Raw genomic sequence first — 115,343 nt, forward strand, 5'->3', positions numbered from 1 at the left:
ATAGCTGCCATAATTACTATTTTTTTGGTTCTTTCATTTACTTTTACTCCTAAATGACATTCATTTGTACCTCGCACATAAATTGTTTGTGGTACATTAGGAGGAACTAATACTTTTATAAAATATCTTTCTAAATAAAAATTTTTTATTAATTTATAAGCATCTTCTGTTGTGATACTCTCTGTAAGATGAGCATAAATAGTAGTAAACATGCCTCTTGAAGCAGGAATAAGATGAGGAACAAAAGTAACTTTTACTTCTCTACCAGCAATAAAACTTAATTCCTGTTCTATTTCAGGTGTATGACGATGAATACAAACATTATATGCCTTCATATCTTCATTAGCTTCACAAAAATGTGTAGTCAATTTAGGACTACGACCAGCACCACTTACACCAGACTTAGCATCAATAATAATGCTATTAATATCAATTAATTTTTCTTTTAAAAAAGGAGCAAGAGCAAGAATGGCTGTTGTAGGATAACAACCTGGATTAGCTACTAAATCTGTTTTTTTAATTTCATTTTCATAAATTTCTGGTAATCCATAAACTGCTTTTTGTATAATTTCTTTTGCTTTATGCTCTCCATACCAAGCTTCATAAATACTTACATCCTTTAAACGAAAATCAGCACTTAAATCAATAACTTTTTTCTTTTCTTCCAATAATTTAGGAACTATGTCCATAGAGACTTGATGAGGTAGGGCAGTAAAAAATAAATCTGCCTCTGATATAATTGTTTCTGAATCAGGGGAGACAAGAGTCAAATACTCATAATTTTTAAATCCTGGAAAGAGATCAGAAATTTTTTTCCCAGCAAATTGTTTTGAAGTGACAACAGTTACTTTTACTTTAGAATGATTTGAAAGAAAACGAAGTAATTCTAAACCTGTATAGCCTGTTGCACCAAAAATACCAACTCTTATCAAATTAATTACCGTTTAGAGTATTGGAAAGCTCTTCTAGCACCTGCCAATCCATATTTTTTCCTTTCTTTAACTCTTGGATCTCTTGTAAGAAATCCTGCTTTTTTTAACATAGGCTTTAATTCTGGATTAAACACTACAAGTGCTCGTGCAATACCATGTCTTATAGCTTGTGCCTGTCCACTTTTTCCACCACCTTTAACATTAACCATTATATCAAATTTATTTAACATTTGAGTTAATTCCAAAGGTTGACGAATAATCATTAAAAGTGTTTCTCTTTCAAAATATTCATTATAAGGCTTTTTATTAACAATAATTTGACCTGAACCTGGCGATATTAACCAAACACGTGCAACTGCTGTCTTTCTTTTTCCAGTAGCATAAAATCTTTCTGCCATTTTTTTCACCTAAAGTGATAACGGTATTGGTTTTTGTGCTTGATGGGGATGTTTTGGCCCAGCATATATTTTTAATTTCTTTAACATTTTACGACCAAGTTTATTTTTAGGTAACATTCTCTTTACAGCCAATTCAATAAGACGCTCTGGTCTTTTTTCCCACATTTGTTTGGCAGTAAGAACTTTCAATCCTCCCATATAGCCAGAATGGCGATAATATAATTTTTTTTCCCATTTTTTTCCAGTGAGCCTTATTTTCTCTGCATTAATAACAATAATGTAATCACCTGTATCTACATGTGGAGTATAAATAGGTTTGTGTTTGCCCATAAGCCGAATAGCAATTTGACTTGCTAATCTTCCTAAAATTTTTCCAGAAGCATCCACAACATACCACTTTCTTTCGACATCCTCTTTTCTCAACATAAAGGTCTTCATCTTAAGCCTCCAAACAACGTTGGGTTTTATAATCCAAGAAAATCATCTTGTCAAGCAGAAGAAATTTATAATTGGAATTGACATATTAGAAACTTTGCTTTAAAAAAAAGCTATGCATGTATCAAAATGGATGGTTACAGATATTATTACTGTAAAAAAAGATACAGATATAAAAGAAGCTATCCGTTTAATGGAAAAATATTCTATCCGCCATCTGCCAGTAGTAGAAGAAGGGCGTTTTGTAGGTTTTGTTACTGAAGGAGACTTGCGGCAGTTGCTTATACCAGCTATGCTTGAAGATATTAAGGTAAAAGATGTAATGATTACTGACCCAATTACAGTTACTCCAGAAACAGACATTGAGACAGCTGCTAAATTGATTTATCAGTATAAAATTGGTGGATTACCAGTATTAAAAGGAAATAAACTAGTTGGAATTATTACTACTACAGATATTCTGCGAGCCTTTATTGAAATGATGGGTATACTTATGGCTGGTTCTCGTTTAGATGTGGTAATTGGAGATTCCCCTCAGGCATTTAAAGAAGTTTATAATATTATTCATCGTCACAATGGCCGCCTTATAAGTTTAGGCATTCTTCCTAATGAACATGAAACAATCTATTCTTTCCGTCTTGAAAGATGTGAATTAGAACCTATTATTGAAGCTTTAACTGCTCGTGGCTATAAAGTGATTTCGACTTTTCCATAAAATGCTCTGGCAACCTGGCGACCTAGTGCTTCTCCTTTCGCCGGAAGGAAAGCGTTTTATTGTTCGGATTGGACCAAAAAAATTAAGTACACATCATGGTGAAATAGATTTAGAATCACTCACCAAGGTTTCTCCAGGTAATGTTATTTATACACATAAAGGTATCCCATTTGTAAGTTTAAAACCTACTCTTTATGACTTTATTCATCATCTTGTTCGGCGCACTCAGATTATTTATCCTAAAGATTTAGGTTACATCCTTGTCCGTTTAGGCATAGCACCTGGTAATAGAGTGATAGAAGCCGGAGCAGGTAGTGGTGCACTCACTTTAACATTAGCTTGGACTATAAGACCAACAGGTAAAGTTTATAGCTATGAAAAAGAGGAAAAATTCATAAAAATTTGCTGGGAAAATTTAACTTGGGCTGGTCTAAGTGATTGGGTAGAGCTTAAGCATCGTGACATTGAACAAGGCTTTGATGAAAGAGATGTAGATGCTATTTTTTTGGATGTAAAGACTCCATGGCAATATCTCTCCCAAGCTTGGGAAGCTTTAAAAGGAGGATGTGTATTGGGAATGCTTGTACCAACAACAAACCAAGTAAGTGAAATTTTAAAAAATATAGAAAAATTTCCTTTTGTTGATGTTGAAGTTATGGAAATCCTTTTAAGACGATACAAAACTGTGGCTGAAAGACTGAGACCAGAAGACCGCATGGTAGCTCATACTGGCTATCTTATTTTTGCGAGGAAAAAGGAAAAAGATGTCAATTGGCGCTAAACTTATGTTAACATTTTTTAAAAGTTTACCTTTAAATGCAATTGAACCCATTGCTAAATTTACAAAAGAAATAGCTTATCCACTCTTACAACAACGCCGAAAGATTGCCATGGCAAATTTGAATTTGGCTTTTAACAATCAGATATCTATTTTACAAAAGCATAAAATCCTTAAACAAAACCTCAACTTTTTTGGGCGAGGAATATTAGAACTTGGTAAATCTCTTTACTTACCACCAGAAGATATCTTGGAAAAATTTATTTTTTATGGTGAGGAGTATTTAAAAAGAGCTGCTGCTAAAGGAAAAGGCATCATTGCCATCAGTGCCCATATGGGAAATTTCCCTCTACTTTGTATAGCACTATGTTTAAAGGGCTACAAAACAGCTACTATTGCTAAATTACCACGGATAAAGGCACTAACTGAAGCTATAAAAGCCTATACTGATAAAATAGGTATCAAATTTATTTCACCTACTAATGGGAAAAGGGCTGCCTTTGAAAGCTTACAACATTTAAAAAAAGGTGGGCTTCTTTTCTTGCAATTAGATCAAAATGCCCCAAAACATAGAGCAATGATTTCATTCTTTGGCTATACTGTGCCTATGCCAAGGAGCCCTGTACTTTTAGCTCAAAAAACAGGAGCAACAATCTTACCTATTTTTACTATTTATGAACCATGTCTAAGGCACAAGGTTTTTATCGAACCACCAGTAGAGCTTGAAGGAAATTTAGAAAAAGACCTTACTTATCTTATGCAAATTGTTGAAACTTATGTGCGTCACTATCCAGAACAGTGGTGGTGGTGGCACAGAAGATGGAAAGAACATATCGATTATGAAAATTTATAGTTAATAGGGGAGAAAAATTCATACAAATTTACCAAGAAAGAGGACGTTGGTGGTAAATAGACAGACAATGATTACATATTCAAGATATCCTTTATCGAAGTGCTCAGGTATTTATTCCAGAAGAAAGGGAAATAGTCAGCGAATCTACTTTGAAATATTTCTGCCATCTTTCAGGAAATAAAGAGAAACAGACAAATCATTTATTTTTTGACAAAAAAGCTAAGACAAAAGAGATTTGGTATCATGGCTTTGCTAGCTATTCAAAAAATACACAAGCAAATCCCGTTATTGATGAGGATTTTAAAAACTGTTATAAGAAATGGAAAAATAGAAAAATATCAAAATAGTCATGGTTTGTGCTTGTAGAAGTTTTCAAGATAATGGAAGAAGAGAAAAGGGAGGTTTTAATGAAAATCATAGGAGAAAATTTTGGTCCACTTATTAATTTTGATATAAAGATTAAGCCTTTTACTCTTTTTATAGGTCCAAATGCTTCTGGAAAATCCTATATTGCTTATCTTATATGGTGTCTTTTTAAAGTCGAACCTGATTTTGATGAATTAGATAAAATTTTACAAAATCATGTTAAAGATATAAAAGATACTAATTTGATCAAAAATATAAAAGATTTTCTAAAAAATATTTTTTACAATCCTGATCTTTTTTATGTCGAGCTAGAAGATCTACTTAAGGATACTTTTTCAATAAATGAAGTTAGCGAACTTATACGGGAGGGAGCGGAAAAAGCTAAATTTGCTGTTACTAATGATAACGGGTCTGCGAAAATAAGCTTTAGCTTAACTAAAGAAAAAGGACTTCAATTACAAAAAATAGAAGGAATAGAGGATAAAATTAAAAGTTTAGAAATAAAAACAAAAAGAATTATTAAAAACAAATCAGGGATTAAAGTGATATTGTTAATGAACGGAGAAGAACTATATAGCTTAGACCTTCAGAGCTCAAAAGATATCTATGAACTCTGTAGATTTATACCTATTGCTTTTCAAGAAATTTTTGATGGGTATTTCCCTTATTTTGAAGTTCCGCTTCTTCCTGATGGAAAAGCAGGGCTCATGCGAGCACACTCAGCGATAGTCTATGCTTTAATGGAAAGGAAATGGAAGCAAGTTATTCCGTTAAATGCTGCTGATGCAGAATTTATGAGAGCTTTTGAAATTTTAGAGCCAAGAATAAAAAATAAAGAAATAGCTAATTTAGCTTCTTTTATAGAAGAGAAGATAAATGCTCAATTTTTATTGTATCGTGAACCTCCAAGATATGTTGTGAAGATAAGGGGATTAGAGATGCCTATTGAACGAGCTCCTTCAGGACATAGAGAAATAGCTTCATTTATTCTTGCGCTTAAATATGGGTTAGAAAAAAATACAATGCTTATTATGGAAGAGCCAGAGGCACACCTTCATCCAGATGCACATTCTATAATAACAAGGGCATTAGCTGGCCTTTCCAAATTTAGTGATGTGCTGATAACTACACACAGTGTATACATTCTTGATGAGATAAGTAATTTGATCAAACTTAATGAACTAAACTCCATAGAGAAAAAAGAATTAGGTTATGAAGAATGGGAGGGAATTAAACCAGATGATGTAGGTGTATATTTCTTTAGCTTTGATGGAAAAGTGAAATCTTTAGAAATTACTGAGGAAGGAATAGAGGAAAGTGGGCTTGATCAAGTAGTTCTAGAAATGGCAAATGCTCATGCAAGGGTGGAAAGTAAATTTGAAAGTAAAAGAGTTTCTAAACAATATTCCACAAAATTGTAAACACAAGAAAAGTTTAAAGAAGGACAATTGTCTAATATTGTGCTCTAAAGCAGATTTTATTATTGAACATGATAATTGTATTTCCTCAAGTGGTTGTGATGCAATTGCTATTGATTTTAATAATAAAAAGCTATACCTGATTGAAGTAAAGAAAGGAAGGTTTGATAGCAAAGATGCAAAGAGGGCAATAAAGCAACTTAATGAATGCATTGATTATTATGGTAAAAAATTAAAAGATTTTGAATTCAAACCCGTTATCCTTCGTGGTAACAAAAAGAGAATGGAAGGAAGTGCAAGGGAATTTTTAATTAGAAGAAAACATGAATTGAGAAAAAGAGGTTAAGACCTCTAATATTAAATTGTAGTGTAGATATTTCACTAAAGGCATAATGAATAAAAATTTTAATCCAAGAAAAAAGTAAAAGAAATCCTTAAAGAATTCAAGGAAAAGGTAAAATATATTCAGATTTAAATCTTAAAAGCGACATTGTTACTTGTTTTGATTATCTTTATGGAGTCTTTAAAACTTGGGAGCACTGTTTTTGATGATTTATTTATTAAGGAAACGAGCAGAAGCGAAAAGATCGAATTATGCGGTAGTTGCTCCTGAAGCTTTAGCAATATTGCGATGAAATATAGATTTACTCGTCGCTTTGAAAAAGCTTATGCTCAATTGCCAAGATGTTAAAGGTTTGTTTGATAAGAAATTAAACCAGTTTCTTTTGCAGAGGAAAAAATAGGTGATATTTGACCTTGCTTTATGTCTTCTGATGCTTCTTTTTCTGCTTCCTGTCATTCTTTTGTCCAAAAATAAGCTTGCTCAGGATCTATGATTTTTATCTCAATTACATCATCTTGACACGTAATTTTTACATATTTCCCAGGTATAAGATTATACTTTTTTCTTATTTCAGCAGGAATTATAATCTCCCCTTTTTGCCTCCCAAGCTCAACAACTTCCTAAATCCCTTATCAATAAACTTCTTGCCAAAGCCATTTGGAAATTCCATAAGTTTCTTAATTTGACTTAATTTCAGCTTTCTTTTATTATTAGGAACAGGTTTTAACAAAACATGAACATAAAGAGATTAAGTATGAAAGAAATAAGAGTAGATAAACACCTTAAACTTAGGGCAGATTTAATTAAAAAGGCTAAGGAAATTCTTAAGACTAAAACTGAGAGTGAAACAGTGGAAAAGGCGCTTAGTTTTATAGTGGCAGAGGCAGAAATACGGCAGGTTATTCGGAAAATGAAAGATATTGGAGGGGTTGAAGAAGTTTATGATTAAAGTGATTTATGATACTGATGTGTATATTAATTGGATGCAGGGAAAGGTTCCGGATACCCTAATGTTTAGAGAAGGTGAATTTATTTTTATCAGTAGTATAGTCATTATGGAACTTCGGGTAGGCGCTTTTACTAATAGGGCTATTTCAGCAATAGAAAGGCTTTTTGAAACAGCTATTAAAACAAGTAGACTCATAATACCAACAACTCAAGATTACCTTAAAGCTGGAGAAATTCTGAATCTTTTAAGAATAAAAAAAGGTTATGATATTAAAGGAGCCTCTCATATTACCAATGATGTATTAATTGCCATCACAACTAGACGTATTGGAGGCATCTTACGTACTTTTAATAAAGCTGATTATGAAGCTATAAGTACATTTTTAGATTTTAAGTGGGAAGTTATGCCTTCTATGTAAGTATTGACCAGTGCTAAATAAAATACTTATATAAACTTCTTACTAAGGCCATTTGGAAATTCCGTGAGTTTTTGAAATTTGGAACAGGATTAAGCACTATAAGGAATATGCCAAAGCGGCTTTTAGAAAGATAAACGGATTATTCAGGTTTCAAAATTAAGCCAGCCAGAGGTGGAAGGGTAAGGGATACAGAATAGGGAAAACCATGGGCATGTATGGATTCAGCTTTAATCTTTCCTAAGTTTCCAAGATTGCTACCACCATAGTATTCTGAATCACTATTAAAGATTTCTAAATAAGTTTTTAATTCTGGTACACCTATGCGATAATTAAAACGAGGTACAGGTGTAAGATTTAATACACAAATGAGATATTCTTTACCTGCTCTTCTTATATAAGAAAAAACAGAATGATTGTTATCATGACAGTCTATCCATTGAAAACCACTTGGAGTATGATCTTCATACCAAAGAGGTGGATTTTCTAAATAAATTTTTCCTAAGTCTTCAAAAAATTTAGAAAATTTTTTTCTATCAGGATCTTCTAAAAGATGCCAATCAATAGAGCTAAGATAATCCCATTCTTTTTCTTGTGCTATTTCATTTCCCATAAATACTAGTTTTTTCCCAGGATGTGTATACATATAAGTGAAAAGTGCCCTTAAATTAGCTAATTTTTGCCATTTATCACCTGGCATCTTTTGATAAAGACTACCTTTACCATGAACTACTTCATCGTGAGAAAGGGGCAAGATAAAATTTTCTGTATAAGCATAAAGCATAGAGAAAGTCATTTGATTATGATGCCATTTTCGATAAATGGGGTCTTTACTAAAATAAAAAAGTGTATCATGCATCCATCCCATATTCCATTTAAAGCCAAAACCAAGACCACCTAAATATACAGGTCTAGAAACACCAGGCCAAGCTGTAGATTCTTCTGCAATAGTAAAACAACCAGGACATTGTTGGTAAACCTCTTTATTTAATTCCTGTAAAAAGGCAATTGCTTCAAGATTTTCATTCCCTCCATATTTATTTGGGATCCATTCCCCAGGTTTACGACTATAATCTAAATATAGCATAGAGGCTACTGCATCTACCCTTAAACCATCAATGTGATATTCTTTTAACCAAAAAAGTGCATTGGCAATAAGGAAATTTTTTACCTCAGTGCGAGCAAAATTAAATATTAATGTATGCCAATCTGGATGTTCTCCTAAACGTGGATCAGCATATTCATAAAGAGCAGTACCATCAAAAAAACGCAAACTATAATCATCTTTTGGAAAATGACTTGGTACCCAATCTAAAATCACACCAATCTTATGTTGATGACAATAATCTACAAAATAACGAAAATCATCTGGATTTCCATAACGGCTCGTTGGGGCATAATATCCACTTACTTGATAACCCCAAGAGGCATCATGGGGATGTTCCATAATTGGTAAAAGCTCAATGTGAGTAAATCCATATTTCTTTATATGACTAATAAGTTTTGGGGCAATCTCTCTATAATTTAAAAATCTATTTTTCTCCCCCCTTTGCCAAGAACCAAGATGCACTTCATAGATATTTAAAGGAGAATGATAAATATTTTTTTTAATCCTTTCTTTCATCCAATCTTTATCATTCCATTGATATTTATTTAAGTCCCAAACAATACTTGCATTTTTTGGTCTTAACTCCATATAAAAGGCAAATGGATCAGTTTTTATTCTTAAATCACCTGATTTTGTTTTTATTTCATATTTATATAAAATGCCTTCTTCTAAATCTGGAATAAATATCTCCCATACACCACTATCTCCTAAGACCCTCATAGGATAAATTCTTCCATCCCAATGATTAAAATCACCAATCACACTTACCCTTAACGCATTTGGTGCCCAAACAGCAAAAGAAATACCTTTTACACCATCATGTATCATAGGATGAGCACCAAGCTTTTTATAAATTTCAAAATGGCGTCCTTCTCGAATTAAATATAAATCCAATTCTCCTAAAGTAGGTAAAAATCGATATGGGTCCCTCCTTTCCCAAATATTTCCATTTGAAAAGTAAAAACGTTGAATGTAATCAAAAGGCCATTTTTTATTTTTTATAAGAACAGCAAATAATCCATTTGGATGTATTTTTTCCATAGGTATTTCTTTTCCATCTAAAAGAAGTTTTGCCTGTATAGCATCAGGATGATAGGCACGAATAATAACCCCATTTCTATTTGGATGTCCTCCTAAAATATAATGAGGATCTTGATGTTCTCCTTTTATTAATTTTTCTATATCTTCTTGAGAAATACCAAAAAGAAAGTCATCTTTTATAAATAACTCCATTTTTCTCCAACAATGGTTTCAAGAAGTTGGAATAGTCCTTCTTCAGAGTAAAAAACAATTTCAATAACCCCTCCTTTTTTTCTTGGGGTGATCTTTACCTTTGTTCCTAAAAATTCTGTAAGTTTTTCAGCAACTTCTGAATAAATAGGATGCAATTTTTTCTTTTTTGATGTTTTTAATGTTTTTGCCCTTTTTTCTATTGCTCTAACTGAAAGGTTTTTATTTATGATTTCCTCTCGTAAAGCTAATTGTTGTTCTAAAGGTAAGCCAAGAAGGGCACGTGCATGACCCATAGTAAGACGTCCTTCAACTAAGTCCTTTTTAATAATATCTGGTAATTGTCTAAGACGTAAAAAATTGGCAATAGTTGTTCTGTCCTTTCCTACTCTCTTTGCTATTTCTTCTTGTGTAAGATGAAATTCTTTCATTAAACGATAATATGCTTCTGCTTCTTCTATTGGAGTAAGATCCTCTCGTTGTATATTTTCTATTAAAGAGAGCTCTAATAGCTCTGCTTCTGAAATATTTTCACGCACAATAACAGGCACTTCTTTTAAACCTACAGCCAAAGCTGCTTTAAGCCGTCGCTCTCCTGCAATTAGCTCATAACCATCATCTTTAGGTGTAACAAGAAGGGGTTGTAAAATACCTTTTTCTTTTATAGAGACCATAAGTTCTTGAAAAGCTGAATCATTTGTATCAATATTCTCCCTGGGTTGGAAACGATTGGGATAAATTTTTTCTATAGGGCAAAGAAAATAATCTGGTGTTTCTGTATCACCAAATAAGGCATTAAGTCCTCTGCCCAATCTTTTCTTAACCATGTTTTGCTCCTTGACGTTTTAAAAATTCCTCTGCTAATTGTCTATATTGCTTAGCACCATTACATTTAGCATCATAAAGAAAAATGGGTAAACCATGACTTGGCGCTTCACTTAAACGGACATTACGAGTAATGATAGTATCAAATGTATAATTTTTAAAGTGTTTTTTTACCTCTTTTTCTATTTGATAAGAAAGAAGATTCCGACGATCAAACATTGTTAAAAGGAATCCTTCTATTTTTAAAGATGGATTAAAACGCTGTTTGACCATTTTAATAGTTCTAAGTAAACGGGTTAAACCTTCTAAGGCATAATATTCACACTGAACAGGTATCAATACAGTATCAGCTGCTGTAAGAGCATTAAGAGTGAGAATACCAAGAGAAGGTGGACAGTCTAAAAAAATAAAATCATAATCAGACTTCAATAGAGAAATATATCTATTTAAATAACTTTCACGTTTACTCACATTTGCAAGCTCTATTTCAATACCAGCTAAATCAGGATGTGCAGTAATACAATGCAATTGTTTAAAACAAGTAGTTTTTATAGCATTTTTAATAGAAATTTTTCCAATAAGAATTTCATAAAGATTTAAACCATTTTCAGTAAGTCCAAGACCACTAGTAGCATTTCCTTGTGGATCACAATCAACTATAAGCACTTGTTTTTGGTATAAAGTTAAACCTGCTGCTAAATTTATTGCTGTTGTAGTCTTACCTACCCCACCTTTTTGATTAGCAATAGCAACAACCTTGCCCATTATTCGTCAAATACCATATTCTCTTTTATTAGGCAAGAAAATGTTTCATGTGAAACATTTTAAGAATTATACCTATATTTTTTGATTTTTTAATTGGTAAGGTAAATAAAATCTCCTATTTTAGACTCAATCTTACCAGATGATGTGGGAATGACAGTAAGGTATGAGGTAGGTAATCGACGGTATGCTCTTTCTGGAATACCAAATTTATATATAATATGTCCTTTACCTGTTAAAACCAATAAATGTTTATTAGGATGCTTTTTAAGATATTCTGCGATTGTCTCAGCCATAGTTTCATCCCAAACACATTGAGCTTCATAAAAATAATTAAATTTTTTTTCCTTTATTTCTTCAAATGCTTTATGTCTTTCAAATTCTCTCTTAACAAATTCTTGATGTTCTTGATTTGTTAAATCAATTTCCTTAGCAATATATTCTTTTTCACCTGGTAAAAGTGAATTAAGTCCATAATTAGCCACTTTTTTGACTAATCCAGGCGGAGCATTTAATGCAATAAGTGGGATTTTTTCTTCTCTAGCAAACCAAAAAATATCTCGATAATATGAAAAATCGTGTCCCCACAATTTTTCCCATTCAAGCTGATTTAGCAATTCTTCTTCAGTTATTTCCCCTGCTATCCAACGATCCAATACCTTTTGACGACTACGCATTACCATCTCTAATCCAATTGCTAATTCTATACCCCTTTCTAAAAGTGCTTTAGCAACTTTTAATTGAAAAAGATGGTCTGTTTTTCTACCATGACGTTCACCCAAATAAACTATTTGCACATTTGTTAAATATGTAATAAAATCTTCCCACAAAATAGAATTCATAGTTTTTGTTTCAACAATTGTTTGCGGAGCAAAACATATTTTTCCTTCTTTTAAAGAATAAAGACATACTTGAGTAGCGCATCCAAAACAAAGGATAAATAAAAGAAAAAATTTTTTAATTTCCACTAACTTGCACCCCTTCTATCAAAACACTAGGGGAACCACAATTGCCAAAAAATTCTAAATCATTACCAATAGCTACAATTTTTTTAAACAAATCTATTATATTTCCTGCAATAGCAATGCTTTTAACAGGAAACAGCCTATTTCCTCCCTCAATCCAATATCCAGCTGCCCCTACTGAAAAATCACCAGAAATAGGATCCGCTGTATGCATACCAAGTACATCAGTAATAACAAGTCCTTTATCTAATGTTTTTAAAAGTCTTTCAAAACTTAAATCATGTGGCTTTAAATAAAGATTAGTTATTTCTACTTTAGGTGGTGCTTCAAGACTCATACGTCCAGCATTACCAGTTGATTTTTTATCTTCTTTTGCTGCTGTATAACTATCATAAAGGAATCCTTTAATTGTGCCATTTTCTACAAGTATTGTTCTTTGCTGTGGTATACCTTCATCATCACATGGGCGAGTGGCATAACCATTAGGGTAAAGACCATTATCATAAATATTTACAAGATTTGACATGATTTTTTTTCCAAGATGTGGAGCTAAAAGCGATTTTCCTTTTTGTACTTCATCAGCAAGAAAAGAAGAACTCAAGATTTGAAGAATTTCGCTCATTACACGATTTGTAAAAATAGCATTAATCTTTTGTGTAGCAATGGGTTTCCCTCCTAAAGCATCAGCAGCTAATTGCGCAGCTTTTTTACCAATAATTTCTGGATTTAAATTATTAAAAAATGGGTTAAAAGCATAATGCCACCCCATTTCTGCTTCGCCTTTTTCTTCTGCCATTACTAATACACTTCCGCTAAAAAGTGTGCGTTTATAGGAAAAATTTAGACCATGATGATTAGCAATAAAAATTTGTGCAGCCATTTCTTGAAATTGAGAATGGCGAACTTTTTTAATGCAGGGTGCATAATCTTTTGCAGCCATTTCCATTGTTAAAGCAAAATCTATTTTTTTAGAAAGAGATAAATTTTCTATTTCTTTATCATAAACAGAAACTATAGGGTAATTTCCTATAAAATTAGGGAAATTTAAAAATGGATCAGGAGTTGTTACTTGTGCGCTAGAAATTGCTTGCTTTATTAAATAATCAATTGTACTTTCTGTAATCTCCGTAATATAAGCAAAACCCAATCGTCCTTCACAAATTATTCTTAAACTTATTCCTCTGTTTTCAGCAACATTTAATAACTCCACCTCTTTATCTTTTACATCAATTATTGTTCTTTTTACATTTATTGCGTAAATTTCATAATTTTTTATTCCTCTTTTTTCTATTTTTTCTTGACATAACTTTATCCACTTATTCATTTTTAAACTCCCAAATCATAGAAATTTCATCACATAAATCAGGATACTTAGGGCAACGAATACAATCTGCCCAAATTTTATGTGGAAGAGATTCTTTTTCTATTTTCTTAAATCCCAATTGTGAAAAAAAATTAGGTTTATAAGTAAGAGTAAAAACACGAAAAATACCAAGAGAAACTGCTTCTTGTAAACAGACTTGTACTAAATGTTTACCAATACCTTGATGCTGATATGCCTCTTTTACTGCTAAAGACCTGATTTCAGCTAAATTTTCCCAAAAGATATGAAGTGCACATATACCTATTACTTCATTTCCTTGACGACAGACAAAAAAATCCCTTAAAAATTCATAAATTTCGCTTAAAGGTCTTGGTAAAAGCAAACCCTTTTTACCGTAATAAGTCAAAATTTCATAAATTATCTTTGTATCTTTTATTTTTGCCTTCTCAAAAATATAATTCATATTTTATAATCGGGAAAAAATTTCTTTAAAATTTGGAATTTCGCTAATTTTTAAGCGTAAGGGGAGATCTAAGTGATATTTCTTTACAAAAAGATAATTTATGCTAGCTAGAATTTTATTCATAAGATCCAAATTTAATACATATTCAGAAGGAAGGGCATTGAGATCATATTTTGAAAAGTTTTTAGGACAGACAGTAATTAAAGGATAACCTTCTTTTTCACCTTCTCGACTCCAAAGAGGGTATCCTTGAGTACGGCAGATAAGGGGACGAAAGGAATATGCAAGACAAAGATTTTCTTTTAAAAGTGGACACTTTCCTGATTCTTTCTCTATTGACTTAGGCCAACCTTGCCAGAGATAATAAGCTTCAATAGGAAAAATACCAAATTCTTGCTGGCAACAATCAGTACAGCCAACTTGACAATGGATTTCAGATCCAAATTTTTCCTTTACTCTTGCAAGAAAAGCTTCTACCTTATTTACTAATTTAAGATAATCAGCAAGTATTTCAAACATAGTTACATCACATCTTTTTCTGTAACTTCAATAGCCTTATCTAACTCTGCCTTAAGTTCTGGAGGTAATCCCTTTATATCTACACGTAAAAATCCTCTTACAATAAGAGAAGTCGCTTCAGTTTCACTTAATCCACGAGCCATAAGATATTCAATTTGATCCTGAGCAATTTTGCCTACTGCTGCCTCATGTGACATCTCTACACCACCTACATGCCCTTCAAGCTCTGGGATGGCATGAATAATACCTTTTTCACCTAAAATAAGACCTTTACATTCAAGATGTGCCTTAATACCAGGAGCCTCTCCGATAAGATGACCACGAGCAATGATTGTGCCACCAGTAGTAATAGAACGAGAAATTACTTCTGCTCGACAACCTTCCTCTTTTAGAAATACTTTTGTTCCTGTATCTAAATGGGAACCTTCAGGAGCAAGAAGAATATTATTAAATTCAGCTCTTGCATCTTTTTTTAGATATACAGTGGGAAAGGTCTGTAAATCAGCAACTTTTTTTAATAAAATATAATTTGAAACAAAAGTACCACCTTCTTCTACAATAATTCCTGTACGCGGTCTAATTGCCATTTCCTCTGCCCAGTTATGTATCATTGTAAAAATGCAAGTTGCTCCTTTTTTAATAAAAAACTCTGAAATCCCCAAATGTAACCCTGTACGTATTCGATGGGAAGCAGCGCAACCAGTAATTAAATTTAACTCTGAACCTTCTTCACAAATAATGATGTTATGTATAGATTGAATAAGACCTTCTTGGGACATAAATAAACATGCTTGTAAGGGAAAAGCAGTTTTGACTCCAGGCAATACCCTTATAAAATAGCCATGTTTTTGGTAAAGAGCAACATGAGCTGTATATTTATCCATATCTACAGATAAAGCTTTCCACCAATATTCTTTAAGCCACTCATATTTAGCTAATGCCTCTTCTATACTCAAAATCTCAACACCTTCTTGTGCCACTTCATAATGTACTACTGAATGATCTATTTGAAAATAAGAACCTCCTCTTTCCTTTCCTTCAGGTTCAATACCTGTTTCTAACATTTTTTTTTGCTCTTCTTCTGATAGATGTGAGATTTCTGAAATAGACAATTTTTCTGCCTCTTGCCTAAATGTTTCTATATTTATATCTTGACCATAAACTGCCTTTTTATTTATGGCTTTTTCTGCTTTTTCTCTAATTTCCTTCAGCTCATTCATGCAAACCTCCTGGTAAACAGGCACAACGCACACACTCTTCATATCCTCTTTCACTAATAAATCTAAATATTTCATATGGATTACCACTACAGACTAATTTTCCATCAATAAGAACATGTCCTTTATCTGCTCCTACATAATTTAAAATCATCCCTGTGTGGGTAATAATAAGACCAGATTTTTGTCTCCGTTTTTTTACTAATACCCGAGATTCTTGTGGCCCAACTTTTAATCCATCTCTTTCAAGAATTATATTAATTATTCGACCAATAAGTGCTATATTTTCCATATCTACACCAGACTCAGGTTCATCTAATAGGAGTAAATCTGGCCACTGTGCCCACAATTGTAAGAGTTCTGACCGTTTTATTTCTCCTCCTGAAAAACCTACATTTAAATCCCTTTCTAAAAATTCAGTCAAATTTAATTCTTTAGCCATAGCAAAGATGTTCTTATCCTTTGTCTTACAAATTTCTACTAATTCAGCAAGTTTTACACCTGGAATACTAGGTGGACGTTGAAAAGACATTCCCATGCCTAAACGAACACGTTCATTTACTGGCAAAGAAGTAATGTCCTGACCTTTAAATAATATTTTTCCAGAAGTTATGTGATAATTAGAAAATCCCATAATGGCCATAAGAAGTGTGGTCTTTCCAGAACCATTTGGTCCAAAAAGACAATGTACTTCTCCTGCTTTAATTTCCAAAGTTAGTCCTCTAATAACTTCTTTCCCACCAACTTCCACATGCAGATCCTGAATGCAGAGCATCTTTTCCTCACTATTACAATTTTAAAGCATTGAACCACTTTTGACTTAAAAAATCAATATTAAAAACAAAAAATTTATTCAGGAAAATAATTGCCCTCTTGCCTATTTGATTTAAAATGTTTAGAAAATACCAATCAACTAAAGGAGGTAGGTTATGCCTATCTATGAATATGTATGTGAAGATTGTGGAGAAAGATTTGAATGTTTGGTCTTTGGTAATGAGAAAATAAGTTGTCCAAAGTGTAAAGGGGAAAATTTAAAAAGATTGATTTCTGGCTGTAACTTTAGTTTTGGTTCAGGAAGTACAAAGAGTAATACTTCAATTAGTTCTAGCAGTAGCTGTGCTACCTGTTCAGCTACAAGTTGAGCCACTTGCCGTTAGGAGGGCTCTGGATGAGCCCTAAAAAAATAAGGATTGGCACACGCGGAAGTATTCTTGCTTTAAAGCAAACTGAGTGGGTAGTAGATCAATTAAGATCAATTTATGATGTAGAAGTTGAGATTAAAATTATAAAAACAAAAGGGGATAAAATTCTTGATGCTCCATTGGCACGCATTGGTGGAAAGGGCTTATTTGTAAAAGAAATTGAAGATGCATTATTAAAAGAAAAGATAGATTTAGCTGTTCATAGTCTTAAAGATATACCTACTATTTTACCAAAAGGATTGTGTTTAGGAGCAATTACTGTAAGAGAGGATCCAAGGGATGCTATTATTACAAAAGAGAATATTCCATTTAAAGAATTACCAAAAGAAGCTACAATTGGCACAAGTTCTTTAAGACGTCAAGCACAATTATTACATTTTAATCCTAATTTCAAAATTATTCCCTTAAGGGGTAATGTTGATACAAGGTTAAGAAAATTAAAAGAGCAAAATTTAGATGCTATTATCCTTGCTAGTGCTGGTTTAAAGCGTCTTGGACTTGCTGATAAAATTACTGAATATTTGCCATTTGATATAATTTTGCCTGCTATTGGACAAGGTGCCTTAGGGATTGAGATTAGGGAAGAAAAAAAATGGCTTGAATTTGTTGCTCCTTTAAATCATACCCCTACTGCATTAGCTATTAATGCTGAAAGGGCATTTTTAGAAAGTTTAGGTGGGGGATGTCAAGTACCAGTAGCAGCTTATGCTATTTGTAATGAAAATAAAATAAAGATTACTGGTATGATTTCTGATACAGATGGTAAGAGATTCTTTAAACATACAATTGAAGGGCTAGCTAAGGATGGAAAAAAATTAGGTAGAGAATTAGCACAGATTCTTCTCAAACAGGGAGGAAGGGAGGTTTTAACTGAGATTTATGGAGAAAAAAGGTAAAGTTTATTTAGTTGGAGCAGGCCCAGGTGACCCAGGATTACTCACTTTGAGGGCAAAGGAAGTATTAGAAGAAGCAGATGTCATTGTCTATGATTATTTAGCTCATCCAGAAATTTTAGAATTTGCTAAAAAAGCTGAAAAAATTTATGTAGGAAAAACAGCTGGCAAACATACACTTCCTCAAAATGAAATAAATCAACTTCTTATTGATAAAGCAAAGGCAGGAAAAACAGTAGTAAGACTTAAAGGTGGTGATCCTTTTATTTTTGGCAGAGGGGGAGAAGAAGCAGAAGAATTGGTAAAAGAAGGGATTCTTTTTGAAGTTGTACCTGGAGTAACTTCAGCCATTGCTGTTCCTGCCTATGCAGGTATACCACTCACTCATCGGGCATATGCATCCTCTGTAGCCTTTGTTACTGGACATGAAGACCCTAAAAAAACTGATTCAGCCATTCATTGGGAAAAATTAACAAAAGGAGTTGATACATTAGTATTTCTTATGGGAGTAGGAAGACTACCTATTATTGTTGAGGAACTTTTAAAACATGGTCGTTCTCCAAATACGCCAGTAGCTATTATTCGTTGGGGAACATTGCCTGAACAAGAAACAATTATAGGGACATTAAATGAAATTGTGGATAAGGCAGAAAAAAAAGGTATAAAACCACCAGCTATTATTGTTGTTGGTGAAGTGGTAAGATTAAGAGAAAAACTTAACTGGTGGGAAAAAAAACCTCTATTTGGGAAAAAGATACTTATTACAAGAACGCAAGAACAAGCAAGTGAAATGGCAAAAATGCTGCGTATATTGGGTGCCAAATGTTATGTAGTACCTACTATTGCTATTGTTCCACCATTAAACTGGGAACCATTAGATAACGCTATTGCTCAATTAAATAAATATGATTGGTGTCTTTTTACTAGTGTAAATGGAGTAAAGTATTTTCGCCAACGTTTAGAATCTTTAGGTAAAGATGTGAGGGTTATGAATAGTGTAAAAATTGGTGTTATTGGTGAAAAAACAGCTCAAGCTTTAAAAGAATGGGGAATTTTCCCGGATCTTATGCCTAAAGAATTTCGAGCCGAAGCTTTAGCTGAAGCTTTAAAAGAAACAGGCATTAAAGGTAAAAAAATTTTATTAGCTAGGGCAGAAAAAGCAAGAGATATTTTACCAGAGGAATTAAAAGCAGCTGGTGCAGAAGTAGATATTATTCCTGTTTATAGAACTGTTTTGCCTAAAGAGAAAAAAGAAGATATTAAAAAAATTTTTAAAGAAGGTATAGATATTATTGTTTTTACTAGTTCTTCAACTGTAAAACATCTTGCAGCTCTCATTGAACCTAAAACACTTTCTGAATTATTAAAAGATGTAACTATTGCTTGTATTGGGCCAGTTACTGCTAAAACACTTTCTAATTTTGGCTTAAAAACACATATTATGCCAACTACCTATACTATTAAAAGCTTGATCGAAAAAATAGTTCAATGGGAGATAACATCGGATTTTAACATAGCATAATTAAAGGATTTTTCTAATAAACAGCGAAGATAATTCATTTGTTTTTTAAAAGTATTAAGATATTTAGGAGGTAATGGTTTTACAGGTGGTGATTTAAATTTTAAATAATTTACAAATTTATTATCAACAAGAAAACGAAAATCTAAATGTGGACCAGTGGCAAGTCCTGTTGAACCTACATATCCAATCACTTGCCCTTGTTTAACTCTGCTTCCCACTTTTAACCCTTTGGCAAAACGGCTAAGATGTCCATAAGTACTAACATAGCGATGAGTATGTCTGATTTTGATAAATTTACCATAATCTCCTTTCCAACCCATATAAATAATCTTCCCATCAGCTACTGCTTCAACAGGAGTACCTATAGGAGCAGCATAATCTATACCTAAATGAGGGCGAATAATACCAAGGATTGGATGTAAACGATGATAAGAAAAGTGAGAGCTTATTCGTTTATATCGTAAAGGAGATTTTAAAAATGCCTTACGTAATGGTCTTCCTTCTGCATCATAATATTCAATTCGGCCATCAGGGGTTTTAAAATAATAGGCTTCAAATAATTTTCCTTTATTTAAAAATTGAGCAGCTAAGATACGTCCATAACGTAAGAATTTTCCATCGATATAAATTTTTTCATAAATAAAACGATACTTATCACCAGGACGGATATCAATAAAAAAGTTTATATCCCAAGAAAAGATGTCTGCTAATTCTAAACCCAATTCAGGATCAATTTCATTTTCTAATATTGAGGCATAAAGGTTTGTTTTTATTTCTCCTTCTATTTTATCAAGAAATGTATAAGTAGGTATTTCTTTAACCCATAGAGCAATACCAAAAGGTGTTAAAGTAAAAATATAATTTTTTTCTGGTGAAGGTGAAAATATTAATTGTTTTAATGCTTTATGCTCAAAAACCAATTTTAACTGATCCCCAGGTTTTATTTTATTTAATGGAAAAACTTTTTTAAAACTTTGAGCCAGTTTATAAGAAAGATATGATGGAATTTCATAATTTTTCATTAATACTTGTAATAAGGTTTCATTTTTTTTAAAAGAATACTTAATAACTTGAATATTTTTTAATTCTTTTTGTTTCCAGCTAAAATAATCAAAACTTGTTGGAGTGATTGTAGATTGTGAGGTCTTATTTTGAAAGTAAATAAATAGTACAATAATGGATAGAAATAAGAAAGAAAAGATATGTTTCAAATTTTTCCTCAAAGGAGAAAAAAGGGCAGGCATGAGACCTGCCCCTTAAGAGCTAAATTTCAGCAAATGCCTTTTCTAAAGGTGGTACTACTTGCTTTTTACGGCTCATAACCTTTTCTAACCAAACAGACTTTTCCTTTAAAGGAATACCAAAAGCCTTTTCTACTACAGCAGGTTCATCAGTAACTACAAGCAATTCCGTTGCTTCTTTCATTATATCTGTTAACATGAGAAAAACACTATGTCTTTGAGCTTCCTCTTTTACTTTTTTCATCTCTTCATAAATAGAATCCTTTATATCAGCCAAAAGAGACAGGTCAACTATTTCTATTTGACCAACACCTACCTTCTTTCCAGACATCACATAATCTTTAAAATCTCTAAAAATTAAATCTCTTGGAGTCTTTCCAGCAATGTCTGATTTAGCTTTAAACATCTCCATAGCATAAGCCTCAATATCTTCAATTCCCGCAATCTTAGCTAATTCTTTTGCTCTTTCTTTATCCTCATCTGTAGTAGTAACTGATTTAAACATAACTGTATCACTTAAGATAGCAGATAACATAATTCCTGCAATCTCTTTTGGAATTTCAATCCCAAAATAATCATAAAGTTTCTTTATTATAGTACAGGTGCAACCAACAGGCATAGCTAGGAAGAAAATAGGGTTAGGTGTAGTAATGTCACCAATCTTATGATGATCTACAATTTCAACAACTTCAGCCTTATCAAAATTGTCTGGTGCCTGTGTTGTTTCGCTATGATCTACAATAATAAGCTTCTTACCAGTTGCATCTGTCATTAACTCAGGTACTGGTATGCCAAATTTCTTTAAGACAAAATCAGTTTCAGTATTTAGTTCCCCTAACCTTGCTGGTACTGCATCTACTCCAAGCTTTTTCTTTAATTCAGCATAGGCAATAGCTGCACATATACTGTCAGTATCCGGACTTTTGTGACCAACTACATATACAGGCATTTTTCCCTCCTTAAAAACTTATTTTTCTAAAATAATCGCAAAAATCATTGTTTTTCTAACACATAATCTATACTTTGTCAAGTATTTTTTAATCACAAAATCCGATTGATTTTTGTTAAAAGAAGACATTTGGAAGAAAAGGATGAATCCCTTTGGCATTTGTCCATTCTTGACACATTAGGGAAAATCCTTTAGTTTCAAGATTTAATGCGAGGTTATAATATAAAACGAGTACGCAATATTGGAATTATTGCCCATATTGATGCAGGTAAAACGACTATTTCTGAACGTATTCTATATTATACTGGCAAATCTCATAAAATAGGTGAAGTTCACGATGGTCAAGCTATCATGGATTGGATGCCTGAAGAAAAAGAAAGAGGCATTACTATTACTTCAGCTGTAACAACCTGTTATTGGCGGAATCATGAGATTCATCTGATTGATACTCCTGGGCATGTAGATTTTACTATAGAAGTTGAGCGTTCTTTAAGGGTATTAGATGGAGCTATTGGTGTTTTTTGTGCAGTAGGTGGGGTAGAACCACAATCAGAAACAGTTTGGCATCAAGCTGATCGTTATCGTGTGCCAAAGATTGCCTTTGTTAATAAAATGGATAGGATTGGTGCAGATTTTTTTGGCACTGTAAATCAAATGGTAGAAAAATTAGGAGCAAATCCTCTAATCCTTCAGCTCCCTCTTGGTACAGAGCAAAATTTTAAAGGTGTGATTGACCTTTTACAGATGAAAGCCATTATTTGGCATGATGAAACTTTGGGTGCTACTTATGAAATGATAGAGATTCCGTCTGAATATGAAGAGATTGCCAAAAAGTATCGAGAAGAACTTTTAGAAAAAGTGGCAGATATAGATGAGCATATTATGGAACTCTATTTAAATGAAATTTCTATCTCTTTAAATGATTTAAAACAGGCTATCAGAAAAGCGACTTTAGAACTTAAACTTGTACCTGTATTATGTGGAGCTGCTTTAAAAAATCGAGGGATTCAACCTCTATTGGATGCTATTGTAGATTATCTTCCTAGCCCTTTAGATATTCCTCCTATAAAGGGTGATAATGCTATTACAGGTAAGTCTGAAATGCGTCCTCCAGATGAAAAAGCTCCATTTTGTGCATTAGCTTTTAAAATCATGTTAGAACAGGGGAGGAAATTGACTTTAGTAAGAGTATATTCAGGGAAAATAAAAATAGGGGAAGAGGTATATAATCCAAGACAGAAGGTTACTGAACGAATTGCCCGTATATTTAGATTACATGCTGATAAAAAAGAAAGGATGGAAGAGGTAAAAGCTGGAGATATTGTTGCCTTTGCCGGTTTAAAACATGTTACTACAGGGGATACTTTATGTGATAAAAATCAACCTATTATTCTTGAACCTATGGATTTTTATAAACCTGTAATTTCTATTGCTGTTGAGCCTAAAACTAAGGAAGATGCTGAAAAGGCTGTTTTTGGTTTAAATAAATTAGCTGAAGAAGACCCAACTTTTCAAGTAAAAATTGATGAAGATACAGGTCAAACTATTATTTCAGGAATGGGTGAATTACATTTAGAAATTATTATTTCCCGTTTGAAAAGAGAATTCCATGCCTGCGTAAATACTGGCAAACCACAAGTAGTTTATAGGGAAACCATTACACAGGAAGCAATGGGTGAGAAGATTTTTAGAAAAGAGCTTGGAACAAATATTCATTTTGGTCATGTGAAAATTAAAGTAAGACCATTAGATCGTGGGATGGGAATTAAGTTTAAGCGTACTATTTCAGAAACAGAAATACCGTCTCATTTTTGGCCTGCTATTGAAGAAGCTTTAGAAAACATTTTACATCAAGGAGTAATAGCTGGTTATCCTATGACAGATATAGAAGTGGAGCTTTGTGGAGGAAGTGTTGAAGAACATGCAACAGAATTGGGTTATCGAGTAGCTGCTTCTCAAGCATTAAAAGAAGCATGTGAGAAGGCAACACCAATTCTACTTGAACCTGTGATGAAACTTGAGGTAGTTTTACCTGATGAGTATTTGGGTGAAGTAATAGGTGATATTAATAGTCGTAAAGGATTAGTAGAAACTATTGAAAGGAAAGGGAAAGTAACAATTGTTACAGCGATTGTGCCATTATCTCAAATGTTTGGTTATTCTACAATTTTGCGTTCTTTGACACAAGGACGTGGCTCTTTCACTATGCAATTTTCACACTTTGATAAAATAGAATAGTTGATTTATTTTTCTGAAAGTTGTAATAATAGTCACCATGAAATATGAAGCTATTATTGGACTTGAAGTCCATGCTCAACTTTTAACAGAAAGTAAAATTTTCTGTGCTTGTTCTACAGAATTTGGTTCACCACCCAATACTCATGTCTGCCCTATCTGTTTAGGCATGCCAGGAGTTTTACCAGTACTTAATAAGCGAGTAGTAGAATTTGCATTAAAGATGGCCTTGGCTACCCATTGTCGGATTAACCGTTACAGTGTATTTGCTCGTAAAAATTATTTTTACCCTGATTTACCGAAAGGCTACCAAATATCTCAATATGAACATCCTTTGGCTGAAGACGGTTGGGTGGAAATAGAAGTAAATGGAAAGAAAAAACGCATTGGTCTTATCCGTATACATATGGAAGAGGATGCAGGCAAACTTATTCATGACCCAATAAGACCTATAAGTTATGTAGATTTTAACCGCACAGGTGTACCTTTAATTGAAATCGTTAGTAAACCAGACATCCGTACTCCAGAAGAAGCAGTAGCTTATCTTAAAAAGTTGCGTAATATTTTACGTTATTTAGGTATTTGTGATGGGAATATGGAAGAAGGTAGTTTTCGCTGTGATGCCAATGTTTCAGTAAGACCATTTGGTAGTGAATCATTTGGGGTTAAAACAGAATTAAAGAATATGAATTCATTTAAACATGTTCAAAGAGCATTAGCTTATGAAATTGAACGACAAATAACTATTTTAGAACAAGGAGGTGAGATTGTTCAAGAAACTCGGCTTTGGGATGAAACAAAAGGTGTTACTCGTTCTATGCGAGGTAAAGAGGAAGCTCATGACTATCGTTACTTCCCAGATCCAGATTTAGTCCCAATAATAATAGAAGAAAGTTGGATAAAAGAAATAGAAAAGGCATTACCAGAGCTTCCAGATGCCAAAAAGGAAAGATTTATGAAGGAATATGGCCTACCACCTTATGATGCAGAAGTATTAACATCTGCTAAAGAATTAGCTGATTATTTTGAATCAGTTGTAAAGGAAAATGTAAATCCTAAAATGGCTAGCAATTGGATTATGTCAGAGCTTTTAGGGAAATTGCATCAAGATAAAAAGGATATCACACAATGTCCGGTAAGTCCAAAGCATATGGCTGAATTAATCCAATTGATAGAAAAAGGCACTATTAGTGGTAAAATTGGTAAAGCTGTTTTTGAAGAAATGTATAATACTGGAAAGTCACCACAAAAGATTGTTGAAGAAAAAGGATTAATGCAAATTACTGATGAAAATATTTTAAGGAAATTAGCAGAAGAAATTATTGCTGCCAATCCAAAACAGGTAGAAATGTATCGTGCAGGTAAGGAGAAGATTCTTGGTTTCTTTATAGGAGAAATGATGAAAAAAACGAAAGGGAGAGCCAATCCTCAACTGGCTAATAGGATCTTTAAAGAGTTATTGCAAAGTAGTTGACGGAAATAGAGATTTTTGTTATCAAAGGGCACTAAAAGTAAAAAATGGGAAGACATAAAAAAATTGAACGGCGCCGAGAGATAGAAAGGCGAAGGAGGAGGCGTTTAAAAAGACTAAAATTAAGAGCCAAAGGGCTCTTACCACCTCCGGAGCCACAGGTAAAAAAAGAAACAAGTAAGGAGGAGTCATAAAAGAGGATGAAAAGGACTTACCAGCCACACATTAAGAGGGGCAAGAGGGTGCATGGATTTCGGGCCAGGATGAAGACAAAAGCTGGTCGTAAGATTTTAAAACGGCGCCGGGCAAAAGGGAGAAAAAGACTTACAGTTTTTAGTTAAAATGCATGAAATTATTTGGGTTTTCCAAAAGGGAACGTATTCGGCGCCAAAAAGAATTCCTGGCTGTTTTAAAGAAAGGAAAGAAGTGGCAAACTTCCCATTTTGTGATTTTTTTAAAGCCCAATACTCAATCATGTACGAGATTAGGTATTAGAGTAGGACGTGATGTAGGGAAGGCAGTGAAAAGAAACCGAATAAAACGATTGATACGAGAATTTTTTCGGTTACACAAATACGAATTACCAGTTGGACATGATGTGGTAATTATGGTAAAAAAAGATGCAACTTCTTTAAGTTACCATCAAGTATGTAAAGAATTATCTCAAGTTTTATGTCAGAGAAAAAGATGAAAGTATTTATCATTTTTTTGATAAAGCTTTATCAAAAAATATTTTCTCCTTTTATCCCATCCTCTTGCCGTTTTTATCCCTCCTGCTCAAATTATGCTATAGAGGCCATTAATCGCTATGGCCTCTTAAAAGGAGGGTTAAAAACGCTCTTACGTGTGGCTAGGTGTCATCCTTTTCATCCTGGTGGATATGATCCTGTAAAATAAAATTTGTTTGGAGAAGATATGGCTTATCGAGCGCTTTTAGCATTTGTGCTTTCTTTATTGGTGATTGTTATTTTTAATTATTTCTTTGCTCCTAAACCTCCTGTTAAAAAAACATTAGAAATAGCAAAGTCTGTTGAGAAAAAAGAAGTAAAGCAAATAAAAGAAATCAAAAAAGAAGCACTTATTTATCCAGAGGAGAAAGCTAAAGGATTAGGAAGAGAGATTATAGTTTCTACACCACTTTATAAAGTAATTTTTTGTGAAAGAGGAGCAAGAATAAAGGGATTTATACTTAAGAAATATCGTCAAACTGTTGATCCATCTTCTTCACCTCAAGAAATCATTTTTAGCAAAGCTCCATATTTACCTTTAGGAATACGTTTCTTACAACAAAAGATCTCTTTAAATAACTTGTTATTTAAAGCAAATAAAATTCATTTAAATGTATCAAAAAAACCTCAAACTTTAAACTTTGTAGCAGAATTAAATGGATTAAATGTTCAGAAACAATTTGTATTTTATCCAGATGATTATCGCATTGATTTTTATTTAAAATTTTTAAATAAAAGCAACAAACCATTTCAAGACAATGTCTCTATAATATTAGCAAATCAATGGTTAAATAAAACAAAATATGGCTTTTATGGTGGAGTTGCCTTTATAAATAAAAAGTTTGAAGAGATAAAGATGAAAAAAATAAAGGGGGAGGTGATAAAGACAGGAGAACTTCTTTGGGCAGGTTTAAGTGATAAGTATTTTACAACACTTATTATTAATCCTGAAGAAAAAAAAGGCACTTTTATTCTTCAGAAAAAAAAGGACACTTTACTAGGAGAATTGATAATACCACCGATAGAAATAAAACCTAATGAAGAAAAAACAATTTCTTTTTTGCTTTATTTTGGGCCAAAGGAGATAAAAAGGCTTAAAAAATTAGGGTTTCATCTGGATAATGTGGTTCAATTTGGTTTTTTTGCTCCATTAGTTAAAATATTATTATATGCACTTAATTGGTTTTATAAATTTACTCACAATTATGGTATAGCTATCATTTTGCTCACTATTGTTATAAAAATTCTCTTTTGGCCTCTTACTCACAAAAGTTTTAAATCTATGCAAGACTTACAAAAGTTGCAGCCCCATATTGCTAGAATTAGAAAACAATACAAAGATGATAAAGAGGCGTTAAATAGAGAATTGATGAATCTTTATCGCACTTATAAAGTGAATCCTTTTGGAGGATGTCTTCCTATTTTTCTACAAATCCCAGTATTTTTTGCATTATATAAGCTTCTCTTACATGCTATTGAATTAAGGCATGCTCCATTTATTACTTATTTGCCATTTACTAAAAAAATCTGGTTAGCAGATCTTTCAGCTAAAGATCCATATTATATTACACCTATTTTAATGGGTATTTCAATGGTTGTACAACAAAAGATGACGCCAAGTAGTTTAGATCCAAAACAGTCAAAATTCATGTTGCTTGTACCTATATTTTTCACTTTCCTTTTCTTGAATTTTCCTTCAGGTTTAGTGCTTTATTGGTTAGTGAACAATATTCTTTCCATCATTCAACAATTTTACATTAACCGAAAAATTAAATGATGGAGGCAGCGATGGAAACCTATGAATTTGAAGGAAAAACAGTAGAGGATGCCATTAATAAAGCATGTGAAACTTTAAAAGTTAAAAGAGAAGATTTGGAAATAGAGGTTATTTCTGAAGGGAAAGCTGGCATTTTTGGATTAGTAGGGTTAAAAAAAGCTAAAATCAAAGTAAACTTTAAAAAGACTAAAGAAAAGGCAATCGAACTTGCTCGTGAAATGCTTGAAAAATTGTTATCCTATTTTCCAATGCCTACAAAAATTGAAACAGAAATAACTGAAAAAGAAGTTAGATTTAACATTATTGGAGATGGTTCAGGAATATTGATTGGAAAGCAGGGACAAACACTTTCTGAACTTGAACATCTTTTCCAAAAAATGGTACAAAAACAATGGAAGGGTGTATTGCCTGTAAGAATTGTATTAGATGCAGAGGGGTATCGCAAAAGACGAGTAAATAGTTTGATAGAATTAGCTAAAAAACTTGCAGCAAGAGTAAAGAAAACAGGAAAAGTATTTTCCACTTCTCCTTTACCTGCTTCAGAAAGAAAGATTATTCATTTAACATTACAAAAAGATAAACAAGTAAAAACAGAAAGTGTAGGAGAAGGAGAATTAAAGCGAGTCAATATTATTCCATTGCAACGGAAGCATACTAGATGGCAGCCACAACAAACGAATAAGAGCTAAAGTTTTTTTAATACAGATTGAACTTTATCTTCTATAGTTGCAGTTTTGTCACGGCGGTCGTCTATTTTTATAAAGGTAACAACACGCTTGATCTCATTTTTGAAACAAGCTTCATGCATTTGGCGTATAATTGATAAAATTACATCTAAATCTCCTTCAATAACAGTACCCATAGGTGTAATTTCATATTTTAAACCACTTTTTTTCAATACTTCAAGACTAGCTACAACATAATCGCCTACACTAGGAGTGGATGTTCCCAAAGGGATAACGCTAACTTCAACAATTGCCATTTTTTACCTCACTCAAAATTTTTTAAAGGACATTTTTTACAAATAGGCTTTGGACGACAATAATTTTTCCCAAGTGCAACAAAAAGGGCATGGTATTCATTAAATAATGCTTCATCTTCTGGTAAATGATTTATAAAAAAAGCCCTTATCTCTTCATAATCATATTCTTCTGGTATAAGATTATGTCGAGATAAAATTCTTTTTGTATAAGTATCTACAACAAAGGTAGGTTTTTTGCCTGCATAAAGAAGGATACTATCTGCTGTTTCAGGACCAATGCCTGGAATTTTAAGAAGTTTTTGTCGAATTTTTTCTACATCTTCTTTAAACATTTTTTCTAAGCTTCCTTCATATTCTTCAAAAAGAAATTTAAGAAAGTTTTTTAAACGTTTGGCTTTAATATTAAAAAATCCAGCTGGACGAATGAGCTCTTTTAGATAAGAATAAGGTAATTCAAAAAGTGCTTTTGGTGTCAATACATTTGCTTTTTTCAAATTATTAATAGCTTTTTCAACATTTTTCCAATTAGTATTTTGAGTAAGAATAGCTCCAACAATAATTTCAAATGGTGTTTCTCCTGGCCACCAATGTTGAGGCCCAAATGTGTTATAAAGAATATGAAAAATTTCCATAAGTTTTTGACCAATAAAAGTGGTTGGAAATCCTTTATAATTCATATTGCTTATTTAAAAGATTAATTCCTTTTTTCAACCTCTCTATTACTCTTTCCTTTCCTAGTACTACCATTATTTCAAATAAACCAGGGCTAACTGTACGTCCAGTTAAAGAGACCCTGATTGCCTGTGCAAAATTTCTTGGTTTTAATCCATACTTTTCTTGAATATTCCTAAATGTTTTTTCTAATTTTAATTCATCTAATACAGGCATCTCTATAATAGCACTTAACATCTCTTCTAAAGCAGGTTTTATTTCTGGTATTAAAAATTTTTCCACTGCCTTAGAATCATATTTGGGTTCTGGTAGGAAATAAAAATCTGCCATTTCTGCCATTTCTTCTAATGTTTTTGCCCTTGTATTTAAAGTCCTTACTACTTTTATAACATAATCTTTAGGAGTAGGAGGATAATTCTTTTTATTCAAAAAAGGTATAAGAAGCTCAGCTAAATTTTCATCTTTTAATTCTTTAATATAATGAGCATTAAGCCAAAGGAGCTTTTCAAAATTAAATATTGCTGGTGATTTGCCTATCCGAGAAATGTCAAATTTTTCAATTAACTCCTCAAGACTAAAAATTTCTTGATCCCCATAAGACCAACCTAAACGTACTAAGAAATTTACTAATGCCTGTGGTAAAAAACCTTTTTCTCTATATTCCAAAATAGATGAAGCACCATGTCTTTTGCTCAATTTGCTTTTGTCTGGCCCTAAAATCATAGGAACATGAGCAAATTGAGGAGGTTTATAACCTAAGGCTTGATAAAGCTGTAATTGTTTTGGTGTATTATTAATATGGTCATCACCACGGATTACATGAGTAATACCCATTAATGCATCATCTACAACAACGACGAAATTATAAGTAGGAGTACCATCACTACGTTGAATAATCCAGTCATCAAGCTCTGCATTGTTAAAGATAATTGGCCCATGAATTAAATCATTTAATATTGTTTCTCCTACAAGATTGCTTTTAAAACGCACTACTGCCCCAGGCTTAGGTGGCAGATTTTTATAACGACAAGTGCCATCATAACGGGGTTTTTTCCCTTGAGCCAATGCTTTTTGCCGCTTTCTTTCTAATTCCTCTGGTGAGCAATGACAATAATATGCCTTTCCTTCAGAAAGAAGACGTTCAATATGTTCTTTATAAATATTTAATCTTTCTGATTGAAAGTATGGCCCTTCATCCCAGTTAAGTCCAAGCCACTTTAAACCTTCTATGATATCTTCCACATATTCTTTTTTAGAACGAACCTTATCTGTATCCTCAATCCTTAAAATAAATTTTCCTTTATGATGACGGGCAAAAAGCCAATTAAATAATGCTGTTCTTGCTCCACCAATATGAAGATAACCTGTAGGACTAGGGGGAAAACGAGTTATAATCATTTTACAATAATTCCGGCATATCCAACCACTTGATTAAGATCACCTGTAATATCACCTGAGGTAGCATAATTTATAAGCTCTGCTTTTTTTGCCCCAAGAGCAATAGCAGTAATGAGCATAACTGTAGTAGGGATTACACCACACATAGTAATATGTTCTGCAATAACAATGTCATAAAGATCATTAGGATTAAGAGAAAGTATTTTATCAATAGCTAATTTATCTTTCTTTTTTGCTATCTCATGTGATTCATAATGGGTCATATCGCTGCTTGCTATAATAAGCACAGGCTTTCCATAACTTTTTATTGCCCTAGCCAAACCATTGCCTAACAATTCACATTTACTATAAAGGGTATGAGCGAGCACAATAGGAACAAAGCTAAAATCTTTTTTTAGATATTGCAAAAATGGCAATTGAACTTCAATTGAATGTTCAAAACGATGAGCATATTCATCTATAGTAAAAAGTCTTTCTTCTTTTAAAATTAAATTGGCAAGCTCTTCATTAATTGGAACTTCACCAAATGGTGTAAGCCAACTACCTTTATTCATAACAGCAAAGGCATCCCCCATTCCTGTATGATTAGGACCAATTATAATTGCCGTATCTGGTATAATTATCCTTCCATAAACTTCTCCTGCTACTTTACCACAAAATACATAACCAGCATGAGGTACCATTATTCCAATAACTTCTGTCTTCTTTAATCCTTTTGGTATATATTCTTCCATATAATCACGTAATACATCTGGCTCATATGGATAAAATTGACCAGCAACAATAGGCTTTCTTATCATCACAAACTCCTTTTATTTTTGAAAAACTATAACATAGTCATAATTTTAGAGCAAGAAATTATTCTAGTCTTGGGTCAAGGGCATCCCTTATAGCTTCACCTAAAAGATTATAAGCAAGAACCGTTAAAAGTATAGCTAGACCTGGAAAGACAGAAAGCCACCAGGCTATCTCCAAATTATCCTTTCCAGCAGTCAACATATTACCCCAACTAGGAGCTGGTGGCTGTACACCAATACCTAAAAAACTCAAAGCAGCCTCTGTAAGAATAGCTCCAGGAATACCCAAAGTAGCTGAAACAAGAATAGGGGCAATAGCATTAGGTAAAAGATGAACTAAAATAATGCGAATATCACTTGCCCCTATAGCTTTAGCAGCTAATACAAATTCTCTTTCTTTAAGGCTTAAAAATTCAGCACGTACCAATCTAGCCACACCCATCCAGCTAGTTAAGCCAATCACCACCATTATATTCCAAATACTTGGTTCTAAGAAAGCGATAACAGCTAAGATGAGAAAAAAACTGGGGAAACAGAGCATAATATCTACTAATCTCATTATTATAGCATCTATAATTCCTCCATAATATCCAGCTAAAGCACCAAAAAAAGTGCCAATAATAACTGCAATGCCTACAGCAACAAATCCCACTTTAATAGAAATCCTTGTTCCATAAATCAGACGCGAAAGTACATCTCGACCAAGCATATCTGTGCCTAAAGGATGGGCTTTTGAAGGAGGTAAAAGCACTGCCTTTGTATTAACTTCCAATGGGTCATAGGGAGCAATCCAAGGGGCAAAAAATGATATGAAAAAAAGGAAAAGAAGAAAAATAGCAGAAATTATACCTAATTTGTTATTTAAAAATCTTTCCCAAAATTTATACATTTTACTTTCCTACCCTAATTCTTGGGTCTACTAAGGCATAACTTATATCAGCAATTAAATTGCCAAGTAGTGTCAATACTGCACCAATAACAAGACATCCCATAATCGTAGGATAATCTCTGGACATAACACTGGCATAAAATAATTGACCCATTCCAGGAATAGCAAAGATAGACTCAAAGATAACACTACCACCAATTAATCCTGGCACAGAAAGACCTAAGATGGTGATAACAGGTAAAAGGGCATTCTTTAAGGCATGTTTGTAGATTACTGCTTTTTCAGGTAAGCCTTTTGCCCTAGCAGTAAGTATATAATCTTGCCTTATTACCTCAAGCATACTGGCACGGACAAATCGAGAAAGACCTGCTAAACCACCAAAGGCAGAGACAAAAACAGGTAAGATTAAATGTTTAGTTAGATCTAAAAACTTGCTAAAAGGGTTTAGTGTTTCATAGTTTAAAGATTTAAGACCTGAAAGTGGTAGCCATCCTAATTTGATGCCAAAGAGCATCATAAGTAAAAGTGCAAGCCAAAATCCAGGTGTAGCATATCCAATAAATACAATTACTGTTGTTATTTTATCAAAAAGGCGACCATGTTTGACAGCAGCTATTACTCCTAATGGAATAGCAACAATAAAGATAAGAAACATAGAAAGTAGATTAATGGTAATGGTTATAGGAAGACGCTCTTTGATTTTCTCCCAAACAGGTCTTCCATCAGGAGAAAAACTACGACCAAAATCTAGCTTAAGTAACCTTTTTAACCAAAGCCAGTATTGTTCATAAAGTGGTTTATCTAAGCCATAAAGCTTTTTTAATTTTTCTTGAAATTCTGGAGAAACCTTTGGATTAAATTCAGTATAAATATCCACAGGACTGCCTGGAGCAAGATGGATCACAATAAAAGAGATAAGTGTGATACCTAAAAATAAGGGGATCATAAAAAGAAGACGCTTTAATAGATAGAAAAGCATCCTTTTATATCTTTACAAAATAAGCTTCCTGTTTTCTTTTTGAAATCAACAGCAATTTTATGAGATTTAATCATAGAGAAAACATTTTGCAAGGGGATTGGCCATTTGTTTTCTAAAAGACTTACATTCATAATTTTTAATATAACAATACCACAAATATCAAATGTATAAGCAAGACCACCCTCAAAGACCTTAGCAGCTCTTTGCAAAAAATATGGCAATTTTTGAGGTAAATAGCAGCTAGGAGATATAGTTAAATTTTTTGGTTTATCTATTGATAAATTTTTTACCCAAAGTGCAGTTTTCCCCACTATTTCAAGACAGAGTCTTTTTCTTTTAATAAATTTTTTTAATTCATAAGGATGCCAGTTTAAAGAACCTATTAAGTCTTTGCAAAAGGTATAGCCAAACTCTAATTCAAAATTTCTTTTTAAGATACGTACAGCTATAAGATTTTCTGGATATGGTAATAAAAATCCTAAAGCAAATGCACCACCTAAAAGCGCCCCACAAGTTAAACGCATGCCAGCCAATCCACCTCCAAATCCACCACTTGCACTTAAAATTAAATGCATTGTTTTTTTATCAAAAGCTAAACTAGCCTTAATGACTGCCTGACTTCATGTATAACCAAGGCGCATATAATGTCTTGCAGCTTCCAAAGGACTCATCTCAAATGAATACAATCTCCAGCAAAAATACTTTTTAAAGATCCTTCTGAAGTTTTTATTAAAAGAGCACCATAGGCATCAATATCTATTGCCTTACCTATTATTTCTCCATTTATTGTTATAACTTTCACTATCTTATTTAAAGTAGCAGAAAGCCTTTTCCATTCTTCTAATAAATCAGCTTTATTTAATAAAGCTTGAGTCTCTTTTAACTCTTCCAACAAAGAATAGAAAAAACTTTTTCTATCAACTTCTTTTCCTAATATTTCTTTTAGGGAAATTGCCGTTTCTTCTTGTTTAGAGATAATGTTATTTACATTTATACCTATTCCCAAATTAACATAATTTATTTTATCTATCTCTGCATCCATCTCAGCTAAAATACCACATATCTTTTTACCATTAACTAAAACATCATTAGGCCATTTCAATTCTGCCTTTAAATTAAAAAGCTTTCTGATTGTCCTTGCTACAGCTATTGAAGCCATCAAATTTATTCTTGGAGCATATAAAGGAGTAATTTTTGGTCTTAAAATAACAGTAAAATAAATTCCACCTTTTGAAGAAAGCCATTTTCTGCCCAATCTTCCTTTACCCTGAGTTTGAGTTTCTGCAATTATGATTGTCCACTCCTTTGCTCCCTCTTTAGCCATTTTTCTAGCAATATTCATAGTTGAATCAAGTTCATTGAAATGGAAAATTTTTTCTTCCCAGCCAGGAAACTCATAAGGAAGTAATAAATCAGGAGAAGAGATTAAACGATAACCTTTTTGTGAAGCATCTATTATATAACCATCCTGTTGTAAGTTGCGAATATGTTTCCAGACAGAAACTCTTGAAATACCCAATTTTTTACTTAAAAATTCACCAGAAACATATTTAGGATTTTCTTTTAAGAATTTTAAAATCTTTTGTCTTGTTTTTTTAACCATCAAAAAATTTACCTTGATATGTATCTTTTTCCTCTAATGTATTCTTAATTAAATTAAGTGTTTCTCTTTTTCTCAATGACCAATCTGGAGCAACAAGCTCTTCTGGTCTTGGATCACCCATAAGTCTTTGGACAACAATATCTTTTCTGAGTCTTTCAAGACAAGAAACCAAAATTTCAATAAATTCTCTTTGCTCAAGAGGTCTATATTTTCCTTCACGATATAATTTTTCCATAAGTGTACCTTTTACTATATAAAGATGATGAAATTTAATACCATGTATTGGAAGCTTAGATAAAGCATCTACTGTTGCTAACATATCCTCTTTTGATTCCCCAGGGAGTCCTAAAATAATATGGACACAGATAAGTATATTTCTTCCTGTTGTTATCTCTATTGCTTTTAAGAAATCTTCATAAGTGTGTCCACGTCGAATAAATTCTAATGTACGATTATGAATAGACTGCAATCCATATTCTATCCAAACATGATATTTATCTGTATAACTTTGGATCAATTTTAAGATTTCTTCATCCACACAATCAGGTCTTGTACCAATAGCAAGTCCAATTATGTCAGGGTCAGAGACTGCTTCATCATAAATGGTTTTAAGCTTATAAATTGGTGCATAAGTATTGCAAAAGGATTGAAGATAGGCAATAAATTTTTTTGCTTTAAACCTTTTTTTTAAAAAAATTTTCCATTGTTTTATTTGCTCACTAATAGATATACCTCTTGCATAAGCTCCAGTACCAGAACCATAAGGATTGCAGTAAATACATCCTCCCTTTCCTTTTGTGCCATTTCTTGTAGGGCAGGTAAGCCCTGCATCAAGAGGGATTTTATGGACACGACAACCAAATACTTTTTTAAAAAAGGAATTTAAAGAATAGTAACGTTCTCTCATAAAATATTTAAATGATTTTGTAAGTCTTCCGCATCTTGAATTCTGTTTGTTTACCTTTATTCCATTGACTTACTGGTCTTAAATAACCTACACTTCGAGAAAAAACTTCACAAACTGTTCCACAAGTGGGGCACTTATCAAATTTTCCTTTCAAATAGCCACATCTTGGACAGATAGAAAATGTAGGAGTAATAGTAAAGTAAGGCAATTTATAATTTTCTACAACTTTTTTTATTAATTGTTTCACTGAATCAATATCAGGTAATGATTCTCCTAAAAATATATGCAATACTGTTCCTCCTGTATATTTACTTTGAATTTCATCTTGTAGTTCCAAAACCTCAAATACATCGTCAGTATAATTTACTGGTAATTGAGTAGAATTTGTATAATAAACACCACTTCCTTCACCTTGAGTAATAATATCAGGGAATTGTTCTTTATCCAAAAGGGCTAAACGATGGCAAGTACTTTCTGCTGGAGTAGCTTCTAAATTATAACTGTTTCCTGTCTCAGCTTGAAACTTAAGCAATTTTTCTCTTATAAAATCAAGTACTTTAATAGTAAAAGCAATCCCTTTTTTATCAGCAATTGTGCAGCGAAAAGGTTTAAAATTAAGCAATGCTTCATTCATACCCAAAATGCCAATAGTAGAAAAATGATTTTTCCAATAATTTCCAAAACGTTTTTTTATATCCCTTAAATAATGGCGAGAATAAGGATAAAGTCCCATTTCAGTAAATCTTTCTATGACCTTTCTCTTTATCTCTAATGCCTCCTTTGCCATAAACATAATGTCTTCAAGGCGGTCAAAAAATTCTTTTTCTGTCTTTGAAAGATAGCCAATTCTTGGCATATTAATTGTGATTACGCCAATTGAACCTGTTAAAGGATGTGATCCAAACAAAGCTCCACCTCTTTTTTTAAGTTCATTTAAGTCAAGTCTTAAACGACAACACATGCTCCTTGCATCCTCTGGGCGCATATCAGTATTAACAAAATTGGCAAAATAAGGGATACCATAACGTCTTGTCATCTCCCAAATAGATTTATAATGCTCATTTTCCCATTCAAAATCTTTTGTAATGTTGTATGTAGGAATAGGAAAGGTAAAAGGTCTTCCTTTTGCATCCCCCTCAGTCATTACTTCAGCAAATGCCTGATTAAATATATCCATTTCTTTTTGAAATTCTCCATAAGTAACATTTTTTAATTCTCCACCAATAATGACAGCTTCATTTTTCATAAAATCTGGCACTTTTAGATCCAAAGTAATATTTGTAAAGGGGGTTTGAAAACCTGTGCGTGTGGGAATATTCATATTAAATAAAAACTCTTGCAATGCCTGTTTAACTTGTTTGTAATTTAAGCCATCGTATCTGATAAATGGGGCAAGATAGGTATCAAAATTTGAAAATGCCTGTGCACCAGCAGTTTCTCCTTGTAAAGTAAAAAAGAAATTAACTATCTGACCTAAAGCAGTGCGGAAGTGTCTAGCTGGTTTAGATTCTACTTTTCCTGTAACTCCACCAAATCCAATCATTAATAAATCTTTTAAATCCCAGCCACAACAATATGCACCAAGAAAATCTAAATCATGGATATGAAAATCACCCTGATGATGGGCAGAGGCAATCTCTTTTGGATAAATCTGAATAAGCCAATATTCTGAAATAGTTTTCCTTAAAATATAGCTATTTAATCCTTGTAATGAAAAAGCCATATTGGAATTTTCCCTAACAAGCCAATCAGATTGTGTTAAATACTCTTGGATTAATTTTATTGGGTCTAAAAGTTTCCTTATCTCTCTTAATTGATGATGTTGATGACGATAAATAATATAAGCCTTAGCAATCTCATATAAGCGGTTATCTACAAGAACAAATTCTACAATATCTTGGATTTCCTCTACTTCTGGCAATTTTTTCTCATCATATTGTTTTTCAAGTATCTCAATGACTTGTTTAGCTAATTTTTGAGCAAGCAAATAATCATCTTTGCCTACTGCTTTTATAGCCTTATAAATTGCCTGAGTAATCTTTTCTGGATTAAAAGGTTCTATTCTTCCATCTCTTTTTATAATGCTTTTAAGCATTATTCTCTTACCTCACAGAATTTAACAAATTTTTTTGCTTTTTCTTTTAAAAAAGCAATTTCAGAGCGAGATAATGGGTGCAAATGTGAACAATCTTTAAGAGTATTTTCTAAACGACATACTTGCAAATAATATCTTTTTGCACCTTCAATAAGCTTAAAAATTTTTTCAAAATCTTCTTTATTTAAAGCAGGATAAAGTGTTGTGCGAAATTCATAATTAGGGAATTTTTTTATAATCCTTATAGATTCAAGAATTTTTTTTATATCTACTTTTACTCCTACCACTTCTTCATATCTTTCTAATGGTGCCTTTATATCCATAGCAATATAATCTATTGCTTTTTTTTCAATGCATTTAACAATTACCTCTGGTAAAGCACCATTTGTATCAAGTTTTATTAAAAAATTCATTTCTTTTATCTTTTTCATATATTCTATTAAATCAGGCTGTATTGTAGGCTCTCCTCCACTAAAGACTACTGCATCAATAAATCCTTTTCTTTTTTTAAGATAAGATTCAATTTCAGAAAAAGGAATAGGAGGTGGAAAATATTCTTTTAATATAAGAGGGAGATTATAACAATATGCACAACGAAAATTGCAACCAACAGTAAAAATAACACTGCATATTTTTCCTGGATAATCAGAAAGACTAAATTTTTCAAATCCACCTATATACACTTCAAATCTCTTTTGCTGCCATTTCTACTTCCTCTGCCATCTTATTTTTCATTTTTTCAAGTGTGCTTTGCAATTCAGGATCATTTAATGCCAGGATTTGTGCTGCTAAAATAGCAGCATTTTTTGCTCCATTTTTCCCTACACTTACTACTGCTACTGGCACACCAGCAGGCATTTGCACTGAAGAAAAAAGTGCATCCAAACCATTAAATGGTGGTGCAGATAATGGTACAGCAATTACTGGTAAAGTAGTATGAGCAGCTATTACTCCTGCTAGATGATTAGCATAACCTGCAGCTGCAATGATTACTTTTATCCCCTTTTCTTTTGCAGTTTTAGCATAATTAATAGTACGCTGCGGACTACGATGAGCAGAAGCTACAGTTATTTCACAAGGAATAAGCAATTCTTGTAATATCTTTTTTGTCTCAAGCATAATTTCTTTATCAGAAATACTACCCATTACTATACCTACAAATCTGCCCAGATGTTTTAATGCCTTAAAGCCAATATCTTTTCTATAATGGACTGCTTCAAAATGAATATGTTTTACTGCTTCATATGCATGAGCAATAGCTGAAGGCAATGTTTTACCTTTTGCTGTTATTCCTAACACCCTACCACCACTTGTATAAAAATTGCCATCTTTATAAGTTGTACCAGCATGAAAAACTACTACATCTTCCATCTTTTCTACAGTTTCAAGACCAGAAATGACTTTCCCTTTTTCATAACTACCCGGATAACCACCTGAAGCCATCACCACACACACAGCAGGAGAGGAATCAATCTCTAATGTTTTTTCTTTTAACTTACCATCTACTACTGCATTTAAGACCTCTACCAAATCACTTTTTAACCGCATTAAAATAGGCTGGGCTTCTGGATCACCAAAACGACAATTAAACTCAAGCACCTTTGCCTTTCCATTTTTAATAATTAAACCTGCATAAAGAACCCCTTTATATGGAAAACCTTCTGCTGCCATACCTTTAATAGTAGGATAAATAATGTCTTTCATAATATGCGCTTCTACTTCAGGAGTAACTACAGGTGCAGGTGAATAAGCCCCCATCCCTCCAGTATTAGGTCCTTTATCATCATCAAATACAGGCTTATGATCCTGAGAAGATGGAAAAGCAACAACATTTTCTCCATCAGTCAAAACCAAAAAAGATGCCTCTTCTCCTTCTAAAAATTCTTCAATAACTACCTTTTCACCTGCTTTACCAAATACCTTTTTTACCATAATTAAATCAACAGCTGCTAATGCATCTTCAAGTGTTTTTGCTGGAATTGCCCCTTTTCCTGCAGCTAATCCGTCTGCTTTAACTACAATAGGAGCACCTTTTTCTTTGATATATGCTTTAGCTTTATCTGGTTCAGAAAATACAACAAAATCTGCAGTAGGAATATTGTATTTACGCATGAATTCTTTTGCAAAAACTTTACTTCCTTCAATTTTAGCTGCTTCTTTTGTAGGCCCAAATATCCGTAATCCCCTTTTTACAAATTCATCTACAATACCAAGCACTAATGGCTCTTCTGGACCAACTATAGTTAAATCAATGCCTTCTTTTTCAGCAAAATCAGCCAAAGATTTAATATCATTAGCTTTTATAGATAAACAGGTAGCAAGCTTACCAATGCCACCATTTCCTGGAGCACAAAAAATTTCTTTTACTAAAGGTGATTGAGCAATCTTCCATACCAAAGCATGTTCCCTTCCACCACCTCCAATAACTAATACTTTCATAAAAAACCCCTTTAAGTAAGTTTCATACCTACATGAAGTTCAGCAGCAGCTGCCATACTCCACTCAAGCATCTTTCTTGCTCCATCTAAAAACTTAGCAATTTGACTATCATATTCGCTTGTTAAAGTAAAAACTTTTTGAGCCAATTTTAAACGAGTAATTCCACGTACACCACCATGTGTTTTTATTTCTTCTATTATCTTTGAATAATCATTAGGATCACATACTACAACAACATGAGGAAAGTTTTTAGCTGCTGCCCGTAAAAGAGCAGAGCCACCAATATCTATTTCTTCTAATACTTTTGTAAGTGGAATATTCCCTTTTTCAGAAATACTTTTAAAATCATAAAGATTAACAACAACCATATTAATAGGTTTAATATCTTGTTTTCGCAATTCTTCACAATGTTCTTTTTTTTCTAATTGAGCAAGAATGCCACCAAATATTTTAGGATGTAATGTTTTAACACGTCCATTTAAGATTTCTGGAAAACTTGTATAATCACTTACTTCTATTACTGGAATATTCGCTTTTTTCAAGAATTCAGCAGTACCACCTGTAGAAACAATTTCTACATCTTGGTCTGTTAAAAACTTGGCAAATTCAACAATGCCTTCTTTATTTGTCACACTAATTAGGGCACGTTCAATTCTTACAATATTTGCCATAATTACCTCCTTTTTAATTGCTTATTGCTTATTAACGTTTTAAATAATTTAAGTCAAGTCTTAGCTTACTTGACCAATAGTGTCTTCAACTTACTCAAGTGGCGTGCTTCCTCCACAGGCAAAGGCTACTGTAAAAGTATCTTAGCATCTTCTTTAAGTAGTTCGGCTATCTTGCGTTTTTCCTCTTCATTTTTTGAGAGACGTGGCACAGAGCCTGTTGGATGGGGTATACCTATTATTCCATTTACATAAAAGTCTTTGAACTTAAAGGATTGATATAATCTATATAATCTATTACTTGGTTTGGATGAACGATAATCAATCATTAATTGACTTGTTTCCTGGTTTAGAATTTTTAACAGTCTCTCAAGAACACTGAAGGCTTCACAGAATATTACTCGAGGTTTAGCCACTTCAATGAACTCCTTAATCCTTTTCTCGCAAAAAGATTCAATTTCTTTTTTTAGATTGGCTTCAATTTCGTTCCATTGCTTCTCACCTTTACTTCGGAAGAAATTCAGGTTTGTTTTTACCGATTGCTTTAATTCTTGTTCAAGGCCGGCTTTTTCAAAAATGTACCTCATTGTCTTTGCCAAGAGGTAATTTTCTTTAAAATATTCATGCTCAAGTGGTATTTTTGAGTCTCTTGTTTCATCAAAACAGCTTTCATCTCCTCCAGGATTGATTCCGATTAACATGAATTGTGGATTTTGGCTGACAGGAGAATAAAATACACTAAAACCAGATTTCCAAAGAGAAGAATACTCGGGATACTTGTCTTGTAGCTCCTTCCAATACCTTTGAACATTATCAAGTATTTCTTTAGCTTTTTCAAAAACATCCATTTCTCCAAGCCTCCTTATACATTTTATATTTTATGCTTTTTAGCATAGGAATTCCATAAGGGCAATTCCACAAACACACAAAAAATTGAATAATTGTAAGAACAGGAGAATGCAAACTCCAGGAAGGTGGATCACCATTGTCAAGATAGAAAATTATATGGTAGTGTGATACATGAAAATTTGTGCACTCTGGTAGGAAAAATCATATTATGAAAAAGAAATTTGGTTTTAGCGGTTGCCCTCTTTATGAATAACCTAAAGAAAGTAATTACTTGGTATGAGCTATTAGCTATAGGAGTAGGTGGTATTTTAGGTACTAGTTGGGTTTATTTAAATACAAAGTTTTATGCTGAATATGGACCAGGTAGTGTAATCTTTGGTTTTTTTATAGCTACTGTTATAGCAACATTTGTTTCTTTTTCTTATGCAGAGTTAGGGTCTGCATTAAAAAGGGAAGGGGGAGAAATTGTATTTGCCTACGCAGCTTTTGGTTTAAAAGGTGCATTTATTGCAGGATGGTCATTATTTACTGCTTATACTACCTGTGTATGCTTTTATGTGCCAGCAGCAGGCTATCTTTTTGATTGGTTTTTCCCAAAGCTTAATACTATTAAACTTTGGACAATTGCTGGAACACCTGTATATTTGCCCAGTTTATCCCTTGGCATTTTTCTTGTTATCTTTTTCTTTGCCTTAAATTATAGAGGTGTTAAATTAGCCACTTTACCTCAGTTCTTTATGACTTCTTTATTATTAGGACTTGGCATAATACTGTTTTTTATAGCTATAATTTATGGCTCATTTCATAATATAAAACCTCTTTTTTTAAAAAATCCTTTAAAATACACAGTACGATTTGCTCTTTTAGCTATGACTTATTTAACAGGCTTTTCTACATTGACTATGCTTGGAGAAGAAAGTGCTGTAGAGGAAAGGATGTTTGGAAAAGTTATTGTATTATCAATAATTATAGCTGGTCTATTTTATATCATCATGATGAGTGGTGGTGCTATATTATTTCCTTGGCAAAAGACCATAGAATTGGAAAAGGGAATGATTGATGAATTTTATCTTCTTTTTAAACCTTTAGGAATAATAGCTTGGTTTATCTCACTTTTGGGTATGCTTACTAGCTTAAATGGCCTTATGCTAGCTGCTTCAAGGACAATCTTTGTTATGGGAAGGGCTGGTATAGTGCCTATTTCTTTTTCTTTTATTCATAAAAAATATAAAACACCTAAAAATGCACTTATATTTGTATTAATAATCGCTATAATCCTTGGCATGCTAGGTAAAAAAGCTCTAATTTGGTTTTTAGATATTGGCGGGATAAGTATAGGTATAGCATGGATATTATGCGTATTATCGGCACTAAAATTACGTAAACAAAATCCAAACCTTAAAAGACCTTATAAAGCTCCATTTATATTTATTATCTCTCCTATATCCTTATTAATAGTAACTTTAATATTTATTGTTTCTCTTACACCAAAAACACCTTTAAGCCTTAACTGGCCTTATGAATACAGCATATTATTTATATGGTTTATTTTAGGAATAATTATGTATTTATTTTCTAAAAAAAGATGGAAAAATCTAAATGAAAAGGATATTGCTAAAGAATTGTTAGGTGAATATTATAAGTCAATAATGGGTTGAAAAGTACATTTTATGAGATAAAATCCAAAAGAGGCCTTCCATGAAACCCATTATTTTAGGCACAGCTGGACATATTGATCATGGGAAAACACAGTTAATTAAGGCTTTAACAGGTATAGATACAGATAGGCTTAAAGAGGAAAAAGAACGTGGTATTACTATTGAATTAGGCTTTGCCTTCCTCAATTTACCAAATGGTCAACTCCTTGGTATTGTAGATGTCCCAGGACATGAAAAATTTGTCCATCACATGGTGGCTGGAGCTGCTGGAATGGATTTGGTTGCTTTAGTAATTGCAGCAGATGAAGGAGTTATGCCTCAAACAAAGGAACATTTAGAAATTTGTTCTCTTTTAAAAGTAAAACGTGGGCTTGTTGTGATTACCAAAATAGATATTGTTGAACCTGAATGGCTGGAACTTGTTGAGGAAGATGTAAAAGAATTCTTAAAAGGTACATTTTTAGAAGGGGCACCAATAGTTAAAGTTTCTTCAATAACAGGTGAAGGGATCCCTGATCTAATAAAAACTTTAGAAAAGCTTGTTACAGAAGTAGAACCTAAACCTAGTACTGGTCTTTTTCGTTTACCAATTGATCGCGTATTTACTATAAAAGGCTTTGGCACTGTAGTAACTGGTACAGCTATTGGTGGAAGTGTGAAAATAGGAGATACACTTATGATTTATCCTTCAGAAAAAAAAACAAAGGCTCGCAATATTCAAGTACATAATAAAGATGTTTCTCAAGCATTTGCTGGACAAAGAACTGCTATAAATCTTCAGGGCTTAGAAAAAGAAGAAATCAATCGAGGGGATATAATTGCTCCACCTGATACACTTATACCCTCATTTATGCTGGATGCCTTTTTAGAAATATTACCAAGTGCTCCAAAATCGTTTAAAAATCGCGCTTTAGTAAGACTTCATCTTTATACAGCCGAAATTCCAGCACAGACTGTTATTTTAGATAAAGATGAATTAAAACCAGGTGAAACTGGTTATGTGCAGTTTCGATTAAAAAAACCTGCTGTTGCCTTACCTGGAGATAGATTTGTTATTAGAAGTTATTCACCGATAATAACCTTAGGTGGAGGCATAATATTACACCCTACACCAGCTAAACATAAAAGAATGCGTGAAGAGGTAATATCAAATCTGAAATTATTAGAAAAAGGGAAGATAGAAGAACGCATCCTTGCCCATTTAAAAGAAGCAAGATACAATGGTCTTACTTTTAAAAATTTACAAATTTTTTTGAATGATTTTTCTGAAAATTTAATAAATATCCTTGAAAATTTAACAAAAAATAAAAAGATTTATTTAATACATAAAGAGACAGCATTGTATCTTCATGCCCATTTTGTAGAAGAATTAGAAAAAAGAATTGTTTCTTTCTTAAAAGAATTTCATCAAAAAAACCCACTTTTACATGGCATTTCAAAGGATGAATTAAAAAGTAAATTTTTGCCATTTCTTAAGGAAGAAGTTTTTTCCTTTCTTATTCACCATTTAGAGAGGAAAAATATTATAGTTTTAGAACAACATCTTTTAAGATTAAAAACTCATACCATTTCCCTTACTTCTAAAGAAAAAACATTAAAAGAAAAAATTTATCATTATCTTATTGAGTCAGGTTATACTCCACCATCACCTCAAGAATTAGCTAAAAAATTAAATGAAAAAGAAGAAAAAATAAATCATTTATTGCGTCTTTTAGTTGAGGAGGGAAAAATAATTAGAGTAAAAGAAGGTTTTTATTTTGAAAAGAAACTTATTGAGACTTTAAAAGAAAAACTTATAAATTATTTAAAACAAAAAGAAACTATTACACCTTCTGAGTTCAAACATTTGACTAAAGCTTCACGAAAATATAATATTCCACTTCTAGAATATTTTGATAGTTTAAAACTGACTATTCGCTTGGGTGATAAACGAGTATTAAGGAATTAATGAGAGGTGTTTAAAATGGGTACTAAGCTATTAGAAAAGGGTTATAATCCAGAAAAGGTAGAAAAAAAATGGTATCAACATTGGATAGAAAAAGGTTTATTTAAAGCTAATTTAAAAGAGAAAAAGAAAGTTTTTTCCATGGTTATCCCTCCACCAAATGTTACAGGCTCTTTGCATATGGGACATGCTTTAAATGTAACATTACAAGATATTCTTGCCCGTTATAAAAAAATGGATGGATACAATGTACTTTGGGTGCCTGGCACTGACCATGCCGGTATTGCCACTCAAAATGTAGTAGAAAAACAGCTAAAAAAAGAAGGGCTTACTCGTCACGATTTAGGTAGAGATGGATTTATTAAACGAGTTTGGAAATGGAAAGAAGAATATGGTCATCGCATTATTAATCAATTAAAGAGATTGGGATGTGCTTGTGATTGGAGCAGAGAACGTTTCACTATGGATGATGGATTTAGTGAAGCTGTAAGAGAAGTATTTATTCAACTTTATAAAGAAGGACTAATTTACCGAGGTGATTATATTATCAATTGGTGTCCAAGGTGTCAAACAGCATTAGCAGATTTAGAAGTTGAGCATGAAGAAAGAGAAGGTGCCTTTTATTATATACGTTATTTAAGGGCTGATGGAAATGGATATATTACAGTCGCTACAACCAGACCTGAAACCTTACTTGGTGATACAGCTGTAGCTGTACATCCAGAAGATGAAAGATATAAAGATTTGGAAGGAGTAAAAGTTATTATACCAGTAGTCAAAAGAGAAGTGCCTATTATTTTTGATGATTTTGTTGATAAAGAATTTGGTACTGGAGCACTTAAAGTGACACCTGCTCATGATCCCTATGATTTTGAAATAGGTCGTAAGCATAACTTACCTTTAGTGAAAGTAATAGATGAAACAGGAAAAATGACAGAAGAAGCAGGCCCTTATGCTGGCTTAGATAGGTTTGAATGTCGAAAAAAAATCTTAATTGATCTTGAAAAACAAGGTCTTTTAGAAAAAATAGAGCCTATTAAACATAGTGTAGGACATTGTTATCGTTGTAAAACTATTATTGAGCCATTGGTTTCGAAACAATGGTTTGTAAAAACAAAGCCCTTAGCAGAACCAGCTATAAAGGCAGTAAAAGAAGGTAAAACACGTCTAATACCAAGTGGTTGGGAAAAAACATATTATGAATGGATGACAAATATTAGAGATTGGTGTATTTCTCGACAGATCTGGTGGGGTCATAGGATTCCCGCTTGGTATTGTAAGGAGTGTGGAGAAATCATTGTAGAAAAAGAAAAACCATCAAATTGTCCAAAATGCAAATCAGAAAAAATTATACCTGAGACAGATGTTTTGGATACTTGGTTTAGCTCAGCTTTATGGCCGTTTGGAACTTTAGGTTGGCCAAAAGATACAGAGGAGTTGAAAATATTTTATCCTACTTCTGTTTTAGTAACAGGTTTTGATATCCTCTTTTTCTGGGTAGCAAGAATGATGATGATGGGACTCCATTTTATGAAAGAAGTCCCATTTTATGATGTCTATATTCATGCACTGGTAAGGGATGAGAAAGGAGAAAAAATGAGTAAGACTAAAGGAAATGTCATTGATCCCTTAGATATGGTAGAAAAATATGGAACAGATGCCTTAAGATTCACTTTAGTTTCATTGGCAGCCCAAGGGAGAGATATACGGCTTTCAGAAAAAAGGATAGAGGGTTATCGCCATTTTATTAATAAAATTTGGAATGCAGCCCGTTTTGTTTTAATGAATCTTGAAGAAGATACTATGCCTATAGCTGAACCAAAAAATTCAGTTGATAAATGGATTTTAAGCCGTCTTCAAACAATAATTAAAAAAGTAAGAAATAACCTAGACAATTATGATTTTGATAAAGCTGCTTATATTCTTTATCACTTTTTCTGGCATGAATTCTGCGATTGGTATTTAGAATGGATAAAGCCTGTTCTTTATCAACCTAAAACAATTGAAGAAAAAAAGATCACTCAAGGAGTGCTTTTATATACCTTAAGTGAAATCCTAAAATTGCTCCATCCTTTTATTCCTTTTGTAACAGAAGAAATTTGGCAATATTTACCTCATACAAAAGAAAGTATTTTCAAAGAAGAATATCCAAGACCAGTCACTGAACTTGAAGATAAAATTGCAGTGGAAGAAATGGAAACCATGATTGGTCTTGTAAAGACTATAAGAAATATGAGAGGAGAATTGAATGTTTCTCCTAGTATAAAAATTGAAATTATTATTTCCCCACCCAATGAAGGTATTTTAAGATGGATTCAAAAACATGAAGAACCTATTTGTCGTTTAGCTGGTATTAAAGAGATGAATTTAAGTATAAAGGCAAAAAGACCATCTTATGCAGCTGCTAGTGTCTGGGAAGGAATAGAAATTTATATGCCACTTAAAGACATCCTTGATTTACATGCTGAAGAGAAACGTTTAAATAAGGAGATAGAAAAATTAGTTGAAGAACTTGCCTTTGTTACCAAAAAACTAGCAAATAGAGAATTTTTAAATAAGGCACCAAAAGCTGTTGTAGAAAAAGAGCATGAAAAGGCAAAAATTTTAGAGGAGAGACTTCAAAAACTTAAAGCAAATTTAGAAAGGGTAAGAAATATCCGCCAAGAAATACAAGATTAACCACCTAGGGTTTGAGCATGTTTTGTAGCTTTTTCTACTGTTTCTATTAAAATTCCTCTAAAACTATTTTTTTCTATAACATGAAGACCAGCAATAGTTGTTCCTCCAGGTGAACTAACCATATCTTTTAACTGTGCTGGGTGCCATCCTGTTTCCTTAAGCAATTTAGCAGTACCAAAAACTGTTTGTAAAGCCAATTTTAAAGCAATATCGCGAGGTAACCCCATCTTTACTCCTCCATCTGCTAATGCTTCTATAAACACAGCCACATAAGCAGGACCACTTCCACTTAAACCTGTTACTGCATCCATCCATTTTTCTGGTACAATAACTGTGTCTCCAATGGCTTCAAAAAAAGATTTAGCTATTTTTAAATGTTCTTCTGTTGCCCAAGTACCTTGAGTTAAAGCACTCATAGCTACTAAGGCAATAGCTGGTGTATTGGGCATAACCCTTATTACTGGAACTTCCTTTGGCAAATATGTTTCTAAAAAACGTGTAGTAATGCCAGCAGCAATAGAAATGAGTAAATGATTTTTTGTAAAAACTTTTTGTATTTCTTCAAGAACTTTTTGTACATCTTGTGGCTTTACGGCAAGGATTATAACTTCACATTGTTTTACAAGCTCTATATTATTTTTTAAAATTTTTACCTTATATTTTTTTTCTAAATAATTTAATCTTTTTTCTCTTAAATCTGAAACACAAATTTCATTTGCTCTAACCTTTTTTGCTTTAATTAACCCTTTAATTATTGCCTCACCCATAACACCACCACCAATAAAACCAACCATATTTCCCCTCCTTTTAAAATTTCCTCCGATGTGTGATAACGTAAAAAGTATTTTGTTTCAACTGGATAAAAACGTTTAAACGTTAACGTCCTATATCCGAAGTTTCAAGCGATAGCAAAGCATGGGTGATAGCCCCAAAATAAGTGAAAGCGAAAGTCAGGGGCAGTTAATATACTTGATTGTTTCTCCTATTTAAAAGATAATGGATAAATTCTTCTATTTCATCTATAAATTTAATTCTCTTAAGAAGCTCATGAAAATCATCTCGGTTACCGTATTTCTTTTCGTAGGTTCCTATCAGTCTATCATATTTTTCTGGGTCTGTTATAAAAGTATAATCAACCACATGTAAAAGAATATAACGATTTGTCTCTGTTCTTAACTCGTTATCTTTATCCGTAGTTACAAAAACTAACTTTATTTCTGTCATATTTCTTCTTTTTTCAAGCTCCCTTTTCCAAAAAGCTGTTTCTGTTAATCTTTCTCTTAGACTAGTTTTGCATGATAAAATGGCTATTACTGAATTGGTCTTTTTCTTAATTATAAGAATATCTACATCCGGAAAAATATCACACCAGTTTCTGATGGCTATTTGGTCTTTATGTAGAATTAAGGCTTCTTCCCCAATCATGACTGTAATCTTATCTCTTAACATTTTGTCATTTTTCACAATATTTTGTATATATTTAAAAACAGCATATTCATATAATGAACCCTTACAAGTTTTCCATGCTTGATCTTGACTTCTTTGATTTGGGTAATATCTTCTAAGGATATTCCGGAGGCTATTTTCAGCTAATGAATCAAAATTTTTGAGCGCCTCCAATAAATTTCCTTGGAATCTGCTCATTACTATATCATCGTAACCTTGTTTTAGTACTTCCAATACCTCTTTTTTACACTTAAATCCTCGTCTCACTTTAATCACTCCATAACTTTTTCTGGTATATATTTGCTTCCTTTATCAATCTATTTTTAGCTAATTTACAATAATTTTTGTCTATCTCCACCCCTATTCCTTTTCTATTCAGCAATGCACATGCAATTAAAGTACTTCCACTTCCTAAAAATGGGTCTAATACAGTATCACCTACAAAACTGAAAAGCTTAATACATCTTTTGGGCAATTCAACAGGAAAAGGGGCAGGATGTCCAACTTTTTTCTTACTCTCTCCTGAAAATGTCCATAAACCATTAGTCCATTCCATAAATTCATTCCTTGTTATATCAGATTTTCCATTTCTTATTTTCTGCCACTTTTCTTTATAGAAGATAATAATAACCTCTACAGGAGCAATTACATAGGGTGCCCTTGCACTAAGCCAAGAACCCCAAGCGGTTCTTCTTGATATATTCCCTTCATTCCATATTATAGTTGAAAAATATTTCCAGCCTACTTTTTTAGCAATATTCACTATATCAGCATAAACAGTTTGAAATCCTGCTCCTTTTCTACCTTTGCTTTTATCCAAGGGTATATTTAGGCATATTCTCCCATCTGTTTTTGTCAAAGTAAATGCTTTTTTCAACCATTTTTCTGTAAATTCAAGATATTTTTCATAAGGAATATCATCTTGAAATGAATTATAATGAATATCTACATTATATGGAGGAGAAGTTATTATTAAATCAATTGAATTTTTCTTAATCAAATTTGTTGTTAAGAAATCATCATGAATTATTTTAATATTCCCTTCTTTTGTTTCAAAAAATATTTTCCTTTCTTTGGTTTTCAGTTCCATGTTGTCTGTATTTGCTTCTATCTTTATATTTCTTCCTTCTATTTCATTCATAGCGACTACCCCCGATTACGCCTAACTTAGTTATATCTACACTTTTAGTGCTGATATAATTCCATTTGGGGGTGATTTGCCACCTCCTTTATTAAGACTTATGATATTGGACTAATTTCTTATCTTTTTGTGGACGCTTAACCTCATAAATAAAATTTTAAAGCCATCTTCTTAATTAACTCATTTTCTGCCAAATTTAGCATCATCTAACATCTCTGGTCAACAGTTTAATAAATTCAAAATTTCTTTATGTCTATGGGATTAAAGGTCACCTTTTCACACTGCCAAGAAAATTTAGATTGACATAAAATTGCTTTATTACTTAAAATACTACTGTGAAGGTATGTATTCCTATTGAAAAAGCCCAACCTGGTATGAGATTGGCAGAGGATATTAGCAATGTCACTGGGATGATCCTTTGCCGTCAAGGCACTATCCTTACAGAAACACTTATTGAGAGGCTTAAAAATGCAAATGTAGAAAAATTAATAATTGAAGAATTTATTTCAGAAGAGGAAGCAAGAAAACAATTTGAAGAAAAAAAGATTTTAATAAATAAAGCATTTGCTAATAAATCTTCTCCTTCTATGCAGATGCTTAAAGAAGTATTCCTCAAGTTCTGGGAGGAAAAATATCTAATAAATGTCAGCAAATGAAAAAATTTCAAAGGAAGCTTTAAAAGAAAAGGTTTTAGAAAAATTACCTACTTTACCAAAAGTAGTGCAAGAAGCTTGGAAATTGATGGAAAGGCCTAATGTTTCTCCTGAACTTATTAGTGAAGTGATTGGCAAAGATATTACTCTTACTGCTAAAATACTTCGGCTTATAAATTCCCCTTTTTATGGATTTCCTAACCGAATTGGCTCGTTAAAACACGCTATCATTCTTTTAGGTTTTAACACCATTAGAGGATTATTAATTAGCAGTGTACTTTTTGGTGAAATTACTCCTCCGCTTATGCGTATTTGGGAACATGCTTGTGAATGCGCTACTACTGCTGGTATTATTGCTAGACAACTCAATTATAAAGAGGCAGATGAAATTACAGTTGCTGGGTTATTACATGATATGAGCAAAGTAGTTTTAAAGGTCTATTTGCCAGAAATTGATGCTAAAATAGAAATTGTAAAACAAAAATCTCTATGTCTTGATTATGAAGCTGAAAAAGAGGTTATGGGATTTGCCCATGATGTTATTAATCTTTGGTTAGCTGAACAGTGGCATTTTCCTCCTAGTCTTACAGAAGCTTTAGCTTATCATCATACTGTGGAAAAGGCTAAAAAATATCCCCAATTTGCAGCTATTATTAATTTAGCTGATGTACTCATACATGTCTATCGCTTAACACCTGGTATGGAGGTTATTCCTGAAATTCATCCAAAAACATATGAAATTTTAAATATCTTTCCTGATTTTCTTTTTGAAATTATAAGAACTATGGATAGAACTTTATATAATCTTGAATGGAGAATAGATGAAAAATAATAAAGCTTTTTTGTTTATTTCCGAAAAAGATAAAAATTTTTTAAAAAATTGCTTAAAGGAGCTCGGATATCAACCACAATTTTGCGAAAAAGAAATCTATTTTTTAGAAAAACTTTATGCTTCACCACCAAATCTTATTATTTTAGATTTAGATTGTAATTCATCTTTTTTTGAAACTATTAAAATAATTAAAAGTTCTCCTATTTTTTTAGAAGTTCCCCTTATTGTTTTATGTTCTTTAGAAAAATTAGAAAATATCAATTGGGAAGATATAAATCTAGATGATTTTCTTGTTAAACCTTTTAAAAAAATAGAGTTTATAAAACGTCTTGATTTAGCAAAAATTAGAGCTTCTCGTATCTTGGATGCAAATCCTTTAACTAAACTTCCTGGCAATACAACAATTATTTCTAAAATTCAACAACTTATTGCTCGCAATCAAGACTTTGCTTTAGGGTACGTAGATTTGAATCATTTTAAAGCTTATAATGATAGATACGGTTTTGTGCGAGGAGATGAGGTAATAAAGCTTCTTGCTCGAATAATTACAAATGTAATTAGCAATATTCCAGGAGAGACATTTGTTGGTCACATTGGGGGCGATGACTTTGTCTTTATTGTTCCGCCAGAAGAAGCAGAAAAAGTAGCTAAACAAATTATTGAATATTTTGATCAAATTATACCTTCTTTTTATGATCAAGAAGATAGAAAAAAAGGAATTATTATTTCAAAAGATAGAAAAGGAAACTTACAAAAATTTCCCCTTATGACACTTGCCATTGCTATTGTGCGCAATTGGGGGAATTATCGTCTTAAACATTATGGTCAAGCAATAAAGGTAATTACAGAATTAAAAAAATGGGCTAAGAAGGATCGAAGTAAAAGTACTTATGTTATGGAACGTCGGTCATCTCCTGAGTAATAAAGTGTCAAATCTATTAGACTTCTTTTTTCCTTGTCTTTGTCCTAGCTGTGGTCAAAAAGTAGAAAGAGAAACTCTTTTTTGCTCAGATTGTTTTTCTTCTTTAAAATTTATTACTCCACCTTTTTGTTATATTTGTGGTCGCCCTTTTACTATTAGAGATTTATCCAGCCATATTTGTGGTAATTGTCTAAGAAAAAAACCTTTCTTTAAAGCAGCTAGAGCTGTTTTTAGCTATACTGAGCCAGTAAAAAAAGCAATTATTCAATTTAAGTTTCAAAATAATACAGATTTAGCTAGTTTGTTTGTTAAAGAAATTTTATTTCACCTAAAAGATTTTATTGAAAAAATAGATCCAACATTAATAATACCTGTTCCTCTTCATTTAAAAAGACTTCGAGAAAGAGGATATAATCAATGTCTTTTACTAGCTAAAAAAATAGCAAAAGTTTTAGATGTTCCTTGTGATTTTAAAGTTTTAAAAAAGATAAAAGCTACACCACCTCAAGTAGGTCTTTCTTTGGCTGAAAGATATAAAAATATAAAAGGGAGTTTTGCTGTTATTAAACCAGATTATATAAAAAAGAAGAGAATATTACTTATTGATGATGTCTTTACTACAGGTAGTACTGTTAATGAGTGTGCTAAAATATTAATGAAGGCAGGAGCAGAAGGTGTATGGGTAATTACATTGGCGAGGACGACTGAGTTTTAAGATAGGGATAATCATGAGCAGGGATAAGATCATCTCATGGGAGCAACTTAAAGAAGAAGTGAAAAAATGGCAAACATCTGGTTTAAAAGTAGTTTTTACTAATGGTTGTTTTGATCTTTTGCATATTGGTCATATCCGTTATCTTCAGGCTGCAAAAAATTACGGTGATAAACTTATTGTGGCAATAAACAGTGATCGTTCTGTAAGAGAAATAAAGGGTGAAAGGCGCCCTATTATCTCAGAAAATGAAAGGGCTGAAATAGTAGCTGCTTTAGCCTGTGTAGATAGAGTGGTAATTTTTGATGAACCTACACCACTCTCTTTAATCAATTTTTTGCAACCAGATGTATTGGTAAAGGGTACGGACTGGCCAGAAGAAAAAATTGTTGGTAGAGAAGTAGTTTTGGACAAAGGTGGTAAGATTATAAGAATACCCATTGTTGAAGGAATTTCTACAACAGAAATTATCAAAAAGATCCTTAAAAGATATAAATAAAATCACCTAGCTATCATTACTCGCATAATATCAGCTGCATTTTCAGCATGATCAGCAATGTCGCCAATATATTTTGTTGTTTCAAGGAGATGATGAAGAGTAAGACAATCAACTTTTAAATTAAAAACTGCTTTAATTATTCCTTGAGCAATCTGGTCAGATTCCCATTCTTTCTGTCTTACTTCTCTAATCTTTTTTATCACTAAATCTTTATCCCTCTTGATAAAACCGACTGCTCTAGGCATAAGATAAACGGCTTCACTTAAAATTAAAACAGCTTCAATACAGACATCTAACAAATTTTTAAAGTCTTGCTTGATTTCTTTAAGTACAACTCCTTGCTTAAAAGTAAGCCACACTACTGTGTCTTCTGCACTATCTAAAATATGATCAAGTTCTTTAATTAGAGAGAAAAATTGAAACTTATCCACCGGCATAAATACACCACGAGGAAGGCTATTTCTAATTTCTCTTTTCATATCATCTGCTTCATGTTCAATTCGACTTACTTTTTCAGAAAATATTTCAAATTGTCTGTAGTCCTCATCTACATAAGCATGAAGTGCTAGCTTAAGCGTTTCCATACCTTCTTTTATTTTATCAGTAAAAGGAAGTAATTTTAAAAATGGGCAACTCACAAATGTATGTAAGCCTGGAACACGCATCTTTATCTCCTAGGTGAAAATATTTAACAATATTTTAAACACTAGCATACCTGTTATTGCTACAATAGGCAAGGTGATTAACCAATAAAGAATAATTTTAAATATAATTTTCATATCTACTGCTTCAAAACCTTTTGCCAAACCTATACCAATAACAGCCCCAACAGCTGCATGAGTAGTAGATACTGGTAGACCCAGTTTAGAAGCAAGAAGAATAGTTGTCGCTGTACCTACATCTATAGAAAATCCTCTTGTATTAGTTAACTCAGTAATTCTAAATCCTACTGTCCTTATAACTCTATGACCAAAGGTAATAATACCAAGAGCAATACCCAAACCACCATATGCTAAAAGAGGGATAGGAATGGGTACTTTAGCTCCTACATGTCCTGTTTTTATAAATAAATAAATAACAGTAAGAGGCCCCACAGCATTAGCCACATCATTTGCACCTTGACTTAAAGCAACATAACAAGAAGTAAAAATTTGAAGTTTTCTAAATACTTTTTCTACATGATTGTTTCTTTGTTTTTTCATCCAATTGCGGATGAGCCGTCGTCCGACTAAAGCGCTTAAAAAAGCAATACCTGAAGAGATAAAACAGCTATAAAGTGTATTTATATTCATTCTTTTACCTAATGGTGTCTTTAGAAGAAATGACATACTGACAATAAACATAGCTAAGCTAATAAAAAAAGGTCCTATTTCTGTAAGTTTTTCTGGATCCTCTTTTTCCAAAACAGTTTTACGAATAATTATAAATAAAAAAAATCCTAATATTCCACTGAAAAATGGAGAGATTATCCAGCTTGCTATTATCCCTATTACCTTTGCCCAATTCACAGCATAAAAACCACCAGCAACAATGCCTACTCCCAATAAAGATCCAACGATAGAATGAGTACTAGAGACAGGCATCTCCATCCAAGTAGCAATAAAAACCCAAAGACTAGCTGAAAAAAGAGCTGAAAAGGAACCAATAATAATAAATTCAGGATGGGCAGAGAAGGCTTCAAATGGTATTATTCCCTTACGAATAGTTTCAGCCACATGACTGCCAATAAAGGTAGCCCCAATAAAGGTAAGAAGACTAGCGATAAACATTGCCTGTCTAATGGTAATAGCACGGGCACCAACGGCAGAAGCCATGGAATTAGCTACATCATTTGCCCCAAGATTCCAAGCCATGGCAAATCCTAGAATAAAGCCACCTATAAGGAAAAAAAGAGAATGTTCCACTTCCACCTCCAAACGGGTTTTGTTAACATTATTTTATTTTTTGTCAAGTAAAAATTAAATATTCTTGACTTTTTTAAAATAGCCATCTATCCTTAAGAAAAAAGGAGGTAAGCCTTGTTTAAAGATATTAGGACTCTTAATGAAACGCTGACAAGAATATCTTATTGGGAAAAGGATGGTTTAATTGTTACAGATGTTGCTACTTTAAGAGATAAAATTATTGATGAACTTGTATATACAGCTGTATTTGCTGAAGATATTACTTTAAAAAATGCAGCTAGATGGAGTATCAGAGCTTTAGCACTTGCCTTAGACATCATCCCATCTTCTATTCATGAGCTTTATATGGCTATTGGAAGGAAAGAAATTGGTGGTTTTACAGTGCCTGCTGTGAATATTCGTGGGATGACCTATGATGTAGTTCGCCAAATATTTAAACTTTCAAAAAAAGAGGCAATTGGTCCATTTATTTTTGAGATTGCAAAAACAGAAATTTCTTATACTGATCAACGGCCAGCAGAATATGCTTCATGTATACTTGCAGCAGCTATTAAGGAAGGATATAAAGGCCCTGTTTTTATTCAAGGAGACCATTTTCAATTTAGTCGAAGAAAATTTTCTGAAGATCCTGAAGCAGAACTTGAGTCAATAAAAATACTTACCCAAGAAGCTATAGAAGCAGGCTTTTTTAATATTGATATTGATGCTTCTACTTTAGTAGACTATAGTCGTCCTACTTTGATTGAACAACAGAAGGAAAATTATGAATATACAGCTAAACTTACTAATTTTATCAGAAAAATTGAACCAAAAGGGATAACTATTTCTATAGGTGGAGAAATTGGTCATATTGGAGGCAAAAATTCTACAGTAGAAGAATTTGAAGCCTTTATGGAAGGATATTTAAATACATTAAAACAATTTGGTGAAATGCCTGGAATAAGCAAAATTAGTGTACAAACAGGCACTTCTCATGGTGGCATTCCCTTACCTGATGGTACAGTTGCTAAAGTAAAGCTTGATTTTGAAGTACTAAGAAGTATTTCCAAAGTAGCTAGAGAAAAATATGGTCTATCAGGGGCGGTTCAACACGGTGCTTCTACTTTACCTGATGAATTATTTGATAAATTTCCTGAAGTAGGAACTGCTGAAATCCATCTTGCTACTGGTTTTCAAAACATTATTTATGAATATTTACCTGAAGACATTCGTCAAGAAATCTATGAATATCTTAAGACCAATTTTAAGAAAGAATGGAAAGAAGGTCTCACTGAACAACAATTTATTTATAAAACAAGAAAAAAGGGATTTGGCCCATTTAAAAAGACCTTATGGGAATTGCCAAAAGAAGTGAAAGAAAAAATCTTAAATGAATTATACAAAAAATTCTATCTTATTTTTCAAAAATTAAATGTTTTTCAAACCAAATCTTATATCGAAAAATACATTTCACCTTTAAAGGTAAACCTTCCCAAACCAGCAGGTTTATTAGAATAAAGTTTTTTAGAGCAGTAAAAAAACTTTAGAAAGAACTAATTTTTTAAAAAATCTGGTGGGCCGTGCAGGACTCGAACCTGCAACCTACGGATTAAGAGTCCGTTGCTCTACCAGTTGAGCTAACGGCCCTGTTTAAAATTTAAATTATGTCTTTATTCCTGTCAAGCATTGTGTTGTTTATTTTAATAAAAGGTGTGTTTCTAAGTTGTTCTAAGGTATGGTAATTGGTTAGGTCATGGTGGATGGGAGTAATAGAGATCATCCCTTGTGTTAAAGCATAAATATCAGTATCTGGTTCTGGTTCATAAAGAAAACCATCTCCAGCTTCCCAATAATAAACATGATGCCTTGGATCAATCCTTTTTTCAAAACGATCTCGTAAAGGTATAGTAGCTTGACGGGTGAAGGCTATTCCTTTTATTTTTTCTAAAGGAAGGGCAGGAATATTAACATTTAAGCAAACTCCTGGTGGCAATTCTAATTTAGGTAATTTTTCTGCCAGAATATATGCAAATGTAGCTGCTATTTTAAAATCAGGTCTAGTATAAGCGTCCAAAGAAATTGCCATAGCTGAAATACCTAAAATAGCTGCTTCAGTTGCTGCAGAAACTGTGCCTGAATAAAGCACATTTATGCCTACATTTGGGCCAGCATTTATCCCAGAGATTACTATATCAGGAGGTGGGGAGATTAATTCATTAACTGCAATCTTTACTGCATCAGCAGGTGTGCCACTTACAGCATAACCGTAAAAAATTCCATTGCGATAAATTTCTTTTACCCTTAAAGGATAACTTAAAGTAATGGCATGACCAACAGCACTTTGTTCGTTTTCTGGAGCAACAATAAAAACTTCATGGTCTTTTTTAAATATCTCATAAAGAGCATAAAGACCCTGAGCATAAATGCCATCATCATTAGTAAGGAGTACTCGCATTTTAATCCCTCACTCTTACTAAATAATTTAATTTTTCTTTACTACCTGGTGGTACTGTAATAAGGAATTGAAGCTCATGGGCACTTATTTTTTGATAAGGGGCTGAAGCATTTACTACCTTCCAATCTCCTGGTACCTCTTCCAAAACGGTAATTTCAACAGGTGTTTCTTTATTGTTATTAAAAGTGATTTCCCAACCGATTTCATAAGTATTACTTGTTAAGCGACGATAAATTATTTGCCGACGAGTTGCTGTAATATCAAATGCTATACCCATATTGAGTTTTATTTTTTCTTTTATAGGTATTGATTCTATTTTATCTTCTCCAATGAATATTAAATTTCCTTCTATGTTCCTTTGATAAACTCTTACTTTTCCTGGTGGAAGCGGTATTCCCAAATTATGTTTTGAATCATTAACAGTTTCAAGATATACTTGAATTTTATCTCTAGTAATAGGGACATCATAATAAGAACGATAGTAATAACTAGAACCTCGATAAATGAATTTTTCTTCAATGAGAATATCTTCTTTTCTCAGGAATTGTACTTGTTTTTTTTGTTTGTCCTCTAATTCAAGAGGATAAGGAAGGGTGTAAAGATGATATTCAAAAAATGGTTTCTCTTCTATTTTTTCCTCTTTAAAAGTTTTACGATAAAGTAATGGTGCTTGAACCTTATGAATTTCCCCAGCAATAAGTATTACTTGCGCATGATGAAAAGTTGCACCACTTTCATTGTTAATAGTAATCCAACTAATTAAATTTCCTTTTTTCCTTTCAGTTAAAATTAGTACATAATTAGTTTGCCAATTCATATTTTGTGTAATATAGGAAAGCTGAATCAGTTGCTCTTGTTCTTCATTATTGCTAATGTGACATAACAAAGTGGGATTTGGAAAAAACTCATCAGGTAATTTTGGTAATATGAGCTGACCAGGGCATGGCATATATATTTCACCATTTATACTGCAAACTATGTTCTCTTTTGAATTTAAAAGAATAGCTTCTACTAATTCTCTTTGTTTGGTATATGGATTTTCAAAATAAACCTTTATTGGTTTTCCTATATATTTTTTTAAAAGATTTTTCGGTGTGATTAAATTATAGTGATAATTCAAAGAAAATATTTTAAAATATTGAGGTGAAGAAATAGATTCTATCACTATGCTTTCTGGTTCAATTTTGTTTGGAATACCCTCTATTTTTAAATCATACTCACCTATAGGAATTCTTAACCTTCTTATTTCTTTCACTAAAGCAAAATTTTGATTATAAATTACAATTTGGACTGCTTCTCTATCATTAGAAGTGGTTTTAAAAATTGTCTGAGCGATTGATTGATTAAAAGAAAATAAAAAAAATGTGATGATTAAAATATACTTCATGTTGGTTTCCTCCAAATTATGATTAATATTTCTTTTAAAAAAATATAGATTTCTCGATAGATAGATAAAATATTACTGAGTTTCAGAATCATGAGACCAGTTTTCAAAAGTCTCATCATATTCTACTTTTAAATTTTCAAAGGAGGTAAATTTATCTAAAAAGGCTAATTTTACTTTACCAATAGGACCATTTCTATGCTTTCCAATAATAACTTCAGCAATTCCACGGTTAGGATTGTCTTCGCGTCGATTATATACTTCATCTCGGTATAAAAAGACAATCAAGTCTGCATCTTGTTCTATTGCGCCAGATTCTCTTAAATCTGCTAAGCGAGGTCTTTTATCTTCCCTTTCTTCTACACGACGATTTAATTGTGAAAGGGCTACAACTGGTACATTGAGTTCTTTAGCTAAAGCTTTTAAAGAACGAGATATTTCAGAAATTTCTTGTTCTCTTCTTTCTGCACGTCCTTTTCCCTTCATCAATTGGAGATAATCAACAATAACTAAACCAATATTGTGTTCTGATTTTAAGCGTCTAGCCTTTGCTCGCAATTCAAGGATTGAGATGGCTGGTGTATCATCAATAAAAACTGGGGCTTCGGATAAAAGGGTAGCTGCCTCAGTTAATAATTGCCAATCATGGTCTGCCAAAAAACCAGAGCGGAATTTTTGAGTATCTACTTTTGCTTCAGCACAAAGCATACGGATTGCTACTTGTTCTTTAGACATCTCTAAAGAAAAAACAGCTACAGGTATTCGATGTTTAATAGCAGCATTGGCAGCAATATTAAGGGCAAAGGCTGTTTTACCCATGCTAGGACGTCCTGCTACAATAATTAAATCTGCTGGTTGCAAACCAGAAGTAAGTCTATCAAAATCTGTAAAACCTGTAGGTACTCCAGTAATATAATTACCTTTTTGCGAAAATGACTGTAGAGTTTCAAAAGTATCTTTAATAATATCCTTTAAAGGGAAATAAGGTGTTTGGATACGTTGTCCAGCTACTTCAAAAATTGCTCGTTCAGACCTATCTAATATTTCTTCTACATCATCTGTAGAAGAAAGACACTGTTCAATAATCTCTGAAGCACAGGCAATAAGTTTTCTCAAAATAGCTTTTTCTTTAACAATTTTAGCATAATAGGCAATATTAGAAGCAGTAGGAATAGCTTCTACTAATGAAGCTAAGTAAGTAGCACCACCAATTTCTTCTAATTCTCCCTTATTTTGAAGATATTCACTTACAGTAACTAAATCTATTGGCTGATTTTGTTCAAAAAGCTCTAAATAGGCTCGAAAAATTTTTCTATGAGTATCTCTATAAAAGTCTTCATCTTTTATTGTTTCCAACACTTGATAAAGGGCTTCATTGTCAATGAGAATTCCACCTAAAACAGCTTGTTCAGCTTCAAGATTATGTGGTAAACTTTTTTGAAAAAAATCAATATTTTTAACTTTTGTAGCTACTTTCATTTAGGCTCCTACTACTTTTATCTTCAAAAATGCCTGAACTTCAGAATGTAATTTGATAGGTATCTCATACTCTCCTATACGTTTGATAGGTTCTTCTAAAAGTATTTTCTTTTTGTCTAAAGTTATTCCTTTTTCTTCTAATGCTTTCACAATATCCATAGAAGTTACGGATCCAAAGATTTTTCCTTCTTCTCCTACTTGTTTTAAAATTTCACAAGTAATAGTTGCTAATTTAGCTGCTAAAGCTTCAGCTCTATGTTTTTCCCTTTCCCGTTTTCGCAAAAGTATTTTTCTTTCTTCTTCAATAGCTTTTATATTTTTATGTGTTGCAGGAATGGCCTTCTTTTGTGGAATAAGATAATTTCGTGCATAACCATCTGCTACCTCTACTAAATCGCCCATTTTACCTAATGAAGGAATATCCTCCCTCAGAATCACTTTCATTTTTTTCCTCCATTTTATCTATGGCCAATGGTAGTATAAGGTAAAAGGGCAAGATGACGTGCTCTTTTAATAGCTAAAGTAAGTTGTCTTTGGTGTCTGGCACAATTGCCAGAGATGCGTCTAGGAATGATTTTGCCTCTGTCTGTAATAAATTGTCTTAAGACATCTACATTTTTATAAGAAATTTTAAGATTTGGATCAGCACAAAATCTACAAAATTTACGTCTAACATAAAATTTCCTTTTTGTAGCATTATTTGTAGTCATAAAATCACCTCCTTATTTTTATGCTGCTTTTACTTCTATTTGAGAGCTATCAATCTCTTTTTTAGATGTTTTAAAACTTAGAAATCTTATAATACGGTCATCTATTTTAATGTTTCTTTCTACTTCCTCAATAGTTTCTGGTCTTCCATAATAATGGAAAACAGCATAATAGCCTTTTCTTTTATGTTTTACTTTAAAAGCCAAAGTTTTAATACCCCATTTTTCTATCTCTTTAACTATTCCATTATGCTTTTTTATAATTTCTTCAAATTTTGATAATACTTTTTCTATTTCTGCTTCAGAAAGTTCTGGGTCTAATACTATTACTGTTTCATATTCCCTCAGCTTCATCCTCCCCTCCTTATCAAAACCCGATTTGTATATTATGCTTGTTCTTCTTTGTCAAGCCAATTAAATACATCATCTCTAAAAAACTATTTCCTGTCAAGTTTTTAAATCTTGAGTAGCAGTTTGAAATATGTTAAAAAGTTTTTATGGAAGAACTTTCTCTTTTTTCTGTTCCACGCCCACACATTTATACTGTTAGTGAATTAACTGAAGCCATAAGGCAAATTCTTGAAACTGAATTTCCTTTTGTTTGGGTAGAAGGAGAAATTTCTAATAGCCGCTGTCCCCTTTCTGGTCATTTTTATTTCACTTTAAAAGACGATAAGGCACAAATTTCTGCTATTTTATTTAAAAATCAACGGCGCTTACTTCATTTTGAACCAGAGGACGGACTTAAAGTTATTTGTCAAGGTCGTATTACTGTTTATCCTCCTCATGGTAATTACCGTCTAGTTGTAGAATATTTAGAGCCAAAAGGTTATGGTGCATTACAGTTAGCTTTTGAGCAGTTAAAGAAAAAACTTAGCAAAGAGGGGCTTTTTGATCAAGCTATAAAAAAGCCCCTTCCTGTTTTACCTAGACGCATTGCTGTTATTACTTCTCCTGTTGGGGCAGCTATTAGAGATTTTTTACGTATTTTATTTAAAAAATCTCAAAATATTCATGTTTTTATTTATCCTGTCAGAGTACAAGGAGAGGGGGCAGCAAAAGAAATAGCACAGGCAATCTTTGATTTAAATCGTTTAGGATGGGCTGAATTGATTGTTCTTACTCGTGGTGGTGGTTCATTAGAAGATCTTTGGGCATTTAATGAAGAAATTGTAGCTAGAGCTATTCATGCCTCACATATTCCTATTATCTCAGCTATTGGTCATGAAGTAGATTTTACTATTTCAGATATGGTTGCCGATATAAGGGCAGCCACACCAACAGCTGCGGCAGAGATGATTGGAAAAAAGCAAGAAGAGTTTGGAATTTTTCTTGAGGATATTTATAAAAGGATGATTCAGACTTTTAAAAAACAATTAGAGACATCAAAATTACATATTGAACATTTTTTAAATCGCTTAAGACGACCTCAACTTATAACTTATCGTTTGCGTTTAGATGAACTCACACAAACTCTTTTGCGTTTACAACAACATGCTCAGGAAAGGCGCTATACTATTTTAAAAAATTTAATGGAAAGACTTCTTCTTTGTCATCCTAAACGTCAGCTTCAAAAATATAGTGAAATTTTTTCTCAGAAAGAAAAAGAGATTATTTTACGTTATAAGCACCTTTTATCTCGTAAAAAGCAAACATTGCGAGAAATGGAACAAAGATTAAATGCATTAAGCCCCCTTAATGTTTTAAAACGTGGTTATGCATTAGCCTTTAGTTTCCCTGAAAAAAGGCTTATTAAATCTGTAAATCAAGTTAATTTAGGAGAGAAAATGCTTATTAAATTAGCAGATGGTGAAATAAGAGCAAAAACGGAGGAAAAATATGACACTTCCTTTTGAAGAAGCTATAAAACGTTTAGAAGAGATTGTTAAAAAGTTAGAGGCAGGTGAAATTCCATTAGAAGAATCTTTAAAACTATTTGAAGAGGGAATGAATCTTATCCGTTATTGTCAGCAAAAGCTTGATGAAGTAGAAAAAAAGGTAGAATTACTTGTAAAAAATGAGAGAGGAGAGTTTGAAACAAAACCTTTTAATCCTGAGTCAAGTCTTACTGATACACAGGTAGAGTGATGGAATTTGATTTAAAGACGTATTTAGAAGAAAAAAAGGCAATAGTAGAAACAGCATTAGAGAATTATTTAGCTCAAGAGGGAGGAGTTTATCAAGAGATACTTGAGGCAATGCGATATACCCTTTTTGCTGGTGGAAAGCGTTTACGTCCTATTCTTTGTCTTACAGCCTGTAAAGTAGTTGGAGGAGAAGAAGAAATAGCTTTACCAATTGCCTGTGCTTTAGAAATGATTCACACTTATTCTCTCATTCATGATGATTTACCAGCTATGGATAATGATGATTTTCGTAGGGGTAAACCCACAAGTCATAAAGTATTTGGTGAAGCTATGGCTATTTTAGCTGGTGATGCTTTGCTTACACAGGCATTTTATTTGCTTTCACATCCCAGTTTATTGGAAAAAATAAGTGCAGATCGTTTGTTAAAAGTAATCAATATTATTGCTACTGCTGCTGGTTATAAAGGGATGATTACTGGTCAAGTAATGGATTTAAAGGCTACTGGACAGAAAATAAATATGGAAACTTTAGAAAATATGCATAGACATAAAACAGGTGCTCTTATTATTGCTTCAGTAAAAAGTGGTGCAATTATTGGTGGAGGCAGTTTTTCAGAAATAAAAGCTCTTTCTGAATATGCTCATCAGATTGGTCTTGCTTTTCAGATTGTAGATGATATTTTAGATGTAGAGGGAAATTCAAAAGAAATGGGAAAAATGGCAGGTAGTGATGAAGCAAAACAAAAAAGTACTTATGTGAGTTTATTAGGTTTGGAAAAGGCAAAAATGGCAGCGGAGAATTGTATTAAAAAGGCTATTGAAGCCTTAAAAAATTTTGATAAAAAGGCTGATCCTTTAAGAGCCTTAGCTTATTATATCAAGGAGAGAAAAAAGTGATTTTAGAAAGGATAAATTCTCCTGCTGATTTAAAACATTTAAGTATAAAAGAATTAAAAGAATTAGCGCAAGAAATACGTCAAACAATCATTGAAACAGTATCAAAGACAGGAGGTCATTTAGCCCCTAGTTTAGGGGTAGTAGAGCTTACTTTGGCTTTACATTATGTTTTTGATACACCAAAAGATAAGATTATTTGGGATGTAGGGCATCAAAGCTATGCTCATAAGCTTATTACTGGTCGTCGTGATAAATTTCATACCTTACGACAACATGGTGGTTTAAGTGGTTTTCCTAGACGTGAGGAAAGCCCTTTTGATGTTTTTGGTACAGGACATGCAAGTACTTCTATTTCAGCTGCTTTAGGAATGGCTATAGCTCGTGATTTAAAAGGCGAAAAACACCGTGTAATTGCTGTTATTGGTGATGGTGCAATGACAGGTGGACTTGCTTTTGAAGCCTTAAATCACGCAGGTGAATTGGATAAGGATTTAATTGTTGTTTTAAATGATAATACTATGTCTATCTCTCCTAATGTAGGTGCTATTTCTAGATTTTTAAGTCGTAAGCTTACTAGTCGTTCATTTCGTCGTTTTAAAAAAGAAATAGAAAAACTCTTTTTATCTTTACCAGCTGGTGAAAGTTTGCTTCAGTGGGCAAAACGCAGTGAGGATTCATTTATGAGTTTTTTTACTCCAGGTATGTTATTTCTTGCCTTTCATTTTGATTATCTTGGTCCTATTGATGGCCATAATTTAGAAAAACTTATTAAGACATTTTTACATGTTAAAGAAAGAGAAGGGCCAATACTTGTACATGTCTTAACAGTAAAAGGAAAGGGATATAAACCTGCAGAAAAAGACCCAACAGCATTTCATGGTATTGGGAAATTTAGTCTTGTTCCAGAAAAAACAAATAATTTAAAAGATACACGTACTTATACACAAGTTTTTGCTGAAACACTTTTAGAATTAGCTGCTAAAGATGAAAGAATTGTGGGTATTACAGCCGCCATGCCTGAAGGTACAGGTCTTTCTTTATTTAAAGAAAGATTTCCTGAAAGATTTTTAGATGTAGGTATTGCTGAGGAGCATGCTGTTATATTGGCAGCTGGTATGGCTGCTGCTGGTTTACGTCCAGTAGTAGCTATTTATTCTACATTTTTGCAAAGAGCATTTGATCAAATCATTCATGATGTATGCTTACAGAAATTACCTGTAGTTTTTGCTATAGACAGAGCTGGTATTGTTGGTGAAGATGGCCCTACCCATCATGGCACATTTGACCTTTCTTATCTACGCTTAATCCCAAATATGGTAGTAATGGCTCCAAAAGATGAAAATGAACTTCGACATATGTTAAAGACAGCTTTAGAATATGAAGGCCCTATTGCTTTGCGTTATCCTAGAGGTAGAGTAGTTGGTGTATCATGTGATGAGCCTTTAAAAACTTTATCTATTGGAGAAGCAGAGGTATTGGTAGAGGGAGAAGATATCCTTATTCTTGCTATTGGACAAGTAGTAATACCTGCTCTTGAGGCTGTAAGTCGTTTACAATCTGAAGGTTTTTATCCTGCCCTTATTAATGCTCGTTTTGTTAAACCATTAGATGAGGATTTAATTAAAAGAATGGCACCAAATTTTAAAGCTATTATTACAATAGAAGAAAATGTCCTTTTTGGTGGATTTGGAAGCGCTGTGCTTGAAATTCTTTCTGATTTAAAAATATTTACACCTGTCTTTAGAATAGGTTTGCCTGATGTCTTTATTGAACATGGCCCACAATCACTTTTGCGTAAAAAATATGGTCTTGATGTTGAAGGAGTTTATCAAATAGCAAAGAATTTATTTTTAAAATATGGGACAAAAAGTAAGATTAGACAAGTTGCTTTTGGAAAGAGGTTTAGCAAAGAGTCGTGAAAGGGCAAAGGCTTTAATCCTTTGCGGTCAAGTATTAGTAAATAAAAAAGTTATTGATAAAGCAGGTACTTTAGTAGATGTTACTTCTTTAATAGAACTTAAATCTCCTGATCATCCTTATGTTAGCCGGGGAGGGATTAAGCTTGAGGCAGCAATTAAAAATTTTAATATAAATTTAAAAGATAAAATTGCTTTAGATGTTGGTGCTTCTACAGGTGGTTTTACTGATTGCCTTTTAAAACATGGGGCAAAAAAGGTCTATGCTGTAGATGTAGGTTATGGTCTTTTAGACTGGAGATTGCGTCAAGACAAAAGAGTTATATTAATTGAACGTCAAAATATACGATATTTACCAAAGGAAAAAATTCCTGAACCAATAGATATTGCTACTGTTGATGTTTCCTTTATTTCAGTAAAAAAAGTTATACCAAAAGTGACAGAGTTTTTAAATCCTAAAGGAGAAATAATTATTTTGATAAAACCTCAATTTGAAGTAGGAAGAGAAAAAGTAGGAAAAGGGGGCATTGTGAGAGATGAAGCAATAAGACAGGAAGCAGTAAAAGAAATAGTCAATTTTTGTAAAAAACTTGGTTTTCATATAATAGGAGTAATACCATCACCTATCTTAGGAGCAAAAGGTAATCAAGAATATCTTGCCTATGGCAAAAAAGGAGGAAATAATGCGTAAAGACCGATTGATTCAAGAAAAAATTCATGACCCTTATTATGAAGAAAAAAAATATCCAGATGGTGTTGTTTGTCCAAACTGTCAAGCCATATATAGAGATGGGCGTTGGGTCTGGCCTGAAAAAGGAGAAAAAATTCCTCCTAATAGTGATGAATATTTATGCCCTGCTTGTCGGCGGATTAGGGACAAATATCCTGCTGGAGTAGTTGTATTTTCAGGCAGTTATTTTGAAGAACATAGAGAAGAAATTTTAAACTTAGTAAATAATATTATTGAAGAAGAGATAGAACGTTCTCCAGTAAAAAAACTTATAAATACAGAAGAAACAGAAGAAGGTCTTGTTTTCAATTTTACTGATGATAGTTTGGCTCGCAGAGTAGGTGAAGCTGTTGCACGTGCGCATAAAGGAGAACTTGAGATGAAATATTTAGAGGGAGCAAAATTTATCTATGTAGCATGGCAAAGAGAGAAATGATTAGAAAATTGCTTTTAATGCATTAGATGACATTTTCTGTATAAGTTTGTTCTTTAGTTGATCAAAATCTATATTGCTCAATCCGACAATTTCAAGCGCTAATGAATTGGGTGTTCTGTTGTTTAAAATCATGTCAATAAGATGGATAATGGCGCAAGTTAGATGTTCAGAAGGAGCATCAGATAAATTATGATGGTATGAAAGAGGAATTGAGAGCACGTCTGGAAATGCCCAGCGTGTTGATAGAGCCAGATTGACATCTTGATGATTAAAGCCCAGTTTTGCTTCTTCTCGTTCTATATGAGTGGCAGAATCAGATGTATAAATAGCAGCTACCAAGTGTGGAAAATTAAAGGCAATAATTGCTTTTCCAATATCATGGAGTAAGGCTGCTGTAGCTATCTCAGGGCCTTTTAGAATATTTTCACGTAAGGGTATAATAGCTATAAGCTCATGAGCTAACAATGCAGATTTTGTTAAATGTTTGTAGATAGTATTAAGAAATTTTCTAATAGATGGTGGATACTGTAATTCATAAAGGTGCATCATAACTAATATTCCTTTAAGGGCAGTAAGACCTAGAACCATAACAGCATGGGAAAGTGATGAAACTCTAAATCTCATTCCATAAAATGGAGAATTTGCAATTCTAAGAATATGAGCGGAAAGTCCGGGATCACGAGAAATTTCAGCGGCTATTATACGGGCATTAGCGTGAGGATTATCAAGAAGGGTAAGTGTTTTTCGGATTGATTCTTTCATTGCTGGCACCCTCAAATTAAAGGTTAACTTATATCTCCAAGATTTTCTTGTTTCAACTTTGAGAAATACGGTGTTCATAGCAGTATTTTTTATATCGGAAAAAGAACTGAAATTGTCAGGTAGGTTAGTAGGATGTTGGCTGGCTATTTAGTAAGGCGTCAATAAGTAGTATAGAAAAAATGTGAAATATTACCTTACACAGGAATTAAGCACTCAATATCTAGGCGAATGGGCAGAGAGTAAAGTAAGTGCATTCTTATACTTATATAACAAGACCAAAAGAGATTGGGCTGAAGATAGAGGAGATCTTTACAATTCCGTTTATGATGGTGACAGTGGTTACTGGGAAGACAGTGGGACATTTATAGTTACGCTATGGTTTGATGAAGGGGACGAAGGAGAATTTGGTGCTAATGTATGGGACTATGCAAGAGTACATTCTGTTCATGTGCCTTGCACTATGTTGCTCCTTGGTTCTAGGTTAGCTGGCCTAGTGCTAATTGGAAGAAGGTTTAGATGTTTTTTCTAAGTGGCTGTTAACTTTCAATCCTGAATCTGACATATGCAAAAACTCCTTAATCACTCACTATCAGCTGGTTGAAGATCTTAAAAGAAAAATATTAAACAAAATAAAAAAGATTAATAGTTTTTCTGGTCGGGGCGGGCGGATTTGAACCGCCGACCCCCTGCTCCCAAGGCAGGTGCGCTGACCAGTCTGCGCCACGCCCCGTACAAATAATTTTTATCACATGCTTTTTATACTGGCAATATTTTAATTTAAAAAATTCTTGGTATTACCAAAGGTGGAAGAGAAGTAGGGTCAAAGGCTCGAATTTCTTTAAGTTGCTTTAAAATATTTGCTACTTCCTTCCGATGCTCAGGAGGATAAAGGAAGCCAGGTATAGGTCTATTTGGCAAAAGACCTTCTGTAAGAGAAAGTTTTTTTCCTTTTAAATATGTTTCTAAATTTGTTTTATCTTTTAAAAATGAGATTACATCATTCATATTGCCATAACATCCAGAGTCATCTAAATGTTCAAGTATTTGCATTATGATTAAATTTACTGTCAATAATTCAGGGGGAACTACTGCTTCACCAATTAAATCACATCTTTCTTGAGAGAAAAAACTACGGCAACTAAATGGTCTTAAAGAATAAATAAGACATTTTCCTTCAACTAAAAATGGACAAGGTAATTGAGGATATGTTTCCTCTTCTTCAGAAACATCTTTCTTTTTTAAACAATAATAGGCAAGTTCATTTGTAGTGTAATGAGGTCTTAGCCCTTTTTGAATTGGTTTTATATTTTCTAAAATTTTTTGGTTTTCTAAATGCAAAATAATATAAAGAGCTTCTAAACTAGTAATAAGAACATTTTGAGTACAGCAAGCATGACAACCTGGTTGACAGATAAAGACAAATTTTTTTACATAATCATCATAAAAATTATAAATTTTTTTTAAAATTTCAAGTTTAGATTCAGGTTTCATTTATACTATAATAAACTAGATAAAAATTCTTGACAATAACTATTATTTTGATAATAAAATAAACATGATTGATTTTAATGATGCATATATTATTGTTGATAAAGAAAGAAATATTCTTGTTATGCGCAAGCTTGGCCCATTGCCAGAAGAATTTAAAAATGACAAATCACTTTCTTTTATTGAAAAACAAGAGTTAAGACCTGTAGAAATGGTTCTTTTAGAAGAGAAATTAAATTTGACAGAAGAAGGCAAAAAACGTTTGATTTTGCTTAAAAAGGCTGTAATTGAGGAAGATGCTGGTAGTAAAATTGATGAACCAGGTAGATATTATTTGAAACCAGAAAGGATAGAAGCCTTGAAGGCTATTATCAAAGAATTTTCTATAAAGAGTTAATCATTTAATTTTTTTGTTAATTGAAAAATTTTTTCAAATATTTCGACAAAATTTTTTTTGTCTTGATTTTCTATAATATTTTTTAAGACATGTATAGATTGGCAGAGAAGAGGAAATACTTCTTTTTGATAAAAAGGGTTTTCAAACTGAATAGAGGCATAGATTTTGGGATTTTGTTTAGCAAGGTTTTTTATTCTTTCCCATATAGTTTGAAAAGTAGGTGTAGCATAATGATTTATGGCCTTATTAGCAAAAGGTAATTCAGCTAATGTAAGACCCATAGCGAGTAAAAGAAAATGAGGTAAGGCTTGTACTACAGCCATAATTGCATCATGTTCTTCTGGTGTTGTAATTTCAAGTTTTGCTTCAGAAAAAATTTTTTTTATCCAAGGTAGCCAGTTTTTTCCTCTAGCTGGACAAATTACGATAACTTGCTCATTTAAAGATTCTACACCTGGTCCAAATAAAGGATGGGTTCCTATCACTTCAGCTTTACTATATTTTAACATAGCTTCAACAGGTGCTTTTTTTAAAGAAGTGAGATCCATAAGTAAAGCATCTTTTCGTACAAATGGCCCTATTTTTTTTATAGTTTCAACAGTGACGTCTATAGGAACAGAAATAATTACTACATCACATTTTTCTGCTAAAGTTTGAGGAGAAAGTGTAGTTTTTCGGCTTGCACTTAATACTTCATAGCCTTTTTTTTCAAAAAAATCTTTAAACCATTGTCCCATGCGACCAGTCCCACCAATAATACCGATAGTTTTAGGTGTTTTCATCTATCATCCTCTGTCGTAAAAGATGATCAGCTAATACTAATCTCACCATAGCAGCACATACTGGCACAATCCTAGGAATAGCAGAAATATCATGCCTTCCAGTTATAGAAATGGTAGTTGGTTTACCTTTTGTAGTAATGGTACGTTGTGTTTTCTCAATAGAAGGAATAGGTTTAACAGCAGCCCTTACAATAATTTCGTCTCCATTAGAAATTCCAGCTAAAATACCACCTGCATTATTGCTTAAAAAACCATCTGGAGTAATTTCATCATTACATTCAGAACCAAGCATTTCTGCTACTTTGAATCCTGCCCCAATCTCTACTCCTTTTACTGCTCCAATAGACATAAGTGCCTTAGCCAAATCTGCATCCAATTTATCAAATACAGGCTCTCCTAATCCAGCAGGACATCCAATTGCCCTTACTTCTACTATTCCGCCAATAGAATCTCCTATTTTTCTTACTTCAATAATGCGCTTTTCCATTTCTTCATATACTTCAGGATCACAACAAAAAAGCGAATTTTTTTCAATAAAATTTAAATCACAATTTTTTGCTTTTATACCACCTAAAGCTACAGTATAAGCAAATACCTTTATTCCAACTGTATCAAGTACTTTTTGAGCCACAGCCCCAGCTGCTACCCTTGCTACTGTTTCCCTACCCGATGCCCTACCTCCACCTCGCCAATCCCTAATCCCATACTTTTTTAAATAAGTAAAATCGCCATGACCAGGGCGAAAAATATCTTTTATTTTTTCATATTTACTGCTATCTACATCACGATTATAAATTATAAGTGCAATAGGAGTACCAGTTGTTTTTCCTTCAAACACACCAGAAAGGATTTCAACTTTGTCTGGTTCTCGTCTAGGCGTGGTTAAACGTTTTCCGGGTCTGCGTTTTTCAAGCTCTTTTTGAATATCTTCTGCTAAAAGGGGCAATTGTGGTGGACAACCATCAATAATAACGCCAAGGGCTACACCATGAGATTCTCCAAATGTAGTTACCTTAAATGCCTGACCAAAAGAATTACCGGGCATACTTAATGCTAAAAAGTTTATGTTTAACTGTCAACTTATTTATTGCCTCAAATAATTTTTTTGGCTAAAATACAAAAAATGGAAAAAATAAAAGAGATTTTAAAACAACAATCACGTCTTATTCGACTTCCTGCAAAGGGAAAAGCTGTATTTGTGGGAGATACACATGGAGATTTAAACGCAACAGAAACTGTTTTGCGCCTTTATTACAAATCTGATTATGTCTTAATTTTTCTTGGAGATTATGTAGATAGGGGTGAACATTCAAGAGAAAACATAGAGCTTTTATTAGAAAAAAAATTAGAATCACCAGAGCAAATTTTCCTTTTAATGGGAAATCATGAGGGTTATCCCATTTTACCATTTCAACCTGCAGACTTTTGGGAAAGTTTATCTTCTGAAGAAAGGAAAAAATTTGAAGAAATATTTCTTTTATTACCATTTGCTGCAGTGACAAAAAATGGTATCTTAGCAGTGCATGGTGTTCCCCCAAATCTTTCTTCTGTTGAAGATATACTTAAGGCTGAGATAGGTAGCGAGGCTTGGTATCAAATGGTTTGGGGTGATTTTGCTGATAGACCAGGTGATTTTTTTGGAAATCTTTGGGGAAGACCTGTTTATGGAAAAGATTATTTTGAAAAAGTTATGAAAAAATTTGGTTATAATGTTTTAATCAGGGCACATCAACCACATATTCAACCAATTATTTTTGAAGGTCGTTGCTTAACACTTATTACCTCTCATGCTTATAAACCAATGCGAAACATTGCTATTGTAGATTTAGAAAAAGAATTAATTAAAAGCGTTGATGATTTAAAAATTTCTTCTATTTAGGAGAAAATTATGGTTTTTACAAAAACTCTTACCATTAGTACAAAGGAACCAGGTGATATTGTAGATTTAACTCCATTAATAGTACAAGTAGTAAAAGAATCTGGAATCAAAAATGGCATTGTTCATGTTTTTGCACCACATGCAACTGGAGTATTTGCTTTAACAGAACTTGAGTCAAATCTTATTCATGATATAAAGCACCTTTTAGAAGAAATAACTCCTCAAGGTAAAGGTTGGCACCATCCTGCTAATGCTCATTCTCATTTACGTTCCATGCTTTTACCACCTGATCACACTTTGCCAGTAAGAGATGGAAAGCCTATTACAGGTACTTGGCAAAGTTTATTTTTTATTGAAGTTGGTTTGTCTGGAAGACATGTTAGAATTGAAATTACTGTAATAGGTGAATGAGAAAAACAGGTATTGCCTATTTACCTCTTCATAGTGGTAAGGCACCAGCTTGGCTTTTTGAAAGGATGGTCAAGTTGGCGAGAGAAATTTTATATCTTCTTTGTCTTGAATATGGTCAAAAGGAAATTTTACGCCGTCTTTCTGATCCATATTGGTTTCAGGCATTTGGTTGTGTCTTAGGTTTTGATTGGCATAGTAGTGGGGTTACTACTACTGTTTGTGGTGCGATCAAAGAGGCATTAAAAGATATAGGTAAAGAAATTGGTTTATTTGTTGTTGGAGGTAAAGGGAAAACCGCTTTAAAAACACCAGAAGAATTATTTAACATAGGTAATAAATTAGGAATAGAAGTAACTCCATTTATAAAGGCAAGTCGGTTAAGTGCTAAAGTAGATAATATTGCACTGCAAGATGGATATCAACTTTATCATCATTCTTTGTTTTTTACTATTTATGGTGACTGGTCAGTAATACAGCAAGGGATGAATATAAATACAGGTTATGCGAGACGTTATCATTGGTTAGGAGAAAAAGTAAAAAGCTTTGTTTGCGATCCTCATGCTGCTATATGTAGTATGAAAAAAGAAAATTTTGTTTTAAATCTAGTAGCAAAAGAAAGTGAGGGAACAAGAAAAGGTAGTGTTGAACTTCTTAAAGAAGATCCAGAAAAACTTGTTAAAGAATGGCAAAAAATTACTACTTTACATTTACCAGCTCATCATCAAATTTTAATTAGTGATATAGATTTAAAAAAGCTAAAACAAAATTTAATAAAAGCAATAAATGCTTCACCTAAAGACTTTGAATCTTTATTGGGTATAAAAGGAATAGGAGCAAAAACTTTAAGGGCTTTATCCTTAATTGCTGAAGTTATTTATGGTGCTAAACCAAGTTTTAAAGATCCAGCTCGCTATGCCTTTGCTCATGGGGGTAAAGATGGTCATCCTTATCCAGTTAATCGTCGTCTTTATGATCAAAGTATTGAGATCTTAAAAGAAGCAGTTAATTCGGCAAAAATAGGATATACAGAAAAAATAAAAGCATTAAAAAGATTAGCAAATTTTGAGGTCTATTTGTGATAAAATTAAGATGGCCTGTAGTTAACCTAAAAGATAAGTTTCAATTTGCCTGTCATCCAGGGCTTCCTTGTTTTACAGAATGTTGCAAAAGACTTGAAGTTATACTTACTCCTTATGATATTTTGCGTTTAAAAAAGGCTTTAAATATCTCTTCTGAATCCTTTTTAGAAAGATATACTGAAGTTATTTTTCCTGAAAATATTGGTCTTCCAATGTTAAAATTAAAAAAACAAAAAAATTGTCCTTTTTTAGGTGAAAAGGGCTGTTTGATTTATTCTCATCGTCCTAGTGTATGTCGTCTTTATCCATTAGGAAGTGGTTTTTCATCTAAAAAACGTGTTTATTTTCTTATAAAAGAACCTGAATGTTTAGGCTTCCAGACAAAAAAAACAATAACTGTGGGTGAATGGATTAATTCTCAAGGTCTTAAAGAATATGAAGAGATGAATGCACTTTTTGCTGAATTGATTTTTTTAAAAAACAAAATTCGTCCTGTTGGTCTTACTGTAAAAGAAACAAAAATGTTTTTTATGAGTTGTTATAATTTAGATAGTTTTAGAGAATTTGTGTTAAAAAGTAGTTTTTGCAATCGTTTTGATTTAACACCAAAACATTTAAGAAAAATTGAAAAAAATGATATTTTTCTTTTAAAATTAGCCTTTGATTGGCTAAAATTTGCCCTATTTGGTCAACCAACATTAAAGCTTAAAAATGAGAGAATCCCTTCCCACTAATATCTATAATTTTTTTCTCTGAAACTAATAAAACTTTATTTCCTTCAGTAATCTCTCCAATAACAAATACTTCTCTTTTAAATTTCTTCCATATGCCTTCTTTTATTTGTTTTAAAGCATTAGGTGGTATAGTAAATAAAAGGGCATAATCTTCACCACCACTCAATGCCCATTCTAATGGATTTTTATTTAATTTATGAGCTGCTTTTTTACAAATAGAAGAAATAGGTATTTTTGTTTTATAAATTTTTGCCCCTACATTACTTTCTTCACAAATCCACATCAAATCAGAGGCAATACCATCAGAGATATCTATGGCAGCATGTACTAATTGTGTTTCGGCTAGATAAAGACCTAAATCAACTTCTGGTTCAGGGAAAAGATGTGCATTAATTAAAGATAAAAAATCTTTTTGATTTAAATTATTTTCTAAAATAGCTAAACCAGCTGCTGCATCTCCTAAAAAACGACTTACTAAAATTATATCTCCAACTTTAGCCCCAGAACGGAAAAATGGCTTTTTTTCAGTTTTTCCTAAAACTGTAATATTTATTACTATTTTTTCTGCCCTTACTGTATCTCCTCCAATTAGAAAAACTTGATATTTTTGAGCAATTTTTTTAAGTCCTTTAATTAATTCATCTATGTCTTTAGAAGAAAAATCCTTTGGGATGCCAATAGAGATAAGGAAATATTCTGGTTTTCCTCCCATAGCAGCAATATCACTTAAATTAACTGCAAGTGCTTTATAACCAAGAGCAAATGGAGATATCCATTTTTGTTTAAAATGAGTATCTTCTATTAATAAATCAGTAGTAATAAGATAATAACTGCCTCCTATCTCTAAAACAGCAGCATCTTCTCCTATACCTTTTTTTACAAAAGAAGGGACAGTTAAATCTTTTGTTATTATTTTAAAAAGCTCAATAATGTTTTTTTCTTTCATTAAGAAAAAAAGCCGCCTGTTAAAACAGGCGGCTTTTTAAAATTTTATTTTTGATTAAACTTCTATATCAGGGGGAGGAAGATATTCTGATTCCTTTGCTGCAGCTTCTTTAACTTCATTTATACGATTTAAAACTCCTTCTATCACTTCAGGCCCAACAGATTTTTGTTTAGCAACTTCTTCAAACAATGCTCTATTAAATGCTACAGGTACATCTGTAATTGCACCTCTAGAATCAATTCTAGCAGAAGCGAATTCTTCCATAATTCTTTTTTCAAGCTCTTCAGGTACCTCTATATTGAGACCTTTTAATGCCCCTCCAAATAAATCTATAATTTTATCTTCAACCCCACTACCTTTTAATGCATTCAATCTTTTTTCATCTAAAAGCAAAACCATGAAATGAGCCATTTTTTACCTCCTTAATTTTAAATATCCATATCTGGTAAATCTACTTCTAAATTCTTTTCTTTTTCTTTTACATACTTTTCATTGCAGAAAGGATAACCAAAATGCTTCCACCACTTTACAACTACTTTATAAACTTCAGGTCTGAATATAACCCCAGGTGGAAAGATACCTTCTGCTACCATACCTCTGATGAAACTTCCACTAAATTTTTGTTTTTCTTTAGTATGATTGCAGTTATCACTGTATGCAATCTCACCGCACTTGGGACAATACCAAAATTCTTTCATATTTTGAGGTCTAATGTGTAATCCATAAGGTACTTCTGTAGGTGGCTTATCAAAACCAAAACTAGGAATACCTTTTGTCCATAGGATCTGAGTAGCATACATATCATAATATTCACCTACTGCTGCATGGTCTCTTCCAAACATATGATGTGTGCAACCCATATTCTGTCTAATAATACCATGAAGGAGAGACTCTAATGGATTGCCATATCTCATATCCCACAGGCATATACTTACTAAATGTCTTTCAGGTTTAATGTAACCTCCAGTATGTACTGCTTCATGCCCTTCAACAATGGCTTCATCTGGGTAATCGCCTCTTCTTTTCACACCAATAATAGCATTTACTAAGATACCATGGCAAGGTTCTACATCACCTGTATAAGCAGCATTTTTCATTAAGAATTCATGACCCACATGAGGGACATTTCTAGTTTGATGAGCAATTGCTGTTCTCCAACCTAATTCATCAAATTTTTCCCTACATTTTCTCGGAGGTAACCAAAATCTGTCAAAAGGTGGTCTAAATTTTGGTTCATTAATAATAGTATATTTCCCAGCTAATACAATAGGATTTAAACTCCGATAAATAACCCAACCTGGATGTTTCTTATCAAACCTTTCTCTTACTACTTCTGGATTATCCTCAGGTGTTCCAAAAGTTTTATCAGCTAATTCGGGAGGATCAATTTCATAAACTTCTTCTACATCTAATACAGCAAAAGGTTTTCCTTTAAGTCTTAAAAGCACTCTGTCGCCTACAGTAACACCTAATTTTTGATAATCTTCTTTGCTAATGTCAAAAACCAAAGGATAAGGGAAAATCCATTCATTTAAAAGCCTTCTTTTTTTTAAAATTCTTTCTACCTCAGCTTGTGTCATAGATCCTTCTACAGGACTGAAGAAGCCATAACAAATGGACATTATTTCCCTATACACATTCCTCACTGGTACACCAGTCTCAAAATGTAAAGTAGGCTTAATGTCATAAGCAGGACATCCTTTTGCCATTTTCTTTCCTATTTCAGGGTCCCTTACAACTCTTTCCACAAGTCTACCACCATGAGGTAAAGGCCTTTCAATTATTAAATTTGACATTGCACACCTCCTCCTTTTTAATAAGAATCTTCAGTTCTACCAAATACACTTTATCATTTTAATTGTTTTTTAAAACATAAATTAAACAATTTGTCAAGTATAATCTTTACCAAAATCCTTGTTTGCCATACAAGAAACCACGTAATGTGCTATAATAAAGTGATTTTGAAAAATTGCCTTTCACCTAAAAGGTGAAAACACACTCACAAGATATAAAGCAAGCTGTTTTGGAAGTTTTTAACTACCTAGTTTTTTTCCTACTAATTTAGGATAACCTTTTATAAACTCAGATACAGCTAGGCGTTTTCTTCCTTCTAATTGAATTTCTTTTACTAATAAAATACCTTCGCCAGTAACAATCTGAATACCTTCAGGTTTTGCTTCAATAATAGTACCAGGAGGAGTATCCTTTGGTGTAAATGGAATAACCTTTGGTCGAAAGAGCTTTAAAAGCTTACCATCAAGATAAGTGTAGGCACCAGGAACAGGATCAAGTCCACGTATAAGACAAGCAATTTTTTTAGCCGAAGCTGCCCAATCAATTAGCCCATCTTCTTTTTTCAATTTTGGAGCATAACTTGCTAATCTTTCATCTTGAGGTATAGAAGTTAATGTACTTTTTTTAAGACCACGAATAGCTTCTAAAAGTAATTCTGCTCCTAATTTTGCTAAAACATCATGTAATTCTCCAGCAGTTTCCTCCGGTCCAATAGGTACCGCCTTTTGTAATAAAATGTCACCACTATCTAAACGTGGTGTAATCCGAACAATACTTACACCTGTTATTGTTTCTCCATTGATAATTGCCCATTGAATAGGGGCTGCTCCACGGTATTTAGGTAAAAGGGAGGGATGTACATTAATAGCACCATGTGGTGGGATAGAAAGAAGTGCTTTTGGTAAAATTTGACCAAAAGCGACCACTACCAGTAAATCAGGAGCAAGGGTTTTAACTAGATTGATGAAATTATCATCTTTCACAGTTTCTGGCTGATAAACTGGCAAATTATATTGTTGAGCTATAATTTTTATTGGTGGTGGTGTTAATTTTCTTCCCCTTCCTTTAGGTCTATCAGGTTGAGTAACAACACCGATAACTTCATCTTCCTTTGTTTCTATTAAAGCTTTAAAAGAAGGGATAGCAAACTCAGGACTACCAAAAAAGATAATCTTCATTTTTTAAATTGCTTTAAATATCTCCTTTTGTAAAACTCCCGTTTCAACATTCCTAACCTATCCCAGATTAATTTCCCTTCTAGATGATCAATTTCATGTTGAAATATACGTGCCAAAAAGCCTTCAGCTTCTATTTCTATTGTTTTTCCTTTTACAGGGTCAATTCCCCTTACTCTTACCTTAGCAAAGCGTTTAACATTACATATTACACCTGGCAAGCTCAAGCAGCCTTCATCTCCTTCAATCTCTCCTTCACCTGCAACAATTATAGGATTTACCAAGGTAATAAGCTGTTTACCTTCATTTCCTGTTGGATCAAGCACAATTAAACGCAAAGACTTACCAATCTGAGGAGCAGCCAGCCCTACACCACAAGCACTGTACATAGTTTCAGCCATATCATCTAGAAGGTGACGAATTTCCTTTGTAACCTTTTCTATTTGTGCAGCTGGCTTTTTTAAAATAGGTTCAGGATATTTCACAATAGGTAATATTGCCATTATTGTCTCCTGAATCTAAATTTCTTTAAGCATAGCCTCAAGCCTTTCTGCATCTTGAAAATCTATTACCTTTATATTTACATCTTTTACACCATCAACTTTTTTAATAGCTAGTTTAATATCAGCCGCTACCTTATATGCCAAAGGACATACAGGGGAAGTGGGATGTAAAATTAAACTTACATTACCTTCGTTATCTACACGCAAATCTTCTATTATGCGCATGCGTATAACATCTAGACCTGTAGCTGGATCTATTACTTGAGTTAAAGCAGAAAAAATACGCTGCATTAACTCTTGATTCATTTACCTTTCTTTTCTAAGTTTTCCAATTTTTTAACAATTTGTTCTAGTTGTTTTTGCATCTGTGCCATTTGTTCTTTGAGTAACCTAAGCTCATCTGGATTTGTTTGTGAAGGTAATGAACTCCAGCGACAGCCTTTTCCCATTCCCATACCTATACCCATGCCCATTCCACGTCCCCAGCCACCACCACTATGAGCAGGTGCTGTTGCTGCACTAACGCTACTTAATTTGCCCTCTTTAAATGCATCAATAGCTTCCTTCACTGAACCACCATTTACACTCACTATTTGGATGCCTGCTTGCCGTAATGCTTCAAATGCTTTTGGCCCTACATGACCCGTTATTATAACCTCTACCCCCTTTTCTGCTACTAATTGTGCTACTTGAATACCTACACCGCTCATTTGGTTGACAAAAGGATTTTCAAGTATTTCGACATTCATTGTTTCTGTATCTACAAAAATAAAATAAGGGGCTCGCCCAAATCTTAACGATACTTGCGCATCAATTGACGGTCCTTCAGCACTTACTATTATTTTCATATTATCCTCCTTAAGTTCATGTGGTTAGTTTATAATATCTTCTTTTTTTAGACAATAAAAAAAATGGGGCAGCTTTAACTGCCCCATTTTTACAACTTATTGTTGTGACGCTTTTTCTAATTCTTCTATGCGCTGGCTAATGTTTTTTAATTGTTTTTCAAAAAATTTTGCTTGATTCCTCAAAAAGGTCAATTCATCCTCTGCACTACCCCAAGGATAGTAAAACCAAGCCCAACCAGGTATACCTGTAGCCCAGAAACGCCAGCGCCATCCTCTACCCCAGCCTCTTCCCCAGCCCCATCTTGGCCAGGGATTCATAAATCCAGGCACACCAAAACCTGCACAAAAACCCATTCCTCTGCCAGTCATAGGGCCTAAACCTAATGGACCAGTGCGATCACCAGCTGGCATAATTTCTCACCTCCTTTCTAAATAAATTTATTTTTTTAATTTTATTTACCAAAATCTCCTACCAAATCCTCTACCTCTTCGACGTCCAAAACCTCTACCAAAGCCGCGTCCACAACCAAAACGACCAAATCCTCTTCTTCTACCCCAACCATATAGTGCTAAAGGATAATCAATGGGGCTTCCTATTCTGTTAATACCTGTGTAACCCAAACCTCTTCCTACCATTGGCCCCATACCAAAGGGACCTACATTAAATCTTAGCATTTTTTCCTCCTTAACATTGTTTTCTTATTTAACAATAAACATTTTGTAAGTGGATAGCAAGTTCTCCTTCTTTTCTTCCCATATTTTTGGCAACTACCCGACATTTTACTTTTAACAGGAAAGCAATAGGTTTATCTACATCATTTAATGTTTCATAATTTCCTTGTCCTTTTGCTATAACTAAATCGGCTTTTTTATAAGCATCAATGAAATTTTCACTACATTTTTCTAAAATAGTTCCAGGAATATCACTTCCATTGTCTATAACCTCCACTATTCCATTTAATCCTGCTATTTTTGCATCTTCTAAAGTTGCATCATTGATAATAGGCTTTGCCTTTACTGCATAAGTAATTTTTTCTGTACCTATTTGTTTAATTAGAAATTTATCAAACACTACCTCCCCTGCATTATCACCTAAGAAAAGGATATTTTTCGCTTTTTCAACTGCTTTTTTAAATTTTTCCAATGTTTTTTTATCTAGGGGTTCTTGAAGTGTTTTTTCAATTTCTTCTTCAACATTAATCGTTTCACCAGGTCGAGCACCAAAATCAATCATGTTACCAGCCAAGGACAACCTAACTGCTATTTCAAAAGGATTTGAAGCATGAAGTAATTTTTCTTCCAATGTAGGATAAAGTGCTAAAGCTAATTCATTAAATCGTCTCTTTAAATCAGCATATGGATCATCATTATTTGTCATTTCTTTTACCATGTGGTGCACTCGCCATCCAATCTCTGGTGGTGATGTATTCCATGAAATTCCATGCAGCATCTGCAAAATCTCTCGCATTATTTTTTCCTGCATTGCTTTATCCTTTGTAGCCAAACATACTGCCTGTAACGCCTGACGTAAGAAACAAGGTATACATTCCAAATAAACACGCATCCTTATCCTCCTTGCAGCAAAAATTATGCCATTTTTTATTTTGAATATAAAGAGGAAATTAATGCTAGAAAGAAAAAGATTGCAATTTGCAATTGCAAAATACACCAAGGAGGCAGTTACTTGACTGCCTCCTTGCAGGAAAATTGATTAATAAGTATGAGTGCCAATTACGACTTCTTTACCAAAAATAGTTTCAAGTTTATTCTTTATCTCTTCAAGATTCAAAGGACACTTAGCTACGGTAGTGGCTTTAACCATACATGTACCAAGATGAATTATATCAAAATCATTTTCATACAATTTTGCTAATTCTTGCACTAATGTAACTTTTGGCAAAACTAAACCTGGACAGCCACCACAAGTGCACATTCCCACAATCTGTATCTCTTCATCTTTATAACGGGCAAATTCACCTTCACGTTTAGCAGATGCTTTAAAACATTTTAAACAGGCAATACAGTGTCTATCTCTGATGTTGTCACAAGAAATAATTAAAATCTTTTTCATAACTAACCTCCTTTTAATTTTTTGTTTATTTTAAGCAAAAAGTAGACCAAAAGGCAAGAAAAAAATTAAAAAGCTAATAACTAGCACCTCCTGAGCAATTCTATTTATTCATTACTTTATCTCCGCAAAATAGTTATTGAGACCAACTAAAGGGTTTTTGTTTTGTAAAATATTACTAAACATTTTGCCTGTTAGAATGTAATAATCCCTGCCATAAGGACCAATGATTTCATTACCTGAGTTATCATAGAGATGGAGCCTTTTAGCAAAATTTTCTTTTTTGAAAGGCAAAAAGTAATTGGATGAAGTCAAAAATATAGCCTCTTTAAATTGATATTCATCCATGTATCTCTTTAACAATGCTGGTAAATGCTTTTTACAACTTGTCTTTACTTGAGAAATTTTTAGATTATAGTTTGAAATACCATCAGTAGGTCTCAAAAATCCATAATATGCAGAAAGAATAAGCGTAGGTAATTTATCTATTCGTTCCCATAGCTTAATGGGAATCTGCTTATAAAAAATTCCATTATATCGCAGACATGCAGGATAGTGTTTTGATTTATAAACGCAGTGTTTGTAGGCTTTTTCAATACATTGTCTATAGGAGGAGAATACCTCAAGAGGCGTAGTTGTATTTAAAGAAATATCACTTTGTATCATACGCTCAATTTCTGCATCTGCTCTTTTTGCGGCTGAGCAAGCTAGAATAAAAAGCCGTTTTTCTTTTAAAAGTTCCATCTCTCCTCCTTTTAAATTTATAACTTATTAAGCTCCTATTGTCAAGGTTAAATTTCTTATCTTGAAATAAAAAGCTTGATTTTTCATTAGAAATGTTTATGATATAAGCCATGAAAATTACAGAAGCATTAACTGAAATTGCTAAAGAATTTAAAATGCTTGGTGAAAGACAAAGGGATTGGGAAAGAAAACAGATTAACTGGCAAAAGGGGCAAGTTCCATTTAATGATTTTTGTTATTATGTAGCATTAAGTGCTGTATGGCAAACTTTTAGTAAACAGATAGAAGGAGAACAAAGGAGGAAGTTTGTATTTGATCTATATAAGGTATTTAAGCAGGTTATTGAAGGAGGGGATTTTGATTTAATAACCACAATGCTTAAAGAATATAAAGCCTCTCGTTTCATGGCAGGAGTAAATTTATTTTCTCTTTGGGTAAGAGTAATTAGGGAATTAAAAAGTGTAAATGCAAACTTGTCAAACCCCATTTTAATTCAAAAAACTGCTGAAATATTTTCTTCTCGCACGCAACATTGGCTTATTTATGCACCATTAGAAGCTGCAATTGTAGTGGGGGAACTTTTTCCTGCATTGCCCCAAATTGTTCCAGCACTTGGTAAAAGGGTGATGGAAGGTCTTGCAATACTTGGGCTTTATTTTGGCTATCCGCCAATAAAGAGAGAGCTTGAAGTCATTCACCATTTTTTACTCCATTTAGCAACACTGGCTGGCACAAATCATCTTATTATTGAAATGGGTATTTGGGCAATGGCTAAAAAACAAGTTTCTTAAATTTTTATGTCAGATATAAAAAATTTTTTAAAATATACTTGGTCACCATTTTTTGCCAGATTTGGTACTTTGACTCCAGTACAAACTGCCGTTATTCCAGTATTGCTTTCTGGAGAAAATGTGATTGTATGTTCACCTACTGCTACAGGTAAAACTGAGGCAGTTGTGGCACCTCTTATAGAAAGATTAATACCAGAAATAAATAAAAATCTAATATTGCTTTATATTGCTCCTACTAAAGCTTTGCTCAATAACCTTTTAGAAAGATTAAAACTTCCTTTAGAAAAATGTGGTTTTAAGGCTATTGTGCGTACAGGGGATAAGCCATATTTGCCTAAAGGCACTTTTCATTTGCTTTTTATTACTCCAGAATCATTTGATTCTTTGCTCTGTCGTCAAAAGGATATTTGGCAATCTATAAAGGCTATTGTCATAGATGAAATCCATTTTTTAGATAATACTTACCGTGGTGACCAACTCCGTGTTTTATTAAAAAGACTTTTAGAGAAATTAAAAGAAATACCTCAATTTGCTGCCCTTTCAGCTACCCTTTTTGATCCAAAAGCTGTGGCTACTAGATATTTTTATCCAGTTAAAGTAATTGAAGTAGGTCAACCTCGTTCACTTAAATTTTTTCTTTCAAATAACTGGGCTCAAATAATAAATTTTTTAAAAGAAAATAAATGGCTTAAAGTCATTATTTTTTGTAATAGGCGAAAAGATGTTGAAAGCCTTTATTTAGAACTTTCTCGTTATTGGCCAAAGGATCGTATTCTTACTCATCATGCTAGTTTGTCGTATCGAATCCGTAAGGAAACAGAACAACTTTTACGTCAATGGCGTTGGGGGCTTTGTATTTGTACATCTACTTTAGAAATAGGGATTGATATAGGTGATTTTGATGTAGCTATTTGTTATCATCCACCTCCAACACCATCTGCTTTTCAGCAAAGAATTGGTAGAGCTTCAAGACAAAAAGATTTTATAGCTGCTATTGGTTTTTATGAAAATGAGGCAGAGGCAGAATGTTTTAATATCTATGCTGGATTGGCTGTACAAGGAATGGTAGAACCCATAGAATACATACCTGATCTTTCAGTCATAGTACAACAGACATTTTCTATGCTTTTTGCCCAACCATCTGGAATAATGAAGGAAAATTTATTTTCATTATTGTCTCCTTTAGCATCCTTTGAAATTATAGAAAAAATTCTTATCCATCTTTTAGATACAGCATGGATTGAAGAAAGAAGAGGGAAATTTTTTGCTTCAGAAAAATTAATGAATTTAGGAGAGAGGGGTGTTATTCATTCAAATATTCCTCAAAGTCGAGAATTTAGAGTAATTGAGATGTCTACACAAAAATATATAGGGGAAATAAATTTAGAAGCTAGTGAAGGAAATCGATTTATACTTGGAGGGAAACTTTGGGAAATACAAAAAATAAAAGGAAAAAATTTATTTGTGCAATTAGTGACAGGTACGCCTACACTTAGTGCCTTTCGTAAGAGATTTTCTCATGGAGCTTTTACACGTTTTTTACCAAAAGAATTGCAGATGGCTCATTGACCTTATAATTAAATTTTGTTACAGTTGCTTTAAATGTTTGAGGAGGTGGAATGATGTTGCGTAAAAAATTTTTGTTTTTATTAATTTTACTTTTATGTGGTTGTGCTGCTATATTAGTTGGCACAGGAGCTGGTGTAGGTATTGCTGGCTATAAATACATTGAGGGTGCTCTTGAGATAGAGTATATAGCTCCATATGAAAAGGTTTGGAAGGCTACCAATCTAGCATTAAAAGATGCAAACATTCGTATAGAAAAAATACAAAAGGACGCTATAAATGCCAAAATTGTAGCAAGAAAGGCAGATAACACTAAGGTAATAATTAAATTGAAAAACAAACCCTCTGGTATTGTTAAAATGAGCATTAGAGTGGGGCTTTTTGGCAATGAAGAAGCTTCTTTAATTATTAAAAAGGCAATTGATAAAAGGTTAGGTATTAAGGAAAAGGGGAAAGTTTAAAGTTTGGGAAAAAGATTGAATAAATTGCACCTAAGGAGAGAAATGGCCCAAAAGGAATAGGAAAGTAACGGTCTTTTTTAAAAAAAATTATCCATATTATTCCTACAAAACTACCTATTAAAGAAGAGATAAAAATCACTAAAGGGATGGCTTTCCATCCCAAAAACGCCCCAATCATAGCAAGAAGTTTGATATCTCCTCCCCCCATTCCTTCTCTTTTTGTGAAAAGATAATAGCTATAAGCAATGAGAAATAAACTTCCACCCCCTAATAAAGTACCTAAAAGGGCATCCTTAAAAGAAATATGTGGTAAAAAGATACTGCTTAAAAGACCAATGGCGATACCTGGCAAAGAGATTTCGTCAGGAATAATTTGCTGCTTTAAATCAATAAAACTAATAACAATCAGAGCGTAAATAAACAGAAGATAAATAACTGTTATGAAAGAAAGTCCATAACGATGGTAAACGATTAAAGTAAAAAGACCAGTCATAAATTCCACTAAAGGATACTGCCAAGAAATAGGTTTCTTGCAATAACGACACCTTCCTTTAAGAAAAATAAAACTCAAAATAGGAATATTTTCATACCAACGAATTGGAGTATTACAATGAGGACAATGAGAACCAGGAGAAATAATAGATTTTCTTTGAGGTAAGCGATAGATACAAACATTCAAAAAACTGCCTATAATAGTACCTAAAGAAAAAAGAAAAAAACTTATCACATCCGTATATTTAAACTTTTTGATTAAAGAGTCAACAGACTTGACTTTTTAGTAAAAATTTTTTATTTAGCAATGTTAAAATTTAACTATTTGAATTTTAATGAAAAGATTTTATGAAAACGTGTCTTCTTGCTAGATATATTTTAAAATTTCGTTTTATAGGTGTATTTTTTCCACTATTACTTTGTATATTTTCTCTTTTTATAATTAGGGATTTAAAAATCGAAACTCATCAATATGACTTTATTCCTACAAATCATTCCTTCATTTCTGTTCAAAAGATACTTACTGATATCTTTGGTGGGCTAAATCGAGTAAATATTGCTATTGAAGCAAAAAATGGTAATATACTGAAACCTTCTATTTTAGAAAAAGTAAAAAATCTAGCAGAGGAAATTCAACTTCTTGATGAAGTTGATCCAAGACGGGTACGTTCTATTTTCTCCCATAATATTAAACATATTGAAGTACATCCTGATGGTTTTTATGTACAGAGGCTTTTAAGAAATGTTCCCTCTTCTCCTGAAGAAATAGCTGTTTTAAAAAAGAAAATTTTAAAAAATCCTTTAGTTTATGGCCCTCTTATTTCTAAGGACTTTAAAGCCACACTTATTCAGGCAGAGTTTCGTGAGGATGTGTCTTCAAAAAAGATATATTCCAAAATTAATGAGATTATCAATCGTTATCATGGAGATGATGTAAATATTTATATTAGTGGTCGTCCAATCTTAGAAGGCTATATTGATGCCCATTTGACCTCTATTATTCATGTTTTTTTAGTTACTTTAGTTATTATCCTGTTTCTACTATTTTTAGCCTTTCAGAAAAAACGCGGTTTTTTGTTGCCCCTTTTAGCTGCTAGTATGTCAGTAGTTTTCAGTATGGCAACTTTAAACTTGCTTCATCTTCGCTTAAATCCTTTTACCATCCTGCTTCCTTTCCTTATCTTTGTTTTAACTATTGCTCATAGTATCCAATTCATGGAGCGATATTTTGAAGAAAGTTCTGTCAACAGAGATAAAACTCAAGTAGGTTATGCTGTTTTAAGCTCTTTATTAAATCCCATTCGCGCTTCACTTTTTACAGATTTTCTAGGTTTTGCCTCCCTTATTCTTATCCCTATCCCTGCCATGCGAACAATAGCTATTTTGGGTAGTTTTGGTGTATTGAGTATTTTTATTACTGTAGTTTTATTCTTGCCTGCTTGTTTTGCAGTTTTTTCTTTACCTGATGTCAAAAAAAATAATCCAAATTTAGGGCTAGTTGAGGCTATTTTAAAAAAGTTCATTAGTTTTTGGCAGAAAAAGTGGCAGAGATTTTTAATCCTTTTACTTTTTGTCTTTTTCTTTATTTTAGCTATTTACGGGTTAAGGCATATAGAAGTAGGAGAAAATGAACCAGGTACTTCTATCCTTTATCGTGATGCCCCATACAATGTAGCAGAAAGAAAAATCAATGATTATTTTTCTGGCTCAAATCCATACTATATCTTAGTTGAAGGGAAGGAGCCAGAAGCATTGCTTAAAGCAGAAGTAATTAAGGAAATGGATAATTTAGAAACTTTTTTAAGAAAAAATTTAAAAGAAGCTGGTTATAGCCTTTCTATAGCTGATTATATGAAGCTCATGAATCTGGCTATTCAACATCGCTTTGAGGTGCCAAAAAAGGATAAAACTATAGGAGAGTATATTTTTCTTTATGAAAGTAATGCCTTTCCTGGAGAGTTTGATGTTTTTATTACACCAGACCACCGTTTTGCCAATATTCGGTTAGATTTGAAGGACTGCCGAGGTAAGACAATAGAGAAGGCTATCACTTTAACAGAAAAATGGGTCAAAGAAAATCATAACAGTCCTTGGGTAAAATTTAAATATGCTGGTGGCTTAATTGGTATTTTAGGGGCAACAAATGAAGTGATTAAAGATGGATTATTTATAAGTATGGCAGTCTTAAGTGTTCTCATTTTTATTCGCGTAGCTTTAGCACTTCGTTCTTTTACTGGTGGTCTTATCCTTTTTATTCCATTGATTTTCAGTATGGCTGTTACATTTGGTAGTTTTGGTCTTTTTCATATTCCTTTTACTGTAGCTACTTTGCCAGTAGCTGCTATGGGGACAGGTCTTGGCATTGACTTTAGCATCTATTTAGCTTCTAGGATTAAGGAAGAAAGAGAAAAAAATAAAGATTTAATTACTGCTATAAATCAAGGTGTTCTTACTTGCGGTAAGGCTGTATTTTTTACAGGTACAATTCTTACAATTGGCGTCATATCTTGGTTATTTTCTTCTTTAAAACTTCAGGCTAAATTAGGTGGCACTTTAGGATTCCTTTTATTTTTAAATATGCTATCTGCTCTGATAATTTTACCTATATTTCTGTTAATATTCAAACCAAAATTTTTAGGAGGAAAACAATGAAAGTATTATTTTTACAACCACCTATGGGAGGCTGGGTTACTTGGGGAAGGCATATTGCTATAAATGTCAACCATGCTCAATTAGCCGCTAATTTAAGAGAATGGTATCCAGAGATTGAAATTAAAGTTTTGGATTGTCGTGCTTTAAGGATGGATGAAAAACAGATGATTGATGCCATAAAAGAAATAGAGCCTGATTTGGTTTATATGGGAGATGCCTTACAAACAACAGGTGTAGCTGCCATTCATCCAAGGTATAAAAATGCAGCTAATCTTATTAAAAAAGTCCTGCCAGAGACGTTGGTCTGTGTAGGTGGATTTTTTTATGGAGCAAATGCAGAAAAGATGCTTGAAGAAACACCTGAATTTGATTTTGTCATTTCTGGTGAAACAGAAGTTACTATGCCAGAACTGGCGAAGGAATTAAGCAAAAAAGACCCCAATATCCCTTCAATTAAAGGTTTAGCTTATCGTGAAAATGGGATTGTAAAACTTACAGAATATCGCCCTTTAATAAAGAATTTAGATGATTTACCTCTGCCAGCTTATGATTTATTCCCCATGGATAAATATATCGGTTTTAATTATGTGAGGCATTATGTTGAAACATATCATTCTAGGGGTTGCCCAAATGGATGTCGTTTTTGTGTAGGTTGGACAAATTATGACCCAAGGGGAAATAGGGATTGGACTTGTTATCGCTTTCGTTCAGGCAAAAGAGTAGTAGATGAGTTGGAATTATTGGAAAAAAGATTTGGAGCAAAATGGGTAGTAATGATGGATGAGGATTTTAATGTAAATCGAAAAAGGATAGAGGAGCTTATTGAAGAAATGAAAAGAAGAAAACTTAAGATTAAATTCTTCTTTATGGGTCGTGCTCCTTATTTTTTAAGGGATAAAGATTTGCTTAAAGAATTAAGGGAAGTTGGTTTTATCTGTGGATTATTTGGTATGGAGGCAGTAGATGAAGAAACTTTAGAGAAGATAAATAAAGGGATTAGGATAGATGAGGTAGAGGAGGCAATAAAAGTATTTCGGGAAAATAATATTATGTCTGTTGTTACTTGGATGGTAGGTTTCCCTGATGATGATGAATGGAGGATTAAATATCGCTTTGAAAGGTTAGATAAGATTGATCCAGATATGGCTGCCTTACAAATTATGACACCTTTGCCAGGTATCCCTATGTATGAGGAATTAAAACCTTATATTGTAGATAATGATTTAAGAAAATGGGATTTTCAACATGCAGTAGTAAGGACAAAATATTTAAGCAAAGAGGACTTAGGAAGATTAGCTGCTTGGTCAAATAGGGAATTTTATTCCAAACCAGGTCGCTTTCAAAGGATCTTATATTATAAAGGTTTTCATCCATTCTGCCGTCTTGTTGCTAGGTCTTATATAGAAACAGCAGAAGCCCATACAAGGGCAGCTGTTTATGATGAAATATTTGTTTAGAGGATAAAAAATGATGAAAAGGGATGTTCATATTACACCAATGGATTTATTAAAATCAGTTCAATTTAAAGAAGGGGATTTGGCAAAGATTGCTATTATCAGTGGACAACCTCAAAGGGTATCCATGGCTCTTGAAAAATTAAAAAATCCTATAAGAAATTTTAGTGCCTTTGGTTATACATTTTGGACGGGTAAATATAAAGATAAGCGGGTAACAGTAGGAAATGGTGGTCTTTATGCACCAGATTCAGCTTTAATTACTGAATTACTTTGTGTTGCTGGAGTAGATTATCTTATTAGGCTTGGTTCATGTGGAGGAATGCGAGAAGACATAAAGATTGGTGATTATGTATTGGCTGAGAGTGCTTTAAGAGGAGATGGGGTAACAAAATATTACGTAAGTGATGGTTTTATTCCTTATGCAGATAAGGAATTAAGCAATAAACTTGAAGAAGTTTTTAAAAAACGGGTGCATAGAGGCATAGTTTGGACAACTGATGCATTGCTTAGAGAGACAAAGGAATTAGTTAATAATGCTATTAGTAAAGGGGCAATTGCTGTAGATATGGTGACAAGTCCTTTTTTAACCATTGCTCAAATATATAAGAAGAAGGCAACAGCTATATTGGTTGTAAGTGACAATTTGATTACTGGTGAGATAGGTTTTTCAAGTATTAGATTCTTTGATGCAGAAAAAAGGATGATTGACCGTGCTTTTGATTTAATTGGAGTGATTGATGAATAGTCCATTGGCGTTTCCGGTAAGATTTAAAAATAATACTATCTATGTCCTTGATGAGACAAGATTGCCATTTGAAGAAATTTATATTGAAGTAAAAGATTTAAATGATGCTTTAAAAGTACTTGGTGAAATGAAGACAAGAGCCTTTGGGCAAGTATTATTATTTTTTTATACCTGTGTCCTCTTAGGGAAGGTTGATGAAGTCGCTTTAGCATTTAAAAAGAAGCGACCTACTTTTGACTTTTTTCATTTAGCAGAGATGGTAAAAGGAGTTTTTCAAAAAATGCCTGATATAAAAGAAGCAATAAATATCATTGTAAATGGATTTGAAAAGAAGAGAAAAGAGCGTGCAAAAAAACTGGCTCATTTATTGCCTAAATCTTCTCAGATTCTAACTATATGTAATCTAAATGGTGAGCTTGTTTATTTATATGAAGCTTTAAAAGAAATAAAAAAAGAAGCAATGTTTTTTGTTTCTGAGACAAGACCATATTTACAGGGTACAAGACTTACTTTTTGGGAATTAAGTAAGGCTAATATTCCAGCAAAATTAATATGCGACAATCAAGCAGCTATTTTAATGAAAGAAAAAAAGATAAATTGTGTAATTGTTGGTTCAGATAGGTCTAATAAAAAGGGAGATATTATAAATAAGATAGGTACTTACCCCCTAGCTAGATTAGCTTACCATTTTCATATTCCTTTTTATGTCCTTACCCAATATCCAAAAGAAATAGATATAGAAAAGATTGAAATAGAGGAACGTCCTGAAAGAGAAGTGTTTATGTGGCTTAAGGAAAGAGATTTTCCAAAAGCAGTTTATCCAGCCTTTGATATTACTCCAAATAAATATATTTCTGGCTGGATAAATATTTCAGGTGAAATAAGATGCGTTTAAAAGAGATAAATTTTACTTTGCTCATTTGGGGTATGCCCTCAAAAGAGGGAATAGAGAAAATTAAGAAAAATAATTTGCTTATTCTTGTTCCTGAAATGAGGCCTTATCTTTTAGGCTTAAAAGTAGCAGAAATACTGAAAGAAGAAGGAATAGAATCTATTTATGCCACTGATAATATGTTAGGTTTGCTTTTTTATAAAAATAAAATAAAAGAAGTTCTGTTTTTTTATAAGGACAAAAATAATAATCATTTTTTAGGTATTTGTGGAAGTCTTTATGTCTGCCTTTTAGCCAAATTGCATCAGGTGCCTATTAAGGCATTAAAAGGAGAAAAAATAAATTTTAAAAATCTTGATCAGGACGCATCAACTATTGATGGATATTTGTTTTTAAAAAATTCAGCTATAGAAGCAAGAGATGAATTTGTGCCTATGGAGATCATAAAATGAACTATGAAAAAGAAAAAGAGGAAATCATATTTTGGGGGAGAAAACTATATGAAAGGGGTTTAGTTTGTGGTAGTTCTGGAAATATATCCAAAAAAGTTAATGATAAAATCCTCATTACTGCTCACAACAGCTATTTAGGCTTTTTAGAAAAAGAAGATATCTTAATTTTAGATAGAGATGGAAAAATTTTAGAAGGTGATAAAAAGCCTACTTCGGAAATAGCATTACATTTAGCTATTCATAAAAATTTTTCTGAAAAGATAGTTATTCATGCCCATTCACCCTATACAGTTTATTACTTTCAATATTTTAAAATATTAAAACCTCTCACTTTTGAAGAAAAATTTTATTTAGGAAAAATCCCAGTTATTCCTCAAAATACACCTACAGTTACAGATATTTTACCAGTTATTGATGCATTAAAGAAAAACAATATTGTTGTTTTAAAAAATCATGGCATTGTAGCCATTGGGAATGATTTTAAATCCACATTTTCATTAATTGAGCTTTTAGAAATAAATGCAAAATTAAGTCTAATTACTCAAGCTATATCACAAGTAAAAGAAGAAATTAAGGAAGAAAGACATTTAGAAAAGTGTAAGTTATTTTCCAAAGAGCATATTTCTTCTTTAGTAGACATTATAAACAATGATGAAACTGTTCAGTCTTTGGGAAAGACATATAACCTTACAACAATTTTATGTGTAAGGGACGAGAAAGAAGCAATTTCTTTTTATTATGAAAAAGGAAAAATTATAAAGGTTAAAAATGATGAAGAAAATGCAGAGTTTATATTTTCAACAAAAAGGGAGATTTGGAAACAAGTATTTAATGGTGAGATTGATCCATTTGTTGCTTTTAATCAAGGGAAAATAAAGTTAAAAGGTGATTTTAATAAGCTTTCCAAATGGTTTCCTGTTTTTGAAAGGACATTTGAACTTTGGAAAAAAGTAGCAGTGGATTAAGGAATGGAAAGTTATAGTATGTATATAGGTGGAGAATTTAGGGATAAAAAGGAAAAAGTCTTAATAGAAAATCCAGCTACAGAGGAAATTATTGCTCAGATGCCTCAAGCTGATGAAAATGATTTAGCATTCTGTATAGAAAAAGCAAAATCAGCACAAAAAATTTGGCAAAATACATCTTTTAAAGAAAGAAAAGCGCTATTATTGGAAATTTCTCAAACTATTCTTAAAAATTTAAAAAGATTAGCAGAATTAGAAACAATTGAAATAGGAAAACCTATAAAAGAAACACTTTTTGTTGATATTCCTTTAGCAGCTAAATGTTTTGAATATTATGCCTCTTTGATAGAAAATATTTCTTTTCCCTCCTTTTCTACTGAAGATACTATAGACATCATTCAATATCAGCCATTTGGCATTGCTGCAATATTTTTGCCATATAATGTTCCATTAATGATATTTGGTTTTAATGCCGCTTCTGCCTTAGCAGCCGGAAATGCCATTATTGTTAAACCATCTGAATTTGGCAGTTTATCTTTGTTAGAATTGGCAAAATATATTGATGAATTAGATTTTCCAAAAGGACTGATAAATATCATCACAGGAGAAGGGTCTATTATTGGAAAGGCATTAGCCTCATCTGATGTAGATATTATCTCTTTTACAGGCTCAAGCGAAAGTTTTAAGAAAATGTTTGAAAATATGAAAAATCCAAAAAAGATTATATGTGAATTAAGTGGTGTGAATTTAGCTATTGTCTTTTATGATGCTTTGTTGGAAGAGGCAGCCGAAAATATTGTTGCTTCAGCTTTTATGAAACAGGGACAAATGTGCATTAATACAAGTGTTTGTTTAGTTGAAGAAAGTATTTATGAAACATTTTTAAGAAAACTCATTGAAAAAACAGAAAAAATAAAAGTAGGAGACCCTACTTCTCCTTTAACAGGCATGGGGCCATTAAGGTCAAAAGAACATTTAGAGGAAGTGATTAAAAAAGTAGAAAAATTTAAAGAAAAAGGAAAGATTACTAAAGGTGGAAATAGATTAGGGACAAAAGGCTATTTTTATGAGCCTACTATTATAGAGATTGAGGAAATGATTTATGAGGAATGTTTTAATCCTATTTTGTTGATAAAGAAGTTTAAGGAAGCAGAAATAAAAGAGTTAATAGAAAATAATCCTACCGGCTTAGTGCTTCAAATCTGGTCAAAAAATTTAAAAAAGGCAAAAGATTTAGCAATGAATGCTAAGTATGGGACTGTTTGGATAAATACATTTGCTCAGATGGATGCCTTTACCCCATTTGGTGGGTTTAAACAGAGTGGATGGGGAAGGGTATTAGGAAAATGGGGTTTATTTGAATATCTTCAACCAAAACATATTGGGATTTCTTTTAACAAAAGTCAGGTGTCAGGTTGGTTTGGATAAACCTTAAAAGGAGGTAAAAAATGAAGAAGTTTTTGTTATGGGTTTGTTTTTTAATCTTTTGGTCAAGTCTTGCCTTTTCTGCTACTTGCCGTCCGCCTGATTTACCAGAAAGTCCAACAGTAGAGCAGATTATGAAAAGGTGGTTTGATATTAAATTCACACGTTATGCAGATGATGTCTATTACACAGGACAAGTAGTTATGATTGATAAAACAGGATTTAAAAGGACAAAAAAATGGATTAGGCGCCGTTTAATTATGCATGGGAAAAAGGGAGTAGATTATAAAGATTTAGTTGTTATGACATATCCTGAATATACAAAGGGTTTGGCAGTTTTAACTTGGGCATATTTAGATGTAAGAAAACAAAATGACCTTTGGCTTTGGTTGCCTTCTTTGAAGAAGATAAGGAAAATATCTCAAGCAGAAGAAGATGATGCATTTTTGGGTAGTGAATTTACAGTAGAAGATATCACTACAAGACGTTATGGTTATGAAAGTTATGAACTTTTAGGAGAAGAAAATTTCCCAGGCTATACAAGTCGTTATGATGGAAAGACATATTTTAAAAATACACCATGTTATAAAATAAAAGGTATTCCAAATAAAAAGGATTGGTATTATAGCTATCGTATTATTTGGGTAGATAAAAAGACAGGTATTTGTATTTTTGATGAATTTTACGATAAAGCAGGCAGAAAATTTAAGATTGTCTTTCGCTACTATATTACTCCAGAAAAAGATTGTTGGGTTTCAAAGATATGGGAAGTCTATAATTTCCGCACAGGTCACACTGATTGTATAGACATTCAAACTTATAAATTCAACATTGGTTTAAAAGAACGCCATTTTAGTCCAAGAATTCTTGAAAGAATGGAATGGTAAGGAGGTACAAGATGAAGAGATTAATAATCTTTCTATTAGTATTATGGCCTATTATTAGCTATGGGACTATTTTGGAAAAAGGCCCAATTACAATAGAGGGTTATATAAAGAATGAAACTGGATGGAATATGAATGAAAATAAATTTATGAAGATTTTGAATGTAATTGATCTAAGAGGACAATTTAGACCAAATGATTACCTTTCTTTTTATGCACATATCAATAAATTTTGGGATAGTGCTTATGGACGTGTAGGTGAATATAGGGCAGCTAAAGATGATATGTACACAAATAAGGCTTGGCATGGTTTGAGTTGGGTAAGGGAAATGTATGTAGACTTTTTTTCAGACTATGTGGATATAAGGGCAGGAAAACAGATTGTGACTTGGGGAGCAGCAGATGGTATCAGGATTCTGGATCAAGTTAATCCTTTAGATTATAGAGAATTTACTTTAAAAGATTGGAATGAAATAAAGATTCCACTTTGGATGTTAAAAGTTGAGATTGCTCCTACAGTAAATGGCAGTCTTCAATTTTTATTTATACCGGATTTTGAACCAAATTATTTAGCTACAGATAACGCACCTTTTGCATATACACTAACAAGAGATGCATATAATGCATATAAAATATTAAGAAATTTTGGTTATCATGTTGTAATAAAAAAAGAAATGCCAGCTGAAACATTTGAAAATGCAAAATTTGGTATCAGATGGCGGGATGTAATAAATAGTTTTGAATACACATTGAATTACCTTTATGGCTGGAATATGAATGCAGAAACTTATTCTTCAATAGATATGACTACAGCTACAGGCCCTTCTCCTCTTCCTGGTTATCCTCCTATTGGTTCTACATATTATTTTGTTAAAAAATATAGTCGTATTCATCTTTGGGGTTTTTCTTTTTCAAAAACTTTAGTGAGCGGACTATTACAAGGTCTTACTATTAGAGGTGAATTTGCTTATTTTAAAGATGTTCCTATGGCATATAGATTACAGTCAAAAACCTATTATCATAAAGTTGACCAATATAAATATGTTATTGGATTAGACAAATATATTGTTACAAATTGGCTTTTTAGTTTTCAATTTATACAATTAATAAATAGTAAAGGGAGCTGCCAAGGGCAAAAATTCATATTACCTTCAGGTGGTACGATGGATAAAGTTTCAACTTATTTAACCTTAAAAATTGCTACTGATTTCTTTCATGAAAGAGTAAAGCCTGATATTCTTATTCTTTATGGTGATGACAATGAATGGCGTATTAGTCCAAAGGTTTATATTGAAATCGGTGATCATGTTACTACAACAATTGGTATGCATATATTTGAGGGTGATGCTGAGGAATTATATGGAGAATTTGATGACAAAGACGAAATCTATTTCCAATTAAAGTACAGCTTTTAGGAGGAAACAATGGATGTTTATAAAGCTTTAGAAAAATTAGCTCAAAAATATCCTCAAAAAGAGGCATTAATCTTTGGTGAAAGAAAAGATACATTTGAAGAGTTATTTATAAAAGTAAGACGCTTAATGGGCTCATTTAAAGCATTAGGTATGGAAAAAGGGCAAAAAATTGCTATTTATTTACAAAACTGTCCAGAATATGTGTATGCTTATCTAGCAGGATTAAGTTTAGGAATAACAATTGTGCCTTTAGATATGTCTTTAAAAACAGAAGAATTAAAAAATATTTTGTCCCATTCTGAAGCAGAATATTTAATTGCCCAAAAAAATATAAGATTGGAATTGCCTAATTTAAAAAAATTAGATATAAATACTTTAATTTCTCAAGGAGAAAAAATAGATGGAGAAACAGTTAAAGAGACAGATTTAGCTATTATTATTTATACTTCTGGCACAACAGGTATACCAAAAGCAGTCCCTTTGACTTATAGACATCTTGATTCCCCTGTCGCTACTTTAGGCTATTTTGGTTATGATGAATGGCTTGAAAGAAATATTTGCTATATACCTCTTTCTCATATGGGAGGTCTTGTTTATCTTCTAATGACCCTTGGCTTTGGCAGCACTTTGGTATTAGGGAAAAAGTTTATTCCTGGTGTTTTTTTAAGAGAACTTGATAAATATAAAATTACAGCCACTTGGCTTCCTCCTTCTATCTTAGAAATGCTTTTAATGACAAAGGAAATAAATGAAGTTTCATTAAAATCTTTAAAAGCTATTGTCTATTTTGGTGCTCCTAGCCATCCAAGATTATTTATGGAATTTGAAAAAAGATTTCCTCATATAAAAGGTGTTACAGGTTGGGGATTAACAGAATCTGCAGCACCAAATGTACTTTTGCCAAGAGACATGCCTAAAGAAAAGAGATATAAAAAGGGGATTGTTGGAAAACCTGCTCCTTGGGTAGAAATAAAGATTGTTGATGAAGAAGGGAATATGCTTCTACCTGGACAAATAGGAGAAATATTGTTAAAAGGTTGGTTTGTTATGCCTGGATATTATAAAGCACCACAATTGACAAAAGAAGTAATAAAAGATGGTTGGCTCTATACAGGAGATTTGGGATATTTAGATGAAGAAGGATATCTTTATATTACAGGGAGAAAAAAAGAAGTAATAATTGTAGGAGGTCTTAATGTCTATGCAAGTGAGGTGGAATTTGTTATCTCTGAGCATCCAAATGTGAAGGAAGTGGCAGTGGTGGGTGTGCCAGATGAGTTAAGAGGGGAGACAGTTAAGGCTGTAATTGTTACTAATGATGGCACACAAATAAGCCCTCAAGAAATTATAAATTTTTGTCGTAAAAGATTACCAAGTTATAAAATGCCCCGAATTATTGAATTTAGAAGTAGTTTACCTAAAACACCATTAGGAAAAATCAAGAAGGCAGAATTAAAGTGATTCAGATAAAAGAGGTTAAAAGTAAATCAGAATTGAATAAATTTATTAAACTTCCATGGAAAATCTATAAGGATAATCCTTATTGGATTCCTCCTTTAATTTCAGAAAGAAAAAAATTTTTAGATCAAAAGAAAAATCCATTTTTTAAACATGCTAAGGTTAAGCTATTTTTGGCTTATAAAAATAGTGAAATTGTAGGGAGAATAGCAGGTGTAATAGATTATCAATACATTAAATATTATAAAAAAAATGCAGGTTATTTCGGCTTATTTGAATGTATCAATGATTATGCTGTTGCCTCTGCTCTTTTTAAAAAAGTTGAAATTTTTTTAAAAGAAAATGGAATAGATTGCATCCTTGGCCCAATGAACCTTTCTACAAACCATGAATGTGGTTTGCTAATAGAAGGTTTTAACCTTCCTCCTGTAGTTATGATGCCTTATAATCCTCCTTATTATCAAAAATTTATAGAAAAATATGGTTTTAAAAAGGCAAAGGATCTCATTGCCCATTTTGTTGATTTTAGTAAGGTAGATGAAAATGTATTTGAAAAAATTAAAGAAAAGGCAAATAAAAAGGATTTAAAAGTAAGGGAAATTAAAATAAATGATTCAGCAGAAATAAAGAGAATAAAAGAAGTTTATAATAATGCTTGGGGAAGAAACTGGGGATTTGTCCCTTTAACAGATGAAGAATTTGATTATACAGCAAAGGAGTTAAAAAAAATTGTCATTCCTGACTTAGCTTTAGTAGCAGAAAAAGATGGAAAAATTGTTGGATTTAATATAGCTATTCCAGATATCAATCCAGTGTTAAAGAAATTAAATGGAAAACTTTTTCCTTTTGGTATATTTAAATGGCTTTATTATTCTAGAAAAATAAATCTTGTGCGTGGTTTAACATTAGGTATAAGTGAGAAATATAGATTTATTCTTGGCCCTTTGCTTTTTTTAAAAATTCTTGAAGTATCAAAAAAAAGAGGCTATTTAAAGTGGGAAATTGGTTGGGTATTAGAAGATAATGCTATTGTAAATAATGTTTTAAAAAAGATAGGTGCTAAGCCTTATAAAAGATATAGAATTTTTATCAAACAAATCTAAATTTTTCTCTTGACAAAATGTGATAAAATGTATAAAAAGGTAAAAGAATCTTTTTATCCAAAAATATTGAATAAAGTGTTTAACACGAAAAAATGCTTGACAAGGGAAAAACAATGTGTTATAGACTTGCCCTAGATTATTTTTCATAAAGGTTTTTATTTGAGGTAAAAGTGGAACAAATTAGGAAATTCTTATCTGAAAAAAAATCCAATATTTTAAATAAGTGGTTTGAAAGGATTGTAAGTACGTATCCACTTGAGACACAAAAATTCCTTCGTAGAGAGAAAGATAGATTTGCTAATCCTGTAAGAAGCAGGGTTTGGGAAGGTATAGAAGGTGTAATTAATGCTCTTATTAAAGGGGATGAATCAAATATATCAACTTCTTTAGATAACATAATTAGAATAAGAGCAGTACAAGATTTTACTCCTGCACAAGCTTTAGCATTTATATTCTTCTTAAAAAAGGTAGTTCGTGAAGAATTAACTGAAGTAACAAAAAATAGCGAATTGTTAAATGAATTATTAGAATTTGAAAATAAAATAGATGAGTTGGCATTGCTTTGCTTTAATATTTATATGCAGTGTCGAGAAAAAATTTATGAAATAAGAGTAAATGAAATAAAGAGACTTACATATAGTTTGCTAAAACGAGCAAATTTAATATATGAGATTCCTGATTTTAAAGACTACAAAAAGACTATAATTTAAAATGAGGTGAATAAATGAGTTTTAATCTTGCTTTTTACTTTTCATTTTTTGTTGTTTTAGGTTTAATAGGAATAGCATTGCTTGGTGTAGCTGGAGCAAAGTTGTATGTGGTTTTTGGAGTGGTGATTCCTTATCTTTCTGTAGTGATATTCTTTGCAGGTATGATTTATCGGGTATTTAAATGGGCAAGTTCACCTGTACCTTTTAAGATTCCTACTACTTGTGGACAACAGAAAAGTCTTCCTTGGATAAAATATAGTCGTCTTGAAAGTCCTTTTACCACTTTTGATGTAGTATTGAGAATGTTACTTGAGGTATTATTTTTTAGAAGCTTGTTTAGAAATGTGAGGGTAGAAATAAGGAAAGGAGGGCCGAAAGTTATTTATTGGTCAAATAAATGGCTCTGGTTAGGTGCCATTCTTTTCCATTATTCTTTTCTTATTGTTCTAATTAGACATTTAAGATTTTTTACCACGCCAGTTTGGTCTTTTGTGCGTTTGATTGAAAGTGTGGATGGTTTTTTACAGGTAACTTTACCAGGATTATATATAAGTGGTATAGTTCTTTTAGTAGCTACTGTTGCTTTACTTTTAAGAAGAGTATTTGTACCGACATTGAGATACATTTCTTTAACATCTGATTATTTTCCATTATTCCTTATTATAGGAATTGCCCTTACAGGTATTATTATGCGTTATATTTATAAGGTAGATATTGTTTCTGTAAAAGAATTAACGATGGGGCTTGTTACCTTTCATCCTAAAATACCAGAAGGTATAGGTAGTATATTTTATGTTCATTTGTTTCTTGTAAGTGTTCTTTTTGCATATTTTCCATTTAGTAAATTAGTTCATATGGCAGGTGTATTTTTGAGTCCAACTCGAAATATGCCAAATAATAATCGAGCAGTTAGACATATTAATCCTTGGAATCCGCCTGTAGAAGTACATACTTATGAAGAATGGGAAGAAGAATTTAAAGATAAAATTAAGGCTGTGGGATTACCATTAGAAAAGGAGGAATAGAAAATGGCTGAATCTGAATTTTGTCCAGAAAAGGACGAATTAATAAGGTCTATAGATTATAGACCACCTGATAAGCCTTGGATGGAGACAAAGCCTGTATTTAAAAAAGGAACTTATTGCTTTGCTGCTCGTGAAAAGCATTTAGCATATCTTGGTTTTCCTAATCCCAGAGAATGGGAAGTAGGAGCTGAAGATTGGCAGTTACCAGAGAATTGGAAAGAAATATTTATAGCAGGAATGGAAGATAGACTAAAGAGATTTCGTTCTTTTAGACTTTTTATGGATATCTGTGTAAGATGTGGTGCTTGTGCAGATAAGTGTCATTTCTTTATTGGTGGTGGTGACCCTAAAAATATGCCTGTACTTAGAGCAGAGCTTCTCAGGTCTATTTATAGAAGATATTTTACTTGGCCTGGAAAAATTTTAGGGAAGCTTGTTGGTGCTAGAGACCTTGATTATGATGTGCTAAAAGAAATATTTTACTATGCCTTTCAATGTACAGAATGTCGTCGTTGTTCAGTATTTTGTCCTTATGGTATTGATACATGTGAAATTACAATGATGGCTCGTGAATTGCTTGTCTCACTTGGTTGTCATGTTGCTTGGACTATAGAACCTGTAGCTAATTGTCAGCGCACAGGAAATCATCTTGGTATTATGCCACATGCATTTAAAGAAACATTTGATTTTTTAACAGATGATATTTATGATGTAACAGGTATTAAGATAGAAACACCTATTAATCAAAAGGGTGCAGATATCCTCTTTGTTGCTCCTTCTGGTGATTACTTTGGTACAGAAGGTACTTATACTTGTGAGGGTTATTTAATTTTATTTGAATATCTCCGCCGTAAATATGGACTTACTTATACTTGGAGCGCCTATGCTGGTGAAGGTGGAAATTTTGGTATGTTTACTTCTAATGAAGCACAAAAGAGACTTAGTGCAAAGATATATGCTGAAGCCAAGAGATTAGGAGTTAAATGGATTATTGGTGGTGAATGTGGTCATATGTGGCGTGATAAGCATCAATATATGGATACGATGAATGGACCTGCAGATTTTCTTGAAGAACCAGTTAATCCTATTACAGGTACAAAATTTGAAAATGCAAAATCAACAAAAATGATCCATATTTGCGAATTTACGGCAGATCTTATTAGACATGGAAAATTAGATTTAGATCCCAGTAGAAATGACCATCTAATTGTTACTTTTCATGATTCATGTAATCCTGCTAGAGCAATGGGGCTTTTTGAAGAACCAAGATATATTATTAGGAATGTTTGTAATAACTTTTATGAAATGCCTGAAAATACAATTAGAGAAAAAACTTTCTGTTGTTCAGGTGGGGCAGGTGTAGGTTCAGATGAGTTCATGGAGATGAGAATGCGGGGAGGAATATGTAGAGCAAATGCAGTAAAATATGTACATGATAAATATGGTGTAAATCGCCTTTTATGTATCTGTGCAATTGATAGAGCAACTTTAGCTGCTATGATGGAATATTGGGTACCTGAAGTAGATGTTGGTGGCATTCATGAATTAGTAGCTAATGCATTAGTATTTCCAGGTGAAAAAAGCCGAGATACGGATTTACGTGGTTTACCACTTAAAAAACCTATCAAAGGAAGAGAAGAAGGAGAAATGGAGGAATAAATAATGTATGATGGAGGTAAAATTCTTACAGGTCTTGTTATTGGTATAGCCTTATTGACCTTTCCTCTTTGGTATAATTTAGGAAAAGCAGCAAAGGTGGCAGAGCCAAAACTTACTCCTAAAGCAGAACAAGCGAAGTATTGTGTAGAGCCTAAAGAATATATGGTAGCAGAACACATGGCTTTGTTAGATAAATGGAGAAATTGGGTAGTGCGTGATGGTTATAGGGTTTATGTAGGATTTAATGGAAAAGAATATGATATGAGCCTCCAAAATACTTGTATGGATTGTCATTCAAATAAAAAGAAATTTTGCGATGAATGTCATAATTATGCTGGTGTAAAACCTTATTGTTGGACATGCCATCTTGAGCCGAAGGAGGAGGAATAATGCGTATAAATAGAAGGAAATTTTTAAAAATAGCAAGTATTTCTGTATTAGGTTTTGGAGTCAAACCAACAATTGATTTATTTGCTGGTCATGAGGCTAAAGCAAAGATTAAGAAGAGTCCAAAGGCTTTGCGTGCAAAAAGATGGGCTATGGTAATAGATTTAAGAAAGATGAATGAGGAAATCGCTAAAAAATGTATAGAAGCATGTCATCTTTTCCATAATGTGCCTCATATACCTGATAAAAAACGGGAAATTAAATGGATTTGGACTGAACCATTTGAACATGCTTTTCCAGGTCAAAGTCATGAGTTTTTAGGAACAGAATTGATAGAAAAACCTGTTTTAGTGCTTTGCAATAATTGTGATAATCCTCCTTGTGTGCAAGTTTGTCCAACTAAGGCAACATTCAAAAGAGAAGATGGCATTGTTATGATGGATATGCATCGTTGTATTGGTTGTAGATTTTGTATGGCTGCCTGTCCTTATGGTTCAAGAAGTTTTAATTGGATGGATCCTCGTCCTTATATTGAAAAAGAAAATCCAGAATATCCGACAAGAGAAAAAGGAGTAGTTGAAAAATGTGATTTTTGTGCAGAAAGATTAGATAAAGGGCTTATGCCTCTTTGTGTTGAGGCATCTGAGGGTGCAATAATTTTTGGTGATTTGGAAGATCCTGAATCAGAAGTAAGAAGGGTATTACGTGAACGTTATAGTATTCAGCGTAAGCCTGAATTAGGAACAGGGCCATCAATTTTTTATTTAATATAGGAAGAGGGAGCTATGTTTGAAAAAGCATTACAAGGAAGTCGTAAATATTGGGCATTGGTTTGTTTTTTAGCTGCTTTAGCTGGTTTGGGTTTTATTCTTTTACTTTGGCAGTTGAAGGTAGGGTTGAAAATAACTGGAATGAGTCGTGATGTCTCATGGGGTTTCTATATTGCTCAATTTACCTATCTTGTAGGAGTAGCAGCTGGTGGTGTAATGGTAGCTTTACCCTGTTATTTCCATAATTATAAAGTATTTGGAAGAATTACTGTTTTAGGAGAATTTCTTGCTGTAGCAGCTATTGTGATGTGTCTATTATTCATTATCATTGACCTTGGGAAACCAATGCGTTGTCTCAATGTATTGTTACATCCAACGCCAAATTCAATCTTATTTTGGGATATGGTTGTTTTGAATGTCTATCTTCTTCTAAATCTTATTGTTGGTTGGATGGCTTTAGAATCAGAACGTTATGAGGTGCCACCACCAAAATGGGTAAAATTTTTAGCATATTTTTCTGTTGTTTGGGCACCTTGTATTCATATAGTTACTGCATTTATTTACTCTGGGCTTCCTGGTAGGCACTTTTGGCTTACTGCTATTATGGCACCTCGTTTCCTTGCATCTGCATTTGCAGCTGGTCCTTCATTTATTGTGCTTTTCTGCTTAATTATAAGAAAATTTACAAAATTTGACCCAGGAAAACAGGCAATTCAAACATTAGGGAAAATTATAACATATACTATTATTATCAACTTCTGTTTCTTCTTATTTGAAGTTTTTACTACCTTTTATAGCCAAATACCAGAACATATGAATCATTTTAAATATCTTTTTGTTGGTTTAAAAGGTCATGCGAAGCTTGTGCCTTGGATGTGGGTATCCCTTATAGGTATGTTTATTGTATGTATACTTTTAGCAATTCCTGCTATTCGTAGGAATGAAGGTTCATTAGCATTTTGTTGTGTATTAGTAATTATTACAACATGGATAGATAAAGGACTTGGTTTAGTTACAGGTGGTTTTGTTCCTAATCCTTTAGAAGAAATTACAGAATATTGGCCTACTGTACCTGAAGCATTGATTACTTTAGGTGTATGGGCAACTGGTTTTCTAGTTCTTACTATACTTTACAAAGTGGCTATTTCAATCAATGAAGAATTAGGAGAGTAATTTTGGAGGAGATATGCCTATAGCAAGGGTTTTAGGTATCCTTATTGTATTTGGGATTGTATTTATGGTCTTTGGTGGTGCAGTATGGCATTTTACTGAATCTTGGAATGCTGTGATTCTTGGGGAAGCTGTTGTTGCACTTATTATTATTCCTCCTGTAATTATTCAGGCAAGAAAAACCAGACATTCATAAAATTGAAAAAATTTTTTTATTGACAAAATTCATTCTTTTATTTATAAGCTTCTTTGAGTTGTAAAAAATGTTTATTAATTTTTATAAAAGGAGGTAAAAGATGCCATTTAGACCAAGTAATGACAAGGATTGCTGTACGGGGTGTGGTGAATGCGTAGAGATTTGTCCAGTAAATGTGTGGGAATTGGTAGAAGGGAAATCGGATCCGGTAAATGCTGATGAATGTGTAGGTTGTATGAGTTGTGTTGAGGTTTGCCCAGATAATTGTATTACTGTAGAAGAGATATAAAAAATTCAGAAAAAAATTTATAAGAAGGGGGGAGGAAACTCCCCTTTTTTATTTTAATAACAATGGAAAAATTAGAAAAAATTTTGCTAATATTAAAGAAAAATGCTGATTTAGCAGATATTTTTTGGGAAGAAACAATTTCAACTTTTATACTTTGTGAAAATAAAAAGTTAGAGAAGGTAAGTATTGGTAAAGATGTTGGGATTGGAATGCGTATTTTAAAGAAAGGGAAGACAATTTATGGTTTTACTAATGATATGGAATTTCCAAATCTTAAAGAATTGGCTAGTTTTCTTTCTCAAGAAATAAAATATAAAGATGTTTCTCAAACTTATCCAATTGAAAAAAAACCATCAGTAGAAAGTTTAGTTAAAACACCTCCTTGGGAAACAGAGCTTATTGAAAAGGCAAAATTTGTTCAAAAAGCTGAAAAATTGGTATGGCAAAAGAGTTCTTTTGTTCGTCAAGTAAAAGTCTTATATAGAGAAAATATTAGAAACACTTTTCTTATTACTTCTCTTGGTCATGCAATAAGAGAAAGGCAGGTAAGGGTTCTATTTTATGTTTTAGTAGTAGTAGAAAAAGATGGTATTCTTCAAACTGGTTATGAGCCAATAGGTATTACTGGTGGATTAGAATTATTTGAGAATTTTCCTCCTGAGCATGTAGCTGAAATAGCAACTGAGCGTGCTTTAAAGATGCTTTTTGCTCGTCCTGCTCCAAGTGGTAGCATGCCTGTAGTTCTATCTGGTGAAGCAGGAGGTACTATGATTCATGAAGCTATTGGTCATGGACTTGAGGCAGATTTAGCTTTAGAAGGACTTTCTGTTTATGCAAATAAATTAGGGGAACAAGTTGCTTCTCCTTTAATTACTGTTGTTGATGATCCAACTATTCCTCAACAATTTGGTTCATATATTTATGATGATGAAGGGATTCCAGCACAAAGGACAATTTTGATTGAAAATGGTGTGTTAAAAAGTTATCTTTATAATTTAGAATACGCCTTAAAACAGGGTGTTGAAAGTAATGGTCATGGTCGCAGACAATCATATCGTTTTAAACCTATTCCTCGCATGACTAATACATACATTGCACCAGGAAAAACCCCACCATCAGAAATTATTAAACAGGTAGAAAAAGGAATATTTGTGAAAAAGATGGGTGGTGGACAAGTAAATACTATCAATGGTGACTTTGTATTTGAAGCAGAAGAAGCTTACCTCATTGAAAAAGGAAAAATTGGTGAGCCTGTAAGAGGTGCTACTTTAGTAGGGAATGGCCCAACAATATTAAAATCTATTACTATGATTGGGAATGACCTTTATTTTGGTATTGGTACTTGTGGGAAAGATGGACAGAATGTACCAGTAAGTGATGGTCAACCTACCCTCCTTATACCAGAAATGGTAGTGGGGGGTACTGCTTAAATTCATGCTTCTTAAAGTAATTGATCTTCATGTTTGGTTTCGTAAAAAAAGAGAAATTATAAGAGCAGTTAATGGTGTTTCTTTTTCTTTATCTTCAAATGAAAGCTTGGGTTTAGTAGGCGAATCGGGTTCTGGTAAAACAATTACTGCTTTAGCTATCATGCGATTAATTCCAGCACCAGGTGAGATAGTAAAAGGAGAAATATGGTTTGATAATCAAAATCTACTTACTCTTTCCTTAAACGAAATGCAACATTTACGTGGCAAGAAAATAGGGATGATATTTCAAGATCCCATGACTGCTTTAAATCCTGTTTTTACTATTGGAGAACAGATTAGTGAAGTTTATCGCTATCACTTTGGTTGTTCGGCTAAAGAAGCAAGAGAAAGAAGTATAGAAATGCTTAAAAAAGTAGGTATTCCTGATGCTGAAAGTAGATTTGATGTTTATCCTCATCAATTGAGTGGTGGAATGCGACAACGGGTAATGATTGCTATGGCTTTAGCTGCTCATCCCAAACTACTCATTGCTGATGAGCCTACAACAGCTTTAGATGTTACAATTCAAGCTCAAGTGCTTGAATTGATGTTAAATTTAAAAAAAGAGATGAATATGAGTATCCTTTTTATCTCTCATGATTTAGCGGTAGTTGCTCAGATAGCTCAAAAAATAGCTGTAATGTATGCAGGAAAGATTGTTGAAATGGCTATTGCTGAAGAAATTTTTAAAAATCCCATGCATCCTTATACTCAAGGATTATTAGAAGCTATTCCAAGGATTGAGAATATTTCTTTTAATAGACGACATTTAAAATCTATTGCTGGTGAAGGATGGGGATTAGTAACTGGTTGTGCATTTGCTCCAAGGTGTAATAAAAAATTATCAATTTGTCCAAGGCAATTCCCTCCATATAAAAATATTAGTCCTACCCATAAAGTTGCCTGTTGGCTTTATGCATGAGGTGTTTTTAAATATTAAAAATCTAAATAAGACTTATAAAATAAAACCTCATCCATTTAGTCTTAAAACTTTGAAGTTAAAAGCAGTTGATAATGTTTCATTTGAGATTAAAAAAGGAGAATTATTAGGACTTGTTGGAGAAAGTGGTTGTGGTAAAAGTACTTTAGGGCGATTGCTTTTGCTTTTAGAAAAACCTGATAGTGGTGAAATTTGGTGGCAAGAGACTTGTTTGACAAAATTAAATTTAAAAAAATTAAAAAAATGGAGACGTTTATTTCAACCAATCTTTCAAGATCCCTTTGCTTCATTGAATCCAAAATTAAATATTTATCAGATTTTGCAAGAACCTTTAATTGTACATAATATAGGAAATAAGAGAGAAAGAGAAAAGTATATAACTCAAATTTTATTTGAAGTTGGATTGTCACCAGAAGTTAAAAGAGCTTATCCACATGAACTTTCTGGTGGTCAGCGGCAAAGAATAGCTATTGCTCGTGCTTTGATTTTAAATCCTGAATTTATTGTAGCTGATGAACCTACTTCTGCCTTGGATGTATCTATTCAAGCACAAATAATTAATCTCTTGTTAGATATTCAAGAAAAAAAGAAAATTACTTATCTTTTTATTACACATGACTTAAGCCTTTTAGCTCAAATAGCTGATAGAATTGCTGTTATGTATCTTGGAAAAATATTAGAGATTATGGAAAGAAGATATTTTTCTGAAGACCACCATCCTTATACAGAAATATTATGGAATTCTGTACCAACATTAGAAAAAAGAAAGAAAAAAATATTTATTGGTGAACCTCCACATCCTTTATCCTTACCTGAAGGATGCTTATTTTACCCTCGTTGCCCTCATTGTATAGAAAGATGTAAAAAAGAAACACCTATTTTAAAAGAGATAAAACCAGGACATAAAATTGCCTGTCATTTATTTTAAAATACTTCTAATTCTTCCCTTGCTTTTTGAAAACCACGATAAAGATTCTCATAAGCTTTTACAATATGAGGTAAAAATTCTGCTAAATTAGGTAAATCTTTTGGATTCACAATAGCATTAACATTTTTTGAAAAAGCAGAAAATGGATTTAATGTTTCAAGCTCTGCATCAATAAGAACAAAAATCATTCTACGTCTTTTTTCTGGTGGGAACTGAGTAATAATTTGTTCTATATGTGGGTGAGTTTTAAGATAGTCTGAATTGACAAAAATTAACCTATATTCTCCTCCAAGAAGTTCTTGAACAACTCCTTCTTCATCTCTAGGAAGTACTAATTTAAATTTCCAATTAAGCTGCTCACAAGCACTTTGAATAATCTCTAAAGGTACACCAATAAGTAAGATATCATAAAATTCTGCCATAATTTGCCTCTAAAGAAATTTAAATTTTTCTCGGCTTATTCCCTCTATTTCTAATTTACCTAAATCAGAAGTTTTTTCTCCTCTTCTAGCTCTAATTTCATCAATACCCTTTCTTACAACCGAACGAAACGTTGCATAAGCTAAAGCAGTTTCTTCATCTATCCACCCTTTTTCATAAGCACGAATAAGGTCTTGGTCAAATGTACGCATACCAAATGGTGCGCCTTTAATTATAATATCATAAAAATTTTCTATAGTAATTTGTCCCATAATAGCATCTTGAACCCTTAATGTGTTTTTTAAAATTTCAAAGATTGCAAATCTTCCACCATCTCGTTTAGCAAGTAATTTTTGACAAACAATCCAACGAAGTGCTCCAGCTAAACGAGTACGGATAAAGCGTTCTTCTTCTTTACTTACCATATCTATAAGTCGATGAATTGCTTGACCAGTATAAGAGGCATGAACAGTGCTAAATACAAGATGACCTGTTTCAGCTGCATTTAAAGCTACTCTTACTGTTTCTGGATCACGTATTTCACCTACCATTACTACATGTGGTGCCTCTCTTAAAGCTGCTCTCAACGCTGTAGGAAAATCATTAAAATCTGTGCCTAATTCTCTCTGATTAAACGTTGCCTGATTTGGTGTAAAAGTAAATTCAATAGGGTCTTCAAGGGTAATAACATGAACAGGGCGGGTGCGATTGATTTCTTCTAAGATAGCTGCAATAGAAGTAGATTTACCACTACCTGTTGGTCCACAGAAGAGTACAATACCAGCATGTTCTTGAGCAATTTGTTTAAAAACAATTGGTAACTCCATCTCTTCAATTGTAGGTACCTTTTCAGGTAATCTTCTCATTACCATAGCATAACCAGTACGTTGGGAATAAATATTGATACGTAAACGTGTATGTCCTACTTGATAAGAAAGGTCACAAGAACCAGTTTTCACTAAATCGCGCAGCAAACGACGTCTATTTCCTATAAGAACAAGAGCAAGGGTTTCAATTTGGAAGGGAGTAAGTTTTTTAAAGCCTGCTATATTTAAACGATGAAGCTTACCATGAAGTAAAATTTCTATGGGATGATATGGTGTAAAAAGAATATCAGAAAGCTCAGGATGTGTCTCAATTGCTCGCTTAATAATATGATCTACAATTCTTTTATCCATATTTTAAACCTCAGTAAAATCTTTAGGCATACGTTTGAGAAATGGTCTAAATTTTGATTTGTCAATAGCATTTAAATAAGCATCTTCAGGGTCTATCCAACCCTTTGTTAAAAGTTCCATAATGGCATCATCTAAAGTTTGCATTCCATATTTTTTACCTGTTTGAATAAGAGAAGGTAATTGATATGTTTTGTTTTCCCTAATAAGATTTCTTACCCCATAAGTAGCTACCATAATTTCTAAGGCTGCAACTCTACCAGGTTGGTCAATACGTTTAAATAGAGTTTGGGAAATAACACCACGGATAACATCAGCTAAAAGGGAACGAATAAAATTTTGTTCTTCAGGTGGAAACATTTCTACAAGACGGTCTATAGTTTTTGTTGCACCAACAGTATGTAAGGTGCTAAATACAAGATGACCTGTAGCAGCTGCCTCCATAGCCAATCTAGCAGTTTCAAGGTCACGAATTTCTCCTACAAGAATAATATCTGGGTCTTCTCTTAAAGCACTTCTTAAAGCAGCTGCAAATGATTTTGTATGAGCACCTACTTCACGATGAGTAATGACGCAATTTCTATTAGTATGAACAAATTCTATTGGATCCTCAATTGTAATAATACGGCTTTTTCTTTTTTCATTAGCATAATCAATGATGGCAGCTAAAGTAGTTGATTTTCCACTTCCAGTAGGGCCAGTTACAAGGACAAACCCTTTAGGTAATAAAGCAAAACTTTTTAAAACTTGAGGTAATCCCAATTCATCAATAGTCATAATTTTATTAGGAATTTCTCTAAAAGCAGCTCCAATACCATCTTTATGCATGAAGTAATTTGCTCTATATCTAGCTAAACCTGCTACTTCATAAGCAAAATCTAAATCCCCAGTTTCTTCAAAAGTTCTTATTTGTTGTTCTGTGATAATTTCATAAAGCATTGTTCTTAATTCAGTTTCTTCCAAAACATGATACTTTACTTTCTGCAACTCACCGTGTATGCGCAGCATAGGTTGAGAGCCAGAAAGGAGATGAAGGTCAGATGCATTGTGTTCATGCATTAGTTTAAAAAAAGCATCTATTCTAGCCATAATCTCCCTCACACATATTTTAATTCACCTGTATAAACAGTAGCTATTTCTCCTTTTTGACAAAAACGAATATTTAATCCTCCATAAGAATCAATATCTAACACTTCTGCTAATTCTCCCCTATGCTTTTTAAGGTCTTCTCCATAATAAACTATTCGGCCAACAGTATTTGAATATTCGGTAAACAATTTAATAATTTCTTTTGTATCTTTTTTAATTTCAGCATCATGTAATAATCCAATATACCAAATTAACTTTACAACTATTAAGCAAAAAAAGAAATCAATATTATATGATCTGCCTATAACATTTTTCACTGAAATAGCAGGAATATCTAAATTAGGATGAATTTTATTATTAACATTGATTCCTATACCAAATAAAAGATAAGCCTCTTTATGAGAAGAAATATAAGTTTCTGTAAGAATTCCTCCTATTTTATAATTATCTACAATGAGATCATTAACCCATTTAATGTATGCTTTAATTCCTATTTCTCTTAAAGCTTCACAACATGCAATACCAACTACTAAGGGATAAAGGTGAATATAAGGAGGATCTATTTCTGGATAAAGAAGCAATGTAAACCAAAGCCCACCCAATGAAGCATACCAATCCCTTTGGTATCTTCCTTTTGCTTCAGTTAACATTTCAGCAATAAAAACAGTTCCAGAATAAGGAATCCTACCATTAAGATAACTTCTTTCAATGTATTCTTTAGCTAATGCCATTGTGCGATGAGCAAGAGAATAACAGTAAAGATGACTTCCAATCATTTCTCCTCGCCGCCAGATAATTTCTGCCTCTTTCCTTCTTTTTTTTCTTTTTTCCAATTCTTTTATTTTTACCTCTTTCAGTATATGTTTGAGAAGTTTTTCCCTATTTTTGTCTCTAATTATGTTTCTTCCCATTCTAACTGAATTTTGTTAACAAGACTTGAAATAAATTCAGTCTGCTCAGGTGGACAAATGCCTAATAAAGGTGCTCCTTGTTCAACAGTAACATTTGGTTTGAAATAAATAGCATAAATAACTCCTGGTTCCCCTTCATAGATAAGGGGGATATCTCTTTTCATCCTAGACATAATTAAAAATTCCTCTCCTGGATGAATGATTACTGCACGATGTCCTTTTTGTTCTATTTTTTTATTTAATTCAGGAGTAAAATAATATCTAGCTGTTTCAGGAGCTCTAAAAATATATAAAAAACGCTCAATAATTTTATTGACAACTTCTTCTTTATTAAGGCGATGTTTAATAGACATAATAGGAGTTTTTGCCTCAACAAATTGACCATTTAATTCTTCTTTTATATCTACAATTTCTCCATCAATTGGTGCATGGATGGATTTTGGATTCCCCTGACGTAAGATTGTATAAAGAATAGTGCCTTTTTTTTCAAACCATTTACCAGTAGTGCCTTTTACTTTATCTCCTTTTTTTACTTTGAGAGATACAATACCAGTATGAGGAGTTGAAATAACATAGGTTTCAAATGGATTGGATTTATATTCAGCAATAATTTTTTCTATATCTTCCATTTTTAACGATAATAAAGATTTTTCCCACCCATAGTAAGTAGAGCCATATATAATCTTTTTCTAAATTCTCTTCTATCCCAAATACCTTGAATATGTCCTCTTTTAAGTGCATTTTCAGCACTATGATAATCAGGAGGTACTTCCTGATTAGTGGTTTCTCTTATTACCCTTGGCCCAGCAAAACCAATACGTGAAGATTTAATAGCAAATTGATATGGAGCACAACCTAAAAAACTCGCTACCGGACCAGCATAAGAATTATTATCATAAACGACAATATAAAGACCTCCAGCTTCAATATATTCCCTTACAGCTACAGTACATTTAGGCATTTGCACAACACCAATAGTACCTTCATGGATCCTTATGCCAGCAGTACCATGTACATAAGCCAAAAATGGTTGACGTAATAATTTTGCTCTTTCACAGGCAAGGA

Annotated in this window: 124 protein-coding genes and 2 tRNA genes (2 of these 126 cut by a window edge); 62 read left to right on the forward strand and 64 right to left on the reverse strand. The window is 32.7% G+C overall.

The features are described 5' to 3' along the window. The 3 genes in view from argC to rplM are tightly spaced (at most 9 nt apart) and all read right to left on the reverse strand, a layout consistent with a single transcriptional unit that may run on beyond the window. Nucleotides 1-932 carry the 5' portion of an N-acetyl-gamma-glutamyl-phosphate reductase gene (gene argC, locus LWW95_01565; GenBank protein MDL1955730.1) on the reverse strand. Its footprint begins 106 nt before the window's first position, so 932 of the gene's 1,038 nt are visible here — the first part of the coding sequence; its start codon is at nt 930-932; its stop codon lies beyond the left edge, outside the window. A gap of 5 nt (nt 933-937) precedes the next feature. Beyond that, entirely contained in the window at nt 938-1,330 is a 393-nt protein-coding gene (gene rpsI / locus LWW95_01570; protein ID MDL1955731.1) for a 30S ribosomal protein S9, read from the reverse strand. Nucleotides 1,331-1,339: 9 nt separating this feature from the next. Next, entirely contained in the window at nt 1,340-1,768 is a 429-nt protein-coding gene (rplM, locus tag LWW95_01575) for a 50S ribosomal protein L13 (protein ID MDL1955732.1), read from the reverse strand. A gap of 112 nt (nt 1,769-1,880) precedes the next feature. Between rplM and LWW95_01580 the strand changes: the two genes are divergently transcribed. The 7 genes from LWW95_01580 to LWW95_01610 all read left to right on the forward strand — a co-directional run bounded on the left by LWW95_01580 (nt 1,881) and on the right by LWW95_01610 (nt 7,605). Then, on the forward strand, nt 1,881-2,480 hold the full coding sequence (locus tag LWW95_01580; GenBank protein MDL1955733.1) for a CBS domain-containing protein: 600 nt from the start codon (nt 1,881-1,883) through the stop codon (nt 2,478-2,480). A gap of 1 nt (nt 2,481) precedes the next feature. Next, nucleotides 2,482-3,261, forward strand: a complete 780-nt coding sequence (locus LWW95_01585; GenBank protein MDL1955734.1) for a tRNA (adenine-N1)-methyltransferase — start codon at nt 2,482-2,484, stop codon at nt 3,259-3,261. Next, nucleotides 3,245-4,111 (forward strand): hypothetical protein, encoded by an 867-nt coding sequence (locus LWW95_01590; protein ID MDL1955735.1) that lies wholly within the window; start codon nt 3,245-3,247, stop codon nt 4,109-4,111. The genes LWW95_01585 and LWW95_01590 overlap by 17 nt, the downstream gene beginning before the upstream one ends. A gap of 407 nt (nt 4,112-4,518) precedes the next feature. Continuing rightward, nucleotides 4,519-5,898: an ATP-binding protein gene (locus LWW95_01595; GenBank protein MDL1955736.1), complete on the forward strand. Its 1,380-nt coding sequence runs from the start codon at nt 4,519-4,521 to the stop codon at nt 5,896-5,898. A gap of 37 nt (nt 5,899-5,935) precedes the next feature. Then, nucleotides 5,936-6,241 carry a hypothetical protein gene (locus LWW95_01600; protein MDL1955737.1) on the forward strand — a complete coding sequence of 102 codons (306 nt, stop codon included), beginning with the start codon at nt 5,936-5,938 and terminating at the stop codon, nt 6,239-6,241. Between the two features lie 751 nt (nt 6,242-6,992). Beyond that, nucleotides 6,993-7,187 (forward strand): hypothetical protein, encoded by a 195-nt coding sequence (locus LWW95_01605; GenBank protein MDL1955738.1) that lies wholly within the window; start codon nt 6,993-6,995, stop codon nt 7,185-7,187. Continuing rightward, nucleotides 7,180-7,605 carry a hypothetical protein gene (locus tag LWW95_01610; GenBank protein MDL1955739.1) on the forward strand — a complete coding sequence of 142 codons (426 nt, stop codon included), beginning with the start codon at nt 7,180-7,182 and terminating at the stop codon, nt 7,603-7,605. The genes LWW95_01605 and LWW95_01610 overlap by 8 nt, the downstream gene beginning before the upstream one ends. Nucleotides 7,606-7,744: 139 nt before the next feature. On the opposite strand, the gene glgB is transcribed toward LWW95_01610, so the two are convergent. From glgB to LWW95_01655, 9 genes are all read right to left on the reverse strand, one after another. Further along, complete coding sequence (glgB, locus tag LWW95_01615; GenBank protein MDL1955740.1) at nt 7,745-9,943, reverse strand: 1,4-alpha-glucan branching protein GlgB; 2,199 nt, start codon at nt 9,941-9,943, stop codon at nt 7,745-7,747. Continuing rightward, entirely contained in the window at nt 9,928-10,767 is an 840-nt protein-coding gene (locus LWW95_01620) for a ParB/RepB/Spo0J family partition protein (protein ID MDL1955741.1), read from the reverse strand. Before LWW95_01620 ends, glgB begins: the two co-directional genes overlap by 16 nt. Continuing rightward, the gene (locus LWW95_01625) at nt 10,760-11,530 is read right to left on the reverse strand and encodes an AAA family ATPase (GenBank protein MDL1955742.1); all 771 of its coding nucleotides are present in this window, start codon (nt 11,528-11,530) and stop codon (nt 10,760-10,762) included. Before LWW95_01625 ends, LWW95_01620 begins: the two co-directional genes overlap by 8 nt. Nucleotides 11,531-11,619: 89 nt before the next feature. Then, the gene (locus LWW95_01630) at nt 11,620-12,495 is read right to left on the reverse strand and encodes a ChaN family lipoprotein (GenBank protein ID MDL1955743.1); all 876 of its coding nucleotides are present in this window, start codon (nt 12,493-12,495) and stop codon (nt 11,620-11,622) included. Continuing rightward, on the reverse strand, nt 12,485-13,816 hold the full coding sequence (locus LWW95_01635) for a TldD/PmbA family protein (GenBank protein MDL1955744.1): 1,332 nt from the start codon (nt 13,814-13,816) through the stop codon (nt 12,485-12,487). The genes LWW95_01630 and LWW95_01635 overlap by 11 nt, the downstream gene beginning before the upstream one ends. After that, on the reverse strand, nt 13,809-14,279 hold the full coding sequence (locus LWW95_01640; GenBank protein MDL1955745.1) for an N-acetyltransferase: 471 nt from the start codon (nt 14,277-14,279) through the stop codon (nt 13,809-13,811). The genes LWW95_01635 and LWW95_01640 overlap by 8 nt, the downstream gene beginning before the upstream one ends. 3 nt (nt 14,280-14,282) lie before the next feature. Next, nucleotides 14,283-14,798, reverse strand: coding sequence for a YkgJ family cysteine cluster protein (locus LWW95_01645; GenBank protein MDL1955746.1), 516 nt, complete (start codon nt 14,796-14,798; stop codon nt 14,283-14,285). Between the two features lie 2 nt (nt 14,799-14,800). After that, nucleotides 14,801-16,018 carry a SufD family Fe-S cluster assembly protein gene (locus LWW95_01650; protein MDL1955747.1) on the reverse strand — a complete coding sequence of 406 codons (1,218 nt, stop codon included), beginning with the start codon at nt 16,016-16,018 and terminating at the stop codon, nt 14,801-14,803. Beyond that, nucleotides 16,011-16,790 (reverse strand): ABC transporter ATP-binding protein, encoded by a 780-nt coding sequence (locus LWW95_01655; GenBank protein ID MDL1955748.1) that lies wholly within the window; start codon nt 16,788-16,790, stop codon nt 16,011-16,013. Before LWW95_01655 ends, LWW95_01650 begins: the two co-directional genes overlap by 8 nt. Before the next feature lie 154 nt (nt 16,791-16,944). Here LWW95_01655 and LWW95_01660 point away from each other — a divergent pair, with 154 nt between their 5' ends. From LWW95_01660 to cobA, 3 genes are read left to right on the forward strand one after another with little or no spacing between them, the layout of a single operon-like run. Continuing rightward, nucleotides 16,945-17,157 carry a zinc ribbon domain-containing protein gene (locus LWW95_01660; GenBank protein MDL1955749.1) on the forward strand — a complete coding sequence of 71 codons (213 nt, stop codon included), beginning with the start codon at nt 16,945-16,947 and terminating at the stop codon, nt 17,155-17,157. A gap of 26 nt (nt 17,158-17,183) precedes the next feature. Further along, a complete protein-coding gene (gene hemC / locus LWW95_01665; protein MDL1955750.1) occupies nt 17,184-18,113 on the forward strand; it encodes a hydroxymethylbilane synthase in 930 nt (309 codons plus the stop codon). Then, a complete protein-coding gene (gene cobA, locus LWW95_01670) occupies nt 18,097-19,632 on the forward strand; it encodes a uroporphyrinogen-III C-methyltransferase (GenBank protein MDL1955751.1) in 1,536 nt (511 codons plus the stop codon). The genes hemC and cobA overlap by 17 nt, the downstream gene beginning before the upstream one ends. On the opposite strand, the gene LWW95_01675 is transcribed toward cobA, so the two are convergent. Together LWW95_01675 and LWW95_01680 are read right to left on the reverse strand one after the other, a co-directional pair. Next, nucleotides 19,596-20,876 (reverse strand): M23 family metallopeptidase, encoded by a 1,281-nt coding sequence (locus LWW95_01675; GenBank protein MDL1955752.1) that lies wholly within the window; start codon nt 20,874-20,876, stop codon nt 19,596-19,598. The genes cobA and LWW95_01675 overlap by 37 nt on opposite strands. Nucleotides 20,877-20,895: 19 nt before the next feature. Beyond that, nucleotides 20,896-21,822, reverse strand: a complete 927-nt coding sequence (locus LWW95_01680; protein ID MDL1955753.1) for a manganese-dependent inorganic pyrophosphatase — start codon at nt 21,820-21,822, stop codon at nt 20,896-20,898. 207 nt (nt 21,823-22,029) lie between these two features. On the opposite strand from LWW95_01680, the gene fusA reads away from it, so the two are divergent. The 7 genes from fusA (at nt 22,030) to LWW95_01715 (ending at nt 28,722) form a co-directional block, all read left to right on the forward strand. Next, on the forward strand, nt 22,030-24,060 hold the full coding sequence (fusA, locus tag LWW95_01685) for an elongation factor G (protein MDL1955754.1): 2,031 nt from the start codon (nt 22,030-22,032) through the stop codon (nt 24,058-24,060). A 37-nt stretch (nt 24,061-24,097) separates the two neighbouring features. Then, the gene (gene gatB / locus LWW95_01690) at nt 24,098-25,531 is read left to right on the forward strand and encodes an Asp-tRNA(Asn)/Glu-tRNA(Gln) amidotransferase subunit GatB (protein MDL1955755.1); all 1,434 of its coding nucleotides are present in this window, start codon (nt 24,098-24,100) and stop codon (nt 25,529-25,531) included. Nucleotides 25,532-25,728: 197 nt separating this feature from the next. Continuing rightward, entirely contained in the window at nt 25,729-25,869 is a 141-nt protein-coding gene (rpmH, locus tag LWW95_01695) for a 50S ribosomal protein L34 (protein ID MDL1955756.1), read from the forward strand. Nucleotides 25,870-25,874: 5 nt separating this feature from the next. Further along, the gene (rnpA, locus tag LWW95_01700) at nt 25,875-26,219 is read left to right on the forward strand and encodes a ribonuclease P protein component (GenBank protein MDL1955757.1); all 345 of its coding nucleotides are present in this window, start codon (nt 25,875-25,877) and stop codon (nt 26,217-26,219) included. Further along, nucleotides 26,216-26,425, forward strand: a complete 210-nt coding sequence (gene yidD / locus LWW95_01705; GenBank protein ID MDL1955758.1) for a membrane protein insertion efficiency factor YidD — start codon at nt 26,216-26,218, stop codon at nt 26,423-26,425. The genes rnpA and yidD overlap by 4 nt, the downstream gene beginning before the upstream one ends. A gap of 18 nt (nt 26,426-26,443) precedes the next feature. Further along, on the forward strand, nt 26,444-28,033 hold the full coding sequence (yidC, locus tag LWW95_01710) for a membrane protein insertase YidC (protein ID MDL1955759.1): 1,590 nt from the start codon (nt 26,444-26,446) through the stop codon (nt 28,031-28,033). Between the two features lie 11 nt (nt 28,034-28,044). After that, a complete protein-coding gene (locus tag LWW95_01715) occupies nt 28,045-28,722 on the forward strand; it encodes a Jag N-terminal domain-containing protein (GenBank protein ID MDL1955760.1) in 678 nt (225 codons plus the stop codon). On the opposite strand, the gene LWW95_01720 is transcribed toward LWW95_01715, so the two are convergent. From LWW95_01720 to LWW95_01785, 14 genes are all read right to left on the reverse strand, one after another. Then, nucleotides 28,719-29,015 (reverse strand): MTH1187 family thiamine-binding protein, encoded by a 297-nt coding sequence (locus LWW95_01720; protein MDL1955761.1) that lies wholly within the window; start codon nt 29,013-29,015, stop codon nt 28,719-28,721. The genes LWW95_01715 and LWW95_01720 overlap by 4 nt on opposite strands. Nucleotides 29,016-29,023: 8 nt before the next feature. Next, nucleotides 29,024-29,692 carry an endonuclease III domain-containing protein gene (locus tag LWW95_01725; GenBank protein MDL1955762.1) on the reverse strand — a complete coding sequence of 223 codons (669 nt, stop codon included), beginning with the start codon at nt 29,690-29,692 and terminating at the stop codon, nt 29,024-29,026. Beyond that, a complete protein-coding gene (gene gltX, locus LWW95_01730) occupies nt 29,682-31,085 on the reverse strand; it encodes a glutamate--tRNA ligase (GenBank protein MDL1955763.1) in 1,404 nt (467 codons plus the stop codon). Before gltX ends, LWW95_01725 begins: the two co-directional genes overlap by 11 nt. Continuing rightward, complete coding sequence (gene amrB / locus LWW95_01735) at nt 31,082-31,885, reverse strand: AmmeMemoRadiSam system protein B (GenBank protein MDL1955764.1); 804 nt, start codon at nt 31,883-31,885, stop codon at nt 31,082-31,084. Before amrB ends, gltX begins: the two co-directional genes overlap by 4 nt. Before the next feature lie 58 nt (nt 31,886-31,943). Next, nucleotides 31,944-32,771, reverse strand: a complete 828-nt coding sequence (locus LWW95_01740) for an ABC transporter permease (GenBank protein ID MDL1955765.1) — start codon at nt 32,769-32,771, stop codon at nt 31,944-31,946. Nucleotide 32,772: 1 nt separating this feature from the next. Continuing rightward, complete coding sequence (locus LWW95_01745; protein MDL1955766.1) at nt 32,773-33,750, reverse strand: ABC transporter permease; 978 nt, start codon at nt 33,748-33,750, stop codon at nt 32,773-32,775. After that, nucleotides 33,732-34,325, reverse strand: a complete 594-nt coding sequence (locus tag LWW95_01750) for a C-GCAxxG-C-C family protein (protein MDL1955767.1) — start codon at nt 34,323-34,325, stop codon at nt 33,732-33,734. Before LWW95_01750 ends, LWW95_01745 begins: the two co-directional genes overlap by 19 nt. A 92-nt stretch (nt 34,326-34,417) precedes the next feature. Further along, nucleotides 34,418-35,353, reverse strand: a complete 936-nt coding sequence (locus LWW95_01755; protein MDL1955768.1) for a biotin--[acetyl-CoA-carboxylase] ligase — start codon at nt 35,351-35,353, stop codon at nt 34,418-34,420. Then, nucleotides 35,346-36,260, reverse strand: coding sequence for a TIGR01212 family radical SAM protein (locus tag LWW95_01760; GenBank protein ID MDL1955769.1), 915 nt, complete (start codon nt 36,258-36,260; stop codon nt 35,346-35,348). Before LWW95_01760 ends, LWW95_01755 begins: the two co-directional genes overlap by 8 nt. A 7-nt stretch (nt 36,261-36,267) precedes the next feature. Then, complete coding sequence (locus LWW95_01765; protein ID MDL1955770.1) at nt 36,268-38,355, reverse strand: ribonucleoside triphosphate reductase; 2,088 nt, start codon at nt 38,353-38,355, stop codon at nt 36,268-36,270. Continuing rightward, nucleotides 38,355-39,038 carry an anaerobic ribonucleoside-triphosphate reductase activating protein gene (locus LWW95_01770; protein ID MDL1955771.1) on the reverse strand — a complete coding sequence of 228 codons (684 nt, stop codon included), beginning with the start codon at nt 39,036-39,038 and terminating at the stop codon, nt 38,355-38,357. The genes LWW95_01765 and LWW95_01770 overlap by 1 nt, the downstream gene beginning before the upstream one ends. 1 nt (nt 39,039) lies before the next feature. Next, entirely contained in the window at nt 39,040-40,794 is a 1,755-nt protein-coding gene (gene purD, locus LWW95_01775; protein ID MDL1955772.1) for a phosphoribosylamine--glycine ligase, read from the reverse strand. 11 nt (nt 40,795-40,805) lie between these two features. Beyond that, a complete protein-coding gene (locus tag LWW95_01780; GenBank protein ID MDL1955773.1) occupies nt 40,806-41,465 on the reverse strand; it encodes an IMP cyclohydrolase in 660 nt (219 codons plus the stop codon). A 125-nt stretch (nt 41,466-41,590) separates the two neighbouring features. After that, nucleotides 41,591-42,310 (reverse strand): hypothetical protein, encoded by a 720-nt coding sequence (locus LWW95_01785; protein MDL1955774.1) that lies wholly within the window; start codon nt 42,308-42,310, stop codon nt 41,591-41,593. A 246-nt stretch (nt 42,311-42,556) separates the two neighbouring features. Here LWW95_01785 and LWW95_01790 point away from each other — a divergent pair, with 246 nt between their 5' ends. From LWW95_01790 to LWW95_01800, 3 genes are read left to right on the forward strand one after another with little or no spacing between them, the layout of a single operon-like run. Beyond that, on the forward strand, nt 42,557-43,969 hold the full coding sequence (locus LWW95_01790) for an APC family permease (GenBank protein ID MDL1955775.1): 1,413 nt from the start codon (nt 42,557-42,559) through the stop codon (nt 43,967-43,969). A gap of 40 nt (nt 43,970-44,009) precedes the next feature. Next, nucleotides 44,010-45,917 (forward strand): selenocysteine-specific translation elongation factor, encoded by a 1,908-nt coding sequence (selB, locus tag LWW95_01795; GenBank protein ID MDL1955776.1) that lies wholly within the window; start codon nt 44,010-44,012, stop codon nt 45,915-45,917. Nucleotides 45,918-45,932: 15 nt separating this feature from the next. Then, entirely contained in the window at nt 45,933-48,593 is a 2,661-nt protein-coding gene (locus tag LWW95_01800; GenBank protein ID MDL1955777.1) for a valine--tRNA ligase, read from the forward strand. Here the strand turns inward: LWW95_01800 and proC are convergent. The 3 genes from proC to LWW95_01815 form a co-directional block, all read right to left on the reverse strand. Further along, a complete protein-coding gene (gene proC, locus LWW95_01805; GenBank protein MDL1955778.1) occupies nt 48,590-49,387 on the reverse strand; it encodes a pyrroline-5-carboxylate reductase in 798 nt (265 codons plus the stop codon). The two genes, LWW95_01800 and proC, sit on opposite strands and share 4 nt — an antisense overlap. A gap of 166 nt (nt 49,388-49,553) precedes the next feature. Beyond that, nucleotides 49,554-50,306 (reverse strand): BsaWI family type II restriction enzyme, encoded by a 753-nt coding sequence (locus LWW95_01810; protein MDL1955779.1) that lies wholly within the window; start codon nt 50,304-50,306, stop codon nt 49,554-49,556. A gap of 1 nt (nt 50,307) precedes the next feature. Continuing rightward, nucleotides 50,308-51,180 carry a site-specific DNA-methyltransferase gene (locus tag LWW95_01815; protein ID MDL1955780.1) on the reverse strand — a complete coding sequence of 291 codons (873 nt, stop codon included), beginning with the start codon at nt 51,178-51,180 and terminating at the stop codon, nt 50,308-50,310. Nucleotides 51,181-51,515: 335 nt separating this feature from the next. Here LWW95_01815 and LWW95_01820 point away from each other — a divergent pair, with 335 nt between their 5' ends. The 5 genes from LWW95_01820 to rfaE2 are packed head-to-tail and all read left to right on the forward strand — an operon-like array spanning nt 51,516 to nt 54,798. Next, nucleotides 51,516-51,836, forward strand: coding sequence for a hypothetical protein (locus tag LWW95_01820; protein ID MDL1955781.1), 321 nt, complete (start codon nt 51,516-51,518; stop codon nt 51,834-51,836). Then, nucleotides 51,823-52,665 (forward strand): HDOD domain-containing protein, encoded by an 843-nt coding sequence (locus LWW95_01825; GenBank protein ID MDL1955782.1) that lies wholly within the window; start codon nt 51,823-51,825, stop codon nt 52,663-52,665. The genes LWW95_01820 and LWW95_01825 overlap by 14 nt, the downstream gene beginning before the upstream one ends. Further along, on the forward strand, nt 52,655-53,587 hold the full coding sequence (locus LWW95_01830) for a diguanylate cyclase (protein ID MDL1955783.1): 933 nt from the start codon (nt 52,655-52,657) through the stop codon (nt 53,585-53,587). Before LWW95_01825 ends, LWW95_01830 begins: the two co-directional genes overlap by 11 nt. A gap of 4 nt (nt 53,588-53,591) precedes the next feature. Next, a complete protein-coding gene (locus LWW95_01835) occupies nt 53,592-54,302 on the forward strand; it encodes a ComF family protein (GenBank protein ID MDL1955784.1) in 711 nt (236 codons plus the stop codon). 13 nt (nt 54,303-54,315) lie between these two features. Continuing rightward, a complete protein-coding gene (rfaE2, locus tag LWW95_01840) occupies nt 54,316-54,798 on the forward strand; it encodes a D-glycero-beta-D-manno-heptose 1-phosphate adenylyltransferase (GenBank protein MDL1955785.1) in 483 nt (160 codons plus the stop codon). A gap of 2 nt (nt 54,799-54,800) precedes the next feature. On the opposite strand, the gene LWW95_01845 is transcribed toward rfaE2, so the two are convergent. Beyond that, nucleotides 54,801-55,463, reverse strand: a complete 663-nt coding sequence (locus LWW95_01845; GenBank protein MDL1955786.1) for a TIGR00153 family protein — start codon at nt 55,461-55,463, stop codon at nt 54,801-54,803. Nucleotides 55,464-55,472: 9 nt separating this feature from the next. After that, nucleotides 55,473-56,708 (reverse strand): inorganic phosphate transporter, encoded by a 1,236-nt coding sequence (locus LWW95_01850; GenBank protein MDL1955787.1) that lies wholly within the window; start codon nt 56,706-56,708, stop codon nt 55,473-55,475. A gap of 141 nt (nt 56,709-56,849) precedes the next feature. Between LWW95_01850 and LWW95_01855 the strand changes: the two genes are divergently transcribed. Then, on the forward strand, nt 56,850-58,199 hold the full coding sequence (locus LWW95_01855) for a class II fructose-bisphosphate aldolase (GenBank protein ID MDL1955788.1): 1,350 nt from the start codon (nt 56,850-56,852) through the stop codon (nt 58,197-58,199). Nucleotides 58,200-58,252: 53 nt separating this feature from the next. Here LWW95_01855 and LWW95_01860 read toward each other — a convergent pair. The 7 genes from LWW95_01860 to rpsF form a co-directional block, all read right to left on the reverse strand. Further along, a tRNA-Lys gene (locus LWW95_01860) sits at nt 58,253-58,328 on the reverse strand. Between the two features lie 10 nt (nt 58,329-58,338). Beyond that, nucleotides 58,339-59,136, reverse strand: a complete 798-nt coding sequence (gene surE, locus LWW95_01865; protein MDL1955789.1) for a 5'/3'-nucleotidase SurE — start codon at nt 59,134-59,136, stop codon at nt 58,339-58,341. Nucleotide 59,137: 1 nt separating this feature from the next. After that, nucleotides 59,138-60,523 (reverse strand): hypothetical protein, encoded by a 1,386-nt coding sequence (locus LWW95_01870; GenBank protein MDL1955790.1) that lies wholly within the window; start codon nt 60,521-60,523, stop codon nt 59,138-59,140. 72 nt (nt 60,524-60,595) lie between these two features. Beyond that, nucleotides 60,596-61,999: a replicative DNA helicase gene (gene dnaB, locus LWW95_01875; GenBank protein ID MDL1955791.1), complete on the reverse strand. Its 1,404-nt coding sequence runs from the start codon at nt 61,997-61,999 to the stop codon at nt 60,596-60,598. Further along, on the reverse strand, nt 62,000-62,443 hold the full coding sequence (rplI, locus tag LWW95_01880; protein MDL1955792.1) for a 50S ribosomal protein L9: 444 nt from the start codon (nt 62,441-62,443) through the stop codon (nt 62,000-62,002). 14 nt (nt 62,444-62,457) lie between these two features. Next, the gene (gene rpsR, locus LWW95_01885; protein ID MDL1955793.1) at nt 62,458-62,709 is read right to left on the reverse strand and encodes a 30S ribosomal protein S18; all 252 of its coding nucleotides are present in this window, start codon (nt 62,707-62,709) and stop codon (nt 62,458-62,460) included. A gap of 18 nt (nt 62,710-62,727) precedes the next feature. Further along, nucleotides 62,728-63,060, reverse strand: a complete 333-nt coding sequence (rpsF, locus tag LWW95_01890; protein MDL1955794.1) for a 30S ribosomal protein S6 — start codon at nt 63,058-63,060, stop codon at nt 62,728-62,730. A gap of 143 nt (nt 63,061-63,203) precedes the next feature. Here rpsF and xseA point away from each other — a divergent pair, with 143 nt between their 5' ends. The 6 genes from xseA to LWW95_01920 are packed head-to-tail and all read left to right on the forward strand — an operon-like array spanning nt 63,204 to nt 68,772. Next, nucleotides 63,204-64,562 carry an exodeoxyribonuclease VII large subunit gene (xseA, locus tag LWW95_01895; GenBank protein ID MDL1955795.1) on the forward strand — a complete coding sequence of 453 codons (1,359 nt, stop codon included), beginning with the start codon at nt 63,204-63,206 and terminating at the stop codon, nt 64,560-64,562. After that, a complete protein-coding gene (gene xseB, locus LWW95_01900; protein MDL1955796.1) occupies nt 64,546-64,794 on the forward strand; it encodes an exodeoxyribonuclease VII small subunit in 249 nt (82 codons plus the stop codon). The genes xseA and xseB overlap by 17 nt, the downstream gene beginning before the upstream one ends. Beyond that, complete coding sequence (locus LWW95_01905; protein MDL1955797.1) at nt 64,794-65,690, forward strand: polyprenyl synthetase family protein; 897 nt, start codon at nt 64,794-64,796, stop codon at nt 65,688-65,690. The genes xseB and LWW95_01905 overlap by 1 nt, the downstream gene beginning before the upstream one ends. Further along, entirely contained in the window at nt 65,687-67,609 is a 1,923-nt protein-coding gene (gene dxs / locus LWW95_01910) for a 1-deoxy-D-xylulose-5-phosphate synthase (protein MDL1955798.1), read from the forward strand. The genes LWW95_01905 and dxs overlap by 4 nt, the downstream gene beginning before the upstream one ends. Next, nucleotides 67,548-68,297 (forward strand): TlyA family RNA methyltransferase, encoded by a 750-nt coding sequence (locus LWW95_01915; GenBank protein MDL1955799.1) that lies wholly within the window; start codon nt 67,548-67,550, stop codon nt 68,295-68,297. The genes dxs and LWW95_01915 overlap by 62 nt, the downstream gene beginning before the upstream one ends. After that, complete coding sequence (locus LWW95_01920) at nt 68,290-68,772, forward strand: 60S ribosomal export protein NMD3 (GenBank protein MDL1955800.1); 483 nt, start codon at nt 68,290-68,292, stop codon at nt 68,770-68,772. Before LWW95_01915 ends, LWW95_01920 begins: the two co-directional genes overlap by 8 nt. Here LWW95_01920 and LWW95_01925 read toward each other — a convergent pair whose 3' ends face one another. The 3 genes from LWW95_01925 to LWW95_01935 form a co-directional block, all read right to left on the reverse strand. After that, the gene (locus LWW95_01925; GenBank protein MDL1955801.1) at nt 68,773-69,534 is read right to left on the reverse strand and encodes an HDOD domain-containing protein; all 762 of its coding nucleotides are present in this window, start codon (nt 69,532-69,534) and stop codon (nt 68,773-68,775) included. 652 nt (nt 69,535-70,186) lie between these two features. After that, nucleotides 70,187-70,264: transfer RNA gene (locus LWW95_01930), tRNA-Pro, on the reverse strand. Nucleotides 70,265-70,311: 47 nt separating this feature from the next. Continuing rightward, on the reverse strand, nt 70,312-71,025 hold the full coding sequence (locus LWW95_01935) for a hypothetical protein (protein MDL1955802.1): 714 nt from the start codon (nt 71,023-71,025) through the stop codon (nt 70,312-70,314). Nucleotides 71,026-71,089: 64 nt separating this feature from the next. Between LWW95_01935 and LWW95_01940 the strand changes: the two genes are divergently transcribed. Continuing rightward, nucleotides 71,090-71,419, forward strand: coding sequence for a hypothetical protein (locus LWW95_01940; GenBank protein MDL1955803.1), 330 nt, complete (start codon nt 71,090-71,092; stop codon nt 71,417-71,419). Here the strand turns inward: LWW95_01940 and LWW95_01945 are convergent. Both LWW95_01945 and aroC read right to left on the reverse strand, forming a co-directional pair. Next, a complete protein-coding gene (locus tag LWW95_01945; protein MDL1955804.1) occupies nt 71,416-72,201 on the reverse strand; it encodes a prephenate dehydrogenase/arogenate dehydrogenase family protein in 786 nt (261 codons plus the stop codon). The two genes, LWW95_01940 and LWW95_01945, sit on opposite strands and share 4 nt — an antisense overlap. Beyond that, nucleotides 72,188-73,246 (reverse strand): chorismate synthase, encoded by a 1,059-nt coding sequence (gene aroC / locus LWW95_01950; GenBank protein MDL1955805.1) that lies wholly within the window; start codon nt 73,244-73,246, stop codon nt 72,188-72,190. The genes LWW95_01945 and aroC overlap by 14 nt, the downstream gene beginning before the upstream one ends. A 78-nt stretch (nt 73,247-73,324) precedes the next feature. On the opposite strand from aroC, the gene LWW95_01955 reads away from it, so the two are divergent. From LWW95_01955 to LWW95_01970, 4 genes are read left to right on the forward strand one after another with little or no spacing between them, the layout of a single operon-like run. Further along, nucleotides 73,325-74,080: a serine/threonine protein phosphatase gene (locus tag LWW95_01955; protein ID MDL1955806.1), complete on the forward strand. Its 756-nt coding sequence runs from the start codon at nt 73,325-73,327 to the stop codon at nt 74,078-74,080. Nucleotides 74,081-74,089: 9 nt separating this feature from the next. After that, entirely contained in the window at nt 74,090-74,491 is a 402-nt protein-coding gene (locus tag LWW95_01960) for a secondary thiamine-phosphate synthase enzyme YjbQ (protein ID MDL1955807.1), read from the forward strand. Next, complete coding sequence (locus LWW95_01965) at nt 74,488-75,570, forward strand: DUF763 domain-containing protein (protein ID MDL1955808.1); 1,083 nt, start codon at nt 74,488-74,490, stop codon at nt 75,568-75,570. Before LWW95_01960 ends, LWW95_01965 begins: the two co-directional genes overlap by 4 nt. After that, complete coding sequence (locus tag LWW95_01970; GenBank protein ID MDL1955809.1) at nt 75,567-76,304, forward strand: YkgJ family cysteine cluster protein; 738 nt, start codon at nt 75,567-75,569, stop codon at nt 76,302-76,304. The genes LWW95_01965 and LWW95_01970 overlap by 4 nt, the downstream gene beginning before the upstream one ends. Here LWW95_01970 and thiL read toward each other — a convergent pair. From thiL to LWW95_02030, 12 genes are all read right to left on the reverse strand, one after another. Further along, entirely contained in the window at nt 76,276-77,250 is a 975-nt protein-coding gene (gene thiL, locus LWW95_01975; GenBank protein MDL1955810.1) for a thiamine-phosphate kinase, read from the reverse strand. The genes LWW95_01970 and thiL overlap by 29 nt on opposite strands. Before the next feature lie 54 nt (nt 77,251-77,304). Next, nucleotides 77,305-77,661, reverse strand: coding sequence for a hypothetical protein (locus LWW95_01980; protein MDL1955811.1), 357 nt, complete (start codon nt 77,659-77,661; stop codon nt 77,305-77,307). 17 nt (nt 77,662-77,678) lie between these two features. Further along, the gene (sat, locus tag LWW95_01985) at nt 77,679-79,046 is read right to left on the reverse strand and encodes a sulfate adenylyltransferase (GenBank protein MDL1955812.1); all 1,368 of its coding nucleotides are present in this window, start codon (nt 79,044-79,046) and stop codon (nt 77,679-77,681) included. A gap of 237 nt (nt 79,047-79,283) precedes the next feature. Further along, on the reverse strand, nt 79,284-80,222 hold the full coding sequence (gene fmt, locus LWW95_01990; protein MDL1955813.1) for a methionyl-tRNA formyltransferase: 939 nt from the start codon (nt 80,220-80,222) through the stop codon (nt 79,284-79,286). Next, entirely contained in the window at nt 80,219-80,722 is a 504-nt protein-coding gene (gene def, locus LWW95_01995; protein MDL1955814.1) for a peptide deformylase, read from the reverse strand. Before def ends, fmt begins: the two co-directional genes overlap by 4 nt. Nucleotides 80,723-80,737: 15 nt before the next feature. Further along, nucleotides 80,738-81,028 (reverse strand): iron-sulfur cluster assembly protein, encoded by a 291-nt coding sequence (locus tag LWW95_02000; protein ID MDL1955815.1) that lies wholly within the window; start codon nt 81,026-81,028, stop codon nt 80,738-80,740. Beyond that, entirely contained in the window at nt 81,025-81,570 is a 546-nt protein-coding gene (locus LWW95_02005; GenBank protein ID MDL1955816.1) for a DUF5320 family protein, read from the reverse strand. The genes LWW95_02000 and LWW95_02005 overlap by 4 nt, the downstream gene beginning before the upstream one ends. 96 nt (nt 81,571-81,666) lie before the next feature. Continuing rightward, entirely contained in the window at nt 81,667-81,981 is a 315-nt protein-coding gene (locus LWW95_02010) for a DUF5320 domain-containing protein (GenBank protein ID MDL1955817.1), read from the reverse strand. A gap of 45 nt (nt 81,982-82,026) precedes the next feature. Then, a complete protein-coding gene (locus LWW95_02015; GenBank protein MDL1955818.1) occupies nt 82,027-82,245 on the reverse strand; it encodes a hypothetical protein in 219 nt (72 codons plus the stop codon). 28 nt (nt 82,246-82,273) lie between these two features. Further along, a complete protein-coding gene (locus LWW95_02020; protein MDL1955819.1) occupies nt 82,274-83,134 on the reverse strand; it encodes an ARMT1-like domain-containing protein in 861 nt (286 codons plus the stop codon). A gap of 147 nt (nt 83,135-83,281) precedes the next feature. After that, nucleotides 83,282-83,641, reverse strand: coding sequence for a CGGC domain-containing protein (locus tag LWW95_02025; protein ID MDL1955820.1), 360 nt, complete (start codon nt 83,639-83,641; stop codon nt 83,282-83,284). A 111-nt stretch (nt 83,642-83,752) separates the two neighbouring features. Continuing rightward, nucleotides 83,753-84,382 carry a YaaA family protein gene (locus LWW95_02030; GenBank protein MDL1955821.1) on the reverse strand — a complete coding sequence of 210 codons (630 nt, stop codon included), beginning with the start codon at nt 84,380-84,382 and terminating at the stop codon, nt 83,753-83,755. 110 nt (nt 84,383-84,492) lie between these two features. Between LWW95_02030 and LWW95_02035 the strand changes: the two genes are divergently transcribed. Genes LWW95_02035 through LWW95_02045 form a run of 3 tightly spaced genes read left to right on the forward strand, consistent with a single transcriptional unit; the run spans nt 84,493 to nt 87,200 of the window. Continuing rightward, nucleotides 84,493-85,173, forward strand: a complete 681-nt coding sequence (locus LWW95_02035; protein MDL1955822.1) for a hypothetical protein — start codon at nt 84,493-84,495, stop codon at nt 85,171-85,173. 6 nt (nt 85,174-85,179) lie between these two features. Further along, a complete protein-coding gene (locus tag LWW95_02040) occupies nt 85,180-86,742 on the forward strand; it encodes a DEAD/DEAH box helicase (GenBank protein ID MDL1955823.1) in 1,563 nt (520 codons plus the stop codon). A 50-nt stretch (nt 86,743-86,792) separates the two neighbouring features. Further along, nucleotides 86,793-87,200 (forward strand): DUF3568 domain-containing protein, encoded by a 408-nt coding sequence (locus tag LWW95_02045; protein MDL1955824.1) that lies wholly within the window; start codon nt 86,793-86,795, stop codon nt 87,198-87,200. On the opposite strand, the gene LWW95_02050 is transcribed toward LWW95_02045, so the two are convergent. Beyond that, nucleotides 87,178-87,927 carry a prepilin peptidase gene (locus tag LWW95_02050; protein MDL1955825.1) on the reverse strand — a complete coding sequence of 250 codons (750 nt, stop codon included), beginning with the start codon at nt 87,925-87,927 and terminating at the stop codon, nt 87,178-87,180. The genes LWW95_02045 and LWW95_02050 overlap by 23 nt on opposite strands. 113 nt (nt 87,928-88,040) lie before the next feature. On the opposite strand from LWW95_02050, the gene LWW95_02055 reads away from it, so the two are divergent. The 22 genes from LWW95_02055 to LWW95_02160 all read left to right on the forward strand — a co-directional run bounded on the left by LWW95_02055 (nt 88,041) and on the right by LWW95_02160 (nt 110,683). Next, nucleotides 88,041-90,344: an MMPL family transporter gene (locus LWW95_02055; GenBank protein MDL1955826.1), complete on the forward strand. Its 2,304-nt coding sequence runs from the start codon at nt 88,041-88,043 to the stop codon at nt 90,342-90,344. Beyond that, complete coding sequence (locus tag LWW95_02060; protein ID MDL1955827.1) at nt 90,341-91,801, forward strand: B12-binding domain-containing radical SAM protein; 1,461 nt, start codon at nt 90,341-90,343, stop codon at nt 91,799-91,801. The genes LWW95_02055 and LWW95_02060 overlap by 4 nt, the downstream gene beginning before the upstream one ends. A 10-nt stretch (nt 91,802-91,811) precedes the next feature. Beyond that, nucleotides 91,812-92,546, forward strand: coding sequence for a hypothetical protein (locus tag LWW95_02065; protein ID MDL1955828.1), 735 nt, complete (start codon nt 91,812-91,814; stop codon nt 92,544-92,546). Beyond that, nucleotides 92,539-93,441 (forward strand): hypothetical protein, encoded by a 903-nt coding sequence (locus tag LWW95_02070; protein MDL1955829.1) that lies wholly within the window; start codon nt 92,539-92,541, stop codon nt 93,439-93,441. The genes LWW95_02065 and LWW95_02070 overlap by 8 nt, the downstream gene beginning before the upstream one ends. After that, nucleotides 93,432-93,890 (forward strand): hypothetical protein, encoded by a 459-nt coding sequence (locus LWW95_02075; GenBank protein MDL1955830.1) that lies wholly within the window; start codon nt 93,432-93,434, stop codon nt 93,888-93,890. Before LWW95_02070 ends, LWW95_02075 begins: the two co-directional genes overlap by 10 nt. Beyond that, nucleotides 93,887-94,855 (forward strand): class II aldolase/adducin family protein, encoded by a 969-nt coding sequence (locus tag LWW95_02080; protein MDL1955831.1) that lies wholly within the window; start codon nt 93,887-93,889, stop codon nt 94,853-94,855. The genes LWW95_02075 and LWW95_02080 overlap by 4 nt, the downstream gene beginning before the upstream one ends. Nucleotides 94,856-94,858: 3 nt before the next feature. Further along, entirely contained in the window at nt 94,859-96,283 is a 1,425-nt protein-coding gene (locus LWW95_02085; GenBank protein MDL1955832.1) for an aldehyde dehydrogenase family protein, read from the forward strand. A gap of 20 nt (nt 96,284-96,303) precedes the next feature. Then, on the forward strand, nt 96,304-97,167 hold the full coding sequence (locus tag LWW95_02090; GenBank protein ID MDL1955833.1) for an outer membrane lipoprotein-sorting protein: 864 nt from the start codon (nt 96,304-96,306) through the stop codon (nt 97,165-97,167). A gap of 11 nt (nt 97,168-97,178) precedes the next feature. Then, nucleotides 97,179-98,579 (forward strand): DUF1302 family protein, encoded by a 1,401-nt coding sequence (locus tag LWW95_02095; protein MDL1955834.1) that lies wholly within the window; start codon nt 97,179-97,181, stop codon nt 98,577-98,579. A gap of 9 nt (nt 98,580-98,588) precedes the next feature. Next, complete coding sequence (locus LWW95_02100) at nt 98,589-100,040, forward strand: AMP-binding protein (GenBank protein MDL1955835.1); 1,452 nt, start codon at nt 98,589-98,591, stop codon at nt 100,038-100,040. Continuing rightward, nucleotides 100,037-101,140, forward strand: coding sequence for an N-acetyltransferase (locus tag LWW95_02105; protein MDL1955836.1), 1,104 nt, complete (start codon nt 100,037-100,039; stop codon nt 101,138-101,140). Before LWW95_02100 ends, LWW95_02105 begins: the two co-directional genes overlap by 4 nt. Nucleotides 101,141-101,310: 170 nt before the next feature. Continuing rightward, the gene (locus LWW95_02110; GenBank protein ID MDL1955837.1) at nt 101,311-101,850 is read left to right on the forward strand and encodes an RsbRD N-terminal domain-containing protein; all 540 of its coding nucleotides are present in this window, start codon (nt 101,311-101,313) and stop codon (nt 101,848-101,850) included. 14 nt (nt 101,851-101,864) lie between these two features. Continuing rightward, nucleotides 101,865-102,875, forward strand: a complete 1,011-nt coding sequence (gene dsrM / locus LWW95_02115; GenBank protein ID MDL1955838.1) for a sulfate reduction electron transfer complex DsrMKJOP subunit DsrM — start codon at nt 101,865-101,867, stop codon at nt 102,873-102,875. A gap of 3 nt (nt 102,876-102,878) precedes the next feature. Further along, nucleotides 102,879-104,534: a (Fe-S)-binding protein gene (locus LWW95_02120; GenBank protein ID MDL1955839.1), complete on the forward strand. Its 1,656-nt coding sequence runs from the start codon at nt 102,879-102,881 to the stop codon at nt 104,532-104,534. A 3-nt stretch (nt 104,535-104,537) separates the two neighbouring features. Next, nucleotides 104,538-104,924 (forward strand): sulfate reduction electron transfer complex DsrMKJOP subunit DsrJ, encoded by a 387-nt coding sequence (dsrJ, locus tag LWW95_02125; GenBank protein MDL1955840.1) that lies wholly within the window; start codon nt 104,538-104,540, stop codon nt 104,922-104,924. Then, on the forward strand, nt 104,924-105,694 hold the full coding sequence (locus tag LWW95_02130; GenBank protein ID MDL1955841.1) for a 4Fe-4S dicluster domain-containing protein: 771 nt from the start codon (nt 104,924-104,926) through the stop codon (nt 105,692-105,694). The genes dsrJ and LWW95_02130 overlap by 1 nt, the downstream gene beginning before the upstream one ends. Before the next feature lie 12 nt (nt 105,695-105,706). Beyond that, nucleotides 105,707-106,864 (forward strand): polysulfide reductase NrfD, encoded by a 1,158-nt coding sequence (gene nrfD, locus LWW95_02135; GenBank protein ID MDL1955842.1) that lies wholly within the window; start codon nt 105,707-105,709, stop codon nt 106,862-106,864. Between the two features lie 13 nt (nt 106,865-106,877). After that, nucleotides 106,878-107,057: a hypothetical protein gene (locus LWW95_02140; GenBank protein MDL1955843.1), complete on the forward strand. Its 180-nt coding sequence runs from the start codon at nt 106,878-106,880 to the stop codon at nt 107,055-107,057. Nucleotides 107,058-107,157: 100 nt separating this feature from the next. Beyond that, nucleotides 107,158-107,346: a 4Fe-4S binding protein gene (locus LWW95_02145; GenBank protein MDL1955844.1), complete on the forward strand. Its 189-nt coding sequence runs from the start codon at nt 107,158-107,160 to the stop codon at nt 107,344-107,346. A gap of 62 nt (nt 107,347-107,408) precedes the next feature. Further along, entirely contained in the window at nt 107,409-108,776 is a 1,368-nt protein-coding gene (locus tag LWW95_02150) for a TldD/PmbA family protein (protein MDL1955845.1), read from the forward strand. A gap of 4 nt (nt 108,777-108,780) precedes the next feature. After that, nucleotides 108,781-109,737, forward strand: a complete 957-nt coding sequence (locus LWW95_02155; GenBank protein MDL1955846.1) for an ABC transporter ATP-binding protein — start codon at nt 108,781-108,783, stop codon at nt 109,735-109,737. Further along, the gene (locus tag LWW95_02160; protein ID MDL1955847.1) at nt 109,730-110,683 is read left to right on the forward strand and encodes an ATP-binding cassette domain-containing protein; all 954 of its coding nucleotides are present in this window, start codon (nt 109,730-109,732) and stop codon (nt 110,681-110,683) included. The genes LWW95_02155 and LWW95_02160 overlap by 8 nt, the downstream gene beginning before the upstream one ends. On the opposite strand, the gene LWW95_02165 is transcribed toward LWW95_02160, so the two are convergent. The 6 genes in view from LWW95_02165 to LWW95_02190 are tightly spaced (at most 9 nt apart) and all read right to left on the reverse strand, a layout consistent with a single transcriptional unit that may run on beyond the window. Continuing rightward, nucleotides 110,680-111,105, reverse strand: a complete 426-nt coding sequence (locus LWW95_02165) for a hypothetical protein (GenBank protein MDL1955848.1) — start codon at nt 111,103-111,105, stop codon at nt 110,680-110,682. The genes LWW95_02160 and LWW95_02165 overlap by 4 nt on opposite strands. Before the next feature lie 9 nt (nt 111,106-111,114). Continuing rightward, nucleotides 111,115-112,281: a PilT/PilU family type 4a pilus ATPase gene (locus LWW95_02170; GenBank protein ID MDL1955849.1), complete on the reverse strand. Its 1,167-nt coding sequence runs from the start codon at nt 112,279-112,281 to the stop codon at nt 111,115-111,117. Between the two features lie 3 nt (nt 112,282-112,284). Further along, nucleotides 112,285-113,367 carry a type IV pilus twitching motility protein PilT gene (locus LWW95_02175; GenBank protein ID MDL1955850.1) on the reverse strand — a complete coding sequence of 361 codons (1,083 nt, stop codon included), beginning with the start codon at nt 113,365-113,367 and terminating at the stop codon, nt 112,285-112,287. An 8-nt stretch (nt 113,368-113,375) separates the two neighbouring features. Beyond that, nucleotides 113,376-114,278, reverse strand: a complete 903-nt coding sequence (locus LWW95_02180) for a biotin--[acetyl-CoA-carboxylase] ligase (GenBank protein ID MDL1955851.1) — start codon at nt 114,276-114,278, stop codon at nt 113,376-113,378. Beyond that, on the reverse strand, nt 114,263-114,907 hold the full coding sequence (locus LWW95_02185) for a biotin attachment protein (GenBank protein ID MDL1955852.1): 645 nt from the start codon (nt 114,905-114,907) through the stop codon (nt 114,263-114,265). Before LWW95_02185 ends, LWW95_02180 begins: the two co-directional genes overlap by 16 nt. 2 nt (nt 114,908-114,909) lie before the next feature. Continuing rightward, nucleotides 114,910-115,343, reverse strand: partial view of an acetyl-CoA carboxylase carboxyl transferase subunit alpha/beta gene (locus LWW95_02190; protein MDL1955853.1) — the 3' end only. The gene runs 1,798 nt beyond the window's last position; 434 of the gene's 2,232 nt are visible here — the last part of the coding sequence; its start codon lies beyond the right edge, outside the window — the gene reads right to left on this strand; it ends in the stop codon at nt 114,910-114,912.

Origin of the sequence: Candidatus Desulfofervidus auxilii, assembly GCA_030262725.1 — a bacterium.
Taxonomy (GTDB): domain Bacteria; phylum Desulfobacterota; class Desulfofervidia; order Desulfofervidales; family Desulfofervidaceae; genus JAJSZS01.

Excerpts from the sequence above, each read along its gene's own strand:
- rpsI (MDL1955731.1), bottom strand. The coding sequence starts at position 1,330 with ATGGCAGAAAGATTTTATGCTACTGGAAAAAGAAAGACAGCAGTTGCA.
- rplM (MDL1955732.1), bottom strand. The coding sequence starts at position 1,768 with ATGAAGACCTTTATGTTGAGAAAAGAGGATGTCGAAAGAAAGTGGTAT.
- LWW95_01580 (MDL1955733.1), top strand. The coding sequence starts at position 1,881 with ATGCATGTATCAAAATGGATGGTTACAGATATTATTACTGTAAAAAAA.
- LWW95_01585 (MDL1955734.1), top strand. The coding sequence starts at position 2,482 with ATGCTCTGGCAACCTGGCGACCTAGTGCTTCTCCTTTCGCCGGAAGGA.
- LWW95_01590 (MDL1955735.1), top strand. The coding sequence starts at position 3,245 with ATGTCAATTGGCGCTAAACTTATGTTAACATTTTTTAAAAGTTTACCT.
- LWW95_01595 (MDL1955736.1), top strand. The coding sequence starts at position 4,519 with ATGAAAATCATAGGAGAAAATTTTGGTCCACTTATTAATTTTGATATA.
- LWW95_01605 (MDL1955738.1), top strand. The coding sequence starts at position 6,993 with ATGAAAGAAATAAGAGTAGATAAACACCTTAAACTTAGGGCAGATTTA.
- LWW95_01610 (MDL1955739.1), top strand. The coding sequence starts at position 7,180 with ATGATTAAAGTGATTTATGATACTGATGTGTATATTAATTGGATGCAG.
- glgB (MDL1955740.1), bottom strand. The coding sequence starts at position 9,943 with ATGGAGTTATTTATAAAAGATGACTTTCTTTTTGGTATTTCTCAAGAA.
- LWW95_01620 (MDL1955741.1), bottom strand. The coding sequence starts at position 10,767 with ATGGTTAAGAAAAGATTGGGCAGAGGACTTAATGCCTTATTTGGTGAT.
- LWW95_01625 (MDL1955742.1), bottom strand. The coding sequence starts at position 11,530 with ATGGGCAAGGTTGTTGCTATTGCTAATCAAAAAGGTGGGGTAGGTAAG.
- LWW95_01635 (MDL1955744.1), bottom strand. The coding sequence starts at position 13,816 with ATGAATAAGTGGATAAAGTTATGTCAAGAAAAAATAGAAAAAAGAGGA.
- LWW95_01640 (MDL1955745.1), bottom strand. The coding sequence starts at position 14,279 with ATGAATTATATTTTTGAGAAGGCAAAAATAAAAGATACAAAGATAATT.
- LWW95_01645 (MDL1955746.1), bottom strand. The coding sequence starts at position 14,798 with ATGTTTGAAATACTTGCTGATTATCTTAAATTAGTAAATAAGGTAGAA.
- LWW95_01650 (MDL1955747.1), bottom strand. The coding sequence starts at position 16,018 with ATGAATGAGCTGAAGGAAATTAGAGAAAAAGCAGAAAAAGCCATAAAT.
- LWW95_01655 (MDL1955748.1), bottom strand. The coding sequence starts at position 16,790 with ATGCTCTGCATTCAGGATCTGCATGTGGAAGTTGGTGGGAAAGAAGTT.
- LWW95_01660 (MDL1955749.1), top strand. The coding sequence starts at position 16,945 with ATGCCTATCTATGAATATGTATGTGAAGATTGTGGAGAAAGATTTGAA.
- hemC (MDL1955750.1), top strand. The coding sequence starts at position 17,184 with ATGAGCCCTAAAAAAATAAGGATTGGCACACGCGGAAGTATTCTTGCT.
- cobA (MDL1955751.1), top strand. The coding sequence starts at position 18,097 with ATGGAGAAAAAAGGTAAAGTTTATTTAGTTGGAGCAGGCCCAGGTGAC.
- LWW95_01675 (MDL1955752.1), bottom strand. The coding sequence starts at position 20,876 with ATGCCTGCCCTTTTTTCTCCTTTGAGGAAAAATTTGAAACATATCTTT.
- LWW95_01680 (MDL1955753.1), bottom strand. The coding sequence starts at position 21,822 with ATGCCTGTATATGTAGTTGGTCACAAAAGTCCGGATACTGACAGTATA.
- fusA (MDL1955754.1), top strand. The coding sequence starts at position 22,030 with ATGCGAGGTTATAATATAAAACGAGTACGCAATATTGGAATTATTGCC.
- gatB (MDL1955755.1), top strand. The coding sequence starts at position 24,098 with ATGAAATATGAAGCTATTATTGGACTTGAAGTCCATGCTCAACTTTTA.
- rpmH (MDL1955756.1), top strand. The coding sequence starts at position 25,729 with ATGAAAAGGACTTACCAGCCACACATTAAGAGGGGCAAGAGGGTGCAT.
- rnpA (MDL1955757.1), top strand. The coding sequence starts at position 25,875 with ATGAAATTATTTGGGTTTTCCAAAAGGGAACGTATTCGGCGCCAAAAA.
- yidD (MDL1955758.1), top strand. The coding sequence starts at position 26,216 with ATGAAAGTATTTATCATTTTTTTGATAAAGCTTTATCAAAAAATATTT.
- yidC (MDL1955759.1), top strand. The coding sequence starts at position 26,444 with ATGGCTTATCGAGCGCTTTTAGCATTTGTGCTTTCTTTATTGGTGATT.
- LWW95_01715 (MDL1955760.1), top strand. The coding sequence starts at position 28,045 with ATGGAAACCTATGAATTTGAAGGAAAAACAGTAGAGGATGCCATTAAT.
- LWW95_01720 (MDL1955761.1), bottom strand. The coding sequence starts at position 29,015 with ATGGCAATTGTTGAAGTTAGCGTTATCCCTTTGGGAACATCCACTCCT.
- LWW95_01725 (MDL1955762.1), bottom strand. The coding sequence starts at position 29,692 with ATGAATTATAAAGGATTTCCAACCACTTTTATTGGTCAAAAACTTATG.
- gltX (MDL1955763.1), bottom strand. The coding sequence starts at position 31,085 with ATGATTATAACTCGTTTTCCCCCTAGTCCTACAGGTTATCTTCATATT.
- amrB (MDL1955764.1), bottom strand. The coding sequence starts at position 31,885 with ATGATAAGAAAGCCTATTGTTGCTGGTCAATTTTATCCATATGAGCCA.
- LWW95_01740 (MDL1955765.1), bottom strand. The coding sequence starts at position 32,771 with ATGTATAAATTTTGGGAAAGATTTTTAAATAACAAATTAGGTATAATT.
- LWW95_01745 (MDL1955766.1), bottom strand. The coding sequence starts at position 33,750 with ATGCTTTTCTATCTATTAAAGCGTCTTCTTTTTATGATCCCCTTATTT.
- LWW95_01750 (MDL1955767.1), bottom strand. The coding sequence starts at position 34,325 with ATGCATTTAATTTTAAGTGCAAGTGGTGGATTTGGAGGTGGATTGGCT.
- LWW95_01755 (MDL1955768.1), bottom strand. The coding sequence starts at position 35,353 with ATGGTTAAAAAAACAAGACAAAAGATTTTAAAATTCTTAAAAGAAAAT.
- LWW95_01760 (MDL1955769.1), bottom strand. The coding sequence starts at position 36,260 with ATGAGAGAACGTTACTATTCTTTAAATTCCTTTTTTAAAAAAGTATTT.
- LWW95_01765 (MDL1955770.1), bottom strand. The coding sequence starts at position 38,355 with ATGCTTAAAAGCATTATAAAAAGAGATGGAAGAATAGAACCTTTTAAT.
- purD (MDL1955772.1), bottom strand. The coding sequence starts at position 40,794 with ATGAAAGTATTAGTTATTGGAGGTGGTGGAAGGGAACATGCTTTGGTA.
- LWW95_01780 (MDL1955773.1), bottom strand. The coding sequence starts at position 41,465 with ATGGCAAATATTGTAAGAATTGAACGTGCCCTAATTAGTGTGACAAAT.
- LWW95_01785 (MDL1955774.1), bottom strand. The coding sequence starts at position 42,310 with ATGGATGTTTTTGAAAAAGCTAAAGAAATACTTGATAATGTTCAAAGG.
- LWW95_01790 (MDL1955775.1), top strand. The coding sequence starts at position 42,557 with ATGAATAACCTAAAGAAAGTAATTACTTGGTATGAGCTATTAGCTATA.
- selB (MDL1955776.1), top strand. The coding sequence starts at position 44,010 with ATGAAACCCATTATTTTAGGCACAGCTGGACATATTGATCATGGGAAA.
- LWW95_01800 (MDL1955777.1), top strand. The coding sequence starts at position 45,933 with ATGGGTACTAAGCTATTAGAAAAGGGTTATAATCCAGAAAAGGTAGAA.
- proC (MDL1955778.1), bottom strand. The coding sequence starts at position 49,387 with ATGGTTGGTTTTATTGGTGGTGGTGTTATGGGTGAGGCAATAATTAAA.
- LWW95_01815 (MDL1955780.1), bottom strand. The coding sequence starts at position 51,180 with ATGAATGAAATAGAAGGAAGAAATATAAAGATAGAAGCAAATACAGAC.
- LWW95_01825 (MDL1955782.1), top strand. The coding sequence starts at position 51,823 with ATGTCAGCAAATGAAAAAATTTCAAAGGAAGCTTTAAAAGAAAAGGTT.
- LWW95_01830 (MDL1955783.1), top strand. The coding sequence starts at position 52,655 with ATGAAAAATAATAAAGCTTTTTTGTTTATTTCCGAAAAAGATAAAAAT.
- rfaE2 (MDL1955785.1), top strand. The coding sequence starts at position 54,316 with ATGAGCAGGGATAAGATCATCTCATGGGAGCAACTTAAAGAAGAAGTG.
- LWW95_01845 (MDL1955786.1), bottom strand. The coding sequence starts at position 55,463 with ATGCGTGTTCCAGGCTTACATACATTTGTGAGTTGCCCATTTTTAAAA.
- surE (MDL1955789.1), bottom strand. The coding sequence starts at position 59,136 with ATGCGAGTACTCCTTACTAATGATGATGGCATTTATGCTCAGGGTCTT.
- LWW95_01870 (MDL1955790.1), bottom strand. The coding sequence starts at position 60,523 with ATGAAGTATATTTTAATCATCACATTTTTTTTATTTTCTTTTAATCAA.
- dnaB (MDL1955791.1), bottom strand. The coding sequence starts at position 61,999 with ATGAAAGTAGCTACAAAAGTTAAAAATATTGATTTTTTTCAAAAAAGT.
- rplI (MDL1955792.1), bottom strand. The coding sequence starts at position 62,443 with ATGAAAGTGATTCTGAGGGAGGATATTCCTTCATTAGGTAAAATGGGC.
- rpsR (MDL1955793.1), bottom strand. The coding sequence starts at position 62,709 with ATGACTACAAATAATGCTACAAAAAGGAAATTTTATGTTAGACGTAAA.
- rpsF (MDL1955794.1), bottom strand. The coding sequence starts at position 63,060 with ATGAAGCTGAGGGAATATGAAACAGTAATAGTATTAGACCCAGAACTT.
- xseA (MDL1955795.1), top strand. The coding sequence starts at position 63,204 with ATGGAAGAACTTTCTCTTTTTTCTGTTCCACGCCCACACATTTATACT.
- xseB (MDL1955796.1), top strand. The coding sequence starts at position 64,546 with ATGACACTTCCTTTTGAAGAAGCTATAAAACGTTTAGAAGAGATTGTT.
- LWW95_01905 (MDL1955797.1), top strand. The coding sequence starts at position 64,794 with ATGGAATTTGATTTAAAGACGTATTTAGAAGAAAAAAAGGCAATAGTA.
- LWW95_01915 (MDL1955799.1), top strand. The coding sequence starts at position 67,548 with ATGGGACAAAAAGTAAGATTAGACAAGTTGCTTTTGGAAAGAGGTTTA.
- LWW95_01920 (MDL1955800.1), top strand. The coding sequence starts at position 68,290 with ATGCGTAAAGACCGATTGATTCAAGAAAAAATTCATGACCCTTATTAT.
- LWW95_01925 (MDL1955801.1), bottom strand. The coding sequence starts at position 69,534 with ATGAAAGAATCAATCCGAAAAACACTTACCCTTCTTGATAATCCTCAC.
- LWW95_01935 (MDL1955802.1), bottom strand. The coding sequence starts at position 71,025 with ATGAAACCTGAATCTAAACTTGAAATTTTAAAAAAAATTTATAATTTT.
- LWW95_01940 (MDL1955803.1), top strand. The coding sequence starts at position 71,090 with ATGATTGATTTTAATGATGCATATATTATTGTTGATAAAGAAAGAAAT.
- LWW95_01945 (MDL1955804.1), bottom strand. The coding sequence starts at position 72,201 with ATGAAAACACCTAAAACTATCGGTATTATTGGTGGGACTGGTCGCATG.
- aroC (MDL1955805.1), bottom strand. The coding sequence starts at position 73,246 with ATGCCCGGTAATTCTTTTGGTCAGGCATTTAAGGTAACTACATTTGGA.
- LWW95_01955 (MDL1955806.1), top strand. The coding sequence starts at position 73,325 with ATGGAAAAAATAAAAGAGATTTTAAAACAACAATCACGTCTTATTCGA.
- LWW95_01960 (MDL1955807.1), top strand. The coding sequence starts at position 74,090 with ATGGTTTTTACAAAAACTCTTACCATTAGTACAAAGGAACCAGGTGAT.
- LWW95_01965 (MDL1955808.1), top strand. The coding sequence starts at position 74,488 with ATGAGAAAAACAGGTATTGCCTATTTACCTCTTCATAGTGGTAAGGCA.
- thiL (MDL1955810.1), bottom strand. The coding sequence starts at position 77,250 with ATGAAAGAAAAAAACATTATTGAGCTTTTTAAAATAATAACAAAAGAT.
- LWW95_01980 (MDL1955811.1), bottom strand. The coding sequence starts at position 77,661 with ATGGCTCATTTCATGGTTTTGCTTTTAGATGAAAAAAGATTGAATGCA.
- sat (MDL1955812.1), bottom strand. The coding sequence starts at position 79,046 with ATGTCAAATTTAATAATTGAAAGGCCTTTACCTCATGGTGGTAGACTT.
- fmt (MDL1955813.1), bottom strand. The coding sequence starts at position 80,222 with ATGAAGATTATCTTTTTTGGTAGTCCTGAGTTTGCTATCCCTTCTTTT.
- def (MDL1955814.1), bottom strand. The coding sequence starts at position 80,722 with ATGGCAATATTACCTATTGTGAAATATCCTGAACCTATTTTAAAAAAG.
- LWW95_02000 (MDL1955815.1), bottom strand. The coding sequence starts at position 81,028 with ATGAATCAAGAGTTAATGCAGCGTATTTTTTCTGCTTTAACTCAAGTA.
- LWW95_02005 (MDL1955816.1), bottom strand. The coding sequence starts at position 81,570 with ATGAAAATAATAGTAAGTGCTGAAGGACCGTCAATTGATGCGCAAGTA.
- LWW95_02010 (MDL1955817.1), bottom strand. The coding sequence starts at position 81,981 with ATGCCAGCTGGTGATCGCACTGGTCCATTAGGTTTAGGCCCTATGACT.
- LWW95_02015 (MDL1955818.1), bottom strand. The coding sequence starts at position 82,245 with ATGCTAAGATTTAATGTAGGTCCCTTTGGTATGGGGCCAATGGTAGGA.
- LWW95_02020 (MDL1955819.1), bottom strand. The coding sequence starts at position 83,134 with ATGCGTGTTTATTTGGAATGTATACCTTGTTTCTTACGTCAGGCGTTA.
- LWW95_02025 (MDL1955820.1), bottom strand. The coding sequence starts at position 83,641 with ATGAAAAAGATTTTAATTATTTCTTGTGACAACATCAGAGATAGACAC.
- LWW95_02030 (MDL1955821.1), bottom strand. The coding sequence starts at position 84,382 with ATGGAACTTTTAAAAGAAAAACGGCTTTTTATTCTAGCTTGCTCAGCC.
- LWW95_02035 (MDL1955822.1), top strand. The coding sequence starts at position 84,493 with ATGAAAATTACAGAAGCATTAACTGAAATTGCTAAAGAATTTAAAATG.
- LWW95_02040 (MDL1955823.1), top strand. The coding sequence starts at position 85,180 with ATGTCAGATATAAAAAATTTTTTAAAATATACTTGGTCACCATTTTTT.
- LWW95_02045 (MDL1955824.1), top strand. The coding sequence starts at position 86,793 with ATGATGTTGCGTAAAAAATTTTTGTTTTTATTAATTTTACTTTTATGT.
- LWW95_02055 (MDL1955826.1), top strand. The coding sequence starts at position 88,041 with ATGAAAACGTGTCTTCTTGCTAGATATATTTTAAAATTTCGTTTTATA.
- LWW95_02060 (MDL1955827.1), top strand. The coding sequence starts at position 90,341 with ATGAAAGTATTATTTTTACAACCACCTATGGGAGGCTGGGTTACTTGG.
- LWW95_02065 (MDL1955828.1), top strand. The coding sequence starts at position 91,812 with ATGATGAAAAGGGATGTTCATATTACACCAATGGATTTATTAAAATCA.
- LWW95_02070 (MDL1955829.1), top strand. The coding sequence starts at position 92,539 with ATGAATAGTCCATTGGCGTTTCCGGTAAGATTTAAAAATAATACTATC.
- LWW95_02075 (MDL1955830.1), top strand. The coding sequence starts at position 93,432 with ATGCGTTTAAAAGAGATAAATTTTACTTTGCTCATTTGGGGTATGCCC.
- LWW95_02080 (MDL1955831.1), top strand. The coding sequence starts at position 93,887 with ATGAACTATGAAAAAGAAAAAGAGGAAATCATATTTTGGGGGAGAAAA.
- LWW95_02085 (MDL1955832.1), top strand. The coding sequence starts at position 94,859 with ATGGAAAGTTATAGTATGTATATAGGTGGAGAATTTAGGGATAAAAAG.
- LWW95_02090 (MDL1955833.1), top strand. The coding sequence starts at position 96,304 with ATGAAGAAGTTTTTGTTATGGGTTTGTTTTTTAATCTTTTGGTCAAGT.
- LWW95_02095 (MDL1955834.1), top strand. The coding sequence starts at position 97,179 with ATGAAGAGATTAATAATCTTTCTATTAGTATTATGGCCTATTATTAGC.
- LWW95_02100 (MDL1955835.1), top strand. The coding sequence starts at position 98,589 with ATGGATGTTTATAAAGCTTTAGAAAAATTAGCTCAAAAATATCCTCAA.
- dsrM (MDL1955838.1), top strand. The coding sequence starts at position 101,865 with ATGAGTTTTAATCTTGCTTTTTACTTTTCATTTTTTGTTGTTTTAGGT.
- LWW95_02120 (MDL1955839.1), top strand. The coding sequence starts at position 102,879 with ATGGCTGAATCTGAATTTTGTCCAGAAAAGGACGAATTAATAAGGTCT.
- dsrJ (MDL1955840.1), top strand. The coding sequence starts at position 104,538 with ATGTATGATGGAGGTAAAATTCTTACAGGTCTTGTTATTGGTATAGCC.
- LWW95_02130 (MDL1955841.1), top strand. The coding sequence starts at position 104,924 with ATGCGTATAAATAGAAGGAAATTTTTAAAAATAGCAAGTATTTCTGTA.
- nrfD (MDL1955842.1), top strand. The coding sequence starts at position 105,707 with ATGTTTGAAAAAGCATTACAAGGAAGTCGTAAATATTGGGCATTGGTT.
- LWW95_02140 (MDL1955843.1), top strand. The coding sequence starts at position 106,878 with ATGCCTATAGCAAGGGTTTTAGGTATCCTTATTGTATTTGGGATTGTA.
- LWW95_02145 (MDL1955844.1), top strand. The coding sequence starts at position 107,158 with ATGCCATTTAGACCAAGTAATGACAAGGATTGCTGTACGGGGTGTGGT.
- LWW95_02150 (MDL1955845.1), top strand. The coding sequence starts at position 107,409 with ATGGAAAAATTAGAAAAAATTTTGCTAATATTAAAGAAAAATGCTGAT.
- LWW95_02155 (MDL1955846.1), top strand. The coding sequence starts at position 108,781 with ATGCTTCTTAAAGTAATTGATCTTCATGTTTGGTTTCGTAAAAAAAGA.
- LWW95_02160 (MDL1955847.1), top strand. The coding sequence starts at position 109,730 with ATGCATGAGGTGTTTTTAAATATTAAAAATCTAAATAAGACTTATAAA.
- LWW95_02165 (MDL1955848.1), bottom strand. The coding sequence starts at position 111,105 with ATGGCAGAATTTTATGATATCTTACTTATTGGTGTACCTTTAGAGATT.
- LWW95_02170 (MDL1955849.1), bottom strand. The coding sequence starts at position 112,281 with ATGGATAAAAGAATTGTAGATCATATTATTAAGCGAGCAATTGAGACA.
- LWW95_02175 (MDL1955850.1), bottom strand. The coding sequence starts at position 113,367 with ATGGCTAGAATAGATGCTTTTTTTAAACTAATGCATGAACACAATGCA.
- LWW95_02180 (MDL1955851.1), bottom strand. The coding sequence starts at position 114,278 with ATGGGAAGAAACATAATTAGAGACAAAAATAGGGAAAAACTTCTCAAA.
- LWW95_02185 (MDL1955852.1), bottom strand. The coding sequence starts at position 114,907 with ATGGAAGATATAGAAAAAATTATTGCTGAATATAAATCCAATCCATTT.